General features: G+C 69.2%; 91 protein-coding genes, 4 tRNA genes and 1 pseudogene. 12 read left to right on the forward strand and 84 right to left on the reverse strand.

Features of this window, described 5'->3' with window-relative positions:
* Positions 1-4 precede the first annotated feature (4 nt).
* Both FGF04_RS15940 and glmS read right to left on the reverse strand, forming a co-directional pair.
* Positions 5-376, reverse strand: coding sequence for a holo-ACP synthase (locus FGF04_RS15940; RefSeq protein ID WP_149511950.1), 372 nt, complete (start codon positions 374-376; stop codon positions 5-7).
* A gap of 60 nt (positions 377-436) precedes the next feature.
* Positions 437-2284 (reverse strand): glutamine--fructose-6-phosphate transaminase (isomerizing), encoded by a 1848-nt coding sequence (glmS, locus tag FGF04_RS15945; RefSeq protein WP_149511951.1) that lies wholly within the window; start codon positions 2282-2284, stop codon positions 437-439.
* A 270-nt stretch (positions 2285-2554) separates the two neighbouring features.
* Here glmS and FGF04_RS15950 point away from each other — a divergent pair, with 270 nt between their 5' ends.
* The gene (locus FGF04_RS15950) at positions 2555-3694 is read left to right on the forward strand and encodes an FAD-dependent oxidoreductase (protein WP_149511952.1); all 1140 of its coding nucleotides are present in this window, start codon (positions 2555-2557) and stop codon (positions 3692-3694) included.
* 9 nt (positions 3695-3703) lie between these two features.
* Here FGF04_RS15950 and FGF04_RS15955 read toward each other — a convergent pair whose 3' ends face one another.
* The gene (locus tag FGF04_RS15955; protein ID WP_149511953.1) at positions 3704-3949 is read right to left on the reverse strand and encodes a hypothetical protein; all 246 of its coding nucleotides are present in this window, start codon (positions 3947-3949) and stop codon (positions 3704-3706) included.
* A gap of 163 nt (positions 3950-4112) precedes the next feature.
* Here FGF04_RS15955 and coaA point away from each other — a divergent pair, with 163 nt between their 5' ends.
* Together coaA and FGF04_RS15965 are read left to right on the forward strand one after the other, a co-directional pair.
* Entirely contained in the window at positions 4113-5102 is a 990-nt protein-coding gene (gene coaA / locus FGF04_RS15960; RefSeq protein ID WP_149511954.1) for a type I pantothenate kinase, read from the forward strand.
* A gap of 40 nt (positions 5103-5142) precedes the next feature.
* Entirely contained in the window at positions 5143-6072 is a 930-nt protein-coding gene (locus FGF04_RS15965; protein WP_149511955.1) for a DUF389 domain-containing protein, read from the forward strand.
* Between the two features lie 194 nt (positions 6073-6266).
* Here FGF04_RS15965 and glmM read toward each other — a convergent pair whose 3' ends face one another.
* From glmM to rplM, 3 genes are all read right to left on the reverse strand, one after another.
* A complete protein-coding gene (gene glmM / locus FGF04_RS15970; RefSeq protein WP_149511956.1) occupies positions 6267-7625 on the reverse strand; it encodes a phosphoglucosamine mutase in 1359 nt (452 codons plus the stop codon).
* A 255-nt stretch (positions 7626-7880) separates the two neighbouring features.
* Positions 7881-8408 carry a 30S ribosomal protein S9 gene (rpsI, locus tag FGF04_RS15975; RefSeq protein ID WP_149511957.1) on the reverse strand — a complete coding sequence of 176 codons (528 nt, stop codon included), beginning with the start codon at positions 8406-8408 and terminating at the stop codon, positions 7881-7883.
* A 42-nt stretch (positions 8409-8450) separates the two neighbouring features.
* Entirely contained in the window at positions 8451-8894 is a 444-nt protein-coding gene (gene rplM, locus FGF04_RS15980) for a 50S ribosomal protein L13 (protein WP_010986363.1), read from the reverse strand.
* Positions 8895-9203: 309 nt separating this feature from the next.
* Between rplM and FGF04_RS15985 the strand changes: the two genes are divergently transcribed.
* Positions 9204-10070: a hypothetical protein gene (locus FGF04_RS15985; protein ID WP_149511958.1), complete on the forward strand. Its 867-nt coding sequence runs from the start codon at positions 9204-9206 to the stop codon at positions 10068-10070.
* A gap of 105 nt (positions 10071-10175) precedes the next feature.
* Here FGF04_RS15985 and truA read toward each other — a convergent pair whose 3' ends face one another.
* The 36 genes from truA to FGF04_RS16170 all read right to left on the reverse strand — a co-directional run bounded on the left by truA (position 10176) and on the right by FGF04_RS16170 (position 35035).
* On the reverse strand, positions 10176-11039 hold the full coding sequence (truA, locus tag FGF04_RS15990; protein WP_149511959.1) for a tRNA pseudouridine(38-40) synthase TruA: 864 nt from the start codon (positions 11037-11039) through the stop codon (positions 10176-10178).
* Positions 11040-11183: 144 nt separating this feature from the next.
* On the reverse strand, positions 11184-11714 hold the full coding sequence (rplQ, locus tag FGF04_RS15995; RefSeq protein WP_149511960.1) for a 50S ribosomal protein L17: 531 nt from the start codon (positions 11712-11714) through the stop codon (positions 11184-11186).
* A gap of 203 nt (positions 11715-11917) precedes the next feature.
* Entirely contained in the window at positions 11918-12940 is a 1023-nt protein-coding gene (locus tag FGF04_RS16000; RefSeq protein ID WP_003966937.1) for a DNA-directed RNA polymerase subunit alpha, read from the reverse strand.
* A gap of 124 nt (positions 12941-13064) precedes the next feature.
* Positions 13065-13469 carry a 30S ribosomal protein S11 gene (gene rpsK, locus FGF04_RS16005; protein WP_003956432.1) on the reverse strand — a complete coding sequence of 135 codons (405 nt, stop codon included), beginning with the start codon at positions 13467-13469 and terminating at the stop codon, positions 13065-13067.
* Between the two features lie 69 nt (positions 13470-13538).
* Positions 13539-13919, reverse strand: coding sequence for a 30S ribosomal protein S13 (gene rpsM / locus FGF04_RS16010; RefSeq protein WP_149511961.1), 381 nt, complete (start codon positions 13917-13919; stop codon positions 13539-13541).
* A gap of 218 nt (positions 13920-14137) precedes the next feature.
* A complete protein-coding gene (rpmJ, locus tag FGF04_RS16015) occupies positions 14138-14251 on the reverse strand; it encodes a 50S ribosomal protein L36 (protein ID WP_003998809.1) in 114 nt (37 codons plus the stop codon).
* 57 nt (positions 14252-14308) lie between these two features.
* The gene (infA, locus tag FGF04_RS16020) at positions 14309-14530 is read right to left on the reverse strand and encodes a translation initiation factor IF-1 (protein WP_003948620.1); all 222 of its coding nucleotides are present in this window, start codon (positions 14528-14530) and stop codon (positions 14309-14311) included.
* Positions 14531-14803: 273 nt separating this feature from the next.
* On the reverse strand, positions 14804-15640 hold the full coding sequence (gene map / locus FGF04_RS16025; RefSeq protein WP_149511962.1) for a type I methionyl aminopeptidase: 837 nt from the start codon (positions 15638-15640) through the stop codon (positions 14804-14806).
* A 101-nt stretch (positions 15641-15741) separates the two neighbouring features.
* Entirely contained in the window at positions 15742-16416 is a 675-nt protein-coding gene (locus FGF04_RS16030) for an adenylate kinase (protein WP_149511963.1), read from the reverse strand.
* On the reverse strand, positions 16416-17732 hold the full coding sequence (gene secY, locus FGF04_RS16035; protein WP_149511964.1) for a preprotein translocase subunit SecY: 1317 nt from the start codon (positions 17730-17732) through the stop codon (positions 16416-16418). The genes FGF04_RS16030 and secY overlap by 1 nt, the downstream gene beginning before the upstream one ends.
* Before the next feature lie 247 nt (positions 17733-17979).
* Entirely contained in the window at positions 17980-18435 is a 456-nt protein-coding gene (gene rplO / locus FGF04_RS16040) for a 50S ribosomal protein L15 (RefSeq protein ID WP_149511965.1), read from the reverse strand.
* 2 nt (positions 18436-18437) lie between these two features.
* A complete protein-coding gene (gene rpmD, locus FGF04_RS16045) occupies positions 18438-18620 on the reverse strand; it encodes a 50S ribosomal protein L30 (protein ID WP_149511966.1) in 183 nt (60 codons plus the stop codon).
* A 2-nt stretch (positions 18621-18622) separates the two neighbouring features.
* Positions 18623-19225, reverse strand: a complete 603-nt coding sequence (rpsE, locus tag FGF04_RS16050; RefSeq protein WP_055513610.1) for a 30S ribosomal protein S5 — start codon at positions 19223-19225, stop codon at positions 18623-18625.
* A gap of 43 nt (positions 19226-19268) precedes the next feature.
* Positions 19269-19652, reverse strand: a complete 384-nt coding sequence (gene rplR / locus FGF04_RS16055; protein WP_149511967.1) for a 50S ribosomal protein L18 — start codon at positions 19650-19652, stop codon at positions 19269-19271.
* A gap of 3 nt (positions 19653-19655) precedes the next feature.
* Complete coding sequence (gene rplF, locus FGF04_RS16060; protein ID WP_149511968.1) at positions 19656-20195, reverse strand: 50S ribosomal protein L6; 540 nt, start codon at positions 20193-20195, stop codon at positions 19656-19658.
* Between the two features lie 24 nt (positions 20196-20219).
* Positions 20220-20618, reverse strand: a complete 399-nt coding sequence (gene rpsH / locus FGF04_RS16065; RefSeq protein WP_055614920.1) for a 30S ribosomal protein S8 — start codon at positions 20616-20618, stop codon at positions 20220-20222.
* Between the two features lie 235 nt (positions 20619-20853).
* Entirely contained in the window at positions 20854-21039 is a 186-nt protein-coding gene (locus FGF04_RS16075) for a type Z 30S ribosomal protein S14 (protein ID WP_003948630.1), read from the reverse strand.
* A 5-nt stretch (positions 21040-21044) separates the two neighbouring features.
* A complete protein-coding gene (gene rplE / locus FGF04_RS16080; RefSeq protein WP_149511970.1) occupies positions 21045-21602 on the reverse strand; it encodes a 50S ribosomal protein L5 in 558 nt (185 codons plus the stop codon).
* The gene (gene rplX, locus FGF04_RS16085; protein ID WP_149511971.1) at positions 21602-21925 is read right to left on the reverse strand and encodes a 50S ribosomal protein L24; all 324 of its coding nucleotides are present in this window, start codon (positions 21923-21925) and stop codon (positions 21602-21604) included. Before rplX ends, rplE begins: the two co-directional genes overlap by 1 nt.
* Before the next feature lie 2 nt (positions 21926-21927).
* A complete protein-coding gene (rplN, locus tag FGF04_RS16090; RefSeq protein WP_003992364.1) occupies positions 21928-22296 on the reverse strand; it encodes a 50S ribosomal protein L14 in 369 nt (122 codons plus the stop codon).
* Positions 22297-22396: 100 nt separating this feature from the next.
* The gene (gene rpsQ / locus FGF04_RS16095; protein WP_149511972.1) at positions 22397-22684 is read right to left on the reverse strand and encodes a 30S ribosomal protein S17; all 288 of its coding nucleotides are present in this window, start codon (positions 22682-22684) and stop codon (positions 22397-22399) included.
* Positions 22684-22908 (reverse strand): 50S ribosomal protein L29, encoded by a 225-nt coding sequence (rpmC, locus tag FGF04_RS16100; protein ID WP_003998824.1) that lies wholly within the window; start codon positions 22906-22908, stop codon positions 22684-22686. Before rpmC ends, rpsQ begins: the two co-directional genes overlap by 1 nt.
* Positions 22908-23327: a 50S ribosomal protein L16 gene (gene rplP / locus FGF04_RS16105; protein ID WP_004927269.1), complete on the reverse strand. Its 420-nt coding sequence runs from the start codon at positions 23325-23327 to the stop codon at positions 22908-22910. Before rplP ends, rpmC begins: the two co-directional genes overlap by 1 nt.
* Positions 23328-23332: 5 nt before the next feature.
* Positions 23333-24181, reverse strand: coding sequence for a 30S ribosomal protein S3 (rpsC, locus tag FGF04_RS16110; RefSeq protein ID WP_149511973.1), 849 nt, complete (start codon positions 24179-24181; stop codon positions 23333-23335).
* The gene (gene rplV / locus FGF04_RS16115; protein ID WP_030619142.1) at positions 24181-24528 is read right to left on the reverse strand and encodes a 50S ribosomal protein L22; all 348 of its coding nucleotides are present in this window, start codon (positions 24526-24528) and stop codon (positions 24181-24183) included. Before rplV ends, rpsC begins: the two co-directional genes overlap by 1 nt.
* A 41-nt stretch (positions 24529-24569) precedes the next feature.
* Positions 24570-24851 (reverse strand): 30S ribosomal protein S19, encoded by a 282-nt coding sequence (gene rpsS / locus FGF04_RS16120; protein WP_010986346.1) that lies wholly within the window; start codon positions 24849-24851, stop codon positions 24570-24572.
* A 12-nt stretch (positions 24852-24863) separates the two neighbouring features.
* Positions 24864-25700 carry a 50S ribosomal protein L2 gene (gene rplB, locus FGF04_RS16125; protein ID WP_028805741.1) on the reverse strand — a complete coding sequence of 279 codons (837 nt, stop codon included), beginning with the start codon at positions 25698-25700 and terminating at the stop codon, positions 24864-24866.
* A gap of 39 nt (positions 25701-25739) precedes the next feature.
* On the reverse strand, positions 25740-26156 hold the full coding sequence (gene rplW, locus FGF04_RS16130) for a 50S ribosomal protein L23 (protein ID WP_149511974.1): 417 nt from the start codon (positions 26154-26156) through the stop codon (positions 25740-25742).
* The gene (gene rplD, locus FGF04_RS16135) at positions 26156-26812 is read right to left on the reverse strand and encodes a 50S ribosomal protein L4 (RefSeq protein ID WP_149511975.1); all 657 of its coding nucleotides are present in this window, start codon (positions 26810-26812) and stop codon (positions 26156-26158) included. The genes rplW and rplD overlap by 1 nt, the downstream gene beginning before the upstream one ends.
* Before the next feature lie 7 nt (positions 26813-26819).
* Positions 26820-27464, reverse strand: a complete 645-nt coding sequence (rplC, locus tag FGF04_RS16140) for a 50S ribosomal protein L3 (RefSeq protein ID WP_149511976.1) — start codon at positions 27462-27464, stop codon at positions 26820-26822.
* A gap of 16 nt (positions 27465-27480) precedes the next feature.
* Positions 27481-27789 carry a 30S ribosomal protein S10 gene (gene rpsJ / locus FGF04_RS16145; protein WP_003948644.1) on the reverse strand — a complete coding sequence of 103 codons (309 nt, stop codon included), beginning with the start codon at positions 27787-27789 and terminating at the stop codon, positions 27481-27483.
* A gap of 712 nt (positions 27790-28501) precedes the next feature.
* Entirely contained in the window at positions 28502-28945 is a 444-nt protein-coding gene (locus FGF04_RS16150; protein WP_149511977.1) for a hypothetical protein, read from the reverse strand.
* Positions 28946-28995: 50 nt separating this feature from the next.
* Entirely contained in the window at positions 28996-33618 is a 4623-nt protein-coding gene (locus FGF04_RS16155) for a DUF6531 domain-containing protein (protein WP_149511978.1), read from the reverse strand.
* Positions 33619-33703: 85 nt separating this feature from the next.
* Entirely contained in the window at positions 33704-34234 is a 531-nt protein-coding gene (locus tag FGF04_RS16160) for a hypothetical protein (RefSeq protein WP_149511979.1), read from the reverse strand.
* A gap of 157 nt (positions 34235-34391) precedes the next feature.
* Positions 34392-34820: a hypothetical protein gene (locus tag FGF04_RS16165; protein ID WP_149511980.1), complete on the reverse strand. Its 429-nt coding sequence runs from the start codon at positions 34818-34820 to the stop codon at positions 34392-34394.
* Complete coding sequence (locus FGF04_RS16170) at positions 34817-35035, reverse strand: hypothetical protein (protein WP_149511981.1); 219 nt, start codon at positions 35033-35035, stop codon at positions 34817-34819. The genes FGF04_RS16165 and FGF04_RS16170 overlap by 4 nt, the downstream gene beginning before the upstream one ends.
* Positions 35036-35258: 223 nt before the next feature.
* On the opposite strand from FGF04_RS16170, the gene FGF04_RS16175 reads away from it, so the two are divergent.
* Positions 35259-36860, forward strand: coding sequence for a hypothetical protein (locus FGF04_RS16175; RefSeq protein ID WP_149511982.1), 1602 nt, complete (start codon positions 35259-35261; stop codon positions 36858-36860).
* Between the two features lie 60 nt (positions 36861-36920).
* Here the strand turns inward: FGF04_RS16175 and FGF04_RS16180 are convergent, their stop codons facing one another.
* The 17 genes from FGF04_RS16180 to FGF04_RS16265 all read right to left on the reverse strand — a co-directional run bounded on the left by FGF04_RS16180 (position 36921) and on the right by FGF04_RS16265 (position 57650).
* A complete protein-coding gene (locus FGF04_RS16180) occupies positions 36921-37619 on the reverse strand; it encodes a phosphotransferase (RefSeq protein ID WP_149511983.1) in 699 nt (232 codons plus the stop codon).
* A gap of 225 nt (positions 37620-37844) precedes the next feature.
* On the reverse strand, positions 37845-39038 hold the full coding sequence (tuf, locus tag FGF04_RS16185; RefSeq protein ID WP_149511984.1) for an elongation factor Tu: 1194 nt from the start codon (positions 39036-39038) through the stop codon (positions 37845-37847).
* Between the two features lie 144 nt (positions 39039-39182).
* A complete protein-coding gene (gene fusA, locus FGF04_RS16190) occupies positions 39183-41312 on the reverse strand; it encodes an elongation factor G (protein ID WP_149511985.1) in 2130 nt (709 codons plus the stop codon).
* 39 nt (positions 41313-41351) lie between these two features.
* Positions 41352-41822: a 30S ribosomal protein S7 gene (gene rpsG, locus FGF04_RS16195; RefSeq protein WP_081218873.1), complete on the reverse strand. Its 471-nt coding sequence runs from the start codon at positions 41820-41822 to the stop codon at positions 41352-41354.
* A gap of 2 nt (positions 41823-41824) precedes the next feature.
* Positions 41825-42196 (reverse strand): 30S ribosomal protein S12, encoded by a 372-nt coding sequence (rpsL, locus tag FGF04_RS16200; protein ID WP_003948652.1) that lies wholly within the window; start codon positions 42194-42196, stop codon positions 41825-41827.
* A gap of 329 nt (positions 42197-42525) precedes the next feature.
* Positions 42526-43077: a DUF1707 and DUF4190 domain-containing protein gene (locus FGF04_RS16205; RefSeq protein ID WP_149511986.1), complete on the reverse strand. Its 552-nt coding sequence runs from the start codon at positions 43075-43077 to the stop codon at positions 42526-42528.
* A gap of 192 nt (positions 43078-43269) precedes the next feature.
* Positions 43270-47169 carry a DNA-directed RNA polymerase subunit beta' gene (locus tag FGF04_RS16210; RefSeq protein ID WP_149511987.1) on the reverse strand — a complete coding sequence of 1300 codons (3900 nt, stop codon included), beginning with the start codon at positions 47167-47169 and terminating at the stop codon, positions 43270-43272.
* A gap of 101 nt (positions 47170-47270) precedes the next feature.
* A complete protein-coding gene (gene rpoB, locus FGF04_RS16215; RefSeq protein WP_149511988.1) occupies positions 47271-50756 on the reverse strand; it encodes a DNA-directed RNA polymerase subunit beta in 3486 nt (1161 codons plus the stop codon).
* 646 nt (positions 50757-51402) lie between these two features.
* Complete coding sequence (rplL, locus tag FGF04_RS16225) at positions 51403-51786, reverse strand: 50S ribosomal protein L7/L12 (protein WP_149511989.1); 384 nt, start codon at positions 51784-51786, stop codon at positions 51403-51405.
* A 110-nt stretch (positions 51787-51896) separates the two neighbouring features.
* Positions 51897-52427 carry a 50S ribosomal protein L10 gene (gene rplJ, locus FGF04_RS16230; protein WP_149511990.1) on the reverse strand — a complete coding sequence of 177 codons (531 nt, stop codon included), beginning with the start codon at positions 52425-52427 and terminating at the stop codon, positions 51897-51899.
* 299 nt (positions 52428-52726) lie between these two features.
* Positions 52727-53587 (reverse strand): LolA-like protein, encoded by an 861-nt coding sequence (locus FGF04_RS16235; protein ID WP_149511991.1) that lies wholly within the window; start codon positions 53585-53587, stop codon positions 52727-52729.
* 146 nt (positions 53588-53733) lie between these two features.
* The gene (locus FGF04_RS16240) at positions 53734-54642 is read right to left on the reverse strand and encodes a hypothetical protein (RefSeq protein WP_149511992.1); all 909 of its coding nucleotides are present in this window, start codon (positions 54640-54642) and stop codon (positions 53734-53736) included.
* A 162-nt stretch (positions 54643-54804) separates the two neighbouring features.
* The gene (gene rplA, locus FGF04_RS16245; RefSeq protein ID WP_149511993.1) at positions 54805-55530 is read right to left on the reverse strand and encodes a 50S ribosomal protein L1; all 726 of its coding nucleotides are present in this window, start codon (positions 55528-55530) and stop codon (positions 54805-54807) included.
* A 76-nt stretch (positions 55531-55606) separates the two neighbouring features.
* Positions 55607-56041: a 50S ribosomal protein L11 gene (gene rplK / locus FGF04_RS16250; protein WP_149511994.1), complete on the reverse strand. Its 435-nt coding sequence runs from the start codon at positions 56039-56041 to the stop codon at positions 55607-55609.
* Between the two features lie 169 nt (positions 56042-56210).
* The gene (nusG, locus tag FGF04_RS16255) at positions 56211-57101 is read right to left on the reverse strand and encodes a transcription termination/antitermination protein NusG (protein WP_149511995.1); all 891 of its coding nucleotides are present in this window, start codon (positions 57099-57101) and stop codon (positions 56211-56213) included.
* 77 nt (positions 57102-57178) lie between these two features.
* On the reverse strand, positions 57179-57463 hold the full coding sequence (secE, locus tag FGF04_RS16260; protein WP_149511996.1) for a preprotein translocase subunit SecE: 285 nt from the start codon (positions 57461-57463) through the stop codon (positions 57179-57181).
* A 114-nt stretch (positions 57464-57577) separates the two neighbouring features.
* Positions 57578-57650: transfer RNA gene (locus FGF04_RS16265), tRNA-Trp, on the reverse strand.
* A gap of 225 nt (positions 57651-57875) precedes the next feature.
* On the opposite strand from FGF04_RS16265, the gene FGF04_RS16270 reads away from it, so the two are divergent.
* Positions 57876-59102 carry a pyridoxal phosphate-dependent aminotransferase gene (locus FGF04_RS16270; RefSeq protein WP_149511997.1) on the forward strand — a complete coding sequence of 409 codons (1227 nt, stop codon included), beginning with the start codon at positions 57876-57878 and terminating at the stop codon, positions 59100-59102.
* Positions 59103-59230: 128 nt separating this feature from the next.
* A complete protein-coding gene (locus FGF04_RS16275; RefSeq protein ID WP_149511998.1) occupies positions 59231-60259 on the forward strand; it encodes an adenosine deaminase in 1029 nt (342 codons plus the stop codon).
* Between the two features lie 63 nt (positions 60260-60322).
* Here the strand turns inward: FGF04_RS16275 and FGF04_RS16280 are convergent, their stop codons facing one another.
* The 8 genes from FGF04_RS16280 to FGF04_RS16315 all read right to left on the reverse strand — a co-directional run bounded on the left by FGF04_RS16280 (position 60323) and on the right by FGF04_RS16315 (position 65293).
* Positions 60323-61378 (reverse strand): UDP-N-acetylmuramate dehydrogenase, encoded by a 1056-nt coding sequence (locus FGF04_RS16280; RefSeq protein ID WP_149511999.1) that lies wholly within the window; start codon positions 61376-61378, stop codon positions 60323-60325.
* Positions 61379-61577: 199 nt separating this feature from the next.
* The gene (locus tag FGF04_RS16285; protein ID WP_149512000.1) at positions 61578-63062 is read right to left on the reverse strand and encodes an MFS transporter; all 1485 of its coding nucleotides are present in this window, start codon (positions 63060-63062) and stop codon (positions 61578-61580) included.
* Between the two features lie 89 nt (positions 63063-63151).
* Positions 63152-63721: a TetR/AcrR family transcriptional regulator gene (locus FGF04_RS16290; protein ID WP_188114099.1), complete on the reverse strand. Its 570-nt coding sequence runs from the start codon at positions 63719-63721 to the stop codon at positions 63152-63154.
* Positions 63722-63833: 112 nt separating this feature from the next.
* Positions 63834-64262: a MaoC family dehydratase gene (locus FGF04_RS16295; protein ID WP_149512002.1), complete on the reverse strand. Its 429-nt coding sequence runs from the start codon at positions 64260-64262 to the stop codon at positions 63834-63836.
* 4 nt (positions 64263-64266) lie between these two features.
* Entirely contained in the window at positions 64267-64719 is a 453-nt protein-coding gene (locus FGF04_RS16300; RefSeq protein WP_149512003.1) for a MaoC family dehydratase N-terminal domain-containing protein, read from the reverse strand.
* Between the two features lie 126 nt (positions 64720-64845).
* A complete protein-coding gene (gene rpmG / locus FGF04_RS16305) occupies positions 64846-65010 on the reverse strand; it encodes a 50S ribosomal protein L33 (protein ID WP_003956487.1) in 165 nt (54 codons plus the stop codon).
* Between the two features lie 91 nt (positions 65011-65101).
* Positions 65102-65174, reverse strand: a tRNA-Met gene (locus tag FGF04_RS16310).
* Positions 65175-65220: 46 nt separating this feature from the next.
* Positions 65221-65293, reverse strand: a tRNA-Thr gene (locus tag FGF04_RS16315).
* A gap of 259 nt (positions 65294-65552) precedes the next feature.
* Here FGF04_RS16315 and FGF04_RS16320 point away from each other — a divergent pair.
* Positions 65553-66836, forward strand: coding sequence for an amidohydrolase family protein (locus tag FGF04_RS16320; RefSeq protein ID WP_149512004.1), 1284 nt, complete (start codon positions 65553-65555; stop codon positions 66834-66836).
* Between the two features lie 148 nt (positions 66837-66984).
* Here FGF04_RS16320 and FGF04_RS16325 read toward each other — a convergent pair whose 3' ends face one another.
* Complete coding sequence (locus FGF04_RS16325) at positions 66985-68163, reverse strand: hypothetical protein (RefSeq protein ID WP_235882347.1); 1179 nt, start codon at positions 68161-68163, stop codon at positions 66985-66987.
* Positions 68164-68219: 56 nt separating this feature from the next.
* On the opposite strand from FGF04_RS16325, the gene FGF04_RS16330 reads away from it, so the two are divergent.
* A complete protein-coding gene (locus FGF04_RS16330) occupies positions 68220-68876 on the forward strand; it encodes an NAD(P)H-binding protein (RefSeq protein ID WP_149512005.1) in 657 nt (218 codons plus the stop codon).
* Between the two features lie 53 nt (positions 68877-68929).
* Here FGF04_RS16330 and FGF04_RS16335 read toward each other — a convergent pair whose 3' ends face one another.
* Both FGF04_RS16335 and FGF04_RS16340 read right to left on the reverse strand, forming a co-directional pair.
* Positions 68930-69142: a hypothetical protein gene (locus tag FGF04_RS16335; protein ID WP_149512006.1), complete on the reverse strand. Its 213-nt coding sequence runs from the start codon at positions 69140-69142 to the stop codon at positions 68930-68932.
* A gap of 153 nt (positions 69143-69295) precedes the next feature.
* Positions 69296-69377 (reverse strand) — tRNA-Tyr (locus FGF04_RS16340).
* Between the two features lie 201 nt (positions 69378-69578).
* On the opposite strand from FGF04_RS16340, the gene FGF04_RS16345 reads away from it, so the two are divergent.
* On the forward strand, positions 69579-70067 hold the full coding sequence (locus FGF04_RS16345; protein WP_101403673.1) for a YajQ family cyclic di-GMP-binding protein: 489 nt from the start codon (positions 69579-69581) through the stop codon (positions 70065-70067).
* Between the two features lie 88 nt (positions 70068-70155).
* On the opposite strand, the gene FGF04_RS16350 is transcribed toward FGF04_RS16345, so the two are convergent.
* A complete protein-coding gene (locus FGF04_RS16350; protein ID WP_149512007.1) occupies positions 70156-70422 on the reverse strand; it encodes a GlsB/YeaQ/YmgE family stress response membrane protein in 267 nt (88 codons plus the stop codon).
* Positions 70423-70553: 131 nt separating this feature from the next.
* On the opposite strand from FGF04_RS16350, the pseudogene FGF04_RS16355 reads away from it, so the two are divergent.
* Positions 70554-71240: pseudogene (locus FGF04_RS16355) on the forward strand (APC family permease); the annotation flags it as partial.
* A gap of 143 nt (positions 71241-71383) precedes the next feature.
* Here FGF04_RS16355 and FGF04_RS16360 read toward each other — a convergent pair.
* The 13 genes from FGF04_RS16360 to FGF04_RS16420 all read right to left on the reverse strand — a co-directional run bounded on the left by FGF04_RS16360 (position 71384) and on the right by FGF04_RS16420 (position 83115).
* On the reverse strand, positions 71384-71950 hold the full coding sequence (locus FGF04_RS16360; protein ID WP_149512008.1) for an SMI1/KNR4 family protein: 567 nt from the start codon (positions 71948-71950) through the stop codon (positions 71384-71386).
* 107 nt (positions 71951-72057) lie between these two features.
* Positions 72058-72456, reverse strand: coding sequence for a YccF domain-containing protein (locus FGF04_RS16365; protein ID WP_149512009.1), 399 nt, complete (start codon positions 72454-72456; stop codon positions 72058-72060).
* Complete coding sequence (htpX, locus tag FGF04_RS16370) at positions 72453-73316, reverse strand: zinc metalloprotease HtpX (protein ID WP_149512010.1); 864 nt, start codon at positions 73314-73316, stop codon at positions 72453-72455. The genes FGF04_RS16365 and htpX overlap by 4 nt, the downstream gene beginning before the upstream one ends.
* Positions 73317-73586: 270 nt before the next feature.
* Complete coding sequence (locus tag FGF04_RS16375; RefSeq protein ID WP_188114100.1) at positions 73587-75122, reverse strand: NADH-quinone oxidoreductase subunit N; 1536 nt, start codon at positions 75120-75122, stop codon at positions 73587-73589.
* On the reverse strand, positions 75119-76696 hold the full coding sequence (locus tag FGF04_RS16380; protein ID WP_149512011.1) for an NADH-quinone oxidoreductase subunit M: 1578 nt from the start codon (positions 76694-76696) through the stop codon (positions 75119-75121). The genes FGF04_RS16375 and FGF04_RS16380 overlap by 4 nt, the downstream gene beginning before the upstream one ends.
* A gap of 6 nt (positions 76697-76702) precedes the next feature.
* Positions 76703-78697: an NADH-quinone oxidoreductase subunit 5 family protein gene (locus FGF04_RS16385; protein ID WP_149512012.1), complete on the reverse strand. Its 1995-nt coding sequence runs from the start codon at positions 78695-78697 to the stop codon at positions 76703-76705.
* Entirely contained in the window at positions 78694-79086 is a 393-nt protein-coding gene (nuoK, locus tag FGF04_RS16390) for an NADH-quinone oxidoreductase subunit NuoK (RefSeq protein ID WP_149512013.1), read from the reverse strand. The genes FGF04_RS16385 and nuoK overlap by 4 nt, the downstream gene beginning before the upstream one ends.
* A complete protein-coding gene (locus FGF04_RS16395) occupies positions 79086-79793 on the reverse strand; it encodes an NADH-quinone oxidoreductase subunit J family protein (protein WP_149512014.1) in 708 nt (235 codons plus the stop codon). The genes nuoK and FGF04_RS16395 overlap by 1 nt, the downstream gene beginning before the upstream one ends.
* On the reverse strand, positions 79790-80410 hold the full coding sequence (locus tag FGF04_RS41670) for a NuoI/complex I 23 kDa subunit family protein (RefSeq protein WP_149512015.1): 621 nt from the start codon (positions 80408-80410) through the stop codon (positions 79790-79792). The genes FGF04_RS16395 and FGF04_RS41670 overlap by 4 nt, the downstream gene beginning before the upstream one ends.
* Before the next feature lie 2 nt (positions 80411-80412).
* Positions 80413-81381, reverse strand: coding sequence for a complex I subunit 1/NuoH family protein (locus tag FGF04_RS16405; protein ID WP_149512016.1), 969 nt, complete (start codon positions 81379-81381; stop codon positions 80413-80415).
* Positions 81378-82058, reverse strand: coding sequence for an NADH-quinone oxidoreductase subunit C (locus FGF04_RS16410; RefSeq protein WP_328596360.1), 681 nt, complete (start codon positions 82056-82058; stop codon positions 81378-81380). Before FGF04_RS16410 ends, FGF04_RS16405 begins: the two co-directional genes overlap by 4 nt.
* Positions 82055-82747 (reverse strand): NADH-quinone oxidoreductase subunit B, encoded by a 693-nt coding sequence (locus FGF04_RS16415; protein ID WP_188114101.1) that lies wholly within the window; start codon positions 82745-82747, stop codon positions 82055-82057. The genes FGF04_RS16410 and FGF04_RS16415 overlap by 4 nt, the downstream gene beginning before the upstream one ends.
* The gene (locus tag FGF04_RS16420) at positions 82738-83115 is read right to left on the reverse strand and encodes an NADH-quinone oxidoreductase subunit A (protein ID WP_149512306.1); all 378 of its coding nucleotides are present in this window, start codon (positions 83113-83115) and stop codon (positions 82738-82740) included. The genes FGF04_RS16415 and FGF04_RS16420 overlap by 10 nt, the downstream gene beginning before the upstream one ends.
* Before the next feature lie 308 nt (positions 83116-83423).
* Here FGF04_RS16420 and FGF04_RS16425 point away from each other — a divergent pair, with 308 nt between their 5' ends.
* Positions 83424-84623 carry a sensor histidine kinase gene (locus tag FGF04_RS16425; protein ID WP_149512017.1) on the forward strand — a complete coding sequence of 400 codons (1200 nt, stop codon included), beginning with the start codon at positions 83424-83426 and terminating at the stop codon, positions 84621-84623.
* The last annotated feature ends 91 nt before the right edge of the window (positions 84624-84714 follow it).

The following is an 84714-nucleotide window of genomic DNA, read 5'->3' on the forward strand; positions in this document are numbered from 1 at the left end:
CCCCCTACCCCTCCGCGATCACCACCGCCGAGGCAACCCCCGCGTCATGGCTGAGCGAGATGTGCCACGACCGCACCCCGAGCTCGGCCGCCCGCGCAGCCACCGTCCCGGTCACCCGCAGCCGCGGCTGCCCGCTCTCCTCCACGTACACCTCGGCGTCCGTCCAGTGCAGCCCGCCGGGCGCGCCGAGCGCCTTGGCGAGCGCCTCCTTCGCCGCGAACCGCGCCGCGAGCGAGGCGGCCCCCCGCCGCTTCCCGCCGGGCAGCAGCAGCTCGCCCGGCAGGAACAGCCGCTCCGCCATCCCGGGCGTACGCTCCAGCGACGCCGCGAACCGCTCGATCTCGGCCACGTCGATCCCGACCCCGATGATGCTCATCCGCGCACTCTACGAGGCGGCCCCGCGCATCCGGGCCTGCGGCCTGGGCCCCAGGCAGCGCTACTCCACCGTCACCGACTTCGCCAGGTTGCGCGGCTGGTCCACCTCGTTGCCGCGGGCGGTGGCCAGCTCGCAGGCGAAGACCTGCAGCGGCACCGTCGCCACCAGCGGCTGCAGCAGCACCGGCGTGGCGGGGATCCGGATCAGGTGGTCCGCGTAGGGGACCACCGCCCCGTCCCCCTCCTCCGCGATCACGATCGTCCGCGCACCCCGCGCCCGGATCTCCTGGATGTTGGACACGATCTTGTCGTGCAGCACCGAACGCCCCCGGGGCGACGGGACCACCACGACCACCGGCAGGTCCTCCTCGATCAGCGCGATCGGCCCGTGCTTCAGCTCGCCCGCCGCGAACCCCTCGGCGTGCATGTACGCGAGTTCCTTCAGCTTCAGCGCGCCCTCCAGGGCGACGGGATACCCGACGTGCCGCCCGAGGAACAGCACCGTGTCCTTCGAGGCCAGCGACCGCGCCAGCTCCCGTACCGGCTCCATCGTCTCCAGGACGCGCTCGACGTCCTCCGCGATGCGGGACAGGTCGCGTACGACGGCCCGGATCTCGTCGCCCCACTTCGTGCCGCGCACCTGCCCCAGGTACAGCGCCACCAGGTAGCAGGCCACGAGCTGCGTCAGGAACGCCTTCGTCGAGGCGACCGCCACCTCGGGCCCGGCGTGCGTGTAGAGGACGGCGTCCGACTCGCGCGGGATCGTCGAGCCGTTGGTGTTGCAGACGGCCAGCACCTTCGCGCCCTGCTCGCGCGCGTGCCGCAGCGCCATCAGCGTGTCCATGGTCTCGCCGGACTGCGAGATGGCGATGACCAGCGTCTGCGCGTCCAGGATCGGGTCCCGGTAGCGGAACTCGCTCGCGAGCTCGACCTCGCAGGGGACGCGGGTCCAGTGCTCGATGGCGTACTTGGCGATGAGCCCGGCGTGGAAGGCGGTCCCGCAGGCCACCACCACGACCTTGTCGACCTCGCGGAGCGTCCCGGCGGGGATCCGCACCTCGTCCAGCGTCAGCGAACCGCTCGCGTCGATCCGCCCGAGCAGCGTGTCGGCGACCGCCTTGGGCTGCTCGGCGATCTCCTTGAGCATGAAGTAGTCGTAGCCGCCCTTCTCGGCGGCGGACACGTCCCAGTCGACGTGGTACGAGCGCGTCTCGGCCGGCGCTCCGTCGAACCCGGTGACGCTCACCCCGTCGCGCCGCAGCTCGACCACCTGGTCCTGGCCCAGCTCGATCGCGGACCGCGTGTGCGCGATGAACGCGGCCACGTCCGAGGCGAGGAACGCCTCGCCCTCCCCGACGCCGACGACGAGCGGGGAGTTGCGCCGCGCCCCGACGACCACGTCCGGCTCGTCGGCGTGGGTGGCCACCAGCGTGAAGGCCCCTTCGAGCCGCCGGCACACCAGCCGCATGGCCTCCGCCAGGTCGGCGCACGCGGAGAACTCCTCGGCGAGCAGGTGCGCCACGACCTCGGTGTCCGTCTCGGAGGAGAGCGCGTGCCCCCTCTCCGCCAGCTCGGCCCGCAGTTGCGCGAAGTTCTCGATGATGCCGTTGTGGACGACCGCGACGCGTCCGGCGTTGTCGAGGTGCGGGTGCGCGTTCGTGTCGGTGGGCCCGCCGTGGGTGGCCCAGCGCGTGTGCCCGATCCCCGTCGAACCGGTCGGCAGCGGCCGCTCCACCAGCTCCTTCTCCAGGTTGGCGAGCTTGCCGGCCTTCTTCGCGGCGGCCAGCCCGCCGTCCGCGAGCACGGCGACGCCCGCCGAGTCGTATCCCCGGTACTCCAGCCGCTTCAGTCCGGCCACCACGACATCGAGCGCCGACTGCGACCCCACGTATCCCACGATTCCGCACATGCACGGCAGCCTAAGGGCCGAGGCGCGCGCCGCCGGGGCACCGCGTGCCCGATATCGGAAATCGCCGTGCCCCCGGCCGCGTATCCGCGTCCGTCGGTCACGTGCCCGGGCTGTCGGGCCGATGTCGGCGGCGTGTCGGCGGGCGCTGGGACCTTGGTGGAGATCCGGCCGGGCGATCACCCGGCGGTACATGACCCGTCACGACACATCACGTCACGAAAAGACACGTCACGGCACGTCATGACACGTCACGACACCCGAGGAACCACCATGACCACTCCCCCGCACGTCACGATCATCGGCGCCGGACTCGGCGGACTGACCCTCGCCCGCGTCCTGCACGTCCACGGCATCCCCGCCACGGTCCACGAGGCGGAGACCTCGCCGACGGCCCGCGCACAGGGCGGAATGCTCGACATCCACGACCACAACGGCCAGCCGGCCCTGCACGCGGCGGGCCTGACGGACGAGTTCCGCGCCCTCGTCCTGGAGGGCCGCCAGGCGATGCGGATCCTCGGCCGGGACGGGACCGTCCTGTTCGACCGGCCCGACGACGGCACGGGCGGCCGCCCCGAGGTGCAGCGCGGCGAGCTGCGGCAGATCCTGCTCGACTCGCTCCCGGCCGGCACCGTCCGGTGGGGCCGCAAGGTCGCCGCCACCCGGTTCCTGGGCGGCGGCCGCCACGAGGTGGCCTTCACCGACGGCACCACCGTCGCCACGGACCTGCTGGTCGGCGCAGACGGCGCCTGGTCCAGGGTCCGGCACCTGCTCTGCGCCGCCACTCCCGCGTACACCGGCATGTCGTACGTGGAGACCTACCTGTACGACGCCGGCACCCGCCACCCCGCCGCCGCGAAGGCGGTCGGCGGCGGGTCGATGCTCGCGCTCGCGCCGGGCAAGGGCATCCAGGCCCACCGGGAGAAGGGCGACACCCTGCACACCTACGTGGCGCTCACGCGGCCGCAGGACTGGTTCGGCGCCGTCGACTTCGCCGATCCCGCCGCGGCCGCCGCGCGGATCGCCGCGGAGTTCGAGGGCTGGGCACCGGAGCTCACCTCGCTGATCACCGAATACGACGCCCCGCCGGTCCTGCGCCCCCTCAACGCCCTGCCGACCGGGCTCCGCTGGGAGCGGGTGCCGGGGGTGACCCTGCTGGGCGACGCCGCCCACCTCTCGATCCCGAACGGTGAGGGCGCCAACCTCGCCATGTACGACGGGGCCGAGCTCGGCCAGGCCCTCGCCGCGCACCCCGGCGACACCGAGGCCGCCCTCGCCGCGTACGAGCGGGCCATGTTCCCGCGCGGCGCCGAGGCCGCGGCCGACGGCGTCCAGCTCAACGCGGAGCTCTTCGGCGCCGACGCGCCCCACGGCCTGATCGCCTCGTTCACCGGGGCCGAGCGGGCCTCGTGACCCGTCGGCCTACTCCCCCTCCTCGATCCGGTCGATGGCCTCCTGGACCATCCCCAGGAACTCGGCCTCCTCGCAGCGCGGCTTGCTGCCCGGCTCGTACAGGTCGAGGCAGTCGTCGAGGTACTCCCCCAGGTCCTCGTCGGGGAGGTCGAGCGCCAGTTCGCTGCAGACCCGGTCCGCCACGTCCCCGGCCGGACGGCGCCCTGGCCAGGACCTGTTCCTGACCAGGTCACGCACTCGGAAACGTACGGCCATGACGACCATCCCCACCACCGGCGCCCCGGCAGGCGGCTCGCTCCCGGGTGGGCGGCACGCTATGCCCGTACGACCCGCCGGTCCAGGCTCCGGACGTGTGTCGGCGAACCCGGCGTGACGGACCCCACCCGACGATTCGTTCAAACTGCCGTAACAATGGAATGTGATCCCATCGGTCTCCTCGTTGCCGCGGAGCGCCCACCGGCCCAGGCCGGAGGCGACTCCCTACGTCGACCTCACCCGCGCCCAGTGGAGCGCGCTGCGTGAGAAGACGCCGCTCCCGCTGACCGCCGAGGAGGTGGAGCGGCTGCGCGGTCTGGGCGACGTCATCGACCTCGACGAGGTACGGGACATCTACCTGCCGCTGTCCCGGCTCCTCAACCTCTACGTCGGCGCGACCGACGGCCTGCGCGGCGCGCTGAACACCTTCCTCGGCGAGAAGGGCTCCCAGTCCGGTACGCCGTTCGTGATAGGCGTGGCGGGCTCGGTCGCCGTCGGCAAGTCCACCGTCGCCCGCCTCCTGCGGGCGCTGCTGTCCCGCTGGCCCGAGCACCCGCGGGTCGAGCTGGTCACCACGGACGGCTTCCTGCTGCCCACCAAGGAGCTGCAGGAGAAGGGCCTGATGGCCAGGAAGGGCTTCCCCGAGTCGTACGACCGCCGGGCGCTGACCCGGTTCGTCGCCGACATCAAGGCGGGCAAGGACGAGGTGACCGCGCCCGTCTACTCCCACCTCATCTACGACCGGGTCCCCGGCAAGCGCCTGACCGTGCGCCGCCCCGACATCCTGATCGTGGAAGGCCTGAACGTCCTGCAGCCCGCCCTGCCCGGCAAGGACGGCCGCACCCGCGTCGGCCTCGCCGACTACTTCGACTTCAGCGTGTACGTGGACGCCCGCGCCGAGGACATCGAGGGCTGGTACCTGAACCGCTTCCGCCGCCTGCGCGAGACGGCCTTCCAGGACCCGTCCTCGTACTTCCGCAAGTACACCCAGGTCTCCGAGGAGGAGGCGCTGGAGTACGCGCGCACGATCTGGCGGACCGTCAACAAGGTCAACCTCCTGGAGAACGTGGCCCCGACCCGCGGCCGCGCCACCCTCGTCGTGCGCAAGGGAGCCGACCACAAGGTCCAGAAGCTCAGCCTGCGCAAGCTCTGACCCCGGTCCGCCGGTCCCGCGGCGCCACTACGCTGCCCCCATGCTGCACCTGCGCCTGATCACCCCGCCCGACCGGACCGACGCCGTGGTCCGCCTGATCGAGGAGACCGTCGGCACGGCCCATCTCGCGGTCGTGCCGGGCGCCGCCCGCAATCCGGTGGGCGACCTCGTGATGGTCGACGTGGCGCGCGAGGCGGGCGACGAGCTGATCAGCGAGCTGTGCGACCTGGGCATCGACGCGGACGGCTCGATCGCCGTCGAGGACATCGACCTGTCGCTGTCGAAGCGCGCGGAGAAGGCGGAGGAGGACGCTCCGGGGGAGGGCGCGGACGCGGTCCTGTGGGAGCAGCTGTCGGACGCCACGCACGAGGAGTCGACCCTCTCGGTCACCTACCTCGCCTTCATCACGCTCGCCACGATGATCGCGGCCTGCGGTGTCGTCCTCGACAACGCGATCCTCATCGTGGGCGCGATGGCGGTGGGCCCGGAGTTCGGCCCGCTGGCGGGCATCAGCACGGCCCTGGTCCGGCGCAGGCCGCGCCTGGCGCTGCGCTCGCTCATCGCCCTGCTGGTGGGCTTCGCGGTGGCGATGGCGGTGACCGTGCTGTTCAGCCTGCTGATGGACGCCCTGGGCCTGTTCACCGAGGCCCAGTTGGAGGCCGACCGCCCCAACACGGCCTTCGTGTACGCCCCCGACGCGTTCTCCTTCGTCGTGGCGGTCCTGGCCGGCATCGCGGGCACGCTCTCCCTGACCTCGGCCAAGTCGGGCCTCCTGGTGGGGGTGGCCATCTCCGTCACCACGGTCCCGGCCGCCGCCAACGCGGCGGTGGCCCTCAGCTACGGGGACACGTCCCAGACGGCCGGCTCCACGAACCAGCTCCTGCTGAACCTGGCGGGCATCGTCCTGGCGGGCACCCTCACCCTCCTGACCCAGAAATGGCTCTGGCGCCACTTCCGCCCCCGCACATGACGGGACGCAGTCTTTCGCCCTAAAGGGGCGCGGGGAACGGCGCAATCTTTTGTCTTTGGGGGCGCGAGGAACGGCGCAGTCCTTTGCCTTCAGGGGCGCGGGGAACGGCGCAGTCTTTATGTCTTTAGGGGCGCGGGGAACTGCGCGACCAGCCACAGCGCACCCGCACCCACACCCCACGCGGCACCCCGAGGTCACCCCAGCGCGGACTTCACCACATCCGCCAACCGCCCGGCCACCGCCCGCGCCTGGTCGATGTCGGCCGCCTCCACCATGACCCGTACCAGCGGCTCGGTCCCGGAGGGCCGCAGCAGCACCCGCCCGGTGGCCCCCAGCTCCCGCTCGGCCTCGGCCACCGCGGACGCCAGCTCCGCGGAGGTCGACACCCGGGAGCGGTCCACGTCCGGCACATTGATGAGCACCTGCGGCAACCGCTCCATCACGGACGCGAGGTCCCGCAGCGTACGCCCGGTCTGCGCGACCCGGGCCGCCAGCAGCAGCCCGGTCAGCGTGCCGTCACCCGTGGTCGCGTGGTCCGTGATGATGACGTGCCCCGACTGCTCGCCGCCGAGCGCGTAGTCGTGCCGCTTCATCTCCTCCAGCACGTACCGGTCGCCCACCCCGGTCTGCACGAGGGAGACCCCCTCACGCTCCATGGCCAGCTTGAACCCGAGGTTCGACATGACCGTGGCGACGACCGTGTCCGAGCGCAGCTGCGACCGCTCCCGCATCGCGAGCGCGAGCACGGCCAGGATCTGGTCCCCGTCGACCTCCGCGCCGGTGTGGTCCACCGCGAGGCACCGGTCGGCGTCGCCGTCGTGCGCGATGCCGAGGTCGGCGCCGTGCTCCAGGACCGCGGCCTTCAGCAGGTCCAGGTGGGTCGAGCCGCAGCCGTCGTTGATGTTGAGCCCGTCGGGCTCCGCGCCGATCGTGACGATCTGGGCGCCGGCGCGCGTGAAGGCCTCGGGCGAGACCCGCGCGGCCGCCCCGTGCGCCTCGTCGAGGACGACCTTCAGACCGTCCAGCCGGTTCGGCACGGCGGTCAGGAGGTGGGCGACGTACTGCTCGAAGCCCTCCTCGTACGAGCGGACGCGGCCGACGCCCGAGCCGGTCGGCCGGTCCCAGGGCGCGCCGGTGCGGTGCTCCTCGTAGACGGACTCGATCCGGTCCTCCAGCTCGTCGGCGAGCTTGTGCCCGCCGCGCGCGAAGAACTTGATGCCGTTGTCCGGCATGGCGTTGTGGCTCGCGGAGAGCATCACGCCGAGGTCGGCGCCGAGCGCGCCGGTGAGGTGGGCCACCGCCGGGGTCGGCAGGACGCCGACGCTCAGCACGTCCACGCCGGCGCTGGCGAGACCGGCGACCACGGCGGCCTCCAGGAACTCCCCGGACGCGCGCGGGTCCCGTCCGACCACCGCGGTCGGCCGGTGGCCCTCGAAGGTTCCCGCCTCGGCCAGTACGTGCGCCGCCGCCACGGAGAGACCGAGCGCGAGCTCGGCCGTCAGATCCGCGTTGGCGACACCGCGTACGCCGTCCGTCCCGAAGAGTCGTCCCACTGGTGTCCTCCGAACTTGCTCAGACTTACTACACGATGGCTCAAGAAGGTGCGGCTCGGCGGGAGCCCGGCTCCGGCTCCGGCCCTTGTCAGGTATATCCCCCGGACCTGTCCGTGTCCCGAGCCCGCACACAGGTCGGACCACGAAGGGCGCACGAAGGTTGTAAAGGTTGTGGTAAACGAACGCCCCGACGACACAGAACGTGCCGCCGGGGCGATGCGTGCGAAACCGCGAGCGGGTCTCCCCGCCTGCTGTTTAGCGCTTGCTGTACTGCGGGGCCTTGCGGGCCTTCTTGAGACCGGCCTTCTTGCGCTCGACCGCGCGGTCGTCGCGCCGGAGGTAACCGGCCTTCTTGAGGGCGCCGCGGTTGTTGTCCACGTCGGCCTCGTTCAGGGCGCGGGCCACGCCGAGGCGCAGGGCACCGGCCTGACCGGAGACGCCGCCGCCCGAGATGCGGGCGACCACGTCGTAGCGGCCGTCCAGTTCGAGCACCTTGAAGGGCTCGTTGACTTCCTGCTGGTGGACCTTGTTCGGGAAGTAGTCCTCGAGCGTGCGCCCGTTGACCTTCCACTTGCCGGAGCCCGGGACGATCCGGACGCGGGCGATGGCGTTCTTGCGACGGCCCAGGCCGGCGGCCGGCTGCGGGTCGCCGAAGCGGCCGGCGAGGGACTCGGAGGTGTACTCGCCCTCGACGGGCACCTCGGACTCGGTGGTGTACTGCTCGACGTCGACGAGCTCGGCGTCGTTCTCTTCGACCGGCTGCTCAACGGTGGTCTCGGCCACGATTCTCCTCAGATTCTTTTTCGTCTTAGGGGGTGGCCGGAACTACTGCGCGACCTGGGTGATCTCGAACGGCACCGGCTGCTGGGCAGCGTGCGGGTGCTGGTCGCCCGAGTAGACCTTCAGCTTCGAGAGCACCTGACGGCCCAGGGTGTTCTTGGGGATCATGCCCTTGATGGCCTTCTCGACGGCCTTCTCGGGGTTCTTCGCCAGCAGCTCGTCGTAACGGACGGAGCGCAGACCACCCGGGTAACCGGAGTGGCGGTACGCCAGCTTCTGGGTCTTCTTGTTGCCGGAGAGGTGCACCTTGTCGGCGTTGATGATGATGACGAAGTCACCAGCGTCGACGTGGGGGGCGTAGATCGGCTTGTGCTTGCCCCGCAGAATGTTCGCGGCGGTGGTCGCCAGACGACCCAGGACGACATCCTGGGCGTCGATGACGTACCACTGGCGCGTGATGTCGCCGGGCTTGGGGCTGTACGTACGCACGGTCGTAGCCTTCGCTTCTTCAGTGAGTGGGTCCTGACAATGGGCCACCACGGACGATGTACGACAGCCCTGGCGGACATCGGCGACGCAACCGAGTCCTGCCGCTGGTCATCGGCCCGGTGGACCGGTGTAAGGGCCCCTCACGTGAGAATGAGCAAGCCAATACACATAACGAACCGCAAGAATACCTTCGGTGGCCCGTACGGGTCAAAACGCGGGCCGGACCACAGGTGTCCGCGGGGTTTCAGGGTATCGCGGAGGGGGCACGCGCCGCCCTGCACGCCCCTTGTCCCGTCTAAGATGCGCCCCATGAGCTTTGGGCAGGGGGGACCCCAGTGGGGTTCCGGGGGATCAGGTTCTCAGCCGCCGCAGTGGAGCAGCCGCTCCCCCGACTGGGCGGCCTTGGCCGAGGCGGCCGAGACGCGCAACCGGCGCCGCAGGTGGCTGCTGGTGGGCGGCGGCGCCCTGGCCACCATCGCCGTGGGCGCGGCCGTCGCCGTGGCCGTGGTCTCGGCGGACGGCAAGGAGCAGGCGTCCAACAGGCCCGCCTCCGAGCTGCCCTCCGCGGACATCCCGTCGGACACCGCGGGCACGGGCCCGTCCTTCGAGGCGACCTCGGCGCCGCCGCCGCTGGACCCGAAGGACTTCATATCCGATGTGAAGAAGGACACCGCGACCCTCGGTCCCGACACCCTCTTCCCGGGCACGCAGCTCACCATGGGCGAGACCGTCTACAAGAAGGGCGCGCTGGCGTCCACGAAGAACTGCGCGTCGGCCGCCCAGGGCACCCTCGGCCCGGTCCTCACCAAGAACGACTGCACCCGCCTCATCCGCGTCACGTACGCGAAGGACGGCGTCGCGGTGACGGTGGGCGTGGCCGTCTTCGACACCGAGGCCAAGGCGCTGCGGGCGAAGACCGACGCCGACAAGAAGAGCGTCGTGCAGTCCCTGACCGGTGACGGCGTCCCCGTCTTCTGCCGCTCCGCGATCTGCCGCTCGACGACCAACTCGTACGGGCGCTACGCCTACTTCACGGTCGCCGGCTTCACGAACGGCAAGGACGTGACGGAGAAGGACGCCAAGGTCTTCAGCACCGGCGACGACCTGGCGGAGTTCACCTTCCGCCAGATCCGCCGCCGCGGCGAGGCCCAGGCATCGGCGGCGGCCAACCAGTAGGCCACGGCCCCGGCGGCGGCCCACAGGACCGCCGCCCCGCTCACAGCCGCCCGGCGCCGTGCGGCGTCCTCGCCCGGCCGGCCGTCGCCGTCCGGGCGGGCCCGCTCAGCAGCACACCCCCGCGCCCCCCGGCAGCGTCCGCCGGTTGCGGGCCTCCTTGTTCCGGGCGGCGAGCAGTTCGTCCGCCGGGTAGCCGACCTCCTCCAGCGTCAGCCCGTGCGGGCGCACCACGTGCACCGCGGAGTCCCGCACGCCCGCGGCCAGCACCTTCGCCGGCCAGTCGGCGCCCCGGTGCCCGTCGCCCACGAACAGCAGCGCCCCGATCAGCGAGCGCACCATGTTGTGGCAGAAGGCGTCCGCCCGCACGGTGGCCGTGACGACCCCGTCGCTCCCCCGCTCCAGGCTCAGCCCCTGGAGGGTGCGGATGGTCGTGGCGCCCTCGCGCTTCTTGCAGTACGCGGCGAAGTCGTGCTCGCCCAGCAGCAGCCGGGCCGCCTCGTTCATGGCGTCGACGTCGAGCGGCCGGTCGTGCCACAGGACGTGGCCGCGCAGCAGCGGGTCGACCCCGCCCGGGGCGTCGGTGACGCGGTAGGCGTACCGCCGCCACAGCGCGGAGAACCGCGCGTTGAACCCGGCCGGCGCCTCGGCCACGGTCCACACCCGCACGTCCTTGGGCAGCCGCCCGGCCAGCCGCTTGAGCAGCTTCTCCCGGTGCTCGGCCCACAGCTCCGCGGGCAGGTCGACGTGCGCCACCTGCCCCCGGGCGTGCACCCCGGCGTCGGTGCGCCCGGCCACGGTCAGCTCGTACACCGTCGCGCCCGACCGCGTCACGGTCCGCAGCGCGTCCTCGATCTCACCCTGTACGGTCCTGCGCCCGCTGGCCTGCTTGGCCCACCCGGAGAACTCGCTCCCGTCGTACGAGACGTCCAGCCGGACACGAACATGGCCGGGCGCTGCTTCGTCACTCACCTGGAAATCCTTTCAGGAACACGAAAGCGGGCCCGCTCCTGAAAGGAACGGACCCACTCAAGCAAGCCCCCGAAGGGGCACGGGGAACTGCGCGACAGGCCACGACGGCGCTGCGGCCGCCCGCACGCAGTCCCCGGCAGACGCTTACGCGTCCTTGGACTCCTCGGCGGCCTCGTCACCCTTGGCCTCGTCGCCCTTGGCCACGTCGACCTTGGCGTCCTCGGCCTGGGTCTCCTCGGCCTGGTTCTTGGCCTCGGCGTCCTTCGCGGAGCGCTTCGTCGCCGCCTCGGCCTCACCGGTGGCCTGCTGGGCCACGGTCAGGGCCTCCACCAGCTCGATGACGGCCATGGGCGCGTTGTCGCCACGGCGGTTACCGATCTTGGTGATACGGGTGTAGCCACCCGGGCGGTTCTCGTAGCGCGGGCCGATCTCGGTGAAGAGCGTGTGCACGATGCTCTTGTCCGTGATGACCGAGAGGACCTGGCGGCGGTTGTGAAGGTCGCCCTTCTTCGCCTTGGTGACCAGACGCTCGGCGTAGGGCCGCAGACGGCGGGCCTTCGCCTCGGTGGTCGTGATCTTGCCGTGCTCGAAGAGCGACTTCGCGAGGTTCGCGAGGAGCAGCTTCTCGTGCGCGGCGCTGCCGCCCATACGGGCACCCTTGGTGGGCTTCGGCATGGTCTTTCTCCTAGGTGTCTGCCCCGGCCGTATCAGGTACCGAGGTCAGTGTCCGAGCAGGCGATCGCCTGTCGAAGATCCGGGCCCTTTTCCAAGGCCCCGGAGGACCCGCGCCCCGTCAGGGGAGCGGGGAACTGCGCGACCAGCCGCAGCGGGCCCGCAGTCAGAACTCAGCCGTCCGGCGAAACGATCTCGCGGAACGCTCAGTACTGCTCGGTCTCGACGAAACCGGCGTCCGCGTCGTCGTCGGCGCCGAAGGCGTCCGCGGCGGCGGTCGGGTCGAATCCGGGCGGGCTGTCCTTGAGGGCCAGGCCCATGCCGGCCAGCTTCGCCTTGACCTCGTCGATCGACTTCGCACCGAAGTTGCGGATGTCGAGCAGGTCGGCCTCGGAGCGTGCCACGAGCTCACCCACGGAGTGGATGCCCTCGCGCTTGAGGCAGTTGTACGACCGAACGGTGAGCTCCAGCTCCTCGATCGGCAGGGCGAGATCGGCGGCGAGGGCGGCGTCCGTCGGGGACGGGCCCATGTCGATGCCCTCGGCGTCGATGTTGAGCTCGCGCGCCAGACCGAACAGCTCGACCAGGGTCTTGCCGGCCGACGCCATGGCGTCACGGGGACGCATGGCCTGCTTGGTCTCGACGTCGACGATCAGCTTGTCGAAGTCGGTGCGCTGCTCGACACGGGTCGCCTCGACCTTGTAGGTGACCTTGAGAACGGGCGAGTAGATCGAGTCGACCGGGATGCGCCCGATCTCCTGACCGACCTGCTTGTTCTGCACGGCGGAGACGTAGCCGCGACCGCGCTCGACGGTCAGCTCCATCTCCAGCTTGCCCTTGCCGTTGAGCGTGGCGAGGACGAGGTCGGGGTTGTGGACCTCGACACCGGCCGGGGGCGCGATGTCGGCGGCGGTGACCAGACCCGGGCCCTGCTTGCGCAGGTACATCACGACCGGCTCGTCGTGCTCCGAGGAGACGACCAGCTGCTTGATGTTGAGGATCAGGTCGGTGACGTCCTCCTTGACGCCCGGCACGGTGGTGAACTCGTGCAGGACACCGTCGATCCGGATGCTGGTGACGGCGGCACCGGGGATCGAGGAGAGGAGCGTGCGGCGGAGCGAGTTGCCGAGGGTGTAGCCGAAGCCCGGCTCCAGCGGCTCGATCACGAACCGGGAGCGGAATTCGTCGACGACCTCTTCGGTCAACGAGGGACGCTGAGCGATCAGCATGAAGTGAGTCCTTCAGTCAGGGGCACCCACTATTTGATGCCCTGAGGTAATACAAGGGTACGGGCGACACGACTCCGAAGAGCCGTACCGCCCGGACCCGGGAAAAACGTGGGACGACCGTGCGTCAGACGCGGCGGCGCTTGGGCGGACGGCAGCCGTTGTGCGGCGTGGGCGTCACGTCCTGGATCGAGCCGACCTCCAGGCCGGTCGCCTGCAGGGAGCGGATCGCGGTCTCACGACCGGAGCCCGGGCCCTTGACGAAGACGTCGACCTTGCGCATGCCGTGCTCCTGCGCACGGCGGGCGGCCGACTCGGCGGCCATCTGCGCGGCGAAGGGGGTGGACTTGCGCGAGCCCTTGAAGCCGACGTGGCCGGCGGAGGCCCAGGAGATCACGTTGCCCGAGGGGTCCGTGATCGAGACGATGGTGTTGTTGAACGTGCTCTTGATGTGCGCGTGACCGTGAGCGACGTTCTTCTTTTCCTTGCGGCGCACCTTCTTGGCAGCGCCCTGACGACCCTTGGGGGGCATCTATAACTCCTACGGGGAGGTGGTCGGTCCTACAGCGAAGACCGCTGATGAAGCGTTGTCCGCTGAGGACTACTTCTTGCCCGGCTTCTTCTTGCCGGCGATGGCGCGACGCGGGCCCTTGCGGGTACGCGCGTTCGTGCTGGTGCGCTGGCCGCGGACCGGCAGGCCACGACGGTGACGCAGACCCTGGTAGGTACCGATCTCGACCTTGCGGCGGATGTCGGCCTGAACCTCACGGCGGAGGTCACCCTCGGTCTTGAAGTTGGCGTCCACGTACTCGCGGATCCGGACCAGCTCCTCCTCGGAGAGGTCGCGGACGCGGGTGTTGGGGTTGACGCCGGTGTCGGCCAGCGTCTTCTGCGAGAGGGTCCGGCCGATGCCGAACACGTAGGTGAGGGCAACCTCCACGCGCTTTTCGCGCGGGATGTCAACACCGGAAACGCGTGCCATTCAATGGCTCCAGTTGTCGTTCGGAGGTCTTCCGCAGAACCGGGTCCCACCCGCCGTCGTCCTCTTCGGTGCAGACCGCGAGGATTCGGTACGGATCGGGTCCCCGGCCTCCGACCGGGGGTGTCGGACCCCTGTGAACAGCGGGTCCGGGCTCTGCGTATGAACATGTACTACTGCGTCGCGCGAAATTCTGCGGGTGCAGAAGGTGCGGTCGTGCGTCAGCCCTGGCGCTGCTTGTGGCGCGGGTTTTCGCAGATGACCATGACCCGGCCGTGACGGCGGATCACCCTGCACTTGTCGCAGATCTTCTTGACGCTCGGCTTGACCTTCATTGGTGAGGTTCTCCGGGTCAGTGCCACCACCCCGCCGAAGCGGAGCGCGGGCAAGATCTACTTGTAGCGGTAGACGATCCGGCCACGCGTCAGGTCGTACGGAGACAACTCCACCACGACCCGGTCGTCAGGGAGGATGCGGATGTAGTGCATGCGCATCTTGCCGCTGATGTGTGCCAGGACCTGGTGGCCGTTCTGGAGCTCGACCTTGAACATGGCGTTCGGAAGAGACTCGACGACAGTGCCCTCGATCTCGATGGCACCTTGCTTCTTGGCCACGCTTCGCCCTTCGAATCGACTACCTTGATCGACTCCGCGCTTACCACATGCAGACATGCGGATGCACGAGAGCCGACGAGTCAGTCTACGCCAGGGCCCTCGGAAAGACGAATCGAGAAAGTCTGCCCCACAAGGAAGATCCCTATGCGGGGAAGCCCCCGAAAGGGGATGCCCCGAAGGGGCGACCCGTCAGGGGCGCGGGGAACTGCGCGACCAGCCCCCACCGGGCCGGTACACCGCCGTCCGACAGGAACCCCCTGCCCGGAGGGCGCCCTACGCCAGGGGATCAGGCGCAGCCGTGATCCCGAGCTCCGCCAGCTTCGCCCGACCACCGTCCGGCGCAGTCAGCACGAGCGGCCCCTCCTCCGTCAGAGCGACGGAGTGCTCCCAGTGCGAGGACCACGACCCGTCCGTCGTGATGACGGTCCAGTCGTCGGCCAGCACCTCGGTGCGGGGCGTGCCCAGCGACACCATGGGCTCGATGGCCAGGCAGAACCCGGGGACCAGCTTGGGGCCCTTGCCGCGCCGCCGCTCCACGTAGTTCAGCAGGTGCGGGTCCATGTGCATCTCGGTGCCGATGCCGTGGCCGCCGTAGTCCTCGACGATCCCGTACTTGCCGCCGCCGGGCTTCGGCTGGCGGCGGATGTACGTCTCGATGGCGCGCGAGACGTCGACGAGCCGGTTGCCGGCTTTCATCGCCGCGATCCCGGCCCACATCGACTCCTCGGTCACCCGGGACAGCTCGACGAGTTCCGGGGCGTGGCCGGAGCCCACGAAGGCCGTGAACGCGGCGTCCCCGTGCCAGCCGTCGACGATGGCGCCCGCGTCGATCGAGATGATGTCGCCGTCCTTGAGGACGACGTCGTCGCTCGGGATGCCGTGCACGACGACCTCGTTCGCCGAGGTGCAGATGGTGGCGGGGAAGCCGCCGTAGCCCAGGAAGTTCGACTTCGCGCCGTGCTCGTCGAGCACCTTGCGGGCGACCTGGTCGAGGTCGCGGGTCGTGGCACCGGGCACCGCCGCTTCCCGGGTCGCCGCGTGGACGGCGGCGACGACCAGGCCCGCCTCACGCATCTTGGCGATCTGCTCGGGGGTCTTGATCTGCACCATGGGGGCCCGCGCTCTCCGTCTTCTCTGCCTACTGGGGTACGTACACAACAGTAAGGCCGCGGCGCCCACCCGGGGCACCGCGGCCGAACCGGCCAGGACGGTTACGCGCCGCCGCCCCTGGCCGCGGACTGGGCCGCGAGGGCGTCCATCGCGCGCTTGGTGACCTCGTCCACCTTGCCGAGCGCCGAGATCGTCACGACCAGGTCCTGGGCCCGGTAGTAGTCGATGATCGGCTCGGTCTGGGTGTGGTAGACCTCCAGGCGCTTGCGGACGGTCTCCTCGGTGTCGTCGTCGCGCTGGTACAGCTCCCCGCCGCAGGCGTCGCAGACGCCTTCCTTCTTCGGGGGGCTGTACGCCACGTGGAAGACGTGGCTCGAATCGTTGCGGCAGATGCGGCGGCCGGCGATGCGCTTGACCACCTCGTCCTCGGGGACCTCCAGGTCGAGCACCGCGTCCAGCTCCACACCGTCGGCCTTGAGGGCCTGGTCCAGCGCCTCGGCCTGCGAGACGTTGCGGGGGAAGCCGTCGAGCAGGAAGCCGTTCGCGGCGTCCGGCTGCTCCATGCGGTCCTTCGCCATCGCGATGGTGACCTCGTCCGGTACGAGATTGCCCTCGTCCATGTACGACTTGGCCAGCTTGCCCAGTTCGGTCTGGCGGCTGATGTTCGCACGGAAGAGGTCGCCCGTGGAGATGTGCGGGATCGACAGGTTCTTGGCGAGGAACGCTGCCTGCGTTCCCTTGCCCGCCCCGGGCGGCCCGACGAGGACGATTCGCATCAGCGGAGGAACCCTTCGTAATTGCGCTGCTGGAGCTGGCTCTCGATCTGCTTCACCGTCTCCAGACCGACACCCACGATGATCAGGATGCTGGTGCCACCGAACGGGAAGTTCTGGTTTGCCCCGAAACCAACCAACGCCATCGTCGGTACGAGAGCGATCAGGCCCAGATACAGCGAACCCGGCCAGGTGATCCGGTTGAGTACGTATCCCAGGTACTCGGCGGTCGGTCGGCCGGCCCGGATGCCCGGGATGAAGCCACCATACTTCTTCATGTTGTCGGCGACTTCCTCGGGGTTGAACGAGATCGCCACGTAGAAGAAGGCGAAGAACACGATCAACAGGAAGTACGTGGTGATGTAGATCGGGTGGTCGCCCTTGGTGAGATTCTGCTCGATCCAGGTCTTCCAGCCGGAGGTGCCGCCCGCGAACTGCGCGATCAGCGCCGGGATGTACAGCAGCGACGAGGCGAAGATCACAGGGATGATGCCGGCCTGGTTGACCTTCAGCGGGATGTACGTCGACGTGCCGCCGTAGGAGCGGCGGCCGATCATCCGCTTCGCGTACTGGACCGGGATGCGGCGCTGGGCCTGCTCGACGAAGACCACCAGGCCGACCATGACGAGGCCGACCGCGATGACGGTGCCGAACTCGATCCAGCCGTCCGCGAGGGTGCCCTGCTGCTTGATGGCCCACAGGGCCGACGGGAACGTCGCGGCGATCGAGATGAACATCAGGATGGACATGCCGTTGCCGATGCCGCGGTCGGTGATGAGCTCACCGAGCCACATGACGGCGGCCGTGCCGGCGGTCATCGTGATGACCATCGTGATGGTGACGAAGATCGACTGGTCGGGGACGATCTGACCGCCGACCGTGCAGCCCGAGAAGAGCGCACCGCTGCGGGCGGTGGCCACCAGGCCGGTGCCCTGCAGGATGGCCAGGGCCACCGTCAGATAACGGGTGTACTGGGTGATCTTCGCCGTGCCTGCCTGACCCTCCTTCTTGAGGGCCTCCAGACGCGGGATCACCACGGTAAGGAGCTGCAGGATGATGCTCGCCGTGATGTACGGCATGATGCCGAGGGCGAAGATCGTGATCTGCAGCAGCGCGCCACCACTGAACATGTTCACCAGGCCGAACAGACCCTGGTTCCCATTGCTCGCCTGATCGATACAGGCCTGGACGTTCGTATAGTCGACGCCCGGGATCGGGATGTGCGTACCCACCCGATAGACCACGATGATGCCGAGCGTGAAGAGCAGCTTCTTGCGCAGGTCGGGCGTCTTGAACGCCCGGGCGAACGCGGTGAGCACGGTGCCTCCTGCGACCCCCGCGCAAGTGCGCCAGAGGTGACGGTCTTGAGGTTCGACGAATAAGTAACGGACAGCTAACTAACAGTCAGAAGCCACCTGGAGTTCCCGGGCGGCACACCGGGCGAAAATTAGCAGCGCAGGCCACCTTACCGGCGACACCGCTCCCCTAGGAACGACCAACCGGGGATGCCCCTTTTGTGGGGCATCCCCGGTCGGGATCGCTCAAGTCATCGAGTCGCCTGACGTGTCAGACCAGCTCGGTGACGGTACCGCCGGCGGCGGTGATCTTCTCCTTGGCGGAGCCGGAGACGGCGTCGACCGTCACCTGCAGTGCCACGGAGATCTCGCCCTGGCCGAGGACCTTGACGAGGCTGTTCTTGCGAACCGCACCCTTGGCGACGAGCTCCTCGACGGTGACCTCGCCACCCTCGGGGAACAGCGACGCCAGCTTGTCGAGGTTCACGACCTGGTACTCGGTCTTGAACGGGTTCTTGAAGCCCTTGAGCTTCGGGAGACGCATGTGGAGGGGCATCTGGCCACCCTCGAAGCGCTCCGGAACCTGGTAACGGGCCTTGGTGCCCTTGGTACCACGACCGGCCGTCTTACCCTTGGACGCTTCACCACGACCGACTCGCGTCTTCGCGGTCTTGGCGCCCGGGGCGGGACGGAGGTTGTGGATCTTGAGCGGGTTGTTCTCCGCCATGATCAGTCGACCTCCTCAACCGTCACGAGGTGGCGGACGGTGTGCACCATTCCGCGGAACTCGGGGCGGTCCTCCTTGACGACCACATCGTTGATCCGCTTGAGGCCAAGCGAACGAAGGGTGTCTCGGTGGTTCTGCTTGCTGCCGATGTACGACTTCGTCTGCGTGATCCTGAACTGAGCCATGATTACGCACCCGCTCCCGCACGTGCACGCAGGAGAGCCGCGGGGGCGACGTCCTCGAGGGGCAGACCGCGGCGGGCCGCGATCTCCTCGGGACGCTGCAGGCCCTTGAGGGCCGCCACGGTCGCGTGGACGATGTTGATCGCGTTGGACGAACCGAGCGACTTCGACAGGATGTCGTGGACGCCGGCGCACTCCAGGACAGCACGCACCGGGCCACCGGCGATGACGCCGGTACCGGGGGAAGCAGGCTTGAGCAGGACGACGCCCGCGGCCTTCTCGCCCGTGATCGGGTGCGGGATGGTGCCCTGGATACGGGGGACCTTGAAGAAGTGCTTCTTGGCCTCCTCGACACCCTTGGCGATGGCGGCCGGCACCTCCTTGGCCTTGCCGTAACCGACACCCACGGTGCCGTCACCGTCGCCCACCACGACCAGCGCGGTGAAGCTGAAGCGACGACCACCCTTGACAACCTTGGCGACGCGGTTGATCGCGACAACGCGCTCAACGTACGCGGTCTTCTCCGCAGCAGCGCCGCCGTCGCGGCCCTTCCGGTCCCGCCGCTCGCCGCCACCGGCACCGCTTCCGCGGCGCTGGGGTCCAGCCATTGGAATTACCTCTCTCTGTTTCCGCTAGCTACGGAACCAGGACTCAGAACTTGAGTCCGGCTTCGCGGGCGGCGTCCGCCAGAGCGGCAATGCGCCCGGCGTACTGGTTTCCACCACGGTCGAATACGACAGCCTCGACACCGGCGGCCTTGGCGCGCTCGGCGACCAGGGCGCCGACCGACTTGGCCTGAGCCGACTTGTCGGACTCGCCGCCGCGGATCGACGTGTCCAGGGTGGACGCGGACGCGAGGGTGTGACCCTTCACGTCGTCGATCACCTGGGCCACGATGTGGCGGTTCGAGCGCGTCACGACCAGGCGCGGACGCTCAGCCGTACCGGAGATGTGCTTCCGGATCCGGATGTGGCGACGCTTGATGGCAGCACGCTTGTAAGCGTCGCCCTTAGCAATCTTGACACCGTATGCCATGGCTTACTTACCCGCCTTTCCGACCTTGCGCCGGACGACTTCGCCCTCGTACTTGACGCCCTTGGCCTTGTACGGGTCGGGCTTGCGCAGCTTGCGGATGTTGGCCGCAACCTCGCCGACCTTCTGCTTGTCGATTCCCTCGACCGAGAAGTGCGTCGGGTTCTCGACCTTGAACGAGATGCCCTCGGGCGCCTCGACCGTGATCGAGTGGCTGTAGCCGAGCGAGAACTCCAGGTTGGAACCCTTCGCCAGGACGCGGTAACCGACACCGCTGATTTCGAGCTTCTTCACGTAACCCGTGGTCACGCCGGTGATCATGTTCGCCACCAGCGTGCGGGACAGGCCGTGGAGGGCCTTGTTCTGACGCTCGTCGTTCGGGCGGGTGACGTTGAGCACGCCGTCCTCGCCCTTCGCGATCTCGATCGGCGCCGCGACGGTGTGGGTCAGGGTGCCCTTGGGGCCCTTGACCGAGACCGTACGGCCGTCGATGGTGACGTCCACGCCGGCGGGAACCGTGATGGGGAGCTTGCCAATACGCGACATAGCTGTTTCCTCCGTTCCCTTCCGCTACCAGACGTAGGCGAGAACTTCTCCGCCTACGCCCTTCTTGCCGGCCTGCTTGTCGGTGAGGAGACCGTGCGACGTGGAGATGATCGCCACGCCGAGGCCACCGAGCACCTTGGGCAGGGAGGTGGACTTCGCGTACACGCGCAGACCCGGCTTCGAGATCCGCTTGATGCCCGCGATGGAGCGCTCACGGTTCGGGCCGAACTTCAGCTCGAGGACGAGCTTCTTGCCGACCTCGGCGTCCTCGACCTTCCAGCCGGTGATGAAGCCCTCCTGCTGGAGGATCTCTGCGATGTGCGACTTGATCTTGCTGTGCGGCATCGCGACATCGTCGTGGTACGCCGAGTTCGCGTTACGCAGACGCGTGAGCATGTCCGCGATGGGGTCAGTCATGGTCATGAATTGGCCTTCGGCCTCTCTCGCCGGGGTTTCCTGTATGCGCCATCCCTCTCCCCACTCAGTGGCGGGACGGGTGCGGTGCGGGGACCTACGGCGTAGTAAGCGTTAACTGGTGGGCCGTACCCACCTGTGTTCGGGCGGCAGACGCCCAACCCTCCTAGCGTAAGCCATGGAAGGAAGGGCCTCTGCCAACCCACTGCTTACCGAGAGCGTCCGGGCATTCCCTTTTGGGGGACTACCAGGAGCTCTTGGTCACGCCCGGCAGCTCGCCGCGGTGAGCCATCTCACGAAGGCAGACGCGGCACAGGCCGAACTTGCGGTACACGGAGTGCGGACGGCCGCAGCGCTGGCAGCGCGTGTAGCCACGTACACCGAACTTGGGCTTACGAGCAGCCTTGGCAATCAGAGCCTTCTTCGCCATCTCGCTTACGCCTCCTTGAAGGGGAAGCCGAGGTGACGGAGAAGGGCGCGGCCTTCGGCGTCGTTGGTCGCCGTGGTGACCACGGTGATGTCCATACCCCGGACGCGGTCGATCTTGTCCTGGTCGATCTCGTGGAACATGACCTGCTCGGTGAGACCGAAGGTGTAGTTGCCACGGCCGTCGAACTGCTTGGGGGACAGACCACGGAAGTCGCGGATGCGCGGGAGCGCGAGCGACAGGGTGCGGTCCAGGAACTCCCACATGCGGTCGCCACGGAGCGTGACGTGGGCACCGATCGGCTGGCCCTCACGCAGCTTGAACTGCGCGATGGACTTGCGGGCCTTGGTGACGGCCGGCTTCTGACCGGTGATCGTGGTGAGGTCGCGGATGGCGCCCTCGATCAGCTTGGAGTCGCGGGCGGCGTCGCCCACACCCATGTTGACCACGATCTTGACGAGGCCCGGGGTCTGCATGACGTTCTCGTACGAGAACTCTTCCTGCAGCTTGCCCGCGATCTCCTCGCGGTACTTCGTCTTGAGACGCGGAGTGGTGGTGGTAGCCATCAGATGTCCTCACCCGTCCGCTTGGCAACGCGGATCTTGTTGCCCTCGTCGTCGAAGCGGTAACCGACGCGCGTGACGACCTTGTTGCCGTCCTTCTCAACGACCAGCTGGACGTTGGAGACGTGGACGGGCGCCTCGGTCGTGACGATGCCGCCGGCCTGCGAGCCGCGAGCGGTGGGACCGGCCTTCGTGTGCTTCTTGACCCGGTTGACACCCTCGACCAGGACGCGCTCGTCGCGCGGGTAAGCGGCAATGACCTTGCCCTGCTTGCCCTTGTCCTTACCGGTGATGACCTGGACCAGGTCGCCCTTCTTGATCTTCATGCTTACAGCACCTCCGGCGCGAGCGAGATGATCTTCATGAACTTCTTCTCGCGCAGCTCACGGCCGACGGGGCCGAAGATACGGGTGCCGCGAGGGTCGCCGTCGTTCTTCAGAATGACGGCGGCGTTCTCGTCGAAGCGGATGTACGAGCCGTCCGGACGGCGGCGCTCCTTGACGGTGCGAACGATGACCGCCTTGATGACGTCACCCTTCTTCACGTTGCCGCCGGGGATCGCGTCCTTGACGGTGGCGACGATGACGTCACCGATGCCCGCGTAGCGGCGACCGGAGCCACCGAGCACACGGATGCAAAGGATCTCCTTCGCACCAGTGTTGTCGGCGACACGCAGTCGCGACTCCTGCTGGATCACGTCTATCTCCTGATTGTCTGCCGGTTCCCGGCAGGGGTTCCTTCACGGAGCCCCTGCCGAGCCTGGCGGAACTGTTCCTAGGGTGCCCCCCTAGGAGGGATTACTTGGCCTTCTCGAGGATCTCGACGATGCGCCAGCGCTTCGTCGCCGACAGCGGCCGGGTCTCCATGATGACGACACGGTCGCCGACACCGGCGGAGTTCTGCTCGTCGTGGGCCTTGAGCTTGTTCGTACGGCGGATGACCTTGCCGTACAGCGCGTGCTTGACGCGGTCCTCGACGGCGACGACGACGGTCTTGTCCATCTTGTCGCTGACGACGAGACCCTCACGGGTCTTGCGGAAGCCGCGGCTCGTCTTGGTCTCTTCGGTCACGTTGTTCTCGCTCATCAGGCGCTCTCCACCGTCTCGATGCCCAGCTCGCGCTCACGCATGAGGGTGTAGATCCGCGCGATGTCCTTGCGGACGGCCTTGAGCCGGCCGTGGTTTTCGAGCTGACCGGTCGCCGCCTGGAAGCGGAGGTTGAACAGCTCTTCCTTGGCTTCGCGGAGCTTCGCGAGAAGCTCCTCGTCACCCAGTTCGCGCAGCTCGGACGCCTTGGTACCGGCCGACATCACGCTTCACCTGCCTCGCGCTTGACGATCCGGCACTTCATCGGCAGCTTGTGGGCTGCGCGAGTGAGGGCCTCACGGGCGATCTTCTCGTTGGGGTAGGACAGCTCGAACATGACCCGACCCGGGTGCACGTTCGCGATCCACCACTCGGGGGATCCCTTACCGGAACCCATGCGGGTCTCGGCGGGCTTCTTGGTCAGCGGGCGGTCCGGGTAGATGTTGATCCAGACCTTGCCGCCACGCTTGATGTGGCGGGTCATCGCGATACGAGCCGCCTCGATCTGGCGGTTCGTGACGTACGCCGGCGTGAGGGCCTGGATGCCGTACTCGCCGAACGCGACCGTCGTACCACCCTTGGCCTGACCACGGCGCTTGGGGTGGTGCTGCTTGCGGTGCTTGACCCTACGAGGGATCAGCATGTCGGTCAGGCCTCCGTTCCGGTGCTCTCAGCCGGAGCGGCAGCGGCGGCGGGAGCGTCGGCCTTGGGGGCCTCGGCTGCCGGCGCGGACTGCTGCTGCGGCTTGCGGCCGCGGCCGCCACGCTCGCCACCACGACCACCACGGGCCGGGCGGTCGCCGCCGGGACCGCCACCGCGGGCCGGGCGGTTGCCCGCACGGGCGGCGGCGTTCTCGGCGCGGACCTCGGCGATGTTCTTGACGTCGCCCTTGTAGATCCAGACCTTCACACCGATGCGGCCGAAGGTCGTCTTGGCCTCGAAGAAGCCGTAGTCGACGTTCGCGCGGAGCGTGTGCAGGGGCACACGGCCCTCGCGGTAGAACTCCGAGCGGGACATCTCGGCGCCGCCGAGGCGGCCACCGCACTGGATCTTGATGCCCTTGGCGCCGGCCTTCATCGTGCCCTGCATGCTCTTGCGCATGGCACGACGGAAGGAGACGCGGGAGGAGAGCTGCTCGGCGACGGCCTGGGCCACCAGCTGGGCGTCGGTCTCCGGGCTCTTCACCTCGAGGATGTTGAGCTGGACCTGCTTGCCCGTGAGCTTTTCGAGGTCGCCGCGGATGCGGTCGGCCTCGGCGCCGCGGCGGCCGATGACGATGCCGGGACGCGCGGTGTGGATGTCCACACGGACGCGGTCACGGGTGCGCTCGATCTCCACCTTCGAGATGCCGGCGCGCTCCATGCCGGACGTCATCATCCGGCGGATGGCGACGTCTTCCTTGACGTAGTCCTTGTACAGCTTGTCGGCGTACCACCGGGACTTGAAGTCCGTGGTGATGCCGAGCCGGAACCCATGCGGGTTAACCTTCTGGCCCATTACCGGGTTCCTTCCTTGCTGCTGACGACCACGGTGATGTGGCTGGTCCGCTTGCGGATCCGGTAGGCGCGGCCCTGGGCGCGCGGACGGAACCGCTTCAGGGTCGGACCCTCGTCGACGTACGCCTCGGAGATGACGAGGCTGTCGGCGTCGGTGTGGTCGTAGTTGTGTGCGGCGTTGGCGATGGCGCTGTCCAGCACCTTGCCGACGGGCACGCTCGCGGCCTGCGGGGCGAAACGCAGGACCGCCTGAGCCTCCGTGGCATCCATGCCACGGATAAGGTCCACCACGCGGCGGGCCTTCATGGGCGTGACGCGGATGTACCGCGCCTGGGCCCTGGCTTCCATGGTTGTCCTTCCAGTGTCTGTCATGGTCATTCCACCCCGCGTTAGCGGCGCTTCGACTTCCGGTCGTCCTTGACGTGACCCCGGAAGGTGCGCGTCGGCGAGAACTCGCCGAGCTTGTGGCCGACCATCGACTCGGTGACAAACACCGGAATGTGGGTCTTGCCGTTGTGCACCGCGATCGTGTGGCCGAGCATGGCCGGGATGATCATCGAGCGACGGGACCAGGTCTTGATGACGTTCTTGGAACCGGCTTCGTTCTGGGCGTCCACCTTCTTGATCAGGTGGTCGTCGACGAAGGGCCCCTTCTTGAGACTGCGCGGCATCTAAACCCGCTCCTAGCGCTTCTTGTTCGTCTTGCGGCGGCGGACGATGTACTTGTTCGAAGCCTTCTTCGGCGAACGAGTACGACCCTCCTTCTGACCCCACGGCGAGACCGGGTGGCGACCACCGGAGGTCTTGCCCTCACCACCACCGTGCGGGTGGTCAACCGGGTTCATCGCCACACCGCGGACGGTCGGACGGACGCCCAGCCAGCGCTTGCGGCCGGCCTTGCCCCAGTTGATGTTCGACTGCTCGGCGTTGCCGACCTCGCCGACGGTGGCGCGGCAGCGCACGTCGACCAGGCGGATCTCTCCGGACGGCATGCGCAGGTGGGCCATCTGGCCCTCCTTCGCGAGCAGCTGCACGGAGGCACCGGCGGAGCGGGCGAACTTGGCACCGCCACCGGGACGGAGCTCGATCGCGTGGATCGTGGTACCGACCGGGATGTTGCGGAGCGCCAGGTTGTTGCCCGGCTTGATGTCGGCCCCGGGACCGTTCTCGACGCGGTCGCCCTGCGACAGGTTGCGGGGGGCGAGGATGTAGCGCTTCTCGCCGTCCGCGTAGTGCAGCAGCGCGATGCGCGCGGTGCGGTTGGGGTCGTACTCGATGTGCGCGACCTTCGCCGGCACGCCGTCCTTGTCGTGCCGACGGAAGTCGATGACGCGGTAGGCGCGCTTGTGTCCGCCACCCTGGTGGCGAACGGTCACACGACCGGCGTTGTTACGGCCGCCCTTGCTGTGCAGGGGGCGGACCAGCGACTTCTCCGGCGTGGACCGCGTGACCTCGACGAAGTCGGCGACGCTGGAGCCACGACGGCCCGGCGTAGTCGGCTTGTACTTGCGGATTCCCATTTCTCAGTCCTCGTCCGATATTCGGACCAGGGCGCTCCGTTAGGAGGCCTGGCCGAAGATGTCGATACGGTCGCCCTCAGCGAGGGTCACGATGGCGCGCTTGGTGTCAGCACGCTTGCCGAAACCGCTCTTGGTCCGCTTGCGCTTGCCCTGGCGGTTGATCGTGTTGACCCCGGTGACCTTGACCGAGAAGACCGCCTGGACGGCCTGCTTGATCTGGGTCTTGTTGGCGCCCGGCGCGACGACGAAGGTGTACTTGCCCTCGTCGAGCAGCGCGTAGCTCTTCTCGGAGACGACCGGCTTGAGGAGGACGTCACGGGGGTCCGTGAAGCTCTTGCTGATCGGCGTCTCAACGGTGTTCTTGCCCTCGGCCTCGTGGCGCTTCGCCTTGGCGATGCGCGCGGCCTTGGCGGCCTTGGCCGCCTTGGGGGCAATGCTCGGGTGGCGCGTAGCCATCAGGCTTCGCTCCCTTCGGTGTCAGCGGCCTTGGGGCCAGACACGAAGGACTCGAAAGCGGCCTGGGTGAAGACCACGTCGTCCGAGACGAGAACGTCGTACGTGTTCAGCTGGCCCGGCTCCAGGATGTGGACCTGGGGCAGGTTGCGCGCGGAGAGCAGCGCGGCCTCGTCGGCACGCTCGATGACCAGGAGCACGTTCTTGCGCTCCGAGATCTTGCCGAGCAGGACCTTCGCGGCCTTGGTGGAGGGGGTGTCGCCCTCGATCACGCCGGAGACGACGTGGATGCGAGCGTTGCGGGCCCGGTCGGTGAGGGCGTGGCGCAGGGCCGCGGCCTTCATCTTCTTCGGGGTCCGCTGCGAGTAGTCGCGCGGCACGGGACCGTGCACGACGCCACCACCGGCGAACTGCGGGGCGCGGGTAGAGCCCTGGCGCGCACGGCCGGTGCCCTTCTGACGGTAAGGCTTCTTACCGCCACCACGAACCTCGCCGCGGGTCTTCGTCTTGTGCGTGCCCTGGCGGGCAGCGGCCAGCTGGGCGACGACGACCTGGTGAAGCAGCGGGATGCTGATCTTCTCGACGTCGAAGATCTCCGCGGGGAGCTCGACCGTCCCGGTCTTGTCGCCTGCCGGCGAAAGGATGTCAACAGTGCTCATCGTTACCTCAGGCCCCCTTGGCCGCGGTGCGGACCAGGACGAGGCCGCCGTTCGGACCGGGGACGGCGCCCTTGATGAGCAGCAGACCCTTCTCCGCGTCAACGGCGTGGACGGTCAGGTTCTGGGTGGTGACCCGCTCGTTGCCCATGCGACCCGCCATGCGGAGGCCCTTGAACACACGGCCCGGGGTGGCGCAGCCACCGATGGAGCCGGGAGAGCGGTGCTTGCGCTGGGTGCCGTGACCGGCGCCGAGGCCCTTGAAGTTGTGACGCTTCATGACACCGGCGAAGCCCTTGCCCTTGCTCTTGCCGGTCACGTCCACCTTGACACCGGACTCGAAGACCTCGGCGGAGATCTCCTGGCCCAGCGTGTACTCGGAGGCATCCGTGGTGCGGATCTCGACGAGGTGGCGGCGGGGGGTGACGTCGGCCTTGGCGAAGTGGCCCTTGAGGGGCTTGTTCACCTTGCGCGGGTCGATCTCGCCGAAGGCGATCTGAACCGACTCGTAGCCGTCGGAGTCATTCGTACGGACCTGGGTCACGACGTTCGGGCCGGCCTTGACGACGGTGACGGGAACAACGCGGTTGTTCTCGTCCCACACCTGCGTCATGCCGAGCTTCTCGCCCAGGATGCCCTTGATCTGCTTAGCCATTCTCAGACCACATCCCCTAGAGCTTGATCTCGATGTCGACGCCGGCCGGAAGGTCGAGTCGCATCAGAGAGTCAACGGTCTTGGGCGTCGGGTCGAGGATGTCGATCAGGCGCTTGTGCGTGCGCATCTCGAAGTGCTCGCGCGAGTCCTTGTACTTGTGCGGCGACTTGATGACGCAGTACACGTTCTTCTCAGTGGGCAGCGGCACCGGGCCCGCGACCGACGCACCAGTGCGCGTCACCGTCTCGACGATCTTCTTCGCCGACGAATCGATGACCTCGTGGTCGTAGGCCTTGAGCCGGATGCGGATCTTCTGTCCCGCCATGGCTACTCAGTAGTCCTTTGTCTCGTCAAACGCTCTGCAACCCGGGGGTTCGCGTCCTGTCCTCCGACCCACGCGGTCGGGTGTGTCGCGCCCTCGGCACGGAGATATCCACTATCGGATTTCCCTACCAGGGACACGGCCCGTCCCAGAGACGACCGCAGGACCGGGGGCCGAACACCCACCGGGCGCCTGGCCGGCACCCCGCTGACACTTCCCGGAAGATTCCCGTACGTCCGCCCCAGCGCTGCCTCGCGGCAGTTCGGGCGACGAGTACTGTGGGACTCGCTTCCGGTCCTCCCGGCGGGAGGCGCGCAGCATCGGCACTCAACCGAGCAACCCCGACAGTCTGCCATACGGGGCATGGGGCTGGCGAATCGAGCGGGAGACTTTACCCCGGGAGTGACGCAGCTCAAACTCTCCGGGCGGCCCGGCCCGTCAGCGACGCCGCAGCCGACCCCCCGGCGACCGGCGGCCCGGGGCGTGGCCACGCAGGAAAGCGACCGCCTCCGCGGGCAGGGGCGGGGCCGCGGTCACCGCGTACTCCAGTACGCGCTTCGGGGCGGAATGCCGCCAGAACCCGCACTCCGGCTGCCCCGCCGCGACATCCTCCGGCTGCGCCCGGTCCAGCACACACCAGGGCTCGGCGTACTCCTGCACGAGCCGGCTGTCCCGGGTGCCACTGCGATGGACGGCTCACGTCTTGCCTTCCGGGTCAGGATTCGTCCGCGAAGGGAGCCGGGTCGTCTCCCCAGTGGAACCGGTACGCACCGGCGCCGGCGTCGAAGACGGCACGGAGACCACGCTCCGGGAGGCCGAATTCGCTGCGTACCCACCCGTCCATCGCGAGCGCCGCCACCTCCGACCGGAAGAAGGCGGGAGGGAAGGTGAGTGCGGTGACCTCGACGAGCAGACCGTCCGGGTGGGCCGAGGCCAGGTCGGCGGAGTGCACCGAGAGCCCGTACGAGAGCCATGCCGCGTCACGCCAGTTGATGCCGTCGGGAAGAGTCAGCCATACCTTCCGGTAGACCTGCAGGCGAGACCCCTCCCCCGCCTCGCCGACATCTTCGTCCGAGCCCGGAGCCCGATGCTCCGCCGTGAGATCCGCGGCCAGGCCCCCGAGAGGACTCCGAAGGCGGTACTTGAAAGTGCTGCTCATGTGCCCTTGCCCATGTGTCTCGACCCGTCCCGGATCCGGTTGTCCCGGATCTAGAATTTCAGGAGATGGAAAACCGATTTGCTGAAGACGTTCTCCGGACCGAGTCCGGTGGGCGCCCGTATGTAGTCGTAGTCGTGCGGCGCCCCGTCACCCCAGAGGCGGCTGTGTTTCTCCGCGAATTCTGTCGCGGCGTCCTCACCGATCTCGTGCAGGTCGATCTTCTTCATGTTCTCGAAGTCGCTCGCACTGACCCTGAACGGCATCACCTCGACCTCGGCCCCACGCGAACGAAGACGCTCCGCATAGCGATCGGCTTCCGCCCTGCTCCCCCACGAGTAGACCCCTTCGCCGTAGTGGCCCCGGTTCTCCGCCGCCGGCCACGGCGTGCCATCTCCGCGCAGGCGCGTGGCGTTCTCGGCGTCCTGCACGGTGAAGAACTCGTGGTAGTCGGGGGCCAGACCCAGGCTGTCGGACCGGGTGTGCGGTGTGCTGACGTACGTGACGGGGTTCGGTGCGGGTTCGAGGCCCAGCGGGTCGGGTGAGAGGTACCGGGCCGTTTCGGGGTCGTAGTGCCGGAAGTAGTTGTAGTGGAGTTCGGTCTCGGGGTCGAAATACTGTCCTGGAAAGCGAAGCGGTGTGTACGTCGTGGACCCGGCCGACCAGGCCGTGTGTCCCCACAGGGTGCTCCGGGCCCTCCAGGCGACCTCTCCCGACTCGCTGACGAGTTCGCTCGGCGTACCGACGAGGTCGGTGACGACGGCGAAGAAGCGCGAGTCGATCTCTTCCTGTGGGGCATAGGCCGCGCAGATGCGCTCCGTCTGGGCGATCGGGTGCAGCCCCTGGTGGTCCCAGGTGAGCGTGACCGGATTCGGCAGGTGTTGCCCGACCGTCGTCTGTTCACACAGCGTCGTGCCGTCCCAGGTGAAGTCCGTGCGCTCGACGACCGTCTCACCGTCCGCGGCCAGACGGAGCTTCGACGCGCGACGGCCCATCGGGTCATAGGTGTAGCGCCACAGCGTGCCGTCCGGCGTGATGGTGGAGGTCAGCCGGTCCTCGGCATCCCAGGTGTACCGCCAGGTGTCGGGCTTGCGGGACAGTCGTGTCTTCTGCCGCAGTGTGACGCGGCCCAGCGCGTCGTGTTCGTAGCGGACCTGTCCGGCGCGGCCGATCCGGGTGCCGGCGTAGGTGCGAGGTCCGGTGGCCTCGTGGCCCGGGTGGGTGGCGGGCCATACGGCCTCGGTCTGGTTCCCCGCCTCGTCGTACGCGTACGTTTCCGTCCAGTTCGCCGCGCGGACCGCGGTGACCCGGCCCGTGGCGTCCAGGTCGAAGTGGCGGGCGCCGGCCAGCAGGTCGTCGACGCCGAGGAGGTGGCCGTCGGCGCGGTAGGTGTAGGCCCGCTCCTGCACGGACCGTCCGTCCGCCGCGGTGATCGACTGCGCCGTGAGGCGGCCCACGTCGTCGAAGCTGTTGAGCAGAGTGATGAAGTCACCGGTCTGCCGGGTGAGCTCACGGCCGGCGGGATCGTAACCGAACTCGATGGTGCGGCCCGAGGAGGTCAGGTGTGTCCGGCGGCCCGCGGCGTCGTGGACCCAGGTGCTGCGCGCCCCCGAGGGCGTGGTGCGCCCGGTGCGGCGCCCCAGATCGTCGTCGTACGTGTAGGTGAGGGTGCGCTCGCCGACCGTTCCCCTGGCCGTCCCGCTCACCGTCTCCGTCCGCAGCCGTCCCCGTTCGTCGCGCAGGAGGGTGAGGGCGGTGTCGGGACCGACGGCCTGGGCGAGCTGGTCGGTCAGGTCGTAGGTGAAGGTGGTGACCTGCCCGTCCACGTCCTTGCGGACGACTTGGCCGAGCACATCCCGGTCGTAACCGATCGTCTGGCCGACGGCGTTCGTACGGGACAGCAGACGGCCCGCAGCGTCATGCGCGTAGGTCAGGCTGCGGTCGTCGAAGTCCGTCTCCGACACCAGGCGGCCCACCGCGTCGTAGGTGTAGGTCCAGGTCAGGTTCTGCGGATTGGTCACCTGGATGAGGCGCAGCCCGGCGTCGTGCGCGAACTCGTAGCGCGCGCCGTCCGGTCCCGTGCGTGCGGCGAGCAGGTCGAAGTGGGTGTACTCGTACCGCGAGACGGCGCCCGTGGCATCGGTGTAGGTGGTGCGGTTCCCCTCCCCGTCGTAGGTCCAGGACTCCTCCGCGCCGTCGGGAGCGGTCCGTCGTGACAGGTGCCCGTCGACCGTCCACTCCAGCCGAGTCCTACCACCCCCGGCGTCCGTGATCGCGGTGGGCCGGCCGAACGCGTCCCGCTCGCAGTGGGCCACGGCGTCGAGCGGACTCCTGACCGCGAGAGGGAGCCCGGCGGCATCGCACCTGATCGTGGTGGTGCTGCTCGTCGGATCGGTGACCGAGGCCGGGCCGCCCGTGCCGTCGTAGGTGAAACGTGTGGTCAGACCTGCCGGGTCCACGACGGCCGTACGGTTGCCGCGCGCGTCGTAGGTCTGGTGCCGGACGGTGCCGTCGGTGCCCACCACCTTCACCGGCAACCCGAGTTCGTTGTACTCGGCCCGGACCGTACGGCCGTCCGGGCGCGTGATCTCGACGGGCCGTCCGTACGCGTCGTTGACGAAGCGGGTGACGTGGCCGAGTTCGTCGGTCCGCGACACCAGGTGGTGATGACCGTCGTACGCGGTGCGGACGACCCCACCCAGGGGGTCGACCTCGGCGACGACCTGGCAGTCGGTGTTGACGACGAAGCGAGAGACCGCGCCCTCGGCAGTGGTGAGGGTGGTGACGTGGCATCCGGGCCAGGCGGGGTCGCTCCCGTCGTAGTCGAGGGCGATGGCGAGGTGGCCCGCCTCGCCGCTCTCGGCCGTGCAGCGGTCCTGGTCGTCGTACGAGTAGGTGTAGCTGCGGTCGTTGCTGTCGGTCCACGAGGTGACGCGCATGCGTTCGTCGCACGTGAAGCGCAGGGCGTGACCCGTTCCGTTGACGACACCCGTCAGGACTCCGTCGGTATAGCTGTACGTCCTGACGGTGACGTCCGAGCCGTCGTCGGCAGCCCCCACCAGCGCCAGGGCGGTCACCCGGCCCTCGTCGGTGATGAGCTTGAGGTGGTAGCCGCCGGTGTGACGGATCGAGAGGGGCGCACCCACTTCGTCATAGGCGAAGGTGATCGCGTTGTCGTTGCGGTCAGTGATGCGAGTCACCAGGGCGATACCGTCGACAGGGCTGGCGAAGTGGCGAGCGTGCCCTGTCAGCGGATCGTCGACGCGATATGTGCCGTCGTCCTCCCGGGTGAGAGGTCGGCGCGGACCGGCCTCGGGCAGGACGGCGACGCCCGGCCCATCGGGGTGGGGGTAGGCGAGCAGCAGACCGTCCTCGGTGACGAACACGATGCCGTCGTCGTCGATCTCCAGGCGCTGGTCGACGGTGGAGGCCCAGGTGGGGCCGAACCACCAGCCGGTGCGATAGGTGGAGGCGACCCGCCGGGTGAAGGCCAGCGGCAGGACACCCGGCAGGGAGATGTCGGTCTGCGGCAGGAACATCGCACCCGTGGCCATGTCCACCGGGTCACTGCCTTTGGAGCGCACCACGCTCTTGAGCCGGTTGTAGGCACCCTTGGCCCCGTCCGTGAGGGCGCCACGAGCGGACTTGCCGAGCCCACGCAGCCCTGCGGCCATGCCCTTGAGCCCGGCCTTGAGCCCGTTCATGGTCCGAAGGCCCTTGAGGCCCTTGGCGAGTCCGCCGAGGGTGGTCAGGCCCTTCATCCCCGGTATGCAGTCCAGCGCGGCAAAGGCCACATCCCAGAGAGATGCCTGCCCCTTCATGTATTTGTTGAGGGTGTCCGCCAGGACGATGAGGGCGGCGATGAGGACGATCGCGCCCAGGATGGGCCCGCCGATGATCAGCGCGATGATCCCGAGAACGGCAACGACGACCTTGCAGACCGCGACGATGGTGTCCCAGTTGTCGACGAACCAGTCCCCCACCTCCTCGTACCACTTGCGGTTCTGAATCCCGGCGTCGGAGGCCTCGTCGAGCTTGCGCTTGGCCTCCCCGGCCGCCTCCTCGCGCATCTGGCGGGCGTCGGCGGCCATCTTCTTCGCCGCGTCCAGCGCACTCTGCGCGGAGGTCACATCCGACTGGGCGGCGGTGTGCGCGTCCTTGGCGCTTTGCGCATCCCGGGTGGCGGCCCGCACCTTGGCCTCGTCGGGCTTGTCGACGTCCTTGCCACCGGTGGGATCGTCCTTGTACTTGTCCGCCTCCTTGTTGGCACGGGTCACCCACGAATCGGCGGAGGACAGACGCGACTTGGCGGAGGACAGATCGGACTGCGCCTCACGCCCCTTGGCGAGGGCCTTGTCCGCCAGGGCCTGGGCGCGCTCCAGCTTGGGCCAGTACGCCGCCAGCGCGTCCCCGGCCAGGTCGTAGGACTTCTTCAGCTTCTTGAGATTCTTCGGCACCCCGGAGAACTCGTCCCGGAACACTTCGGCGGTCTTACCGACCATCGTCAGGACGGCATCCTCACCCGCCATCCCCTGCACCAGCCGCAACGCATCCTGCACATCATCGGCGAAGTCATGCAGGCTCTTGGCCAGAGACTTCACCCGCACCGGATCCCCCGGCGTCGGATCCTTCTCCAGATCCAGCACATGCCAGTCCGTCGGCCGATACCCCGCCACGCCGCAACCCCCGTCACGCCAACATCATCAGAAACGTACGCGGCAGCGAACTTACTAGGCACTGGCGTTCGGCATGCGGTTCAGATCAAACCCAAGGCTCACGCGCAGGTCTGCGTCTCCACCATTCCGCGAGTTCGACGTCAGGCACTTCCTTCGTCGGACGCACCCAGGGCCGTAGGGAACGGCTCGCATCCGGCACGCTCGCGGCACGGAACCGTGCGTCCAGCCGCTCCAGCAGCCGGCCCAGCGCACCTGCCTGCGCCTCCTCGGGCAACGCCCTCATCACCTCGTCCAGCACGTCACGGGAGTCCAGGTCGTTGCCGTACACACTGACGGGATAGAAGTCCCCGCCCGGCCAGCCCGGCTCCATGCGGCGGACCAGCCGTTCCCAGGACGCGAACCGGTCCGCCACCGAGTACACGGGGGTCGTGATCTTCTCCCGCAACTCCGGTGACACCCGCGACCGTTCCACCGCCAAGCGCTTCTCGTCGGACCGGACGATCGCCTCCAGGACAGGTACCGGCAACTGGTCCCACACAGCCGCGCTCTCCGGTGCGGCCCAGAACACGTCATACGGCGAACGCTTCTCGGCTCGTCGCCCCGCACCACGCTCCATGCCGCTCTCCGATCTTCACGCTGCCCACCGGTATCCAAGGAGCGCCACCGACGCAGAACCTGCCAGACGTTTTCAATCGCCTCAGCGGATCACAGCTACCGGTGCTCCGACTTGTCGCGCACATTTGACGCAACTTTCTGCCATCACTGGCCGGCGGTCAGGGTTTATCCGAAAAAGGATCCGCATGACTTCCCCACTCGAACCGCCATGCCCCGTTCCCGCTGTCCGGAACGGCACGGAGGCCGCGATCGGGGAGGGTGAATTCTCTGCGTACCCATCCGTCCATCGCCAGCGCTGCCACCTCGGACCGGAAATGGGCGAGGGGGAAGGCGAGCGCTCTGACCTCGACGACCAGGCCGCCGGGGTGTGCGGAGGCCAGGTCGGCGGAGTGCGCCGAGAGCCCGAAGGAGAGCCATGCGGCGTCGCGCCAGTGGGTACCGCACGGAAGCGTCAGCCATACGTCGCGGTGGACGCGGAGGCCTGGTTCCTCACCCGCGCCCGGGGCCCGGTGCTCCGCCGTCAGGTCCGCGGCCAGGCCGCCCAGTGATCCGAAGCTGCCGAGACGGTACTTGAAGGTGCTGCTCATGTTCTTTCACCGAAACGCCCCGTCATTTCACTCGCCATCTCGCGAAAGTAATCGAGCATTCCTTCATCCAGCTTCATGAGGAACTCTGCGGTCACGATGTCCGGGGTTCCTTTCGTGCCGTACAGGCTTCGGCTCACAGGCGTCGGCTCTTGGAACAGCGGCACCGCACGGCTCGGCGGCGGCTCCGGGCTCAGTCGGTTCCAGGTCGTACGCATGGTAGGCGGACCCGCCCTACCGCGGCGTGAGGAATCCGGGCGGAAGGTGTCCGGTAAGAGGGAGACGGCAGGTGCGGGAAGCTGCGCCGAGCGCGGCTCGGTCCGAGGAGTCCACCGCACGCGCCCCGCAGCATCCGTACGGAATTTCCCCGCCGCACCCCTTCCGTTCGCCGAGCCTGGCTACCTTTCGCCTCGCCCGGTCCGGCAGAGGAGAGGCACACCCATGAGCACCCCGGTCCACCGCACCTCGCCACGGCAGTCCTCGGCCGTCCTGACGTCGGCCGCGCAGCGTCGGGAGGGGGACCGGACCGGCAGGACCGGCAGGGCCGGGAGTGCGTCCTCGCGCCCCGCGGAGCACGCCCTCCTCGCGATGCAGTCCCGCGCCGGCAACCGGGCCGCGACCGCGGCGGTGCAGCGCGCCCGGGACACCGGGGGCGGGCAGGCGGCGGGGAGCGGCGCCCCGGCCGCCGGAGCGAAGCAGAAGAAGAACTACCGCGACCGGATCGCCGCGCTCCTCGACAGGTTCAAGAAGAACCTCGAACCCATCGACACCTTCATCAAGGGCTTCCAGACCCCCACCAACGCGGCCTTCACCCAGCAGGCCGCCGTCGCGGCCAACGAGGGCCTCAAGCACTCCGCCGCCGCCTCGGGCACCTCCGCCGCGTCCGGGAACCTCCTCACCGAGGCCGCCGGCACCGTGGTCAGCGGCATGGACGCGTACAAGAACATGAAGAGCGCCCAGCAGAACGAGACCGGGGCCAAGCACCACACGGCGAAGAAGAAGGCCAAGACCAAGGGGACGGACACGGTCGTCGGCGCCATCAGTTCGGGGAGCTACAGCGCCGCCATCGCCAAGGAGGCGACGAAGATCCAGAAGGCGGCGGACGCCGCGGTGGCGTCCGAGGCGAGCGGTATCGCCAGCGCTTCCATCGGCGGGATCAAGGGCATGCGAGCCGCCTTACGCGTCAAGGGAGCGGCCAGCAAGTACCGGCAGATCAAGAAGCTGGGAGATCCGCACGCCGTCCACGCGGGGTCGCTGGCCCAGCTGAACGACATGCGGGAGCAGGCCAACTGGGCCGCGGCGGAGGCGTACGTCGCACTCGACGCCTACTGGAGCCATGACGAACCAGGGCGGCTGGAGCTGGTCTCCGACGCCATCGACGCCGCCTGGGACGCGATGGGCGAAGCCCGTGACGCCGCCGAGACTCTCAAGCGCGCCGAAGAAGACGTGGAGAAGCTGAGTACGGTGCAGGGGTACGCCAAGAAGAAGCAGCTCACCAAGATGGGCAAGGAGACGGTCGGCGGCGCGGTCGGCGAGTCCACGAAGGCCGCGGCCGGCGTCGTGACCGCGGTCGCGGCAGGAACGGCCGGACTGGCGAGCAACCCGGTCGGCTGGGGCCTCGCCGGAGCCGGGGCCGGCCTCGTCCTCAGCGTCACCCTGTACAAGGCACTCCGCGCCGCCACGAAGCGCTACGAAGAGGTCCACCACCCCGAGCGCTGGGCGGCGAAGGGCGAGACCCCGGAGGAGGCCGCGTCCCGCAAGGAGTCGCTGCAGCACGCCCTGAAGTTCTGGAAGAAGGTGTCCAAGGGCGAACGCCAGGCCATGGCGCGCGAGATCTACGCCCTGGCGGCGGGCCCCGACATTCCCGGGAGCGGCAGCACGACGGCCGAGATGCGGGAGTCCGCCCGGGCCCTGCTCCGCGCCCTCAAGGCCGGCCCCGACAAGCACAAGCTGGAACCGGAGGCGTGGGCGGAATCCCTAAACGACCCGTCGAAGAAGGCCGGCTGGATCCAGGAGATCGCGGAGCAGCTGGCCTCCGGGTGACACGGAGACCTTCGCCCCCTGATCGTTCCCGTCCATCGCGTCACTGGTGCATGGGTGTCGTCACGGCCGCGTGGGCGTCAGCTCCAGTACCAGCCGGACGGCATCGTCGAGGAGACGGGTCTCGCTCTCAGTCATCGACGGATCGGCCGCCCGTCTCCTCCTGGCTTCCGCGAGGCCCCCGGAGCCGGTGCTCGCGGGACCGAGGTGGGTGAGCAGCGAGGCGAGCGCTGTCCGGGCCGGCGCCGCTCGGGCCGTGCCGCCGACGGCGACCTGCGCCAGGATCAGGGCCGACATCCCCCGGTCCAGCCCGGGTGGCCCTTCCTCGGTGTTGCACCAGTCGATCACCACGGGCCCCTGCGGGGTGAGCATCACGTTGTCCGGGTGCAGGTCGAGGTGCAGGATCCGGTGGGCGGGATCGGCGGAGACCCGCGCGGGAACCGAGTGCAGGCGGTGCAGCAGGTCGGCGAACTGCACTCCTGCCTCTTCGGCCGTGAGCCCGCCCTGGAGCAGTGCTTGCAGCATGGTCGGGCCGTGCAGCCGCTGCATGACGAAGTCGGTGCGCGACGCCGCCCTGTGCCGAGCGCCCTCCGGACGGCCCCGGAGGCGGGGCACCGGATACCCGTGCTCCGCGAGGTGGGCCATCATCGCGGCCTCGGCGGTGACGTCGCCGCCGTCGCGATACCGGCGAAGGACCCAGTGATCGTCAAGGGCGAACACGTCCGCGCTACGGCCGGAGCCCAGTAGCTCACCCGGCTGCATACAGCCCCCTGCCTGTCCGCCGACCTCAAGGATACGGAGCTCCTTGAGGCCGGCGGGCTGATTCCCGGGGCGTCCCCGAAGCACCCCGAACACACCTGAGCACCCCGAGCACCTCTGAAAAGGCAACGCAGAAGGGCCCGTACGACCGAAGTCGTACGGGCCCTTCCACATGCTCAGCTGACGCTGGAAGAACTACCAGGCATCAAGCCAACAGGTAAGCGAGGCTTACTTGTTGATCTTGGTGACCTGGCCGGCGCCCACGGTCCGGCCACCCTCACGGATGGCGAACTTCAGGCCCTCTTCCATGGCGACGGGCTGGATGAGCTCGACGGTCATCTCGGTGTTGTCGCCCGGCATGACCATCTCGGTGCCCTCGGGGAGGGTCACGACGCCAGTCACGTCCGTGGTGCGGAAGTAGAACTGGGGACGGTAGTTGTTGAAGAACGGCGTGTGACGGCCGCCCTCGTCCTTGGACAGGATGTACGCCTGCGCCTCGAACGAGGTGTGCGGGGTGACCGAGCCGGGCTTGATGATGACCTGGCCGCGCTCGACGTCCTCGCGCTTGATGCCACGGAGGAGCAGACCGACGTTCTCACCGGCCTGACCCTCGTCGAGCAGCTTGCGGAACATCTCGATGCCGGTGACCGTGGTGGTGGTCTTGTCCTGCTTGATACCGACGATGTCGACGGTCTCGTTGACCTTGAGGACACCACGCTCGATGCGGCCGGTGACGACCGTACCGCGACCGGTGATCGTGAAGACGTCCTCGATGGGCATGAGGAACGGCTTGTCGACGTCACGCTCGGGCTGCGGGATGGACTCGTCGACGGCCTTCATCAGGTCGAGGACGGACTTGCCCCACTCGGCGTCGCCCTCAAGGGCCTTGAGCGCCGAGACCTTGACGACCGGCAGGTCGTCGCCCGGGAACTCGTACTCCGAGAGGAGCTCACGGACCTCGAGCTCGACGAGCTCCAGGATCTCCTCGTCGTCCACCATGTCGGCCTTGTTCAGGGCGACGACGATGTACGGAACGCCGACCTGGCGGGCCAGGAGCACGTGCTCCTTGGTCTGCGGCATCGGGCCGTCCGTGGCGGCGACGACGAGGATGGCGCCGTCCATCTGAGCCGCACCCGTGATCATGTTCTTGATGTAGTCCGCGTGACCGGGGCAGTCGACGTGGGCGTAGTGACGCGTCTCGGTCTGGTACTCGACGTGCGCGATCGAGATCGTGATACCGCGCTGGCGCTCCTCGGGAGCCTTGTCGATCTGGTCGAAGGCCGAGGCCTCGTTCAGGTCCGGGTACGCGTCGTGCAGCACCTTGGTAATGGCGGCCGTGAGGGTCGTCTTACCGTGGTCGATGTGACCGATGGTGCCGATGTTGACGTGCGGCTTAGTCCGCTCGAACTTCGCCTTCGCCACTGGGTCCTCCTGTGGAGTGGTTCTGGTACGCCTTACTCATCGGCGCCAGGGTGATCTTTGCTGGGATGCCGCCCGCCGGGGTTTCCCCTTGCCGGGTTGGCCCCGCCGGTCGGTGTCAAGCCTAAAGCGTGCAAACGGTGTGTGTTACTCGCCCTTGGCCTTCGCGATGATCTCCTCGGCGACGTTCCGGGGAACCTCGGCGTAGGAGTCGAACTGCATCGAGTAGCTTGCGCGACCCGAGGTCTTGCTGCGGAGGTCGCCGACGTAGCCGAACATCTCCGAGAGGGGAACGAGGCCCTTGACGATACGGGCACCCATCCGCTCCTCCATGGCCTGGATCTGGCCACGGCGGGAGTTGATGTCGCCGATGACCTCACCCATGTAGTCCTCGGGCGTGGTGACCTCGACGGCCATCATCGGCTCGAGGAGCACGGGGCTGGCCTTGCGCGCGGCCTCCTTGAAGGCCTGCGAGCCGGCGATCTTGAACGCCAGTTCGGAGGAGTCGACCTCGTGGTAGGCACCGTCGAGAAGCGTGATGCGGACACCCGTCATCTCGTACCCGGCGAGGATGCCGAACTGCATGGCCTCCTGCGCACCGGCGTCCACCGACGGGATGTACTCCCGCGGGATACGGCCACCGGTGACCTTGTTCACGAACTCGTACGCCGGACCGTCGGTCTCGGTGATCGGCTCGATCGCGATCTGCACCTTGGCGAACTGACCGGTACCACCGGTCTGCTTCTTGTGGGTGTAGTCCACGCGCTCGACGGCCTTGCGGATCGTCTCACGGTAGGCGACCTGCGGCTTACCGACGTTGGCCTCGACCTTGAACTCACGGCGCATACGGTCGACCAGCACCTCGAGGTGCAGCTCGCCCATACCACCGATGATGGTCTGGCCGGTCTCCTCGTCCGAGTGAACCTGGAAGGAGGGGTCCTCCTCCGCGAGACGCTGGATGGCGACACCCAGCTTCTCCTGGTCACCCTTGGACTTGGGCTCGATGGCGACCTGGATGACCGGCGCCGGGAAGTCCATGGACTCCAGGATGACCGGCTGCTTGTCGTCCGAGAGCGTCTCACCGGTGGTGGTCTGCTTCAGGCCCATCACGGCGACGATGTCGCCGGCGCCCACCGCCTCGATCTCCTCACGCTTGTTCGCGTGCATGCGGTAGATCTTGCCGATGCGCTCCTTCTTGCCCTTGACGGAGTTCAGCACGGCGGTGCCGGACTCCAGGCGGCCCGAGTACACCCGGACGAAGGTGAGCTTGCCCAGGTGCGGGTCGCTCATGATCTTGAACGCGAGCGCGGACAGCGGCTCGTCGACCGACGGCTTGCGCTTGACGACGACCTCGGGGTCCTTGACGTCGTGGCCTTCGATGGCCTCCACGTCGAGGGGGGTCGGCAGGTAGCGCACGACCGCGTCGAGCAGGGGCTGGACGCCCTTGTTCTTGAACGCGGTACCGCAGAACACCGGGGTGACCGTGGTGTCGGTGGACTTGCCGGACGCGATGGTGATGCGACGGATCGCGGCGTACAGCTGCTCCTCGGTGGGCTCCTGGCCCTCCAGGTACAGCTCCATGACCTCTTCGTCGTTCTCCGCGACGGCCTCGATCAGCAGGCCGCGGTACTCCTCGGCCGCCTCGGTGTGCGTGGCCGGGATGTCGACGACGTCGTACATCTCGCCCTTCGCCGCCTCGGCGGACCACACGAGCGCCTTCATGCGGACCAGGTCCACGACGCCCTTGAAGTCGGCCTCGGCACCGATCGGGAGCTGCATGACCAGGGGCTGCGCACCGAGGCGGTCCTTGATCATGTCGACGCAGCGGTGGAACTCCGCGCCGGTCCGGTCGAGCTTGTTCACGAAGCAGATGCGCGGCACGCCGTAACGGTCGGCCTGACGCCACACCGTCTCGGACTGCGGCTCGACACCCGCGACACCGTCGAACACCGTGACGGCACCGTCGAGGACGCGGAGCGAACGCTCCACCTCGACCGTGAAGTCGACGTGCCCGGGGGTGTCGATGATGTTGATCGTGTAGTCGTTGTCCTCAAGCGGCCAGTGACAGGTGGTGGCAGCAGAGGTGATCGTGATGCCACGCTCCTGCTCCTGCTCCATCCAGTCCATCGTGGCGGCGCCGTCGTGGACCTCACCGATCTTGTAGCTGACGCCGGTGTAGAAGAGGATCCGCTCGGTGGTGGTCGTCTTGCCCGCGTCGATGTGGGCCATGATCCCGATGTTGCGGACCTTGGCCAGGTCAAGTGAAGTGGTAGCCATATGGCTTCGGTCTTCTCTCGGTCTCGATGGGGGGAGCGACTACCAGCGGTAGTGCGCGAAGGCCTTGTTGGACTCGGCCATCTTGTGGGTGTCCTCGCGCTTCTTCACAGCGGCACCGAGGCCGTTGGAGGCGTCGAGGAGCTCGTTGAGCAGACGCTCGGTCATGGTCTTCTCGCGACGGGCGCGGGAGTAACCGACCAGCCAGCGCAGCGCGAGCGTGCTGGCACGACCGGGCTTGACCTCGATCGGGACCTGGTACGTCGCACCGCCGACTCGGCGGGACTTGACCTCAAGGGTCGGCTTGATGTTCTCCAGGGCGCGCTTCAGCGTGATGACCGGGTCGTTGCCGGTCTTCTCGCGCAGGCCCTCCATGGCGCCGTACACGATGCGCTCGGCGGTGGAGCGCTTGCCGTTCAGCAGCACCTTGTTGATGAGGGAGGTCACCAGAGGGGAACCGTAGACCGGGTCGATGATGACCGGGCGCTTCGGGGCGGGGCCCTTACGAGGCATTTCTACTTCTCCTTCTTGGCGCCGTAGCGGCTGCGGGCCTGCTTGCGGTTCTTGACACCCTGGGTGTCCAGGGAACCTCGGATGATCTTGTAGCGAACACCCGGCAGGTCCTTCACACGGCCGCCGCGCACGAGCACGATCGAGTGCTCCTGCAGGTTGTGTCCCTCACCCGGAATGTAAGCGGTGACTTCGATCCCGCTGGTCAGACGCACACGCGCGACCTTGCGCAGGGCCGAGTTCGGCTTCTTCGGGGTGGTCGTGAACACACGCGTGCAGACGCCGCGACGCTGGGGCGAACCCTCAAGTGCGGGCGTCTTGTTCTTCTCGACCTTGTCCTGCCGGCCCTTCCGGACCAGCTGCTGGATCGTAGGCACTACTTCTCCGGTTTCTGTGTGCCGAATGGTGAAGCTAACCTGGAACACCGCCGACCCACGCGGTCGGGTGTGTCGAATACTGCAGATTCCCGCCGCGAGGCGGGAGGGGCGCAGATTGCGGTGGCCGGTGACGGCTTCCCTAGTGCGGTTGAAGGCACGCACGGAAGCCAGGGCACACCCCAGGCACAAGGTCTGAGCGTACCTACCTCATGAGCTGCGGTCAAAACAAATGGACCGCACTGCCTCCGCTGAGCGGACCATGCCAAGGCACCGCCCCCGCGATGATCTACGCCAGGACACCGGCCGGACCCCGCCGGGCCGGCGCCGCGTCACCCCCCGGACACCACCGCCGCCGCGAAGAGCAGGACCAGCAGCAGCGACCAGCCCGCCACCGACAGCCAGCCGAGGACCAGCCCGGTGAGGGCGAGACCTTCGCCGCCCTCGCCCGTACGCCGCATCTCCGTACGGGCGGCGTGCCCCAGGATCACCGCCGGGAGCCCGGACAGCCCGGCCGTCACCAGACAGAGCACCCCGCAGATCGCCGCCCCGACCGCCTTCTCGTTCGTCTTCGGCGGCGCCGCGGGCAGGAACGTCCGCGGGACGGGCCCGGAGACCGCAGGAAGCGGTACGGGCCCCTGCGGCAGGTCGGACACCAGCAGGGCCAGCTCGCCCACCGTACGGGCCGCGTACGCCCGTGCCACCCGCTTCTCGAACTCGGGCTGCTGCATCCGCCCCTCGCCGAAACCGGCTCTGAGCACGTCCACGGCGCGCTCCCGGTCGGCGGTCGAGGCGAGCATCGACTGGCCGGCCTGCTCGTGCCAGGGGCGCGGCTGGTTCCACCCCGGCCCCTGCCCCGGCTGCCACGGCGACGGGTACGACATGGGAGCACCTCCCCCCGGACGGACTGGCTCTTCATCATGCTTCAACGCGGCATTACGGGCACAGGTTCCCGCCGTACCCGTACCGGGAATTTCCGGCGCCGCGGCGACCCTGCGGGAGAACGCCGGAGGGCGGCCACCCCACCGGGGTGACCGCCCTCCTGACTGCTCAAGCGCCCGGATCAGGCGCCCCGCTCACTGGTTGTACGGACCGTAGTCGTAGTCCTCCAGCGGGACGGCCTGGCCGGAGCCCGTGCCGAACGGCGAGTAGTCGATGTCGTCGTAGCCGACGGCCGAGTACATCGCGGCCTTGGCCTCCTCGGTCGGCTCGACCCGGATGTTGCGGTAGCGGGACAGACCCGTACCGGCCGGGATGAGCTTACCGATGATGACGTTCTCCTTGAGGCCGATCAGGGAGTCGGACTTGGCGTTGATCGCCGCGTCCGTCAGAACCCTGGTCGTCTCCTGGAAGGACGCCGCCGACAGCCACGACTCGGTGGCGAGCGAGGCCTTGGTGATACCCATCAGCTGCGGACGGCCGGAGGCCGGGTGGCCGCCTTCCTGCACCACACGACGGTTCTCGGTCTCGAACTTCGACCGCTCGACGAGCTCGCCGGGCAGCAGCTCCGCGTCGCCCGACTCGATGATCGTCACCCGGCGCAGCATCTGCCGGATGATGATCTCGATGTGCTTGTCGTGGATCGACACACCCTGCGAGTTGTAGACCCGCTGGACCTCGCCGACCAGGTGGACCTGGACGGCGCGCTGACCCAGGATGCGCAGCACGTCGTGCGGGTTGGTGGCACCCACGGTGAGCTTCTGGCCCACCTCGACGTGCTCGCCCTCGCTGACCAGCAGACGGGCACGCTTCGAGATCGGGAACGCCGTCTCGTCGCTGCCGTCGTCCGGGGTGACGACGATCTTCTTGGTCTTCTCGGTCTCCTCGATCCGCACGCGGCCGGAGGCCTCGGAGATCGGGGCGACACCCTTGGGCGTACGGGCCTCGAAGAGCTCGACGACACGGGGCAGACCCTGGGTGATGTCGTCACCGGCCACACCACCGGTGTGGAAGGTGCGCATCGTCAGCTGCGTACCGGGCTCACCGATGGACTGGGCGGCGATGATGCCGACCGCCTCACCGATGTCGACCAGCTTGCCGGTGGCCAGCGAACGGCCGTAGCACATGGCGCAGGTGCCGACGGCGGACTCGCAGGTCAGGACCGAACGGGTCTTGACCTCCTCGATGCCGTGCTTGACCAGCTCGTCGATGAGGACGTCGCCGAGGTCGGTGTTGGCCGGGGCCAGCACCCGCCCGTCGACGGTGATGTCCTCGGCCAGCGCACGTGCGTACACGCTGGTCTCGACGTTCTCCGCCTTGCGCAGGACGCCGTCGGCGCCGCGCTCGGCGATCGACAGGCGCAGGCCGCGGTCGGTGCCGCAGTCCTCCTCGCGGATGATGACGTCCTGCGAGACGTCCACCAGACGACGGGTGAGGTAACCCGAGTCGGCGGTACGCAGGGCGGTGTCCGCCAGACCCTTACGGGCACCGTGCGTGGAGATGAAGTACTCCAGCACGGACAGGCCCTCGCGGAAGGACGCCTTGATGGGACGCGGGATCGTCTCGTTCTTTGCGTTCGACACCAGACCGCGCATACCGGCGATCTGGCGCATCTGCATCATGTTTCCGCGGGCGCCGGAGTTCACCATCATCGAGACCGGGTTGGTCTTCGGGAAGTTCGCGTTCATCGCCTCGGCGACCTCGTTGGTCGCCTTGGTCCAGATCGCGATGAGCTCCTGCGTGCGCTCGTCCTTGGTGATCAGACCGCGCTCGTACTGCTTCTGGACCTTCTCGTCCTGGTCCTCGTAGCCCTTGACGATCTCGCGCTTCGCGTCGGGGACGACGATGTCGGAGATGGCCACGGTGACGCCGGAACGGGTCGCCCAGAAGAAGCCGGCCGCCTTCAGGTTGTCGAGCGTCGCCGCCACGATGACCTTGGGGTAGCGCTCGGCGAGGTCGTTGACGATCTCGGAGAGCTGCTTCTTGCCGACCTCGTAGTCGACGAACGGGTAGTCCTCGGGCAGCAGCTCGTTGAAGAGCGCGCGACCCAGGGTGGTGTTCAGGCGGAAGGTGTCACCCTGCTGCCACTCCGGCTCGCCCTCCTCGCGGGCCGGCGGGGTCCAGCCGCGCGGCGGGATGGTGCCCACCGGGAAGCGGATGTCCACGCGCGACTGCAGCGAGAGCTCGCCGGCGTCGAACGCCATGATCGCCTCGGCCGTGGAGCCGAACGACCGGCCCTCGCCCTTGACGTCCCGCAGCTCGCCGTCGGTGGTGAGGAAGAACAGACCGAGGACCATGTCCTGGGTCGGCATCGTCACCGGACGGCCGTCGGCGGGCTTGAGGATGTTGTTCGAGGACAGCATCAGGATGCGGGCCTCGGCCTGCGCCTCCGCGGAGAGCGGCAGGTGCACGGCCATCTGGTCACCGTCGAAGTCCGCGTTGAACGCGGTGCAGACGAGCGGGTGGATCTGGATGGCCTTGCCCTCGACCAGCTGCGGCTCGAAGGCCTGGATGCCCAGGCGGTGCAGGGTGGGAGCACGGTTCAGCAGAACCGGGTGCTCGGCGATGACCTCTTCGAGGACGTCGTACACGACCGTGCGGCCGCGCTCCACCATGCGCTTGGCGCTCTTGATGTTCTGCGCGTGGTTCAGGTCCACCAGGCGCTTCATCACGAACGGCTTGAAGAGCTCCAGCGCCATCGCCTTCGGCAGACCGCACTGGTGCAGCTTGAGCTGCGGACCGACGACGATCACGGAACGCGCGGAGTAGTCCACGCGCTTGCCGAGCAGGTTCTGGCGGAAACGACCCTGCTTGCCCTTGAGCATGTCGCTCAGGGACTTCAGCGGGCGGTTGCCGGGACCGGTGACCGGGCGACCGCGACGACCGTTGTCGAAGAGGGCGTCCACGGCCTCCTGGAGCATGCGCTTCTCGTTGTTCACGATGATCTCGGGCGCGCCGAGGTCGAGAAGCCGCTTCAGGCGGTTGTTGCGGTTGATCACACGGCGGTACAGGTCGTTCAGGTCGGAGGTCGCGAAGCGGCCACCGTCCAGCTGCACCATCGGGCGGAGGTCCGGCGGGATGACCGGCACGCAGTCGAGCACCATGCCCTTGGGGCTGTTGCTGGTCTGCAGGAACGCGGAGACGACCTTGAGGCGCTTGAGCGCACGGGTCTTCTTCTGGCCCTTGCCGGTACGGATGATCTCGCGGAGGCGCTCGGCCTCCTCCTCCAGGTCGAAGGACTCCAGGCGCTTCTGCAGCGCCGCGGCACCCATCGAACCGTCGAAGTAGGTACCGAAGCGGTCCCGCAGCTCGCGGTAGAGCAGCTCGTCACCTTCGAGGTCCTGGACCTTGAGGTTCTTGAAGCGGGTCCACACCTCGTCGAGACGGTCGATCTCGCGCTGCGCGCGGTCGCGCAGCTGCTTCATCTCGCGCTCGGCGCCTTCGCGCACCTTGCGGCGCACGTCGGCCTTGGCACCCTCGGCCTCAAGCTCGGCCAGGTCGGTCTCGAGCTTCTTGGCGCGGGCCTCCAGGTCGGAGTCGCGGCGGTTCTCGACCTGCTGGCGCTCGACGGAGACGTGCGCCTCCAGCGAGGGCAGGTCGCGCGTACGGCGCTCGTCGTCGACGTACGTGATCATGTACGCGGCGAAGTAGATGACCTTTTCGAGGTCCTTCGGGGCGAGGTCGAGCAGGTAGCCCAGCCGCGACGGAACGCCCTTGAAGTACCAGATGTGGGTGACGGGAGCGGCCAGCTCGATGTGGCCCATCCGCTCACGACGCACCTTGGCGCGAGTGACCTCGACGCCGCAGCGCTCGCAGATGATGCCCTTGAAGCGGACGCGCTTGTACTTGCCGCAGTAGCACTCCCAGTCCCGGGTCGGACCGAAGATCTTCTCGCAGAAGAGCCCGTCCTTTTCCGGCTTGAGGGTGCGGTAGTTGATGGTCTCCGGCTTCTTGACCTCACCGTGGGACCACTGACGGATGTCGTCAGCGGTGGCGAGGCCGATCCGCAGCTCGTCGAAGAAGTTGACGTCGAGCACTTGTCGTCAATCCCTCTTTCGGGGTCGATTCTTCACTGGTCTGACTGGGGTCCGGGGTTGGTTAGCCGGGGCTCGTGTTCAGCGAGCCCCGGCCAGACCCGTCAGACCTCTTCGACGCTGCTCGGCTCGCGCCGGGACAGGTCGATACCGAGCTCCTCCGCTGCGCGGAAGACGTCCTCGTCCGTGTCGCGCATCTCGATGGACATGCCGTCCGAGGACAGCACCTCCACGTTGAGGCAGAGCGACTGCATTTCCTTGATGAGCACCTTGAAGGACTCGGGAATGCCGGGCTCAGGGATGTTCTCGCCCTTGACGATGGCCTCGTAGACCTTCACGCGACCGGTCACGTCGTCGGACTTGATGGTCAGGAGCTCCTGGAGGGCGTACGCGGCGCCGTAAGCCTCCAGCGCCCACACCTCCATCTCACCGAAGCGCTGGCCACCGAACTGGGCCTTACCACCCAGCGGCTGCTGGGTGATCATCGAGTACGGACCGGTCGACCGGGCGTGCAGCTTGTCGTCGACCAGGTGGTGGAGCTTGAGGATGTACATGTAGCCGACCGAGATCGGCTCCGGGAACGGCTCGCCGGAGCGGCCGTCGAACAGCGGCGCCTTGCCGGTCGGGAGCACCATGCGCTCGCCGTCGCGGTTCGGGATCGTGTGCTGCAGCAGACCCGCGAGCTCGTCCTCGCGCGCACCGTCGAAGACGGGGGTGGCGACGTTCGTGCCCGGGTCGACCTTGTCGGCCTCGATGGCCTGAAGGCGCTGCGCCCAGTCGTCCGCGAGGCCGGAGACGTCCCAGCCGCGGCTGGCGAGCCAGCCGAGGTGGATCTCCAGGACCTGTCCCGGGTTCATTCGGGACGGGACACCCAGCGGGTTGAGGATGATGTCGACGGGCGTGCCGTCCTCCAGGAACGGCATGTCCTCGATCGGGAGGATCTTGGAGATGACGCCCTTGTTGCCGTGGCGGCCGGCGAGCTTGTCACCGTCCGTGATCTTGCGCTTCTGCGCCACGTAGACGCGGACCAGCTGGTTCACGCCCGGCGGCAGCTCGTCGCCCTCTTCACGGTCGAAGACGCGGACGCCGATGACCTTGCCGATCTCGCCGTGCGGCACCTTCAGCGAGGTGTCACGGACCTCACGGGCCTTCTCGCCGAAGATCGCGCGCAGCAGGCGCTCCTCCGGGGTCAGCTCGGTCTCGCCCTTGGGCGTGACCTTGCCGACCAGGATGTCGCCGGCGACGACCTCGGCACCGATGCGGATGATGCCGCGCTCGTCGAGGTCGGCGAGGACCTCCTCGGAGACGTTCGGGATGTCCCGGGTGATCTCCTCGGGGCCGAGCTTGGTGTCACGGGCGTCGACCTCGTGCTCCTCGATGTGGATCGAGGAGAGGACGTCGTCCTGCACGAGGCGCTGCGACAGGATGATCGCGTCCTCGTAGTTGTGACCCTCCCACGGCATGAAGGCGACGAGCAGGTTCTTGCCCAGCGCCATCTCGCCTTCCTGGGTGGCCGGACCGTCGGCGAGAACCTGGTTCTCGACGACCCGGTCGCCCTCGTCGACGACGACCTTCTGGTTGACCGAGGTCCCCTGGTTCGAGCGGGAGAACTTGGCCACCCGGTAGGTGGTGTACGTGCCGTCGTCGTTGGCGACGGTGACGTAGTCGGCGGAGACCTCCTGGACGACACCGGCCTTCTCGGCCTTGATGACGTCGCCGGCGTCGACGGCGCAGCGGTACTCCATGCCCGTACCGACGAGGGGGGCCTCGGCGGTGATCAGCGGCACGGCCTGACGCATCATGTTCGCGCCCATGAGGGCACGGTTGGCGTCGTCGTGCTCGAGGAACGGGATCATGGCGGTCGCGACCGACACCATCTGGCGCGGCGAGACGTCCATGTAGTCGACGTCGTCACCGGGGACGTAGTCGACCTCACCGCCGCGGCGGCGGACCAGGACGCGGGCCTCGGCGAAGCGCAGATCGTCGTCGAGCACGGCGTTGGCCTGCGCGATGACGAAGCGGTCCTCCTCGTCGGCGGTCAGGTAGTCGACCTCGTCGGTGACGACACCGTCGGTGACCCGGCGGTACGGCGTCTCGACGAAACCGAACGCGTTGACCCGGCCGTAGGAGGCGAGCGAGCCGATCAGGCCGATGTTCGGGCCTTCGGGGGTCTCGATCGGGCACATGCGGCCGTAGTGCGAGGGGTGCACGTCACGGACCTCGAAGCCGGCCCGCTCACGGGAGAGACCACCCGGACCGAGCGCCGACAGGCGGCGCTTGTGGGTGAGACCCGACAGCGGGTTGTTCTGGTCCATGAACTGCGACAGCTGGCTGGTGCCGAAGAACTCCTTGATGGAGGCGACGACCGGCCGGATGTTGATCAGGGTCTGCGGCGTGATCGCCTCGACGTCCTGGGTCGTCATCCGCTCGCGGACGACTCGCTCCATACGCGCCAGACCCGTACGGACCTGGTTCTGGATGAGCTCGCCCACGTTGCGCAGACGGCGGTTGCCGAAGTGGTCGATGTCGTCGGTCTCGACGACGATCGAGGCGTTGTTGTCGCCCATGACCGTCTCGGTCTCACCGGCGTGCAGCTTCACCAGGTACTTGATCGTCGAGATGATGTCCTCGACGGTCAGGATGCCGGCGTCCAGCGGGGCGTCGCCGCCCAGCTTCTTGTTGACCTTGTAGCGGCCGACCTTCGCGAGGTCGTAGCGCTTGGGGTTGAAGTAGAGGTTCTCGAGCAGCGTCTGCGCGGCCTCACGGGTCGGGGGCTCGCCCGGACGCAGCTTGCGGTAGATGTCGAGCAGCGCGTCGTCCTGGCCCTGGGTGTGGTCCTTCTCCAGGGTGGCGCGCATGGACTCGTACTCGCCGAACTCCTCGAGGATCTGCTCGGTCGTCCAACCGAGGGCCTTGAGCAGGACGGTGACGGACTGCTTGCGCTTGCGGTCGATGCGGACGCCGACCATGTCGCGCTTGTCGATCTCCATCTCCAGCCAGGCACCACGCGAGGGGATGACCTTGGCGGAGAAGATGTCCTTGTCGGACGTCTTGTCGATGGAGGAGTCGAAGTAGACGCCCGGCGAGCGGACGAGCTGCGACACCACGACACGCTCGGTGCCGTTGATGACGAAGGTGCCCTTGTTGGTCATGAGCGGGAAGTCGCCCATGAAGACCGTCTGGGACTTGATCTCGCCGGTCTCGTTGTTGGTGAACTCGGCGGTGACGAAGAGCGGGGCGGCGAACGTGAAGTCGCGCTCCTTGCACTCGTCGATGGAGTTCTTCGGAGGCTCGAAGCGGTGGTCGCGGAACGTCAGGGACATCGACCCTGAGAAGTCCTCGATCGGGGAGATCTCCTCGAAGATCTCTTCGAGACCGGACTTGGTGGGGACGTCCTGTCCACTGTCCAGAGCCGCCTCGACACGAGCCTTCCACGCATCGTTGCCGAGCAGCCAGTCGAAGCTTTCGGTCTGCAGCGCAAGAAGGTTCGGAACCTCGAGGGGCTCCTTGATCTTTGCAAAGGAAATGCGCAGCGGGGCGGTGCTGGCGCCGTTGTTCGTATTCGCGGAGGCAGTGCGCGAGGCGGCCAAGAGGGGGTCCTTCCGAGGGCTCGGACTCACTACGCGCGTACCGGTCCCAAGCGGGGCAGGGGGAGGGACTTTTTCCGGACCGGTCGAATACGACCAGGTCGGAGCCGGTTCCATCCACGATGCTCAAGCGAGGGTATGCCCCTGGTGACGGGCAGGAGGCAGCTAACAGGCAGCGCAAAGGGTCAGTGTAGCCACTAGGCCCACTGATGTCCAGTGCGGGTTTTTGAAGACCCTCGTTGTTCTCAACCCCTGCTGCAAGCCGCGCCCTCGATGCACATCGATACTGCCCTCTTCGCCGCCGATCCATGCCTCGGATCCGGATCGTTGTGACGACGCGTCCTGAGAATTGCGCGCTGCGTGCGGTTCGTCAAGGCCCCCCAAGCCCGAACCGGGTACTGCCGTCGTCACGTGCGTCCATCCTGCAACCCGCCTTGCACCCCGCCCTGCGGCCCGTCACGGGCGGCCGGAGGCACGGACGAAGATCACCATACTCGCCGCGACCGGCCCCGCAAGACTGTCGCCGCACGGCCCCCTCGAACGCCGAAGAGCGACCACCCAGTTGGGTGATCGCTCTTCGGTGCGTCAGCGTTACAGCGCGGATTCAGCCGCTGTACCGGCCGCAGGAGTCCTCAGCGGACTCGTGGGGTCACTTGACCTCGACGGAGGCGCCGGCGCCCTTGAGGGACTCGGCAGCCTTCTCGGCGGCGTCCTTGGCGACCTTCTCGAGAACGGGCTTCGGGGCGCCGTCCACGAGGTCCTTGGCCTCCTTGAGACCCAGCGAGGTCAGCTCACGCACGACCTTGATGACCTGGATCTTCTTGTCGCCGGCACCGGTGAGGATGACGTCGAACTCGTCCTGCTCCTCAGCGGCCTCGGCCGGGGCACCGGCGACCGGACCACCGGCAACGGCGACCGGGGCGGCGGCGGTGACGTCGAACTTCTCCTCGAAGGCCTTCACGAACTCGGCGAGCTCGATGAGGGTGAGGTTCTCGAACTGCGCGAGCAGCTCTTCCTGGGACAGCTTCGCCATGATGGCGTCCTTCCACTAATTCGGCAGGTGCCGGATGTACTGGTGAGGCGGGCGTACGTTCGGCCCGCTACGACCGTCGCCCCGGGGCGGCGGTCAACAAGCGAGCCGAATTACTCGGCACCGCCCTGCTCGGCCTGCTTGGCACGAAGCGCCTCCGCGGTGCGGACGAACTTCGAGGGAAGCGCCTGGAAGAGCGCGGCAGCCTGGGACTGCTTGCCCTTCATGGCGCCCGCCAGCTTGGCGAGCAGAACCTCGCGGGACTCGAGGTCCGCAAGCTTCTTGATCTCGTCGGCGGACAGCGCCTTGCCGTCAAGGACACCGCCCTTGATGACGAGGTTCGGGTTGTCCTTGGCGAAGTCACGAAGACCCTTCGCCGACGTCACCGGGTCACCGGAGATGAAGGCAACCGCCGTCGGACCGTTGAACAGGTCGTCGAGCGTGGAGATCCCGGCCTCGTTGGCCGCGATCTTGGTCAGCGTGTTCTTCACCACGGCGTACTGGGCGTCTTCACCGAGCGAACGGCGCAGCGTCTTGAGCTGCGCCACGGTGAGACCCCGGTACTCGGTCAGCACAGCGGCGTTCGAGCTGCGGAACTGGTCCGCGAGCTCGGCTACCGCGGCAGCCTTGTCGGGCCTTGCCATAAGCGTGGCCTCCTTCCGGGTGATGAGGACCGCTCAGAAGGAGACTGGGAAAACGAAACGCCCCGGCGCAGGCGCACGGGGCGTGGCTCCACCGAACGGTTCCGTACGGGATACGGGCTGTCCGGGAGCTCATCCACAGTCACCTGCGCGGGTCGTCCGCAATTCAGCGGATCCTTCGGTCACCGGTTCCTCTTGCGAGAGCACGGCGACGACCAGCGGTCTTTGGCTTCTGTGGAAGGTTACGTGAACGGGGCACTGTCAAGCAAATCCGCGCCCCGGGCCGGTCCGGGCGGGCCGGATCAGCCCTCCAGGTCGCCCATCATCTCGGCGAGGTCCATGACGTCCTTGGCCGGCGGGGCCTCGACCGTCACGGGCTTGTTGTAGTCGAGGAAGGTGATGGTCATGTCGAGCTTGCCCTTGTCGGCGGCGCCCTGCATGCGGAACTGCTTGGTGTGGTCCTCGCCGTCGACCCACATGTCCATCGTGAGCTTGTCCACGCCCATCTTCTCGTACTGCTCCAGGCTCTTCTCCCGCTTCTCGCGGGTGGCCTTGTCCTCGCCCTTCAGGGAGTCGCGGAACTGGTCGAGGGTGACCGTGCCCTTGTAGTGGGTGGTCTCGACGCCCTCGACCTTCTCCGTGCCGACCTTCTTCACGTTCTTGGAGCCGGTGAGGAAGGTGGACTCCTGCGCCGGGTTCTTGTCGGCCGTCCCCGCGCCCGGCGCACCGCCGCCGCCCAGCGCGTCGTCGTCCAGCCCGGACATGTCGAACTTCATCCAGCTCTTGCCGTCCATCTCCTTGGCGGCCGCGGCGCCCCCGCCGATGTACATCACCTTGTCGACCAGGCGGATCTCGGCGGTGCCGTCCTCGCCCTGGTCGAGGGCGGTCATCTTCATGCTCATGGCGAGGTCGGGCTTCATCCGCATCCGGGCCTCGGCCTTGACGCGCCCCTCCTCCGGGGTCCTGCCGGTCATCCGGTAGCTGAGGGAGGTGATGTCCTCCGTCTTCTTCGCGGCCTTCGCGACGGCCGCGGCGGGCGTCATCTCCGGCGACTCGCTCCCGGAGTCCTTCGAACAGCCGACGACGCCCCCGCCGAGGACGAGCGCCGCGAGCGCCGCGCCCGTCGCCCGGTGCCGTACGGACCCGCGCACAGAAAACTTCATGGTTCCCCCCAAGGAACATACATGCGATTCACAGATGAAACGTGAGCGTATCCCAGGGGGGGTCGGGAGGGGCCTCCGAGTTCCTGTGAGGCCCCTGTGACGCCTGTGACCGTCCTCCGTGACGCCTGGGGGCCGTCCGGTCGCGGTCAGCCCGCCGGCTGGGTCTGCATGAGGTCCTTGAAGTCGGCGGTGTCGCCCGCCGCGGGCTCCTCCACGGAGACGTCCACCCCGTAGTCGCTGTAGTACGCCGTGGAGGACATCGAGCCGGTCGCCAGCTCGCCCTTCTCGGTCTTCTTGACCAGCAGGTCGTCGTCGTTCACCCAGATGTCGATCGTCTCGGTGGTCACCCCGGCCTGCTGCAGCTGGCGCTTCAGGTCGGCCAGCTGGTCCGCGGAGAGGTTCGAGCTCTGGCCCGCGAGGTCCGCCACGTCGACCGTGCCCGAGTAGTGCGTGGTGTCCTCGCCGCGCACCTTCTCCTCGCCGACCTTCTTCACGTTCCCGGAGGCCAGCAGGAGCTTCACCGACTGATTCGGGGTGGTGTTCTGCATCTGGTCCTTCATGTACGCGCCCGATCCGCCGCCCAGTCGCGCCAGGTCGTCGTACGCGTACTTGATCCAGTGCTTGCCGCCGGACTGCTCGGCGAACTTGTCGCCCATCTTCGCGTAGTAGGCGTCGGGCAGGTAGCGGGCCTCCATGGAGGTGGTGCCCAGCTGGCGCATCTGGTCGGCCATCGTGCCGCCGGTGTACGTGATCGTCAGGTTGCCGGTGAGGCCGTCGGCCCAGCCGAGGGTGCCGTCCGCCTTCATCGACATCATCGTGCCCATGGTGGTGGTGGACTCGACCTGGGCGGAGTCCGCGCCGCCGGTGCTCTTCTCCACGGACCGCAGGGCCGCGATCGGGCTCAGCCGCGACGCCGTCCCGCTCTTCCCCCTGTCGTCCCCGGAGGCCGGGTCCGAGCCCCCGTCCGAGTCCGACCCGCTGCAGGCCGCGACCCCGGTCAGAGCGGCGGCCACCGCTATCGAGACGGCCACCCGACGCGCGTACGTGCTCATCATTCGTCCCCCTATGCGATTCCTGTGCCCCGCACGCTAGCGCAGGGCACCGACACCGGACCCGGAAAACGGGCACCGGACACAGAGACGGGCCCCGCACCTCGAAAGGTTGCGGGGCCCGTCCTGATGTCGCGTGCGTGACGCGGCTGCCGGTGAGCGTCAGGCTCAGACGGCGGCCGGGTCCTCCTCGACGAGGAGGTTGCGGGTGCGGTTCGGGTCGACCGGGACGCCGGGGCCGATCGTCGTGCTGATCGCGGCCTTCTTGATGTAGCGCCCCTTGGCGGCCGACGGCTTCAGACGGAGGATCTCGTCGAGCGCGGCGCCGTAGTTCTCCACCAGCTGGCTGTCGTCGAACGACGCCTTGCCGATGATGAAGTGCAGGTTCGAGTGCTTGTCGACGCGGAACTCGATCTTGCCGCCCTTGATCTCGGTCACGGCCTTGGCCACGTCCGGGGTCACGGTGCCCGTCTTCGGGTTCGGCATCAGACCACGCGGGCCGAGGACACGGCCCAGGCGGCCGACCTTGCCCATGAGGTCCGGGGTGGCGACGACGGCGTCGAAGTCCAGCCGGCCCTTCGCCACCTCGTCGATGAGTTCGTCGGAACCGACGATGTCGGCGCCGGCGGCGGTCGCGGCCTCGGCACGGTCACCGGTCGCGAAGACCAGGACCCGGGCGGTCTTACCGGTGCCGTGCGGGAGGTTCACGGTGCCGCGGACCATCTGGTCGGCCTTGCGCGGGTCGACACCCAGACGGAAGGCGACCTCGACGGTGCCGTCGAACTTGGAGGTGGAGGTCTCCTTGGCGAGACGGACGGCTTCGAGCGGGGCGTACAGCTTCTCCCGGTCGATCTTGGCGTCCGCAGCGCGGAGAGACTTGCTGCGCTTGCTCACTACTGCTCCTGTTGTGTTCTGAGGAGTCGTGGTAGGGGCCGAGCAGGCCCTGCCACGGTGTCTGCGAAGGTGGGGATCAGCCCTCGACCGTGATGCCCATGGAACGGGCGGTGCCGGCGATGATCTTCGACGCGGCGTCCAGGTCGTTGGCGTTCAGGTCGGCCAGCTTGGTCGTGGCGATCTCGCGGACCTGCGCCTGCGTGATCTTGGCGACCTTGGTCTTGTGCGGCTCGCCCGAGCCCTTCTCGACACCGGCGGCCCTGAGGATCATCTTCGCGGCCGGCGGGGTCTTGGTGATGAAGGTGAAGGAGCGGTCCTCGTAGACCGTGATCTCCACCGGGATGACCCAGCCGCGCTGCGACTCGGTCGCGGCGTTGTAGGCCTTGCAGAACTCCATGATGTTGACGCCGTGCTGGCCCAGCGCGGGGCCGACCGGCGGAGCCGGGTTGGCCGCACCGGCCTGGATCTGGAGCTTGATGAGCCCCGTGACCTTCTTCTTCTTGGGAGGCATTGCTCTCTCCGGGTCCTAGTGAGAGTTTCCAGCCTCCATTCCGGATCATCCGGATGGAGGCATACCGCACAACGATAACGGGTATCTGTGCGCGGCCAAAAACCGAGCAGGTCAGACGGGCTGCAAGAGCCTGTCTGACCTGGTCGGAAACGTACGGTCCGGAAGGACGTCAGTTCTTCTGGATCTGGTCGAAGCTCAGCTCGACCGGGGTCTCGCGGCCGAAGATCTCGACGAGGCCCTTGACCTTCTTCGAGTCGGCGTTGATCTCGTTGATGGTCGCCTGCAGCGTCGCGAACGGGCCGTCGGTGACGGTGACCGAGTCGCCGACCTCGAAGTCCAGCACCTGGACCTCGAGCTTGCGGGACGGAGCCGGCTTGCCCTCGGCCTCGGCCGCCTCGCGGGCGGCCTTCTCCTCGGCCTCGGGGGCGAGCATCTTGACGATCTCGTCGAGCGTCAGCGGGTACGGGTCGTAGGCGTTGCCCACGAAGCCGGTGACGCCGGGGGTGTTGCGGACGACGCCCCAGGACTCGTTCGTCAGGTCCATGCGCACCAGCACGTAGCCGGGGAGCTTGTTCTGCTTGATGGTCTTGCGCTCGCCGTTCTTGATCTGCGCGACCTCTTCCTGCGGCACCTCGGCCTGGAAGATGAAGTCCTCGACGTTCAGCGAGACGGCACGCTGTTCGAGGTTGGTCTTCACGCGGTTCTCGTAACCGGCGTACGTGTGGATGACGTACCACTCGCCGGGCAGCGCGCGGAGCTCGTCGCGCAGGGCGGTGACGGGGTCGACCGGCTCGGCCTCCTCCTCCGCCTCCTCGGTGGCGGCGTCGGAGACGTCGTCGTCCTCGTCGGAGCCGGCGGCGGCCTCGGCGTCGTCGATGTCCTCGTCGGACTCGTCCTCGACGTTCACCGCGGCCTCTTCGGCGGGCTCGCCCGCGACGGCGTCGGCAGCCTCGACCTCGTCCTCGACGTCCGCGCCCTCGACGATGTCGAGCTCGTCGTCAACGGACTCGGCGTCCTGTCCGCGCGGCTCGATGGCGTCGTTCAGGTTCGGGTCAGACACGGTGGCTGCTTCTTCCTGGATCATGGGGGTGGAACACGCGAAAGCGGGCGCCAGGTGCGGCACCCTTCGCGTCAGGCTCAGCCGAAGACGTACTTGGCGGCCTTGTCGAGTCCGAAGTCAATCACAGTCACCAGACCGATCATGATGACGACGAACACGATCACCACTGTGGTGTACGTCGTCAGCTGGTTGCGGGTCGGCCAGACGACCTTCCGGAGCTCCGCGACGATCTGGCGGTAGAAGAGGGCGAGGCGCTTCAGCGGGCCCTTCTTGGCACGCTTGCCGCCCTTACGGCCCTTCTTGGACTCCGGCGCCTCATCCTGGGCATCAGGCATGTCGATGGAGCCCACGGCGTCCGTCACTCGTCCTCACCTGATTCCGGGTCGTGGCCGTGCCGCGCCCGGCGTGAGCCGCGCGGCGGTGCAGTGCAGTGCAGTACGTACTTGTGCACACATCCTGGTGAAAGGAGTGTGTAGCAGGGCCGGAGGGACTTGAACCCCCAACCGCTGGTTTTGGAGACCAGTGCTCTACCAATTGAGCTACGACCCTTTGCTTCCCCCACAACGTACCGCATCCGCCCGGGTGCTCGGTGTGCACCGGGTGGGTGCGGCCGGTGAAGGCCAACGAGGTGAGAGTGTACGTGGTCGGCGGCCGGTCGTCGAACAGAAAGTGTCCGCAGGGGCTTTGACGGCGCCCGGTCCGCGCCCCGGCCGGCGGTGCCCAGTCTGTGAAACCGGTGTGCCGGGGACGTTTCCGGTCTGGAACGATGGGCCCATGAGCGCTGCAACCCCTCCCACCGAGCGCCGGGTCTCCGCCCGCGTCGGTGCGATCTCCGAGTCCGCGACCCTCGCCGTGGACGCCAAGGCGAAGGCCCTCAAGGCCGCCGGGCGTCCGGTGATCGGCTTCGGTGCCGGCGAGCCCGACTTCCCGACCCCGGACTACATCGTCGAGGCCGCCGTCGAGGCGTGCAGGAACCCGAAGTACCACCGCTACACGCCGGCCGGCGGCCTGCCCGAGCTGAAGGCGGCGATCGTCGCCAAGACGCTGCGGGACTCCCACTACGAGGTGGACGCCTCCCAGGTCCTGGTGACCAACGGCGGCAAGCAGGCCATCTACGAGGCGTTCGCCGCGATCCTCGACCCGGGCGACGAGGTCATCGTCCCGGCCCCCTACTGGACGACGTACCCCGAGTCGATCCGTCTCGCCGGCGGTGTCCCGGTGGAGGTCGTCGCGGACGAGACCACCGGCTACCGCGTCTCGGTCGAGCAGCTCGAAGCGGCCCGCACGGAGAAGACCAAGGTCGTCCTCTTCGTGTCGCCGTCCAACCCGACGGGCGCCGTCTACAGCGCCGCGGACACCGAGGCGATCGGCCGCTGGGCCGTCGAGCACGGCCTGTGGGTGCTGACGGACGAGATCTACGAGCACCTCGTCTACGGGGACGCGGGCTTCACCTCGCTGCCGGCGGTCGTCCCGGAGCTGCGCGACAAGTGCATCGTGGTCAACGGCGTCGCCAAGACGTACGCGATGACCGGCTGGCGGGTCGGGTGGGTCATCGGCCCGAAGGACGTCGTCAAGGCCGCGACGAACCTGCAGTCGCACGCCACGTCCAACGTGTCGAACGTCGCCCAGGTCGCGGCGATCGCCGCCGTCTCGGGCGACCTGACGGCCGTCGCCGAGATGCGCGAGGCCTTCGACCGGCGCCGCCGGACCATCGTGCGGATGCTCAACGAGATCGAGGGTGTGCTCTGCCCGGAGCCCGAGGGCGCGTTCTACGTGTACCCGTCGGTGAAGGCGCTCCTCGGCAAGGAGATCCGCGGCAGGCGCCCGCAGGACTCCGTGGAGCTGGCCGCGCTGATCCTGGACGAGGTCGAGGTGGCGGTCGTCCCGGGCGAGGCCTTCGGCACGCCCGGCTACCTGCGGCTGTCGTACGCGCTCGGGGACGAGGACCTCGTCGAGGGCGTCTCGCGGATCCAGAAGCTCCTGGCGGAGGCCAAGGACTGATTCCGCGCAGCACAGTAGGTACTGCGGGCCGTCTCCCTCCGGGGAGGCGGCCCGTTTCTTCGTGCGAGCAAGACCACGTTCGGGGAAAGTGCTACCGGTGCGGCGCCGGCGTGCGGCAGGATCCTTGAATGGAGCACGTACGTAAGGTCTCTGAGCTGCCCAAAGCTCATCTGCACCTGCACTTCACCGGTTCGATGCGGCACACCACCCTGCTGGAACTGGCCGACAAGCACGGGATCCACCTGCCCGACGCGCTGACGAGCGTCGAGCCGCCCAGCCTGCGGGCGACGGACGAACGGGGCTGGTTCCGCTTCCAGCGCCTGTACGACGCGGCGCGGTCGTGCCTCAGGGACCCCGAGGACATCCAGCGGCTCGTGCGCGAGGCGGCCGAGGAGGACATCAGGGACGGCTCGGGATGGCTGGAGATCCAGGTCGACCCGACGTCGTACGCGCCGCGCCTGGGCGGTCTGATCCCGGCCCTGGAGATCATCCTGGACGCGGTGGACACGGCCGCGCGCGAGACCGGGCTCGGCATGCGGGTCCTGGTCGCCGCGAACCGGATGAAGCACCCCCTGGACGCCCGCACGCTGGCCCGCCTGGCCGTGCGCTACGCCGACCGCGGCATCGTCGGCTTCGGGCTCTCCAACGACGAGCGCCGCGGCATGGCGCGGGACTTCGACCGGGCCTTCGCGATCGCCCGGGAGGGCGGCCTGCTGGCCGCGCCGCACGGCGGTGAGCTGACGGGCCCGGCCTCCGTGCGCGACTGCCTGGACGACCTGCACGCCTCGCGGATCGGGCACGGGGTGCGGGCCGCCGAGGACCCGCGGCTGCTGAAGCGGCTCGCGGACCGGGGCATCACCTGCGAGGTCTGCCCCGCGTCGAACGTCGCCCTGGGTGTCTACGAGAAGCCGGAGGACGTCCCGCTGCGCACCCTCTTCGAGGCGGGGGTGCCCCTGGCGCTCGGCGCGGACGACCCGCTGCTGTTCGGCTCGCGGCTGGCTGCCCAGTACGACATCGCGCGCCGGTACCACGACTTCACCGACGCGGAACTGGCCGAGCTGGCACGGCAGTCGGTACGGGGTTCGGCGGCGCCGCAGGACGTCAGGGAGAAGCTGCTGTCCGGGATCGACGACTGGCTGGCCGCCCCGGCCGCCTGAAGCGCGTAGTACGGGGCGGGTGGCGTACGGAGCAGGCGGCGTCCGGGGCGGGCGGGACGTGGCCTACAGGCTGACGCCCACCGTCACCGGCTCGTTGACGAGGGTGATCCCGAAGGCGTCGCGGACCCCGGCGACGACCTCGCGGGCGAGCGCGAGGAGGTCCTCCGTGGTGGCCCCGCCGCGGTTGGTGAGGGCCAGGGTGTGCTTGGTGGAGATGCGGGCGGGGCCGCTCCCGTACCCCTTCGTGAACCCCGACTTGTCGATCAGCCAGGCCGCGGAGGTCTTGGTGTGCCGGTCGCCCGCGGGGTAGGCGGGCGGGACGACGCCCTCGCCGAGCCGCTCCGCCACGCGCGCGTGGAAGACGGCGAACTCCTCGTGGGTGAGGACCGGGTTGGTGAAGAACGAGCCGGCGGACCAGGTGTCGTGGTCCTCGGGGTCGAGCACCATGCCCTTACCCGCCCGCAGCTCCAGGACGGTCCCGCGGGCCGCGTCCACCGGTACGCGGTCGCCGGGGCCGACACCGAGCGCGCGGGCCGTCTCCGCGTACTTGATCGGCGAGGACAGCCCGGCGGCGTCCTCCAGTTCGAAGCGGACGCGCAGCACGACGAACCGCTCCGGGTCCTCCTTGAAGCGGCTGTGCCGGTACGAGAAGGCGCACTCGGCGTTCGACAGGGTGACCGTCTCGCGCTCCTTGCGGTCGTAGGCGACCACTTCGGTGATCGTCGACGACACTTCCTGGCCGTACGCGCCCACGTTCTGGATCGGTGTCGCGCCCGCGGCCCCGGGGATCCCGGCGAGGCACTCGACGCCCGCGAGGCGCGCCTCCACGGTGCGGGCGACCGCGTCGGTCCACACCTCGCCGGCGGCCAGCTCCAGCTTCGTGCCGTCCAGCTCGAAGCCGCGCGTGGCGATGCGCAGGGCGGTGCCCTGGAACCCCTTGTCCCCGATGAGCAGGTTGGATCCGCCGCCGATCAGCAGCAGCGGCGTACCGGAGTCGTCGGCCTCGCGGACGGCTTCGATCACCTCGGCGTCGGTCGTGGCGGTGACCAGCCGGTCGGCGGGGCCGCCGAGCCGGAAGGTGGTCAGCGGGGCGAGGGCGGTGTCGTGGAGTTCCTGCACGTGCCCAGGGTACGAGAACGGCCCCGCCGGTTCGGCGGGGCCGTTCTCGGGGACTTGTCCGGGGTCTCGTCGTGTGTGCGGGCCGGTGGGGGCTGAGCGCGCAGTTCCCCGCGCCCCTGAAAAGCGGAAGCCGGGGCGCAGCCCCGCTTCCGAGGGGCGCGGGGAACTGCGCGACAAGCCCCCACCGGCCCGCACGATCTCAACGCGCCGCAGTCTCCGGCACGGGCACGGGCACGGGCACGGGCACGGGCGCCTCGGCCCCGGTGCCCTCCACCCGCGCGGCAGCGCCCCCGCGAGGTATGCACAGCGTCGCCAGCCCCGCCACGGCGACCGCCGCCGAGCCCGCCCACAGCGCGGGCCGGATGCCGTCCACGAAGGTCTGCGCGCTCTCGTAGCCGCCCTGGGAGGAGAAGATCGAGGCCATCACCGCGATGCCGAGCGCCCCGCCGACCTCGCGCAGGGCGTTGTTGGCGCCGGACGCGATGCCCTGCTCCTGCGGGCGCACGCTGGACATGACCAGCGCGGAGGCGGGGGCGAAGTACAGGGACATCCCGACGCCGCTGACGATCAGGGCGGGCAGCTGCGTGGCGTACGACGTGTCGGCCTCGACCACGAGTGCGAACCAGCCGAGCCCGACGGCCTGCAGGAACAGGCCCGCCGCGACGACGGGACGGCCGCCGATCCGGTCGGACAGGTAGCCCGCGACGGGCGCGACCAGCATCGGCATGCCGGTCCACGGCAGCATGCGCAGCCCCGCCTCGGTGGGCGAGTAGCCGAGCACGCCCTGCATGTACTGGCTGAGCAGAAAGATCGAGCCGAACATCCCGAGGAACATCAGCAGGCTCGCCGCGTTGATCCCGGCGAAGGCGCGGCTGCGGAAGAGCCGCATCGGCAGCATCGGGTTCCTGGCCCGCATGCCGTGGAAGACGAAGCCGGTGAGCAGGGCCGTGCCCCCGAAGAGGGCCAGCAGGACGACACCGTCGCTCCAGCCGACGACGGGCGCGCGGACCAGCCCGTACACGATCCCGAAGAGGCCGCCGCTGGCGAGCAGGGTGCCGCGGATGTCCAGCGGGGCACCGGAGCCGAACGACTCCGCGAGGCGCAGCCGGGCGAGCGGCAACAGGGCCAGGCCCAGCGGGACGTTCAGCCAGAAGATCCACTGCCAGGACAGGTGTTCGGTGAGGCTGCCGCCGATGAGCGGCCCCGAGGCGACCGCGAGACCGTTGACGGCGCCCCAGATCCCGTAGGCCATGCCGCGCTTGGCGGCCGGGACGGCGGCCGTGAGCAGGGTCAGCGTCAGCGGCATCATGATGGCCGCGCCGACGCCCTGGACCGCGCGGGCGGCGATCAGCGAGTCGATGCCGGGGGCGAGGGCCGCCGCGGCGGACGCCCCGGTGAAGACGGTGATGCCGACGAGGAAGAGCCGGCGGCGTCCGAACCGGTCGCCGAGGGCCGCGCCGAACATCAGCAGCACGGCGAAGGTGAGCGTGTAGGCGCTCACGGTCCATTCCAGTTCGTCGAGCGCGCCTCCGAAGTCCTCGCGGATCGAGGGCAGGGCGGTGGTGACGACGAGGTTGTCGAGGGCGGCCATGAATCCCGCGACACCGGTGATGACGAGGGCCCAGACGGCTCCTCCCCGGCGTTCGGCCGGCTCCGGCGTCCGTTCCGACAGCTGCTGTGACATCGCTCCCCCAGCGGGTGTGATCGATTTGGTTAGTTATTGCTGACTAACTTTTGCGCCCATGAAAAAGCGGCGCCCTTCGGCACTGCACTTCAGTGTTCGAGCCGGCCCTTGCTCCGGGCCGCGGGGTAGAGCCCCTCCCACACCCGGTGCCGGGGCGCGAACCCCATGGCGACCAGGCAGTTGATGAGCATCCCGTAGGCCATGAAGTCGGTCGTCTGGTCGATGTCGGCGCCGAGCGGCAGGTGGACGGTGTCCCACAGCCGCATCCAGCCGGCCCGCACCGCCTCGCCCAGCTCGTGGTCGCCGGCCTGCTCGGCCGCGGCCACCGCGACGTACATCTGCATCTGCATGAGCAGCCGCTCCGGCTCCTCGGCGATGACCTTCGTGTACGCGTCCGCCATGGCGTGCAGGGCCGCCTCGCCGTGCAGCCCTTCGGAAGCCTTCTCGAACGTGCGCACGGAGTCCTCCAGGCAGCGTTCGGCGGCCGCGAGGAAGATCGCCTTCTTGCCGGGGAAGAGCCGGAAGAGGTACGGCTGCGAGACCCCCACGCGCTTGGCGATCGCCTCCGTGGACGTGCCGTAGTAGCCGCCCCGGGAGAACTCGCTCATCGCCGCGCGAATGACGCTCTCACGCCTTTCCTCTGCGCTCATCCTGACCATGCCCTGAAGTTAGTACTCAATCACTAACCAAGTCAAGGAGTGAGGCGCGGCGGAGCCGACAGCAGTAAGGGGCGCCCGCAATGGCGGACGCCCCTTACTGCTCACTCACGGGTCAGGCCAGGCGCACGACGGCGCGGGACATGCCCAGCACCTTCTGGCCGGCGCTCGTCGCGACGAGGTCGACGCGGACGGTGCGGTCGTCGAGCTTGGCGGCGACCTTGCCGCTGACCTCGATGAGCGCGCCCTTGTCGTCGTTCGGGACGACGACCGGCTTGGTGAAGCGGACGCCGTACTCGACGACCGCTCCCGGGTCGCCCACCCAGTCGGTGACGACCCGGATCGCCTCGGCCATGGTGAACATGCCGTGCGCGATGACGTCCGGGAGGCCGACCTCCTTGGCGAACCTCTCGTTCCAGTGGATCGGGTTGAAGTCGCCGGAGGCGCCCGCGTACTGGACGAGCGTGGCGCGGGTCACACCGAAGGACCCGGCCGGCAGTTCGGTGCCGACCTCGACGTCGTCGTAGGAGATCTTCGCGGTCATCTGTTCACGCCCCCTCGGCCGCGCGGGACACGAGCTTGGTCCAGGCGGTCACCACGTGCTCGCCCGCCTCGTCGTGGACCTCGCCGCGGATGTCCAAGATGTCGTTGCCCGCCAGGGACTTGATCGCCTCGATGGTGGACGTGACCGTGAGCCGGTCCCCCGCGCGCACCGGGCGCCGGTGGACGAACTTCTGGTCGCCGTGCACGACGCGGCTGTAGTCGAGGCCCAGCTGGGGGTCCTTGACGACCTCCCCCGCGGCCTTGAAGGTGATCGCGAACACGAACGTCGGCGGGGCGATCACGTCCGGGTGGCCGAGGGCCCTGGCGGCCTCGGGGTCCGTGTACGCGGGATTGGGGTCACCCACCGCTTCCGCGAACTCCCGGATCTTCTCCCGGCCGACCTCGTACGGGTCGGTGGGCGGGTAGGACCGCCCCACGAAGGACTGGTCGAGCGCCATCGGCTCGGCACCTCCTGTTTCGCACTGTTTCGCAGGTCTGGTGCGCAGCCCCGGTGCACGGCTGCGGCTGTCAACGACGCGAGGCCGTCCCCCGGAAAGGGGACGGCCTCGTGAACGAGCCTGGTGTTATCGCGTTTCGCGGTGCGCGGTGTGCGAGTTGCAACGCGGGCAGTGCTTCTTCATCTCCAGTCGGTCCGGGTTGTTACGCCGGTTCTTCTTGGTGATGTAGTTCCGCTCCTTGCACTCCACGCAGGCCAGCGTGATCTTCGGGCGGACGTCGGTGGCAGCCACGTGAGTGCTCCTTGACGGACGGATGGGACATGGATTAACGCATAGAAGAGTAACCGATTGAAGGACCGACCCCGCAATCGGCTACCGTCAGTAGCGGTGACCGGACTTGAACCGGTGACACAGCGATTATGAGCCGCTTGCTCTACCGACTGAGCTACACCGCTGCGATGCGATCTGTTCCCGTCCTGCGACGGGAACGTCTCACACCAGAGCCCCAATACGGAATCGAACCGTAGACCTTCTCCTTACCATGGAGACGCTCTACCGACTGAGCTATTGGGGCGAGCGATGAAGACATTACACGCTCGGCCACCGAACGCCCAAATCCGTTTCGCGGCCCCTGCCCCGGCCCGTTCCCGGCCCCGTTCCCAGGCCCTCGGAGGCCGTTCCCCCGCCTCCCACCGGCCCCTGGGACACGGCGGACCACACCGGTACGACTATTGCGCCCCTCCTCGATGTGCGCCGACGGCCGCCCTAGGCTCGACTCACGCTGCGTGATCATGTACTTCTCCTGCGCAGTCGCCGTCCAGCACAGGAGCGCGATGCCCGACAGCCAGCCGCAGCCGCACCACTCGTCCTCCTCGTCATCGTCGTCGTCCTCGTCCGGTCCCTCCGGCTCGTCCGCCGGCCGGGGCCACGGCGCCGACCTGCTGCTCTGCGGCGCGCGGCTCACCGACGGCCGGACCGTGGACGTACGGCTGGCCGGCGGACGCATCGAGGCGGTCGGCACGGCGGGCAGCCTCACCGCGCACAGCGCGCGCGTGGACCTCTCCGGTTTCCTGCTGCTGCCGGCCCCGGCCGAGCCGCACGCCCACGGCGACACGGCCCTGTCGGCCGACGGCGAGGGCCCGGTCTCGTACGAGGCCGACGAGGTCCAGCGCCGTACGACCGAGGCGGCCCTGCTGCAGCTCGGGCACGGGGCGACGGCGATCCGCTCGCACGTGCGCGTGGGCGACGTGCAGGGGCTGGGATCGCTGGCGGCGGTGCTGCAGGCGCGGCGCGCGCTGCGGGGGCTGGTCGAGCTGACGGTCGTGGCGATGCCCCGGGTGCTGACCGGGCTCGCCGGGGCCGAGGAGCTGGCGATGCTGCGGGACGCGGTGAAGATGGGCGCCTCCGTGGTGGGCGGCTGCCCGGACCTGGACCCCGATCCGACGGGTTACGTGGAGGCGGTCCTGGAGGTCGCCTCGGAGCAGGGCTGCCCGGTCGACCTGCACACCGACGGTGACGACCCGGCACGGCTGGCGCGGCTCGCGGCGATGGCGGGCGGGCTGCGGCCCGGGGTGACGCTCGGTCCCTGCGGGGGCCTGAGCCGGCTGCCCTCCGAGGTCGCCTCGCGCTCGGCGGACCAGCTCGCCGCGGCCGGGGTGGCCGTCGTCTGCCTGCCGCAGGGCGGTTGCTCGGGCGTGGACCGCCGCGGGACGGCCCCGGTACGGCTGCTGCGGTCGGCCGGGGTGCGGGTCGCGGCCGGCAGCGGCGCCCTGCGGGACGTGTCGAACCCGGTGGGGCGCGGGGACCCGCTGGAGGCGGCGTACCTGCTGGCCTCGCGGTACGGGCTGCGGACCGCCGACGCGTACGACGCGGTGAGTTCGTCCGCGCGGGCGGTGCTCGGACTGCCCGGGGTGCGGGTGGAGGCCGGTTTCCCGGCGGAGTTGCTCGCGGTGCGCGGCGACCGGCTGGACGGCGCGCTGTCGTTGGCGTACAGCCGGATCGTGGTGCACCGGGGGCGGGTGGTGGCGCGGACGAGCGCGGTGCGGGAGTACTGCGGGTCGGCGGTGGCCGTGGAGATGGATCTGCCGCGGCAGGGACGGACGGGCGGCGCGTCGTAAGGCAGCGCATCGTGAGGCGGCCGGGCCCACGCCGGGAGTTGTCGGCGTGCACGCGCGCGTGGAGGTGTTTCGGCCTCCACGCGCGCGTGCGCGATCAGTTGGTGCCGGGGCAGTGCTCCAGTAGTGCCGGGGGCGGCGTTCCGAGCCGTCAGAAACCGCCGGGCATCATGCCGTTGAGCGGGCCGCCGAACCTGCCCGCGGGCATCTTCGTGGCGCCGGAGGGGGCACTGACGTCGTCGGCCTCGCCGAACGTGACGACCAGCGGGAGTTCGACGCCCTTCGCGTCCTTGGCACCCTTCGTGCCCTTCGCGCTCTTCGCCAGGGCGGCGAGGTCGACCGAGACGCGGGTCAGGTCGCCGTTCTTCAGGGAGAAGTCAACGGCGACCTTGGTGTCCGGGGCCTCCTTCAGCACCTTGTCCGTGGGCAGTTCGAAGCCCGCCGGGAGTTCATCGGACAGGGGACGCACCTTGTCGAAGACGCCGGTGAGCAAGTCGCGGAGCGAGGCCTCGGCGACGATCCGTTCGACGCCGTCGCTGCCGCCCTCGTCCCTGAAGGTGACCTCGCGGGCCACGACCGACCGGACCGCCTTGAGGATCTTCTGCTGGGTCCTGCGGTCGATCTCGTCGGCGCCACCGGTCCCGCCGCCCTCGTCCGCGGCCCCGGCCTCCTTCGCGGCGCGTTCGAGTGCGCGGTTGTCGACCTTGACCCACTTGCCTTCGAGCACCGGCGCGAGCGCCTTCTCGCTCTCCGGGAGGTCGTCGGCGGTCGGCAGCGGGAAGCCCATCGCCTTGCCCACCGCCTTCATGTCGGCGCGGTAGTACGTGTGGTCGCCGACGATCCGGTACTCGACCAGGACCCCGTCGGCCCCCGTGAACTCCACACCCGTACCGACGAGGTCCTTCTCGCCGGAGTCGGCCAGCGGCTTGCGCGACTCGACGGACACCTTGACCCGTACGCCGGTCAGGAACTTCACGAACTCGGGCGGCAGTTCCTCGTCGGCCCCGGCCTCCCCGGCCAGCTTCACGAGCGCGGAGGGCTCGGCGTCCAGGCCCAACTCGAAGGCCAGCGACTTCTTCTCGCCGAGCCCTTCGACGGCCCGGTCCACCTTCTGCCCGGCGCTGAGGTTCTCGACCGTGCCGCACGCGGCCGCGGTGGCGAGCAGGACGGCGGCGCAGCCGACCGCGGCGACGGTCCCGCGCACGGCGGGTCTGCGTACGGCGGTCCTGCGTATGACGGGGCTCGTGCTGGTGGTGATGACGGTCTCCTTACGACGCCTGGCGGCGTCCCCCTGGTACAGCGGTACGGCGTGATCATGAAAGAGACTCACGAGCTGTCCACAGGGTTGTGCGGCACATGGGTCCATGTGGGCGTACGGTCGGAAACATGCGCATTGTCATCGCTGGAGGACATGGTCAGATCGCGCTGCGGCTGGAGCGGTTGCTCTCCGCGCGCGGTGACGAGGTGGCGGGGATCATCCGCCGGGCCGAGCAGGGCGACGACCTGCGGGCGGCCGGCGCCGAGCCGGTGGTCTGCGACCTGGAGTCGGCCACGGAGGAGGAGGTCGCCGGCCTCCTGCGGGGCGCGGACGCGGCGGTCTTCGCGGCGGGCGCGGGCCCGGGCAGCGGGGTGGACCGCAAGGACACCGTCGACCGGGGCGCCGCCGTGCTGTTCGCGGACGCGGCGGCCCGCGCGGGGGTGCGGCGCCATGTGGTGGTGTCGTCGATGGGCGCGGATCCGGAGCACCCCGGGGACGACGTCTTCGACGTGTACCTGCGCGCCAAGGGCGCGGCCGACGCGTACGTACGGGCCCATCGGGGCCTGGACTGGACGATCCTGCGTCCCGGCATGCTGACGAACGACGCCGGTACGGGCCTGGTCCGGCTGGAGGCCGCCACGGGCCGCGGGCCCGTCCCCCGCGACGACGTGGCCGCGGTCCTCGCCGAACTGGTGGACACCCCGGCGACGGCCGGTCTGACCCTCGAACTGATCAGCGGCTCGACACCGGTGTCGGTGGCGGTGAAGTCGGTGGCGGGCAACTGAGGAAGCCCGCGGGCAGGACCGGACCGGGCCGGCAGGACCGGGCCGTCCGCGGGCTAGAAGAGCGGAAGCTGGCCGGGGAACTCGGCGACGACGTACCCGTCCAGCGCGGGCTGCGCCGCGCCGAGCTCCGCCTGTCTGCGCGATCCCGGGCAGGACACGAGGTCCCCGCTCCCCCGCGCTCCCGCCGGATCGTGCCGGGCGAACCGGCCGGCGACGACAGCGATCTCGCGACGGCACTCGGGGCACTTGCGGCGACGTGAGGACATGGGTCCAGCGTACGAACAGAACGCTGCGATCCGGGGCCGGCGTACGCGCACCCCGTGTGGCTCCGGTGCCGCGGAACGCCCGAACACCCGCACACGAAGAAACCCTCTTGCTACTGCATTGATGCAGTAGCAAGAGGGTTTCTTCTCTTAGCGTGGCGGCGCCAGGATTCGAACCTGGGAAGGCTAAGCCGGCAGATTTACAGTCTGCTCCCTTTGGCCGCTCGGGCACACCGCCGGGGTAGCTGCCATTCGAACCGTCTTTCGGCGGTGCTCTGTGGCAACGACGTAAACGATACCCGATGCCCGGGGGTGCTTCGCCACTCGATTGATCGGTGCCCGGAGGTGAGGGGATGGCTAGGCTTATGCGGATGCGGCCCGGAACCGACGCGGGTCCGACGGCCGCCACCACGCACCCCGATACAAGGAGCCACAGGACATGGCCGACTCCAGTTTCGACATCGTCTCGAAGGTCGAGCGGCAGGAGGTCGACAACGCCCTCAACCAGGCCGCCAAGGAGATCTCGCAGCGCTACGACTTCAAGAACGTGGGCGCCTCCATCTCGTGGTCCGGCGAGAAGATCCTCATGGAGGCGAACTCCGAGGAGCGGGTGAAGGCCATCCTCGACGTGTTCGAGACCAAACTGGTCAAGCGCGGGATCTCGCTGAAGGCTCTGGACGCCGGTGAGCCGCAGCTCTCCGGCAAGGAGTACAAGATCTTCGCCTCGATCGAGGAGGGCATCTCCCAGGAGAACGCGAAGAAGGTCGCGAAGATCATTCGTGACGAGGGCCCGAAGGGCGTGAAGGCGCAGGTGCAGGGCGACGAGCTGCGCGTCAGCTCCAAGAGCCGTGACGACCTGCAGGCCGTGCAGGCCCTCCTCAAGGGCAAGGACTTCGACTTCGCGCTGCAGTACGTCAACTACCGGTGACGAGCCGGTCGCTGCGCGGACGGCGACTGCGGCGTACGGGAAAGGGCGGGCACCCGAGTGCCCGCCCTTTCCCGTACGCCGCTCACACTCAGTCGCGCGAGTTGCCGAACAGGATGCGGTAGATGATCAGCAGCACCAGCGAACCGCCGATCGCGGCGGCCCAGGTGGCCCCGTCGTAGAAGTCCTTGGTGACCGGATGGTCCAGCCAGCGGGCAGATATCCAACCGCCGATGAACGCGCCCGCGACACCGATCAGCGTCGTCCCCACGAAGCCGCCCGGGTCGCGCCCCGGCAGCAGGAACTTGGCGATGGCGCCGGCGAGCAGCCCCAGAATGATCCAGCTGATGATGCCCATGCCCTGAACCTGCCCCTTCGTGCTGTACCCGTGCTGTGATCTTGCTCGCAGGTTGCCGCGTTCACCCGTTGTCACCGTGCAGGACGCCGGCGCGACGGTGGGCGGTTGCGCAGGTCAGTAGGGTGCGGCGCATGACACAGGAGCTGCGCCGGACGCTGGGCACCGGGGACGCCGTCGTCATCGGCCTCGGCGCGATGATCGGGGCCGGCGTCTTCGCCGCGCCGGGCCCCGCGGCGCGGGCCGCCGGAACGGGGCTGTTCCTGGGGCTGGGCATCGCCGCCGCCGTCGCCTACTGCAACGCGATCGCCTCGGCGCGGCTCGCCGCCCGCTACCCCGCTTCGGGCGGGACGTACGTGTACGGCAGGGAGCGGCTCGGCGAGTTCTGGGGATATCTGGCGGGCTGGTCGTTCGTCGTGGGCAAGACCTCCTCGTGTGCGGCGATGGCGCTGACGGTGGGCGCGTACGCCTGGCCGGAGCAGGCGCACGCCGTGGCGGTCGGGGCCGTGGTGGCCCTGACCGCGGTGAACTACGGCGGGGTGCAGAAGTCCGCCTGGCTGACGCGGGTGATCGTCGCGGTGGTCCTCGCGGTGCTGGCCACCGTGGTGGTCGTCTGCCTGACCTCGGGGAACGCCGATGCCGGACGGCTCGACACGGGCGTCTCCGAGGGGGCGGGCGGGGTGCTGCAGGCGGCCGGGCTGCTGTTCTTCGCCTTCGCCGGGTACGCGCGGATCGCGACCCTGGGCGAGGAGGTACGGGATCCGGCGCGCACCATTCCGCGCGCGATCCCCCTGGCCCTGGGCATCGCGCTCGTCGTGTACGGTGGGTCGCCCCGCCGAAATGATCTACCTCGTTCACGAGGGTGACGTGGAGGCCGGCCGGTGGCTGGACAGGGCCGGGGCCGGKGGGTGAGTGCCGGTCCGGTGGGGGCTGGGCGCGCAGTTCCCCGCGCCCCTGCGGGGAGCTAGGACGCCCGTGTCGATGCCGTACGCGTGCGGAAGTCGCTCCACGGTTCCAGGTTCGTGTCGTCGTTCGGTTCGCCGTACCAGCCGGTGCCGTCGAGCCAGGCGCGCAGCCAGTCCGTGAGGGTGGGGGCGTCCACGTACCACGCGTCGTCGGCGTCGTCGGCGTTCGGCTCGAACAGGAGGACCGTGCCGTCCGGGGTGCGGCAGTCCACGCACGCGTACATGCCACAGCCCCAGTGGGATATCGGCAGGACGCCGTCCGGCCAGGGCCAGTCGGGGTCCTGGCGGCCGCTCTCGCGGTGCGCGAGGTACTGCGCGACGGCGGCGGGCTCGCCCGAGGGCGGGCTGTCGAGCAGGGGCAGCAGACCGTACTCCGGGCCGAACCCGCCGTCCCCTATCCGCAGGTAGAGCGCGGCGAGCAAGGGCGGCACGGAGAAGCCGAGGGCGGACTCGGCGCGGACGAGCGTCGCCTCGTCCACGGGCTCGGGGAGCGAGGACCAGCCCCACGGCCGGGAGTTGCGCGCCTCCGCGGAGACTCGTACCAGCAACTGCTCGATCTCGGTCATGCGTTCATGATGCAGCGCGCCACTGACATCCGGTCCGGCCTGTGGACAACTTCCGGGCGAATCGCCGACGCGGGCGGGGACGGGCCGCAAGAGGTCCCGGAACCGGTCTAACGGACCGAGGACGTGAACGGCTGGTCCGTGGGTACGATCTCGCGGCCCAGGGGGAACAGGGAGACCGGGATCAGCTTGAAGTTGGCGATGCCCAGGGGGATGCCGATGATCGTGACGCACTGGATGAGGCCCGTGACGATGTGGGCGAGGGCCAGCCACCAGCCGGCGAGGATCAGCCAGAGGACGTTGACGACGAAGGACGGCGCGCCCGCGTCACGGCGCTCCACCGTCGTGCGGCCGAACGGCCACAGCGCGTAGGTGCCGATGCGGAACGACGCGACCCCGAACGGGATGCCGATGATCGTGACGCAGAGCAACAGGCCCGCGAAGAGGTAGCCGAGGAAGAGCCAGAAGCCGCTCAGGACCAGCCATATGACGTTCAGGATCGTCTTCACCGGTGTGGACCTGCCATCTGTTCGAGCCGGGCGATGCGCTCCGCCATCGGCGGGTGCGTGGAGAACATCTTGGACAGTCCCTGGCCCGGGCGGAAGGGGTTGGCGATCATCATGTGGCTCGCCGTCTCGATGCGCGGCTCAGGGGGGAGCGGAAGCTGTTTCGTGCCCGCCTCCAGCTTGCGCAGGGCGCTCGCGAGGGCCAGCGGGTCGCCGGTGAGCTGCGCGCCGGACGCGTCCGCCTCGTACTCCCTGGAGCGGCTGATGGCCAGCTGGATGACGGTCGCGGCGAGCGGGCCGAGGATCATGATCATCAGCATGCCGAGGAGGCCCGGTCCGTCGTCGTCGTTCGAGCGGCCGATCGGGATCAGCCAGGCGAAGTTGACCAGGAACATGATGACGGAGGCCAGGGCGCCCGCGACGGACGAGATGAGGATGTCGCGGTTGTAGACGTGGCTCAGCTCGTGGCCGATGACGCCGCGCAGCTCCCGCTCGTCCAGGATGCGCAGGATGCCCTCGGTGCAGCACACCGCGGCATTGCGCGGATTGCGGCCCGTCGCGAACGCGTTCGGTGCCTCCGTCGGGGAGATGTACAGGCGGGGCATGGGCTGGCGGGCCTGGGTGGAGAGCTCGCGGACCATCCGGTAGAGCGCGGGGGCCTCGAACTCGCTCACCGGGCGCGCGCGCATCGCGCGTAGAGCCAGTTTGTCGCTGTTCCAGTACGCGTACGCGTTGGTGCCGACCGCGATGAGCAGGGCGACGACGAGGCCCATGCGGCCGAAGAAGCTGCCGATGACGATGATGAGTGCGGACAGTCCCCCGAGGAGTACGGCGGTCCTGAGCCCGTTGTGCCGGCGGTGCACGGTACGCCCTCCAAATGGTGCGGCAGGGGAACCCTTGCTTGTCGATCTCTGGTCTGGTGATCTCTGGCGGTCTCTGACGTCACTGGTTCCGTGACTCCACGGTCCAGTGGACCCTCCCTCACTGGTCAACGCCAGGCGGGAAGCACTAGTTCCCTTGTGCGCGCGGCGTCATGCCTAGGCCGTCCGGGTGATGCGGGGACGCCCCGCACGCGTGCGTGCGGGGCGTCGGGCGCGCGTGCGGCCGGTGGCTGGGCCGGTCCGGGGCCTGCGTCAGAAGAGGCCGGTGTCCGAGAAGCGCAGGACGAGCTGCGGCGCCCCGGAGAGCGCGACCCCCAGGACGGCGGTCAGGGCGATCGCCGCGGTCAGGGGGGCGGGGACGCGGTGCGGCTCGCTCTCGCCCTCGGGGGCGCGGAACAGCAGGGCCGTCCACTGCAGGTAGTAGAAGAGCGCGATCACGACGTTGACGGCCATGACCACGGCGAGCCAGCCGAGGCCCGCGTCGACGGCGGCCGAGAAGACGGTGACCTTCGCGAAGAGTCCGATGACGCCCGGCGGCAGACCGGCCAGGCAGAGCAGGAAGAAGCCGAGGACGAGCGCGGTGAGGGGGCGGGAGGCGTACAGGCCGCGGTAGTCGCTGACCCGGTTCAACGGGTTCGTGCGGGCCACCAGCGCGGCCACCGCGAAGGCGCCGAGGTTCACGGCGGCGTACATGAGGGCGTACGCGACGGTGGAGCCGACGGCCCTCTCGGTGTCCTTCGCGTACGCGGCGGCGGCGATCGGCACCAGGAGGTAGCCGGCCTGTCCGACGGAGGACCAGGCCAGGAGGCGTACCGCGCTGTACGCGCGCGTGGCCCCCTGCCGCAGGGCGCCGACGTTGCCGATCGTCATGGTGAGGGCGGCCAGGGCGGCGAGGGCGGGGCCCCAGACGTCGGCGTACGACGGGAGGGCGATCACGGTGACCAGGATCAGGCCGGAGAAGCCGACCGCCTTGCCGACCACCGACAGGTAGGCGGCGACCGGGAGGGGCGCCCCCACGTAGGTGTCGGGCACCCAGAAGTGGAAGGGCACCGCGGCCGTCTTGAAGGCGAAGCCGACGAGGGTCAGGACGACGCCCGCCTGGGTGAGGGTGTGCAGCTGCCCGTCGACGTCCTCGATCCGGGTGGCGATCTGCGTGAGGTACAGGGTGCCGGTCGACGCGTAGACGAAGCTGATGCCCATGAGGCTCACGGCGGTCGCGGTGACCGAGGACAGGAAGAACTTGAGGGCTGCTTCGGAGGACCTGCGGTCGCCGTACCGGAGGCCGACCAGGGCGAAGGCGGGCAGGGACGCGACCTCCAGGGCGACGATCAGGGTGGCGAGGTCGCGCGAGGCGGGCAGCAGGGCGGCGCCCGCGGCCGAGGAGAGCAGCAGGAACCAGTACTCCCCCTCCGGCAGTTCCCTCTTCGCGTCCTTCAGGGCGGTCATCGACAGGAGGGCGGTGAGGAGCGCGCCGCCGAGGACGAGGAACTGGACGGCCAGCGTGAACCGGTCGGCCGTGTAGCTGCACACGTCCGCGTCGCCGGTCAGGCAGAACGTGGAGCGGTCGCCGTCCAGGAGGGGCAGCAGCGCGAGCGCCGCGGCGGCGAGCCCGGCCACCGAGACCCAGCCGAGCAGGGCCTTCCTGCGGTCGCCCACGAAGAGGTCGGCGACGAGCACCACGAGGGCGACGACCGCCGCGACGGTGGGCGGCGCGATCGCGAGCCAGTCGACGGACTGGACCAGGGACTGAGCCTGGGACTGGACCAGGGACTGGGCCTGGGGGCTCAACGGGTGCCTCCTGCGAGGAGCTGCTGCACGGCCGGGTCGGTCAGGCCCAGGAGGGTCTTCGGCCAGAGCCCGGTGACGACGGTGAGGACGACGAGCGGGGTCCAGGCGGCGAACTCGTACGCCCGGACGTCGGTGAGCCGCGCGCCCTCCTCCTGCGGGGTGGCGCCCATGCAGACGCGGCGGACCACGACGAGCAGGTACGCGGCGGTGAGCAGGGTGCCGAACGCGGCGATCGCCGTGAACGTCAGGAAGGCGGGCCGGCTGAGGCCGTCGGCGGGGTCGAACGCGCCGAACAGCGCGAGCATCTCGCCCCAGAACCCGGCCAGGCCCGGCAGCCCGAGCGAGGCGACGGCGGCGAAGGCGAGCAGGCCGCCGAGGCGCGGGGCCCGGCCGTAGAGCGCGGCGCCGGTCGCCTGCGCGAGGGTGTCGAGGTCGGTCGTGCCCGTGCGGTCCTTGAGCGCGCCGACGAGGAAGAAGAGCAGGCCGGTGATGAGGCCGTGGGCGATGTTCGCGAACAGCGCGCCGTTCACGCCGGTCGGGGTCATCGACGCGATGCCGAGGAGCACGAAGCCCATGTGGCCGACCGAGGAGTACGCGATGAGGCGCTTGAGGTCGCCCTTCGCGCCCTGCCGGGCGAGCGCCAGGCAGGCCAGCGAACCGTAGACGATCCCGACGACCGCGAAGGCCGCGAGGTACGGGGCGAAGGTGCTCATGCCGTCGGGCGCGACGGGCAGCAGGATCCTCACGAACCCGTACGTGCCCATCTTCAGCAGGACGCCGGCCAGCAGGACCGAGCCGACGGTCGGGGCGGCGGTGTGGGCGTCCGGCAGCCAGCTGTGCAGCGGCCACATCGGCGTCTTGACCGCGAGCCCGGTCCCGATCGCCAGAACGGCGACGACCTGCACCGACGGGGTGAGCGCGGGGTGACTGTCAGTGGCGAGTGCCACCATGTCGAATGTGCCCGCCTTGATCCCGATCAGGAGCAGGCCCAGCAGCATGACCACGGAACCGAGCAGCGTGTACAGGATGAACTTCCAGGCGGCCCGGGTGCGTTCCTCGCCGCCCCAGCGGGCGATGAGGAAGTACATCGGGATGAGCACCGTCTCGAAGGCCAGGAAGAACAGCAGCAGGTCGAGGACGGCGAAGGTCGCGAGGGTGCCGGACTCAAGGACGAGGACGAGCGCCACGAATGCTTTCGGGGACGGGCCCGACGGCATCTTGAAGAAGGAGTACAGCGCGCACAGGAAGGTCAGGAGCGCGGTCAGCACGAGGAGGGGGAGGGAGATGCCGTCGATGCCGAGGTGGATCCGCACGTCGAGTGCGGGGATCCAGCTGATGTCCGTCGTGGCCTGCATCTTCGAGGGCTGGTCGTGGTCGAAGCCGAGCACGAGGACGACCGCGGCGACGAGCACGGCGCCGGTGACGGTCACGCCGTGCCGCAGCACGGCCTGCTCGGGCGACTTCCCCTTCAGCCCGGGCGGGGCCGGCAGGAGGGCGGTGACCGCACCGATGAGCGGGGCGACGACGATGAACCCGAGAAGGACCTGCATCACGGACTCGCTGATATCGATCACGTCTGCTCACGCTCCCGCGGTGGCGACGAGGAGGACGGCGACCACCAGGACGACGGTGCCGGCGAGCAGCGCGCTCACATAGGTCTGGACATTGCCGGTCTGGGTGCGGCGGACGGCCGTGCCGAGCCAGCGGGGCAGGGCGCCGGCGCCGCGTACGTAGGTGTCGACGACCTCGCGGTCGAGGAACCGGACGACGGTGGCCGCGCCCCGCACCGGGCGGACGAACAGCGCCGTGTACAGCGCGTCGAGGTGGAAGCCGACGGCGGCGTGGCGGTGCAGCGGGCCGAGCAGGAGGCGGCCGGGGTCCGCCGGGTCGGGCGCGGAGGCCACGTTCCCGTACGCGCTCTCGTGGCTGGCGATGGCCTCGGCCTCGACCAGGCCGCCGTCGGCGTCCGGGTGGGCCGCGACCGCGCCGAGGGGGAAGCGGCCGGACATGGCGGTGGTGTGCCGCCACGCGCCGTACGTGACGATGCCGCCGACCAGGGCGACACCCGTACCGAGGACGGCGGTGGTGAGGGTCGGGGTGAGGTCCCGGCTGTCGAACCAGTCGGGCAGCACACCGGTGGTGAGTCCGTAGGCGAGGGAGGGGACGGCGAGCACCCACAGCACGGAGTTCATGGCGACGGGCTGCCTGCCGTGGTCGGGGGCTTCGGCGCCGTGGCCGCGGAAGGCGAGCAGCCACAGGCGCATCGCGTAGGCGGCGGTGAGCAGGGCGGTCACCAGACCGGAGACGAGGACGATCCAGCCCGCCGCGCCGGGGACGTGCCCGGCGTGGCCGGTGGCGGCGTGCTCGGCGGCACCGAGGACGGCTTCCTTGGAGAAGAAGCCGCTGAAGGGCGGGATCGCGGCGAGCGCGAGCAGCGCCACGCTCATCGTCCAGTAGGCGTCGGGGACGCGGGCGCGCAGGTCCTTCATCCGGGACATGGCGGCCAGCGAGTTGGTGCCGGCGGCGTGGATGACCACGCCCGCCGCGAGGAACAGCAGCGCCTTGAAGGCGCCGTGCGCGAGGAGGTGGAAGACGGCGGCGCCGCGGTCGCCGACGGCGAGGGCGCCGGTCATGTAGCCGAGCTGGCCGATCGTCGAGTAGGCGAGGACCCGTTTGATGTCGTCCTGGGCGAGGGCGGCGAGGGCCGAGCCGACCATGGTCAGGGCGGCCATCGCGGCGAGGACGACCAGTGCGGCCGCGGAGGCCGCGAAGACCGGGAGGAGGCGGGCGACGAAGTAGACACCGGCGGCGACCATCGTCGCGGCGTGGATGAGCGCGGAGACGGGGGTGGGGCCCGCCATCGCGTCGGGGAGCCAGGTGTGCAGCGGGAACTGCGCCGACTTGCCCGCCACGCCCGCGAGGAGCAGCAGGGCGATCAGGGTCGGGTGGTCGAGTCCGCCGCTCGCCACGGCGCCGAGGATCTTCGTGATGCGGAACGAGCCGGTGTCGGTGGCGAGCGCGAACAGGCCGATCAGGAAGGGGACGTCGCCGAGCTTGGTGACGAGGAAGGCCTTGATGGAGGCGGCGCGCGCCTCCGGGGTCTCCCAGTAGTGGCCCACGAGGAAGTACGAGCAGATGCCCATGATCTCCCAGCCGACCAGCAGCACCATCAGGTCACCGGAGTAGACGACGAGCAGCATGGCGGAGGTGAAGAGGGAGACGAGGGCCGCGTACGAGGGGTAGCGCGGGTCGTGGCGCAGGTAGCCCGTCGAGTAGATCTGCACGCAGGTCGCGACCAGGCCGACGAGGACGGCGGTCAGGGCGGCGAAGCCGTCGATGTGCAGGGCGAGTTCGACGGGGACGGAGCCGGTGGGCGTGAGCTCGGTGACGGCGTCCACGGGTCCGCCGCCGCCCTGGCGCGCGGCGACGGTCACGGCGAGGGCGAGGGCGGCGAGGGAGGGCAGGACGGCGAGGGGGCGTACGAAACCGGGGGCGGTGCGGCCCAGGAGCAGGGTGGCGAGCGCGCCCAGGAACGGGAGGAGGGGGACGAGGACGGCGAGGGTGGTCGTGGTCACGCGGTGGCCTCAGCCTTCTCGGCCGGCTCGTTGCGCGCGGGTCCGGAGTCGTCGGTGTCGTCGTCGCCGGGGCGCTCGGCGGTGTCGCGGAGCCTGTCGATGTCCGCGGTGCCGCGGTTGCGGTGGACGGCGAGGACGATCGCCAGGCCGATGCCGATCTCGGCGGCCGCAATGGCGATGGTGAACAGGGTCAGGGCCTGGCCGGAGTGCAGGGCGTCCCGGGCCGTCTTGTCGAGCCACACGTCGAAGGCGACGAGGTTGAGGTTGACGGCGTTGAGCATCAGCTCGACGGACATCAGGACCAGGATCGCGTTGCGGCGGGCCAGGACTCCGTAGAGGCCGGTGCAGAAGAGGAGGGCGGAGAGTACGGCCGGGTAGGCGAGGTGCATCAGCGGGCGCCTTCCTTGTCGCTGTCGCTCCGGGTGGCGGTGCCGCGCGGGCCCGGCGGGGCCGGGGCGGTCGGGGGACTCGCGGTGGCCGTCGTCCCCGCCGTCCCTGCCGCCTGCGCCGTCTCCTTCGCCTTCGCGCGGCGGGAGAGGACGATCGCGCCGACCAGGGCGGCGAGCAGCAGGACCGACAGGGCCTCGAAGGGGAGCACCCAGCTCTGGAAGAGGCTGGCGCCGGTGACCGCGGKGGAGCCGGCGGGGGCGCCGTCCAGGTCGATCCAGGTCGTCCGGAAGGCGTCGACGACGACCCAGACGAGGGCGGCGGCCGCGGCGACCGCCACGGCGAGGGCGGCCCAGCGGTTGCCGGAGTCGGCGTCCGGGGAGCGGCCGATGGGGGCCCTGGTGAGCATCAGTCCGAAGAGGAGGAGGACGACGACGGAACCGACGTAGATGAGGACCTGCACCCAGGCGATGAACTCGGCCGTGAGCAGGAGATACTCGACGGCGAGGCCGCCGAGGGCGACGACCAGCCACAGGGCGGCGTGCACCAGCTGCTTCGTGGTGACCGTGACGACCGCGGCGCCGAAGGTGACCAGGCCGACGAGGAGGAAGGCGATCTCGACGCCGGTCGGCGAGAGGAAGCCGTGCGGGTCGGCGGCGGCGGTGGTCGTGGCCTGCGCCGCCGTGGCGACGGCCGCGGCGGGGGTCACGAGGCGCCTCCCTGCGGGTCGGTGGGGTCGGCCTGTGCTTCGGCCTGGGCCTGCGCTTGGGCCTGCGCCTCGGCTGCCGCCTGGGCCTCGGCCGCGGCGAGCTTCTCGGCGGTCTTGCGGGCGGCGGCGATCTCCTTGGGCTCCTCGGCGCCGGGGTCCAGGGCCGGCGGGGCCGGGACGGTCCACATCCACTCGCGGAGCTTGTCGCGCTCGTGGGTGAGCTCGTGGATGTCGGTCTCGGCGTACTCGAACTCGGGCGACCAGAAGAGGGCGTCGAACGGGCAGACCTCGATGCAGATGCCGCAGTACATGCACAGGGCGAAGTCGATGGCGAAGCGGTCGAGGACGTTGCGGCTGCGCTCGCGGCCACCGGGGGCGGCGGCCGGGACCGTCTCCTTGTGGGAGTCGATGTAGATGCACCAGTCCGGGCACTCGCGGGCGCACAGCATGCAGACCGTGCAGTTCTCCTCGAAGAGGCCGATGACACCGCGTGAGCGGGGCGGGAGTTCGGGCTGGGTGTCCGGGTACTGCGCGGTGACGGTCTTCTTCGTCATCGTGCGCAGGGTGACGGCCAGGCCCTTGGCCAGGCCGGAGCCGGGGATCGACGGGCGGGACATGGTTACGCGATCACCACCTTGACGATGCCGGTGAGGGCGATCTGGGCGAGGGAGAGGGGGACGAGGAGGGTCCAGGCGAGTTTCTGCAGCTGGTCCTCGCGCAGCCGGGGGTAGGTGACGCGGAGCCAGATCACGACGAAGGCGAGGACGGCCGCCTTCAGCAGGGTCCAGACCCAGCCGAGGCCGTCGGCGCCCCAGGGGCCGTGCCAGCCGCCCAGGAAGAGGACGGTGGTCAGGCCGCACAGGACGACGATCCCGGCGTACTCGGCGAGCAGGAACAGGGCGAAGCGCAGGCCCGTGTACTCGGTGTACGCGCCGAAGATGATCTCCGAGTCGGCGACCGGCATGTCGAAGGGCGGGCGCTGCAGTTCGGCGAGGCCGGCCACGAAGAAGACGAGCGCGCCGACGATCTGCCAGGGCAGCCACCACCACTCGAAGGCGTCGAGGATGCCGGGGAGGGAGACCGTGCCGGCCGCCATGGCGACCGAGGCGGCTGCCAGCAGCATGGGGAGTTCGTACGCGAGGAGCTGGGCGGCGGTGCGCAGGCCGCCGAGCAGGGAGAACTTGTTGGCCGAGGCCCAGCCGGCCATCAGCGAGCCGAGGACGCTGACGCCCATCACGGCGAGGACGAAGAAGACGCCCGCGTCGACGACCTCGCCGACCGCGCCCTCGCCCGGGCCGATCGGGATGACGAGGAGGACCATGAGGTACGGGAGGAGCGCCACGGCCGGGGCCAGCTGGAAGACACGGCGGTCCGCGTCCGCCGGGACCACGTCCTCCTTCTGGGCGAACTTCACCCCGTCCGCGACGAGTTGGGCCCAGCCGTGGAAACCGCCCGCGTACATGGGGCCCAGGCGGCCCTGCATGTGGGCCATCACCTTGTGCTCGGCCTGACCGACGAGCAGGGGGAAGGTCAGGAACACGACGAACACGACGAGGAGTCGCAGGGCGACGTCCAGGGCGTCGTTCACTGCGTGCCTCCTGCGGGGGTGTCGGGGGTGGCGGGGCCGTCCTGGTCGGCCCCGGCGGCTCGGGCGGCCCGTGCCGGGCGGGCCGGGGCAGGGGGGAGCTGGCCCTTCAGAGGGCCCCACTCGTTGGGGTCGGGGACGCCGGGCGGCAGCATCTGGCGGCGTTTGGGACCGCCGTGTTCCGACTCGCCCGGCTCCTTCGCCCCTGGCCAGGCCTTCGCCACCCGGGCGGCCAGGACGAAGTCCTTGCGCAGCGGGTGGCCCTCGAAGCCCTCGGGGAGGAGGAGCGGGTCCAGACCGGGGTGGCCCTCGAAGGTCACCCCGAACATCTCGTGCGTCTCGCGTTCGTGCCAGGCGGCGCCCGCGTAGACCCCGACCGCGGACGGCAGGACCGGCGCCGCGTGCGGGACCGTCGTCCGGACGAGCAGGCGGCGTACCGGAGCCAGCGCCACGACGTGCGCCGAGACGCGGAACCCGGTGCCGGGTCCCGTGCCGGGCTCGTCGACCGCGCTCAGCCAGTCGAAGTACGTGCAGCCGAGTGCGTCCCGCGCGCTCTCCAGGGAGGCGAGCCAGTTCTGCGGCGGCACGTCGACCGTCAGGACCTCGTACGACTCCTCGGCCGTGGCGTCCGGGCCGAAGAGCTCCTCCACGGGGGCGGGGAGCCAGCCGGTCGTCGTCATCGGGCGTCCCCCGTGGCCGGCCCGGTGCCGGACGGTGCGGTGCCGGACGGCGTGGCCGGCGGCCGGACGAGTCCGCTCTGGAGCGCGGCCGCGGACGGGCGCCCGGCGCCGTCGGACGCGTACCGCTCCCCGAGCGACTCGCGGGCGATCTTCTCCTGCAGCTTGAGGATGCCCTGGAGCAGCGCCTCCGGGCGGGGCGGGCAGCCCGGGACGTACACGTCGACCGGGATGATCTGGTCGACGCCCTTCGTCACGGAGTACGAGTCCCAGTACGGGCCGCCGCAGTTCGAGCAGGCGCCGAAGGAGATGACGTACTTGGGCTCGGGCATCTGCTCGTACAGGCGCTTCACGGCCGGGGCCATCTTGTCGGTGACCGTGCCGGAGACGACCATCAGGTCGGCCTGGCGCGGACCCGGTGCGAACGGGATGACGCCCAGGCGGATGAAGTCGTGCCGGGCCATCGACGCCGCGATGAACTCGATCGCGCAGCAGGCGAGACCGAAGTTGAAGACCCAGAGCGAGTAGCGGCGGCCCCAGTTCAGGACCACCTTCATCGGCTCCGGGGCCAGCCGGGCCAGCGCGCCCAGCCGCTTGGGCTCCGGCAGGAACACCGGCTCGGGAGCCGGCGGAACCGCGGGAGCCGCGGAGGTCGTGGGGGTTTCGTCCGGGTGCGGACGCGTCACGTCCATGTGAGGACGCCCTTCTTGTATGCGTACAGCAGACCGACGGCCAGGAAGCCGAGGAAGATGAACATCTCCACGAGCGTCGCCGCTCCGTAGCCCGGCGCGGCGAAGACCGTCGCCCAGGGGAAGAGGAAGATCGAGTCGACCGCGAAGATCACGTACAGGAACGCGTAGACGTAGTAGCGGACCTGCGTGTGGGCCCAGCCCTCGCCGACGGGGTCGACCCCGCACTCGTACGTCATGAGCTTCTCGGGCGTGGGGACCACGGGCCGCAGCAGGCGGCCCGCTCCGAAGGCCACGGCGACGAACAGCACGCCGACGACGGCGAGCAGTCCGACGACCGAGTACGACTGGAAGTAGTCCGCCGCGACCATGGTCGGTTCCGGCACGTCCGCCCTCACTCCCTGACCTGACCTGACCTCGGATGAACCCGCACTGGCCGTACCACGCGTGCGCCGTCGTGCGCGCCCCGCGGAGCCAGTCGTTCGACGATCTGTACGCACCGGAGTCTAGGGCCTGCTAAAGGGACGGTAAGCAGTCCGTCACGGGTAGGGGTCGCGCGATCTCCTCCCGGCCCCGCCGGGGTGGTGTCAGGGACGGGTCGGGGGTGGGGTTTTCCCCCGGGCCACGGAGGCGGTCCACCTCATGGCGCCACGCGCTGCGGCCCGGCAAGGTTGCGCCTATGACGGAACGCATCCTGGCCGCCGGCCCCCTGGAGGGCGGCACCGACCGGCCGCCTCCCGCACGCTTCGCCTATGACGGGCACACCTGGAAGGAGATCGCGCATCTCCTGACCAACCTGATGTTCTCCCTCGTCGGGTTCACCTATGTCGTCACCGTCCTGTTCCTGGGAGCCGGGCTGACGCTGACGGTGATCGGGCTGCCGGTGCTGGCGTTCGGGCTGCTGGGCGCGCGCCAGCTGGGCAAGTTCGAACGGCTCCGGGCCAGGGGCCTGCTCGGGGTACGCGTGGACGAGCCGAGCCCCCTGCCGTTCCGCGGGCGGGGCGGGTTCTTCGGGTGGCTGTGGATGACGCTGAAGGATCCGGTCGGCTGGCGGACGGTGCTGTACGAGCTCATGCGGCTGCCGTGGGCGATCGTCACCTTCACCGTCACGCTGGTGTCGCTGTTCGTGCTGTGGCCGGTGCTGCCGTTCCTCGCCCGCGGCCTCGCCAACGCCGACCGGGCGATGGTGCGCGCCCTGCTGTCGCCCTCCGACGAGCTGGAGCGGCGGATCGCCGAACTGGAGTCGGACCGCGGTGTCGTGGTCGACACGGCGGCGGCCGACCTGCGGCGCATCGAGCGGGACCTGCACGACGGGGCGCAGGCCCGGCTGGTGAACCTCGCCATGGGGCTCGGCCTGGCGAAGGAGAAGCTGCTGGAGGGCCAGGCCGACGAGACCGTCGCCGCCATGGTCGACGAGGCGCACGGCGAGGTGAAGCTGGCGCTGCAGGAACTGCGGGACCTGGCGCGGGGCATCCATCCCGCGGTGCTCACCGACCGCGGTCTGGACGCGGCGCTGTCCTCGGTCGGCGCCCGCTGCACGGTGCCGGTGAAGGTGACGGCCGACCTGCCGGCCCGGCCCGCGGCGGCCATCGAGGGCATCGCGTACTTCACGGTCTCCGAGCTCCTGCAGAACGTCAGCAAGCACAGCGGTGCGCGGTCCGCCTCGGTCGACGTGTGGCGTTCGGAGAACCGCCTGCTCATACAGGTCTGGGACGACGGCCGCGGGGGCGCCTCCCTCGACGGCGGTACGGGGATGTCGGGGCTCGCCGACCGGCTCGGCGCGGTGGACGGGCTGTTCGTCGTCGACTCGCCGGCCGGCGGGCCGACGACGATCACGGCGGAGCTGCCGTGGCGGGACCGTACGGAAGGAGCGGGCTAGGGGGCGGGGTGCGCCCCGCTTTCCCGGTCGACGCCCTCGACCGCCCCCGGCAGGGGTGCGGCCGGGGGCGTACGCATGCCGGGAGCGGGGA

Origin of the sequence: Streptomyces apricus, from assembly GCF_008369065.1 — a bacterium.
Taxonomy (GTDB): domain Bacteria; phylum Actinomycetota; class Actinomycetes; order Streptomycetales; family Streptomycetaceae; genus Streptomyces; species Streptomyces apricus.

What these genes read in the sequence shown, in the direction of transcription:
- FGF04_RS16270 (WP_149511997.1), top strand. Translation starts at nt 57,876, where the DNA reads ATGAGCGCTGCAACCCCTCCCACCGAGCGCCGGGTCTCCGCCCGCGTC.
- rplP (WP_004927269.1), bottom strand. Translation starts at nt 23,327, where the DNA reads ATGCTGATCCCTCGTAGGGTCAAGCACCGCAAGCAGCACCACCCCAAG.
- rplF (WP_149511968.1), bottom strand. Translation starts at nt 20,195, where the DNA reads ATGTCGCGTATTGGCAAGCTCCCCATCACGGTTCCCGCCGGCGTGGAC.
- rplO (WP_149511965.1), bottom strand. Translation starts at nt 18,435, where the DNA reads ATGGCGGAGAACAACCCGCTCAAGATCCACAACCTCCGTCCCGCCCCG.
- FGF04_RS41670 (WP_149512015.1), bottom strand. Translation starts at nt 80,410, where the DNA reads ATGTCCCGCCCGTCGATCCCCGGCTCCGGCCTGGCCAAGGGCCTGGCC.
- FGF04_RS15950 (WP_149511952.1), top strand. Translation starts at nt 2,555, where the DNA reads ATGACCACTCCCCCGCACGTCACGATCATCGGCGCCGGACTCGGCGGA.
- FGF04_RS16000 (WP_003966937.1), bottom strand. Translation starts at nt 12,940, where the DNA reads ATGCTGATCGCTCAGCGTCCCTCGTTGACCGAAGAGGTCGTCGACGAA.
- FGF04_RS16240 (WP_149511992.1), bottom strand. Translation starts at nt 54,642, where the DNA reads ATGATGAGCACGTACGCGCGTCGGGTGGCCGTCTCGATAGCGGTGGCC.
- fusA (WP_149511985.1), bottom strand. Translation starts at nt 41,312, where the DNA reads ATGGCTACCACTTCACTTGACCTGGCCAAGGTCCGCAACATCGGGATC.
- glmS (WP_149511951.1), bottom strand. Translation starts at nt 2,284, where the DNA reads ATGTGCGGAATCGTGGGATACGTGGGGTCGCAGTCGGCGCTCGATGTC.
- rpsQ (WP_149511972.1), bottom strand. Translation starts at nt 22,684, where the DNA reads ATGAGCGAGAACAACGTGACCGAAGAGACCAAGACGAGCCGCGGCTTC.
- FGF04_RS16410 (WP_328596360.1), bottom strand. Translation starts at nt 82,058, where the DNA reads ATGACGACGACCGGCTGGCTCCCCGCCCCCGTGGAGGAGCTCTTCGGC.
- FGF04_RS16320 (WP_149512004.1), top strand. Translation starts at nt 65,553, where the DNA reads ATGCCCGACAGCCAGCCGCAGCCGCACCACTCGTCCTCCTCGTCATCG.
- FGF04_RS16420 (WP_149512306.1), bottom strand. Translation starts at nt 83,115, where the DNA reads ATGGTCGCGGCGGACTACTTCCAGTCGTACTCGGTCGTCGGACTGCTC.
- FGF04_RS16300 (WP_149512003.1), bottom strand. Translation starts at nt 64,719, where the DNA reads ATGGCGCTCGACCAGTCCTTCGTGGGGCGGTCCTACCCGCCCACCGAC.
- FGF04_RS16285 (WP_149512000.1), bottom strand. Translation starts at nt 63,062, where the DNA reads ATGTCACAGCAGCTGTCGGAACGGACGCCGGAGCCGGCCGAACGCCGG.
- rpsC (WP_149511973.1), bottom strand. Translation starts at nt 24,181, where the DNA reads ATGGGCCAGAAGGTTAACCCGCATGGGTTCCGGCTCGGCATCACCACG.
- rplQ (WP_149511960.1), bottom strand. Translation starts at nt 11,714, where the DNA reads ATGCCGAAGCCCACCAAGGGTGCCCGTATGGGCGGCAGCGCCGCGCAC.
- FGF04_RS16030 (WP_149511963.1), bottom strand. Translation starts at nt 16,416, where the DNA reads ATGCGAATCGTCCTCGTCGGGCCGCCCGGGGCGGGCAAGGGAACGCAG.
- FGF04_RS16170 (WP_149511981.1), bottom strand. Translation starts at nt 35,035, where the DNA reads ATGCGTACGACCTGGAACCGACTGAGCCCGGAGCCGCCGCCGAGCCGT.
- rplE (WP_149511970.1), bottom strand. Translation starts at nt 21,602, where the DNA reads ATGGCTACCACCACCACTCCGCGTCTCAAGACGAAGTACCGCGAGGAG.
- FGF04_RS16180 (WP_149511983.1), bottom strand. Translation starts at nt 37,619, where the DNA reads ATGCAGCCGGGTGAGCTACTGGGCTCCGGCCGTAGCGCGGACGTGTTC.
- rpsK (WP_003956432.1), bottom strand. Translation starts at nt 13,469, where the DNA reads ATGCCCCCCAAGGGTCGTCAGGGCGCTGCCAAGAAGGTGCGCCGCAAG.
- rpmC (WP_003998824.1), bottom strand. Translation starts at nt 22,908, where the DNA reads ATGTCGGCCGGTACCAAGGCGTCCGAGCTGCGCGAACTGGGTGACGAG.
- FGF04_RS16205 (WP_149511986.1), bottom strand. Translation starts at nt 43,077, where the DNA reads ATGTCGTACCCGTCGCCGTGGCAGCCGGGGCAGGGGCCGGGGTGGAAC.
- rpsM (WP_149511961.1), bottom strand. Translation starts at nt 13,919, where the DNA reads ATGGCACGCGTTTCCGGTGTTGACATCCCGCGCGAAAAGCGCGTGGAG.
- rpsJ (WP_003948644.1), bottom strand. Translation starts at nt 27,789, where the DNA reads ATGGCGGGACAGAAGATCCGCATCCGGCTCAAGGCCTACGACCACGAG.
- FGF04_RS16350 (WP_149512007.1), bottom strand. Translation starts at nt 70,422, where the DNA reads ATGGGCATCATCAGCTGGATCATTCTGGGGCTGCTCGCCGGCGCCATC.
- rplV (WP_030619142.1), bottom strand. Translation starts at nt 24,528, where the DNA reads ATGGAAGCCAGGGCCCAGGCGCGGTACATCCGCGTCACGCCCATGAAG.
- FGF04_RS16175 (WP_149511982.1), top strand. Translation starts at nt 35,259, where the DNA reads ATGAGCACCCCGGTCCACCGCACCTCGCCACGGCAGTCCTCGGCCGTC.
- FGF04_RS16345 (WP_101403673.1), top strand. Translation starts at nt 69,579, where the DNA reads ATGGCCGACTCCAGTTTCGACATCGTCTCGAAGGTCGAGCGGCAGGAG.
- FGF04_RS15965 (WP_149511955.1), top strand. Translation starts at nt 5,143, where the DNA reads ATGCTGCACCTGCGCCTGATCACCCCGCCCGACCGGACCGACGCCGTG.
- FGF04_RS16160 (WP_149511979.1), bottom strand. Translation starts at nt 34,234, where the DNA reads ATGGAGCGTGGTGCGGGGCGACGAGCCGAGAAGCGTTCGCCGTATGAC.
- FGF04_RS15985 (WP_149511958.1), top strand. Translation starts at nt 9,204, where the DNA reads ATGAGCTTTGGGCAGGGGGGACCCCAGTGGGGTTCCGGGGGATCAGGT.
- rplB (WP_028805741.1), bottom strand. Translation starts at nt 25,700, where the DNA reads ATGGGAATCCGCAAGTACAAGCCGACTACGCCGGGCCGTCGTGGCTCC.
- rpsG (WP_081218873.1), bottom strand. Translation starts at nt 41,822, where the DNA reads ATGCCTCGTAAGGGCCCCGCCCCGAAGCGCCCGGTCATCATCGACCCG.
- FGF04_RS16415 (WP_188114101.1), bottom strand. Translation starts at nt 82,747, where the DNA reads ATGGACGTGACGCGTCCGCACCCGGACGAAACCCCCACGACCTCCGCG.
- rpsS (WP_010986346.1), bottom strand. Translation starts at nt 24,851, where the DNA reads ATGCCGCGCAGTCTCAAGAAGGGGCCCTTCGTCGACGACCACCTGATC.
- FGF04_RS16425 (WP_149512017.1), top strand. Translation starts at nt 83,424, where the DNA reads ATGACGGAACGCATCCTGGCCGCCGGCCCCCTGGAGGGCGGCACCGAC.
- FGF04_RS15940 (WP_149511950.1), bottom strand. Translation starts at nt 376, where the DNA reads ATGAGCATCATCGGGGTCGGGATCGACGTGGCCGAGATCGAGCGGTTC.
- FGF04_RS16335 (WP_149512006.1), bottom strand. Translation starts at nt 69,142, where the DNA reads ATGTCCTCACGTCGCCGCAAGTGCCCCGAGTGCCGTCGCGAGATCGCT.
- FGF04_RS16295 (WP_149512002.1), bottom strand. Translation starts at nt 64,262, where the DNA reads ATGACCGCGAAGATCTCCTACGACGACGTCGAGGTCGGCACCGAACTG.
- rpmJ (WP_003998809.1), bottom strand. Translation starts at nt 14,251, where the DNA reads ATGAAGGTCAAGCCGAGCGTCAAGAAGATCTGCGACAAGTGCAGGGTG.
- FGF04_RS16165 (WP_149511980.1), bottom strand. Translation starts at nt 34,820, where the DNA reads ATGAGCAGCACCTTCAAGTACCGTCTCGGCAGCTTCGGATCACTGGGC.
- FGF04_RS15955 (WP_149511953.1), bottom strand. Translation starts at nt 3,949, where the DNA reads ATGGCCGTACGTTTCCGAGTGCGTGACCTGGTCAGGAACAGGTCCTGG.
- FGF04_RS16150 (WP_149511977.1), bottom strand. Translation starts at nt 28,945, where the DNA reads ATGAGCAGCACTTTCAAGTACCGCCTTCGGAGTCCTCTCGGGGGCCTG.
- FGF04_RS16360 (WP_149512008.1), bottom strand. Translation starts at nt 71,950, where the DNA reads ATGACCGAGATCGAGCAGTTGCTGGTACGAGTCTCCGCGGAGGCGCGC.
- FGF04_RS16290 (WP_188114099.1), bottom strand. Translation starts at nt 63,721, where the DNA reads ATGGTCAGGATGAGCGCAGAGGAAAGGCGTGAGAGCGTCATTCGCGCG.
- rplR (WP_149511967.1), bottom strand. Translation starts at nt 19,652, where the DNA reads ATGGCATACGGTGTCAAGATTGCTAAGGGCGACGCTTACAAGCGTGCT.
- rplK (WP_149511994.1), bottom strand. Translation starts at nt 56,041, where the DNA reads ATGCCTCCCAAGAAGAAGAAGGTCACGGGGCTCATCAAGCTCCAGATC.
- rpmD (WP_149511966.1), bottom strand. Translation starts at nt 18,620, where the DNA reads ATGGCTCAGTTCAGGATCACGCAGACGAAGTCGTACATCGGCAGCAAG.
- rplD (WP_149511975.1), bottom strand. Translation starts at nt 26,812, where the DNA reads ATGAGCACTGTTGACATCCTTTCGCCGGCAGGCGACAAGACCGGGACG.
- rpsH (WP_055614920.1), bottom strand. Translation starts at nt 20,618, where the DNA reads ATGACCATGACTGACCCCATCGCGGACATGCTCACGCGTCTGCGTAAC.
- rpsE (WP_055513610.1), bottom strand. Translation starts at nt 19,225, where the DNA reads ATGGCTGGACCCCAGCGCCGCGGAAGCGGTGCCGGTGGCGGCGAGCGG.
- rplW (WP_149511974.1), bottom strand. Translation starts at nt 26,156, where the DNA reads ATGGCTACGCGCCACCCGAGCATTGCCCCCAAGGCGGCCAAGGCCGCC.
- FGF04_RS16330 (WP_149512005.1), top strand. Translation starts at nt 68,220, where the DNA reads ATGCGCATTGTCATCGCTGGAGGACATGGTCAGATCGCGCTGCGGCTG.
- map (WP_149511962.1), bottom strand. Translation starts at nt 15,640, where the DNA reads ATGGTGCAGATCAAGACCCCCGAGCAGATCGCCAAGATGCGTGAGGCG.
- FGF04_RS16275 (WP_149511998.1), top strand. Translation starts at nt 59,231, where the DNA reads ATGGAGCACGTACGTAAGGTCTCTGAGCTGCCCAAAGCTCATCTGCAC.
- nuoK (WP_149512013.1), bottom strand. Translation starts at nt 79,086, where the DNA reads ATGCACCTCGCCTACCCGGCCGTACTCTCCGCCCTCCTCTTCTGCACC.
- rplX (WP_149511971.1), bottom strand. Translation starts at nt 21,925, where the DNA reads ATGAAGATCAAGAAGGGCGACCTGGTCCAGGTCATCACCGGTAAGGAC.
- FGF04_RS16235 (WP_149511991.1), bottom strand. Translation starts at nt 53,587, where the DNA reads ATGAAGTTTTCTGTGCGCGGGTCCGTACGGCACCGGGCGACGGGCGCG.
- rplJ (WP_149511990.1), bottom strand. Translation starts at nt 52,427, where the DNA reads ATGGCAAGGCCCGACAAGGCTGCCGCGGTAGCCGAGCTCGCGGACCAG.
- FGF04_RS16075 (WP_003948630.1), bottom strand. Translation starts at nt 21,039, where the DNA reads ATGGCGAAGAAGGCTCTGATTGCCAAGGCTGCTCGTAAGCCCAAGTTC.
- rplC (WP_149511976.1), bottom strand. Translation starts at nt 27,464, where the DNA reads ATGGCTAAGCAGATCAAGGGCATCCTGGGCGAGAAGCTCGGCATGACG.
- rplL (WP_149511989.1), bottom strand. Translation starts at nt 51,786, where the DNA reads ATGGCGAAGCTGTCCCAGGAAGAGCTGCTCGCGCAGTTCGAGAACCTC.